This is a genomic window from Gammaproteobacteria bacterium (assembly GCA_029880545.1).
Taxonomy (GTDB): Bacteria; Pseudomonadota; Gammaproteobacteria; order Acidiferrobacterales; family SZUA-150; genus JAOUOD01.
This window is the reverse complement of record JAOUOD010000011.1, coordinates 1-107,498: the sequence shown is the minus strand read 5'-3', so window position 1 is coordinate 107,498 and position 107,498 is coordinate 1. Positions and strand designations below refer to the sequence as shown.

Here is a 107,498-nt window from a genome sequence, read left to right as displayed (position 1 = left end):
ACATAATATACATTATGCGCAGTTGCACCTGGCCATGGAACGAACCGCAGGCGCTAGGATACCCGATAAATTGAATAATATCCGTAGCTTGCTGTAGGATGTTCATGTATTCAGCGTGCCCGTATGCTCGATAACCGCTTTTTTGGACAAGGACAGACAAAAAACGTCATTCATGCGCACAGACTCCCCGGAATATCTTTCGCCCAAACGCGGTACCCAGGTCAGTTTGTTCGGGCGCATCCTGCACCGAGTCAAGGATTGCCCGGGAAAGGAACACGAACAGGCCATACTGAGACTGGTTATTGGCTTGATAGTGTTTATCTACCTGGCCACGGCCTACCATTTTCTGGATACGGCGGCTTCTTTTTTCCATCGCCCGGCAGTTTTGCTGTCGCTGTCATTCCTTGTTTATGGATTTTTGCACCTTGGGGCGATTATCGCCATGCCAAGGGTATCTGTATTCCGGCGCCTTACGGGCATACTGGCCGACACCGGCGCCCTGACATATTGCATGTACCTGGCCCAGGACGTCGGCGCACCATTGTACCTGGTATACCTGTGGGTAATCTTTGGTAACGGTTTCCGGTTTGGCTTGCCATATATCGCTGTAGCTGCTGCCGTCAGTACAGTCGAATTCGGCATACTTATCAGTTATTCCGAATACTGGAGCAGCAATCAGTCCTTGTCCGTTGGTCTGTTGATCGCACTGATCGTATTACCAGCCTACGTTTCGACACTTATCAAGCGCCTCAACGAAGCAATTGTTCATGCTGAGGAAGCCAACCAGGCCAAGAGCCGGTTTCTTGCCAATATGAGCCACGAGTTGCGCACTCCACTGAATGGCATCATTGGCATGAGCGACCTGCTTCTCGATACAACCCTGACTCGCGAACAGAAGGAATTTGCTGAAACGATCAATTATTCGGTGCACACGCTGCTTTCTGTGATCGAACGAATTCTTGATATATCCAAGATTGAAGCCGGCAAACTTGTAATAGAATCCATCGATTTTGATCTGCACGCCCTGCTGAATGGCACCATGCGCATGTTGCAGCCGCAGGCGCGGGAAAAACACCTGTTACTGACGCTGGCAATTGACCCGGACATTCCCTACATGATCAAGGGTGATCCGCACCACTTCAGGCAGGTGTTGATCAACCTCATTGGTAACGCTATCAAATACACCGAAGCCGGGTATGTCCTGGTCCTGGTTTCACTTTTGTCCAGGCACCGGCATGACATGCGTCTGCGGTTTGAGGTTGTCGATACCGGCATCGGAATTTCAAGCGTTTCTCTCAATCATATCTTTGACAACTTTCGCCAGGCCGATGAAAGCACCACTCGCCGGTTCGGCGGTACCGGGCTCGGTACCGCTATATCGCGACAGCTGGTTGAATCCATGGGCGGCATCATTGGCGCGGACAGCACTCCAGGCAAAGGCAGCAACTTCTGGTTCGAGATGCCGTTCAAGATTGTTCAACAGGAGCATCGTAATTACAGGTTGCCGGATAGCCGTGTATTGCTGATACACGAGCGCAATTCAGATGCCAACGGTATCGTTGCCTTGATGAACAACTGGGGCATTGTGGTTGAAACTGCATTTAGTGCCAGCGAGGCATTTGGCAAGATCAAGGAAAGTGCGATAACGGAAAACCAGTTTCACACAGTCGTTATTAACAAGGCGCTGATGGATATTGACGTCGTTCAGTTCGCCAACATCCTCTACCAGAACTCCATGTTGTCGACCATCTCGCTGGTGCTGGTGACAGCGGAAACCCGGCAAGTTGATGCCAACCTGTTATACCAGATTGGCTATACAGCAGTAGTCCCCTGCCCCGTGCAAAAGGATGCCCTTTTCAACGCATTGCACGCCGCGCCCCAGCTGGAGCTTATGGTGAACAGCGATGCCTCTCTGAGGAATGCCGGGTTTGCTGGTTCAGAGTCCCGCAACACCGGCCTTCATGTCCTGGTAGTCGAAGACAACCAAACAAACCAGCTGGTTATCCAGAGAATCCTGGAGCGCGCGGGTTTTGTGGTGAACCTGGCAACCAATGGAGAAATCGGCCTGGACAGGCTTGAGGACAGCAATTTTGATGCAGTCATTGTCGATATGCATATGCCGGTTATGGGTGGCATAGAGATGATCAAGACATTTCGTTTTACCCATCCCGACCGGCAAAGCCCGCCGTTCATTGTACTCAGCGCCAATGCAACAACGGATGCAAAAATGGAATGCGAACAGGCCGAGGTCGACGCGTTTCTGACCAAGCCAGTAAGAACAGAACACTTGCTGTCAGTTATTGAAAGCCTTGTGAACCACAAGAATCCTGCGCTTGTAAAAAACAATGCTGCGCGCAGGAAAGGCAATGGCGCCCAGGAAGTGGATTCATCCGTTCTCGATGTATCAATTCTGCAGGAGCTCGGATCGCTGGAGAAAAATTCGGACTTTCTCAATCGCCTGATTGACGGATTTCGCGAAGACAGCAACAGGCTGCTGTCAGAAATCGATGAGGCACTGAAAAAATCGGACTATCGCCAGTTCCGTGAAGCAACTCATGCACTGAAAGGAAATGCGGGCAGTGTCGGCGCGATATCGCTCCAGGAGCATTGCCTGTCAGCCGAGCTACTGAACAGTTCGGACTATCTTCAGGAACCGGACCAGATAATGCGTAACCTTCATTCAGAGTATGGTCGTGCCGTTGATGCACTTGTCAGTTTTGCCCGGATCCGAGAGCAGCCTTGAATTCGCGCATGCGCCCGGTCATGTGGCACTGTCTACACAATCTGCTCATCTGGCCCGTCTTCATTCCTGACGTCCTGTTCCGGTTTTACCGTCACACTATGAAGATAAGGCTCCCTGATGCGGAAGAAGTTGCTAATGGACGGCACACTTTCTGACTCAGCCAATTCCGGTTCAGATTTACCGGCGCCATGAGTTCTGACAGTTTCGGCAAAGTTATGATACAGCCGCTCCTGTGACCTCACCAACCGGTCCATCATTCGAATATCCTTCTCGGTCAATGTCAGCGCTGTCTCCACCCAGATATCTGTTATCTCCTTGAGCTCGGTATAGCCGATGGGATAATACTTTTCGCGGGCACGCAAAATTCCTCGATATCCATTGCGGTACTTGTTGTGTCGACGCATGTATTCCTCTGCCACTTCCTCACCTTTTCCAGGCTCGGCAAGATGATCGACAAGCCCCATTTCATACAACTCTTCTGCATCGTATAGTTTTCCGCTGAGCATGAGCTTTTCCGCCCTGACCGGGTCGAGCCGTCGCGCCAACAGGCTGTAAGCACCCATGCCGGGGAACAGGTTGAACAGTATTTCCGGAAAGCCCAGCTTGACACCCTTTTCTGCAACGATGACATCGCAGGACAGCGCTGCCTCGAGACCGCCACCCAGTGCACTGCCCTTCACCATGGCTATCGTCGTGAGTGGTAAATCGAGATTGATGACGTTCTGGTAGAGCACGTTTATACACAGGTAGGCGTAGTGCACCAGGCCATCACGATCATTGTTGCGAATCAATTGCTTGAACAGTTCCAGGTCGCCGCCGAGGTTGAATATCCCCGGGATCGCTGAAGTCAGGACAAGAAAATCGACTTGCCTGCCATCTTCTGCTGCGCCATCCCGCTGCCTGACCTGCTGTTGAAACTGGGCGATCTCGCCAAGCAGTGTAATGGTAAAACAGGGTCTTGGTCTTGATTTCATGTAGTACCACAGCGATGCGGTACCGGGCTGATAACGAACTTGGAGTTGCTGAAACTGCTGCCGTGATTCCGACGTCGCCGCGTGAGCCATAAGTTGCTCGGTCATTATAATGGTGATGATTCTTATCCTATGCGGGGATCATTCCGGCAACAATACCGCTTGAACAGAATCATCAACCGTTTATCAGGCTGGAAACGGATAACTCGAAAACTGTTTATGACAGCTAATCCTGATCTTGCCCTTCCGCGGATACCTCATCAATCGCTGGCTTTTTCGGCTTGACCAGCCCGCCCTGCAATACCGATACCTCCAGTCCACGCTGACTCATCAGGAACCCGGCCACTGCACTCTGTACGCCAGAACGGCAGCAAACAATGTAATTCCTGGTTTTATCCAGTTTATCGATACCGTTGCGAATACTCTCCAGTGGGATATTAATGCTGCCTCGCAGACTGCCCCGGGCAAACTCTTCTTCGGTTCTCACGTCCAGAATGATGGCGCCGTTTTTGGCCAGCTGGCTCGCTTTTTCGCGGGTGACATGTTTCAGCAACGGTTTTTTGACCAGGTCATCAAAATCGTCGCGAGACAAACGCATCACGGTCGCATCTGTTATCGCTACTACGGATGCGCTCGCTCCCTGCCCTGACACCAGCGATTCTTCGCCAAACACGGCGCCAGGCCCAAGCTTTGCAACTATGTTCACCATGCCTTTGCTGTCTCGCCTGGCGACATTGAATTCGCCACGCTTGATTACGTAATAGAATCGCCCTTCTTCGTTTTGGGAAATAACGGCCGCACCCTTCTTGATGTGCACGCCTTCCATTTTCAGCAGTATTGGCCCGAGATTGGCTTCCGGAATGTTTGCGAATGCGTCCGTATTGAGCATTCGATCCATCCATTCATTATCGGATTCGGCTTTTTTCTCGCTTTTCTGCAACGTGTTCAGCGTTGTGGTCAGTTCGTCAAACAGGACAACACGATCCAGCTTGCTGTTATCAACGCGAATCAGCTTGATTGCCGTGGTTGCCGTAATGGTATCGGGTCGCGGTCTCGCCTTGGCAACGGCGAAACTGGCATCCGCTGTACCTGCCTGGACGACACGGCGCATGGTAGACCTGGTGCTGACCAGTTCCACGCCGCCTTCGATAAGGTAGATCGCCGTATCCTCGGTATCGCCCTCGTCACAAATCACGGTTCCCGCAGGATAGGGTTCCGGTACCAGCTGGTCCGCAACTTTCCGCAGCGTCTCTTCAGCCAGATCGTTCAACGGGATAAGATTTCGAAGCAACTCAACATCAACCATACTGCCACCCTGTGTTTTAAAAGCCTGTGTTACCTATCATAGACCAGTTCAGTGGATTCGCGACGCACCGCCGGAGAAAGACAATGTTCCCGACTTTCACTCAGTGCCACCAGGTGAACAATACTGGCTCCATTAGGAGAAAATAGTCGGATATCAGGCTTCGGTGGCATTGCTCGGGCTGCACCTCGGCACACAGAATGGCCGTCGGGAATTTCACCATCATATTCTTCAGCTGTATCGCCGCCCGGGCAAATTCCGGCGTAGCCATGTAATCGGCAAACCCCTGCATGTTGCCGGTTAAGGAGGCGTGTACCGAATGTGGTCCAGGCTGCCTAAGCCCACCAAGCTGTCGCCCGGCCCAGTGGTAGCTTATCCCGGCCGCGGCAAGCGCTGTTCGCAACCGGTCCTCACTGGCATCAGGATTATGACGGGAAGCCGGATGTGAGCGAACATCGACCAACACGGTGATTCCATGTGGCTGTAACAGCTCAATCAATTCCTGCACTGATCGGGAGCCATGGCCAACGGTGTAGAGAATCGGCTCGGCTGTCATTGTTCTGATTTGCGCGGGTACAACTTTGCCGGTTCATTTTGCTGGACCAGTATCCAGGGCGCTGCCACAACCGCCCATATGACAGGCTGATCTTCGGCCCAGCTGGCCGCCGTATCATCGTCCAGCACACCCACCTGGCCCGCGGTCATCAGCTTCTTGATGCGATCGGGTTTATTATTAACAAATTCACATGCAATATTGACCAGGTCCAATTGCGAGGCAACATGGATAACCACGCCGCGGGCAAAATGTATCTCGATTTCCTTCCACAGCACCATGGCCGTCTGGCTGTGCAGGCGTTCATCCAGCGGGCCTTCACCAGGCATAATATCGCCGGGCAAAACATCCGGCTTGGGGACTGAGTCACTCATGACAAGGCATTGTATCCAATTACAGTTCGATGTAATACGGTGGAATCACTTCTTCAGATCGATCAGTTTCAAATGTATTGGCCTGCTCGATTCGCGCACGCACGAGCGTCGCCCTGAGCCCGTCCACGTCTATTACGCGCGGATACATGGGTTGCAGTCGATTGACCTGTCCTGGCTGGAGCCATGCAGAACGCTCAAGCCTTGACCGGCAATGGTCTGACAGATGTGGCAGTTGCAGCAAGAAAGGTGACAGCCACGCGATATACTCGCTTGCCCTGTTTCTCAGCTGTGGCTCATTCCAGTCTGTTTTCAGTGTCAGCTCCGGGAAGGCCGAAGCCGGCAATTGACGTTCATACCAGCGCCGATCAAGTGCAACGCCATCAAGAGCGCATGCCCCGCTCTCGCTGCGCAGGAACCATTGCGCCCTGCCGGGGCTGCCGGCCTGCGCATTGATGCGTTGCTCCAGCCATTCTGCACAGGGAGTTCCATTTGCTGACTGGCTTCGAAACTGCTGTCGGCAACGCTGGCCAATCAGCCACCGGGGATTCTCAACGGTTGTGTTCTCGGCATAGACCGGGCAGCTGTCGATCAACACAACCGGCATGCCTTGATCATCAAGCAACCATAGCTCCAGGTCATCACCGGCAGGAAACGGTACACGGGACTCCAGTTTACGAACCATATCAAGCAGGGCTTCACCGGCCTGCTGAACCGCATCAAGATTTCTGGTCGGAATCAGTGGCGCGCGCAGCAGTCCATGCTCATGCGACCAGCTGCCAAACTTGATATCGGGAACCGAAACATCATCGTAGCCGCGTCGACAGGCGTCATGCAGTGTATCAAGGTCGTCAACGTACAAGTCCCAGTGCACACCGTCGATGGAGGCAGCGTCAGCACCATCGGTTTCGACGACCTGCATCACTCCCCGAAAGGGATTCAGCATTTTCTGGCTATAGTATGCAACAGTCATAACCGGCCCTGTTTGGTCGATATCGCCAGCATAGCCAATTCCATTTAAGACTTCAGGTGTTGAAAGAAAACGATTGTTTCAGCCTGCCGGCTGCCGGACATAAACCTGTGTCAGCCATATATAGGTGGTATCCTGGTATACCTTTTCAAAACCCCTGGCGGTTATCCAGGATTCTATTTGCTCGGGATCATGAACATACGGATGGAAGCATGACCGGATCATTCTCATGACAACAATACCAAGTTTCTCGCCTGCCCTTGTAACCCAGCGCTTGCGCGGATAAGTAACGGCATATACACGACCGGTCTTCTCCAGTGACTTGCTGATCAGCGCTTTCGCATCCGGGTAGCAACAAATAACCTTGTCGAGAATGGTGATATCGGCGACACCGGTATCCTGATCCAGTCCTTCAACAAAATCGCCCTGGATATATTGGGTGCGCTCGGCAAGACCACGCTCTTGCGCCCAGCGCCCGGCTTCTTCAATCATGCCCGACGCCAGGTCGACACCAACAGCAGATTGTGCACCGTTTTCGAGCAGGGTTTGATGGAAATGTCCAACACCACTACCCACCTCGAGTATGCTGCTGCCGGCATACCCGGCATTGACAATACCTTCCATAAGCTGCTTCTGCGATGGCTCAAAACCTTTTTTCTGAAATCGCTTGCGGTATCGTCTCGCAAAAAATGTAAACAGCTTTCCTGCTGAGCGACTGTGCGGGCAACAACAACTCATGGTCGAACCTCCTTGGTTCCAGGGCTATGGCTTTGCCAGTGGAATCTTTCGTAACGCTGAATAGAGCTCTCCCCGTTGCCATGCCCGGTACAGTCTTGGCAGTGATTCCAGGTACTCGGCTATTCGTTTCGGCATTGCCGGTTGGCGCATGAATACGCCAACGGCGTTCTCCTCGAGCATATTGGTAAACTGGTACGCGCATTCAAACTTTCGTGCAATCGATATACTGCTGGCACATGCCGACTGCCTGAGCTCTGCCGGCGAGATGAAATTGGCAACAAGCATGCCGTCAGGCCGAAGATGCTTCAGCAATGTTCTGGCCCACCTTGTCGTCATTTTTACTGCACGTACGGGCTCGCCTTCATGCTCACCAAACAGGTCATCAATAATCATATCAAACGGCGGGCCCTTGTATGTTTCAAGCCACTTCACTGCATCGGCATGCACCAGTTTCACGCCATGTTCCGGTACGCGAAAATACTTGCGGGCCACATAAAGATGAGGCTTGCTCAGCTCAATACCGACAATCTGGTCCGGCCAGACATAATGGCGTAACTGCTGAATAACCGAACCGCCACCGACACCCAGTACCAGTACGCGCCGAATACTGCCGGGCGGATAAAAAAATGCTGCACTCAACAACAGGTCCCAGACACCGCCGGTCAGCAACTGGTTGGGGTTGTACTGGCTGTGAAATACGCCGTTTGAATAGAGTCGCCGGGTACTGCCGGCGGCACGCACCTGGTAGTTGACACCATCAACACACTTCTCCCAGAGAATGGCCATCAATCTTCCGCCTTGCGCAGACGTTTCTCCAGGGTCTTGTTCAATGCACGCGAAGCGGCCAGCATGCCAAATACCGCGGTGACAAAGGACGCCGATCCATAACCAAATCGACAATCAATGGAAACGCCGTGTATGCCAGGTTTTTCACAAGTTACGGTACCATCCTCCCTGGGATATACCTGTTGCTGTCGGGAAAACACGCATTCAACACCAAAGCGACGCTTGGTATTACGGCTGAACCCGAATTCACTGCGCAACCGCGAACGCACCTTGGCCGCCAACGGATCGTTGAAGGTTTTGCTGAGATCGGTAATTTCGATCATGGCCGGATCAGTCAGGCCGCCGGCACCACCAGTAGTTATGATCGGAATCTTGTTGCGTTTGCAGTGGGCAATCATCATCGACTTGAACTTGATGCTGTCGATGGCATCAATGACATAATCAAACCCGCCATTGATATACTCTGGCAGAGTCTTGACGGTAATAAAGTCGACAATAGCCTGACACTGGCACGAAGGATTGATTGCCCGGATCCGCTCAGCCATGACTTCAACCTTCTTCTTGCCGATGGTTCCATTCAAGGCGTGAACCTGGCGATTGACATTGGTATCGCAGACTTCATCCATATCTATAAGGGTAATGCTGCCAACACCGGTGCGCGCCAGCACTTCCGCCGCCCAGGACCCGACGCCGCCGATTCCAACAATACAAATATGAATGTCCGGCAACAGCTCAAATGCCTGCCGGCCATAAAGACGGGAGATGCCTCCAAATCGCTGGTTGTATACCGGGTCATCAATCATGGATATTCAGCACCAGCCTGGCGTTGGCCGTGGTTTGATTCACCACGGTTTCAATATCGGTACGACGCAAGGCCGCCAGTGCCGTTGCGCACTCGGGCAGGTATTCCGGGCTGTTTCGTTCACCGCGATGCGATGCCACAGTCATATCCGGTGCATCAGTCTCCAGCACAATATCATTCAGTGACAGCGAGCGTGCCAGCGTATGTATCTTGCTCGAGTGTGGATAAGTCATGGTGCCACCGAATCCCAGTTTGAAACCCAGTTCCACGTAACGCCGCGCCTGCTGCAGGCTGCCATTAAAAGCATGGGCAAATCCACCGACAACGGGAATCTTTTCAAGTGTCGCCAATACCTGGTCGTGAGCCTTGCGTACGTGCAGGACCACGGGTAGTTGATGGACTTGTGCAAGTTTTAGCTGCGCTTCAAAAAAATGCTGCTGGCGTTCACGATCCAGCCCGGCAACATAATAATCCAGGCCGATTTCGCCGATGGCAGCAGGCTTTCCGTTCTCCAGAAACCCGGTCAGGTCTGCAAGGTCATCGTCAGTATGGGTATCAATATATACCGGGTGCAAACCAAGCGCCGGGTAAAGACCCCTGTCCGCACTACAAAGTGCCAGCAATCCATCCCAGTATCGGCGCGCCACTGCCGGCACCAGCATAGACCCCACGCCAAGATTCTTGCTGGACTGCAATACCTGGTCACGATCGGCGTCGAACTCCTCAACATCAATATGGCAATGGGTATCAAACATATGCATGACAAGATTGTATCGATAAACGCTTTTCAAGGTAAAACAAATCCATTGGCCTGCCATTCCCCGGCAAGGGCTTTATTGCTTCCCGAAGATCAGGCTATAGTGCTGTCATGATTTCAGTGGATGATACCTGGGCGTTATGGGCGCTGTTGCTGCTTGCAGCAGCTTGTGGCTTTTGGGCCGAACGAACCTGGCTGGGTGCGCGGTTTTCAGGCGCCATGGTGGCCCTGCTCGGCGGGTTTGCCCTGTCCAATGCTGGCATCATTCCAGCGGCGGCCCCCGTCTACGAAGTCATCTGGGCCTACCTGGTACCGCTGGCTATCCCGCTTCTGCTCATGCACGCCAATCTTTATCGTATCTTTCGGGAATCCGGTGCGCTACTGGCTGCCTTCATGCTGGGCGCACTTGGTACCGTACTGGGTACGTTGCTGGCCTATTACCTGGTGCCTCTTGGCGAACACGGCTGGCAACTGGCAGCCATGTTCAGCGCAACCTACATTGGTGGCTCAATGAATTTTATTGCGGTTGCGCGGGCTGTAGGACTAGATAGTGGCGACCTGTTTACCGCCAGCATCGCTGCCGACAGCCTGATGATGCTGATCTATTTTCTAATCCTGTTTGCTTTGCCGACATTTTACCGGTTTCGCAGGCTTTACCATGAACCGCTGCGCGAGGATCGATTCACCCAGACCACGGCCGAAGTATCCGGTGATGCACGCAAGGGCGCGCGCATCGGCCTGTCCTCGCTGACTGCAGCGCTGGCGCTGAGTGCCGGTATATGTGCTGTCAGTTTCTGGCTTGAGGCCCGCACCGGCTGGAAAGGCAGCGCCATCCTGATATTGACGGCCATAACGCTTGTCATCGCCGGCATATTCCACAAGCCGCTAGCCAGCCTGGAAGGTCCGCAGGAGCTGGGCATGTTGTTCATGCAGCTGTTTTTTGCCGCCATTGGTGCATCGGCTCACGTGGCCACTGTAATCAAGCTTGGCCCGATGTTGTTCCTGTTCGCCGCCATCATCCTGACCACACACCTGGTTTTCCTGCTACTGGTCGGCCGCTACGCCCGCCTCAGCCTGCCTGAACTGATACTCGGGTCCAATGCCAATATGGGCGGACCGACCACCGCCGCCGCCATGGCTATGGCCAAACGCTGGGATCATCTTGTTATCCCGGCTATCCTCGTAGGCACACTGGGCTACGCGACCGGAACCTTTATCGGCGTTCTCCTCGGACAATTCCTGAAATAGGTGTCGCCCCCGTCATCCAGTTCGCGACATAACTGACAATTTTGTGATAGTTTCAATGATCGTGTAATCGCTTCACTATCAAAGCAATATTGAACCGATTACAGCCATGGAACCCGGCCCAGCGTGGCCTGGCTGAATAGCATACAAACCAATCAGGATTAATTCCGGGGATGTCTTACCTGACGCTGTTATTGTTTATTCCGGCAGCCGGCTCGGTGCTGCTGATGCTCATCCCCCGTCAATTCCCTGTTCTCGTGCGCTTTAGCGCAATTTTCATTTCCGCCATGACCCTGGCGTACTCGTGGAGCCTGTTAAACCACTTTGATGCTTCGGCTGCGGGCATGCAGCTGGTTGAAAGCCATCCCTGGAGCCATCGGCTGGGCACGACTTTTCTTTTTGGTATTGATGGTTTTTCCTATCCGCTGGTACTTCTTGCCAGCCTGCTATGCCTGGTCGCACTGATGGCATCAGCCAATCTTGAAAAACAGACCAAGGGCTATTATTCGCTCATGTTGCTGCTTGAAGCGGCCATGCTGGGCGTGTTCACGGCGCAGGACTGGGCACTGTTTTATGTGTTCTGGGAGCTTACACTCATTCCCCTGTTCTTCCTGATTGATCGCTGGGGCGGAAAGCGACGTCACGGCGCGGCTTTGAATTTTGTGCTGTACACCATGGGTGGCTCGGTATTCATGCTGATCAGCCTGTTGGTCACATTTGACAATGTACCCGGCCATTCTTTTGCCATGGCTGCCATGGCTGACACTGCCAGGCACCTGCCGGTCGAAGCCCAGGTAATGATATTTCTGGGCCTGCTTGTCGGTTTTGGTGTCAAGATGCCGATCTTTCCGATCCATGGCTGGCTGCCGCTGGCGCATGTTGAGGCACCCAGCCCGGTCAGCATCCTGTTGTCTGGCATCCTGCTCAAAATGGGTTCCTATGGCCTGATTCGGGCAACCGCCATGTTGCCGGGTGCCGCAATCGCCCTGCAGTCCGTACTCGTGGCGCTGGCGCTGTTCAGCCTGCTCTACGGTGGCTTGCTGGCATGGCGGCAAACGGATCTGAAAGCCATGATTGCCTATTCATCGATCAGCCATATGGCAGTAGTGCTATTGGGAATTTCCACCCTAAATCATTCAGGCTTGACCGGTGCCGTCAGCCAGATGATTGCCCATGGGCTGGTTGCCGGTGCCCTGTTCCTGCTGATTGGCCAGCTTTACGAACGCACGCATACCCGTGATATCCGTGATTACAGTTCTCTGGTCAGGGTGACACCACGATTTGCCTTTTTCACCACGCTCACCCTGGTTGCCGCGATTGGCATGCCCGGTACGGCAGGATTCATCGCTGAACTTCATGCGCTGATTGGCGGTTATGAGCGATGGGGCTGGCTGGTTCTGTTGTTAAGCATAGGCATGCTGATCAGCGCTGCCTATGCCATACGCACTGCGGCACGCCTGTTTACCGGGCCAGTGCGTCCCGGCCTGGCCAATACACCGGATCTACAGCTTGGCGAGTCCGTTGCTGCAGGTGTACTGGCAACCGGAACGCTCGTGCTCGGCATCTTTCCCGTTCTCATGCTGGGCCTTGTGTCTGCATCAGTGCACAACCTGGTCAGGTCGTTTACCGGGTAGGCGTCATGACAGAAATCACTTCTCAACAAGGCAGGAGGACGACGCAGGAAATCGTTGATGCAGTTGTACAGCATCTTGAACACCTGCTTCCATCCCAGGCGCCTATCCGTGATTTTGTTCATCACAACACCTTGCACGGATTCCAGCACATGGCCTTTGATGACGCCATCGTTGCTGCAAGAGAAACATCCGGTGCACGCGGATATCTTGCCGAAGATGAATTCCGCAAGCTGTTTCACGAAGGTCGTATCACCACTGAAGACCTTGAATCGGTAATTGCCAGAAGTCCGTCACTCTCCGGGAATGAAGCAGTTGTTGAACTGGAAAACCGGACCGTCTCGCGGGGCGAACTGATCGTTACCGGTCTTGTACACCGGTTCGAATCCATCAGCCCGGGCGCACTGAACTGGCAACTTAATGAAAAGCATGCGCAGTCGCGCGTCCAGGAAGACGTCCCGGGTCATATCGGCGCAAAAATTACCGCCAATTATCCGTCCGAAGCGGAAGCTGTGTCATCGCTCTGGTCTGCTTGCATGTCCGCACTTGGCATAGACGTCGGCAATATACATCCTGAAGACCTGTTTGATCTTATCCCTGAGCAAGCTGAACGCATCCTGTCGACATTTTCGGCCGACCCGGAATCGGGAGACAACCAGCCCCTGGTTCATAAGCTCGTGCGCAAGGAGGCCGCCCATCTTGTCGACATCCTGTTTGGCAGGCTGGGTACAGATCTCAGCATGCGTGACCTGTTGTTGATTTTGACCGGTGAAGACCTTCTCGAACAGGCACGCCCCATGTTGATACGCCATCTTGGCTTATATCTTGACCTGGGTACCGCGTCCTGGCGCAGGGTTAACAACGGGTTTCTTGCCAGCTGGAAGACGCATGCCGCCAGTGATCTTGCCTGGCTACTGGATGGCCAGAATGACGCCGCCGACGAAATAGGCATCCTCGGTGATTCAGCTACGGATATCATTGAACTGGAACTGCAACGACTAGGCATCCCGAGAGCCAGATGGCAAGGCTACCTTGAGCGTGTCGCCTTGCAGCTACCGGGCTGGGCCGGGATGTTTTTATGGCGAAGCCATAACGCCCGCTACGACGGCACCGAGGAAGTGTTTGAGTTTCAGGAATACCTGGCTGTCGTCCTGGTACTGGAAAGGTTGCTCGCCCGCAACATCGCCCGGCGACACTGGATGCATGAAGCGCACGCCGACGTATTACGTGGCTACTTCAGCAATCACCGGGCTGAGTTCATAGTTCGTTACAACTATTATATGGGCAAAATGCCGGAATACCTCGCCTCATCGGCAAGGCAGTTGGTGGAATACGCTATCAACAACCGTGGTAACTACAGCCAATGGGTGCAACTGGCGGATCGCCTGTGGACCTGGCGTCACAGTAAAGCCGTAGACCACCCGTCAGCTCACACGATATTCGGTAACGGCTGGAAACTGTTCAGGTTGTGCCAGCATCTCGGGCTGAATGCGGCTGATGCAAACCAGCTTGACCGTCGCGCTGCCGAGTCACTGCTCGATGAAGTGTCAGCTCTGGATGAAAACCAGCGTGGTTTCATCTGGCTCCAGGCCTACGAAATTCATTATCGTGACCGTCTTTTCGCCGTGCTGACGGCCAATCATAACCGTGGGCGATGGAAAACCCGGGACAGCCGCCCGCAGGCACAGATCATTTTCTGTATGGATGATCGCGAGGAAAGTATTCGCAGACATCTTGAAGAACATAACCCGCAAATTGAAACACTGGGAGCGGCCGGATTCTTTGGCGTGGCAATCAACTGGCGCGGCCTTGATGACAATAAGGTGACGCCGCTGTGTCCGGTTGTCGTCAAACCCTCTCACCAGGTAGACGAATATACCAATGATACTGCTCGCCTGGCGCTGCATCGGCGACGCCGGAATTTTCGTTTACGCATCAGGAACGTGCTACATCAGGAGTTACGCCGCAACCTGTTCAGCTCAGTCATCATTATGACTGTGACCGCGCCGTTGACGCTGTTTGCCTTGCTTGCCAAGAGTATTGCACCAGGACTTGTGCTTCGTTTCAGCGAACGCTTGCGTGATCAATTCGATTTACCGATTACAACCGACATAAGGATCACTGCCAATAATATCCAGCCATCGAATACCAAGGCGTCACCGGAGAATCCGCGCCACGGGTTTACCGACGAGGAACAAGCCGATCGCGTCGAAGGCTTTCTTCGTACCATTGGGCTGGCGCAGGGTTTTGCGCAACTGGTGGTGATGATGGGTCACGGTTCCGGCAGCCAGAACAACCCGCATCTGGCCGCCTACGATTGCGGTGCCTGTAGCGGCCGACATGGCGGACCCAATGCGCGCGCGTTTGCAGCCATGGCTAACCGGGCTGAAGTACGGCAGCTGTTGCAGCAGCGAAATATTGTGATACCGGACGACACCTGGTTTCTTGGCGCGGAACACAACACTTGTGATGACTCCATTACCTGGTATGACATCGATGACCTGCCAGGCTTCCTGGGTAACGCCTTTGACAGCCTTGACAATGAATGCGCCAGTGGCTGCCAGGCTTCCGCACACGAACGTTGTCGACGCCTGGCTTCAGCGCCAAAAAATCCCGATCCGCAAACAGCATTGAAGCACGTCATCGGTCGATACGGTGACATCAGCCAGGCTCGTCCGGAACTGGGGCATGCTACAAACGCCTGCGCCTTTATTGGTCGTCGCTCGTTAAGCCAAGGGGCTTTTTTCGACAGGCGTGCATTCCTTATATCCTATGACTCGACTACAGACCCGACCGGTGAAGTGCTGGAACGCATACTGCTGGCAGCTGCGCCGGTTGGTGCCGGCATCAATCTTGAATACTATTTTTCAACCGTTAACAACGATGAATATGGTTGCGGTTCCAAGATCACGCATAACGTAACCGGCATGTTTGCCGTTATGGATGGTGCCAGTTCGGATTTGCGCACGGGTCTGCCCAAACAGATGATCGAGATTCACGAAGCCATGCGCTTGCAGGTCATTGTCGAGGCCCGTACAGATGTGCTGGCTGCCATCTACGGTCGTCAACCCGAACTGCAGGAACTTGTTGGTAATGGCTGGCTGCTGCTCAGCGCCATTGATCCCGACACCGGCGCGATAACCGTGTTTTCACCGGCGACCGGATTTGTTCCATGGAAAGGCGGGCAAGACATTGATATCGCGACCACTGCCAGCTCAACAGGCTGGTATGCCGGACACAGCGGGCCATTGCCGTTTGCACTTATCGATCAGGTGGCGACCAAATGATCCAGTCCCTGCTTGTTATTACCATCGCCCTGCCATTAATGGCGAGCTTGCTTACAGCGGCAAGCTGGCTGTTTTTCAATAATCGCGGTGAACAAGGCGAGAACTTGACTGCGCTGACACTGATTGCTGCCTGCTTCGTCAGCATGGCCGGAATAACCGCGCTGTCGATAATCTACCTTGCACAACCTGTTATACAGCCCATTGTGGTTGATCTTGATGACTGGTTCACCAGCGGAAAACTGAAAATTCACCTGCGCTTTGTTGTCGACTATGTCAGCCTCGGATTCGCCGGCGTCATCTCCATGGTCGCCTTTGTGACCGTCCTGTTTTCACGAAACTATCTTCATCGAGAAGCAGGGTTTCAACGCTACTTTGCTGTAATGGGCATGTTCATCAGCGCAATGCTGGCAATCACCTTTTCCGGTAACGCCGTCGCCGCATTTCTTGGATGGGAGCTGGTTGGCGCAAGCTCCTACCTGCTGATCGCCTTCAACTACCACCGGGTTGTTGCCGCAGACAATGCCAATCGCGCCTTTATTACCAACCGCGTTGGCGATGCCGGCTTCCTGCTTGCCATTTACCTCGGTTTTCACTGGCTAGGTAATACAAACTGGCTTGTCATCGGACCGACATCGACAGCTGTTCCTCAATGGGAAACAGGCCTGATTGCAACGGGTATTGTTATCGCCGCCATGGCCAAATCAGCTGCCGTACCGTTCAGCTCATGGATCAGTCGCGCGCTGGAAGGTCCGACACCATCAAGTGCAATATTTTATGGTTCTGTCATGGTTCATGCCGGTGTATTTCTCCTGATCCGGATTGCGCCGCTGACTGAACAGGTTCCGGCCCTGCAGGTTCTGCTGGTGATCACCGGTTTGGCTACCGCGATTTACGGGTATCTTTGTGCGCTTGTCCAGACCGACGTGAAATCCGCGCTGATGTTCTCCACCACGGCACAGGTCGGGTTGATGTTTGTTGAATGCGGGCTGGGATATCACGATCTGGCGCTGGCCCATCTCCTGGTCAACGCCGTATGGCGCGCCTACCAGTTTCTGCATGCCCCGGCACAAATGCATTTTTCGGTATACCGTGCACGGCAAGTGCCAGACTGGTTGCAGAAACGTCAATTTTTATACACTGCCGCGATCCAGCGCTTCTGGCTAGACGATTTTGCTGATGCCATGGTTGTGCGTCCTTCCGGCTCACTTGCCTCGGAAGTAAAAATGTTTGACCGTGAGGTAATCGGGCACCTGGCCGGTTTTCCTACGCAGGCCGGAACCGTATCCTCCATTGGCGACTGGGAACATAAAAAGATGTCGGGAGTCATGACAGCGTCGGCCAACAGCAGCGAACTTGGTCTGCTCGGCCGGATAATGGACCGCACTTCCAGGATGTTTCATTGGTTTGAGGAACAACTTGTGCTCAAGGGAAGCGGTGAAGGCCTGACCGCAGTTATAGGAAAACTGGGGGCCAAGGTTCAGCACGTTGAAGCGCTCTTTTGCCAGCCGCGTTACCTGTGGCTGATGATCCTGGCAACAGCTATCGTGGTGCTCTAGTCATGCAGGAAATCGCCTGGTCGCAAAGTATCAAATTTCCGGTTCTGACTGTATTGCAGTTGCTGCCTGTGCTTGGCCTGGTGCTGCTTTCTTTCATTCGAACACGCAGGCTCGCCATGCCTGTAGCCATATTATTTGCCGTCGCCGAACTGGTAGTCGCCGTTTATGCCTACCACTATTTTGATGCTGGCAGCGCTGCATTCCAGTTCGCCGAAACAACCCGGCTGCTTGGAGTGGTTTCCTACCATGCGGCCATCGATGGTATTGGCATGCTATTCATACTGCTGACTGGCGCACTGTCATTACTGGTAATCATTTATGGTCCGGTCCGTGGCCTGCAACCGGCAGGATCGCTGGCAATGATAACCTTTGCCATTGAATCTTCCTTAATGAGCATGTTTTCGAGCTTGAACCTGCTGTGGTTTGCCTGTGTATCGATGGTAAATATGGTTCTTGTCGGTCACATGATCTGGCGCTGGAGCACCTCTCCTGAAAAGGAGTCAACGCTTTGGCGTTATTACCAGTTCACCGGATCAGGGCTTGTCTTGTTGTTTGCCGGGACACTGCTGCTTGGCCACCAGCAACATGGTGCGACCGCTGCTGATACCTATGACCTGTTTCGACTGGTGGCCAACCCGCTGACCGGGGATACCGGTACATGGGTATTTTTCCTGCTGTTCTATGGCCTGGCAATACGGATACCACTGTTTCCGTTTCATGGCTGGCTGCCACTGGCAGCGGAACACGGTAGCGTTGCGGTTGCCCCGGTCTTCCTGGTCGGCATCAAGGTCGGCATTTATGGCTTGCTCCGCTTCGTTTTCCCGGTAGTACCGGAAGCGATAACCTACTGGCAAAAATATATCGTGGCATTTGCATTTGTCGGGATTTTCTATGCCGCGTTACTCGCCATGCTGCAGATCAATATTCGTCGCCTGCTTGCCTATGCTGTTGTCAGTCATACCAGCATACTGGTGATCGGCATGTTCAGCCTTAGCGCTCTTTCATTCCAGGGCAGTATACTGCTATCAGCAAACTTCGGCCTGGCCATATCGGCACTGTTTCTCATGACAGGCCTGGTATACAGGCGAACCCGTACTGCGCTGATGTCACAAATGGGGTCGCTGTTTGATCGTATTCCTCTCATCGGCGTTACCTTCTTCATTGCCGGACTGGCCATCATTGGCATGCCCGGAACCCCCGGCTTTGATTCTGTCCACCTCGTGCTCGAAGCCTCGATAAGACAGTTTGGCGCCCTGGTTACCATTGCCGCCGCCGCGGGCAACGTGCTGGCAGCCGGCTTCCTGTTACGGGCATTCCAGAAGGCGTTCCTGTCACCGGCTTCAGGCAAGATTATCAACACTGTCGAAGCTGAACACACTACTCCCGTTGAAGCATTGATTGCCGGTATTCTCATCATCATTATTGTGGCAACAGGATTTATCGATGAACCCTGGTTCGAGCTGCTGGATTCACCTGCAAAGGCACTAGGTTCGCTGTATAAGCATGCTGCCGTACTCCAGGAGATGCCATGATGGCCGGCTATCTCGGTATTTTTGGTGACTGGCCGCTACTGAGCCTTCTGATTATCAGTTTGCCGGTTGGCGCGCTGCTGATCTGGATCGCCCCTGGCGACCACCACGCCCGTTATATTGCTCTTGCCACTGCCATGCTGGATCTCTTGCTGTCACTGACAGTTGCTGCATCATTTGATACCGGTACTGCTGTCATGCAACTTACGGAATCCATTGCCTGGATCCCGACGCTGAATGTTCATTACAGTCTTGGAGTCGACGGACTGTCTGTATTGTTCCTGCCTCTTACCATTATCCTGTTTATCGGTGTAATTCTTGTCGGCTGGAACAGTATACATGCCATGCCGAGACTCTATTACACGCTGATGCTGGTTCTTGAAAGCACGACCATCGGCGTATTCTGCGCAACGGACACAATCCTGTTCTTCCTGTTCTGGGAACTGACGCTTGTTCCGCTGTATTTTCTTGTCAGCCTGTGGGGCATTGGCCCCAATCGTCGTTTCGCTGCCGGAAAATATTTCATGTATATGCTGGCTGGCGGTATACCCATGCTGTTTGCATTCATCATGCTCGCCTTCAATCACGCCGACGTCACCGGGTCAGGCCTGGGTTTTGACTACGTTACCCTGCTTGGCACCAAAATGCCGGAACATATGCAGATCATGGTGTTTGTCCTGTTGTTGCTCGGCTTCGGAGTCAAGACACCGATCTTTCCACTGCATAGCTGGTTGCCGATTGTTACCATGGAAGGACCAGTGTCGGTTGCTGCACTGGTAACCGGGTTGAAGCTGGGAGCTTTCGGCCTGATGAAGTTCGCCATTCCGCTGGCACCGGATGCGGCAAGGTCCCTGCACTGGCTACTGGCGGGTGTCGGAACTATTGCGTTGCTTTACGGCGCACTGGCTGCGTTGCGCCAGTCCAACATACGTCAAATGCTGGCCTACGCCAGCTTCAGTCATGTTGGCCTTGTAGTGCTCGGCCTGAGTTCATTGAACCAGCAAGGCCTGCAAGGGGCGATCTTTCAGTTGCTGAATTTCACTCTCATCGGTGGTGGGCTGTTTTTGCTGACGGGTATGCTGCACCAGCGCCTGGGATCAACCGAAATCATTCATCTTGGCGGACTGGCGAAACGTCTGCCGGTACTGGCGACATTCTTTTTTATACTTACCCTGGCAGCATTGGGCATTCCCGGAACATCCGGATTTCCGGCGGAACTGCTGCTGGTTCTGGGTGTATTGCAAGTGCATACAGGTGCAGGACTCGCGGTCCTGGTGACAGCAGTGCTGGCAGCCGCCTATGCCTTGGGGCAATACCGCCAGGTATTTTTCGGCCCGCTAACCAACACATCGATGAACGATGTCGAAGACCTGGTGCCGCGCGAAAAACTGGTCATACTTGTCTTTATCATTATTGTAATTTTCGGCGGCATTATGCCAACAACCGTACTCCAGTTTACAGAAACAGCAAGTACCGCCTGGATGACACATCTGCAACAGGCAATGCAATAGCCTTGTTATTTATTGATTATCCTGTCCAGTAAACGGTTGGCATGCGCGCGCACGTACTCGACCAGGTCGCTTCTGCCGGATAACCCGGCAGAATTGTTTGTGTAGTCAATATCTTTTCGCTGCAGACATACGCTCACCAGCGTATGCCAGCTCAGATCGCCCGGGCATTGCAATTCCCCGTTGCGACAGGCATTGAGCACCAGTCTGAAAAGCGCGGCTTCAACCGATTCCATATTCCTGCCACCTGCCGCAAACCGGAGCAAGTCTTCCCGGTCCCCTTCCGTCAGAAACAGGCCTGCCTCATTACCGCGCTCGGAAATGCGGAGGATTTCAGCAATAGTGGCTGGATCAAGGTGCCTGTAGTTACCTGCCAGCTCCAACGGAAGATTTCGACTGAAGCGCTGCCACGCCATCCTTGACAGGACAATACCTTGTTCACTGATACCAAGTAACATGGTTAACGATTGTGAACCAGCACTGGCACTGGCAACCAGACCAAGATGCACCGGGAGAAACCCGGCGCGCTGCCAGAACCCGGCCAGTTCGGCAACAACACCAAAGCTGGCGCCAACGTAATCACATTGTCTGTCAGCGAGGTGCGTCATCATGTTTTCAAGCAGTTCGCTACCCAGGCCACGACCCTGAAGCCCGGGGTGCACCGCGATACGGATAACGCGTGCACCAACAAGATGTGCCGCATCTTTCAGCCCGCAATGGCCGGCGATTATTCCAGGCAGCATATGACCGCGCGGACGCCGGGTTCCCTCGTACAAATCCCGGGCAAGGTTGGCCGGCAAACCACCTTCATAAACCACAAGCATGGCGCCGATAACCCGGCCACCGTCCAGACGCATAATCATGACCTCAATACCCGGGCAATCCATGAGATACCGAAGATCCTGTGGTCGCGTACGATAATGAGCGCCCATCAGCAAGCCAAACACCTGTTCGAGCAATGTACTGTCGGATGCAAGCTGTTGTTGCGTCACCATCGTGCACGATGTATCGGAAACAGCAACGTTGCCCGCAACCGTCACATCATCTGCACGCGCATCAAGCAGCAGTATCCTGAACAACAGTGACTCAACCGGATCATTCACGGCCCAGCGAATCGGCTGATGCATCTCCAGTTGTCGCCACTTTGGTGCAACCCGGTTCAGCACTTGATGAAAGCGTATGGCGAAACTGCGCCCGGTGCCTTCGTATCCATGCACGGTAGTAGCAAAGACAACCCGGGAGTACCTCGTCAATAACTGCTCCAGTACAACCAGCGGTATCCCGGCCGCCTCATCAACCAGCAACAACCGTGATGTGGTTGTATTGCGCAACAGGAAGTCCGGCTCATGGTAAACAAGCCTGCCCTTGCCCGATTCCAGAACGCGGTCGTGCATGCTGCTGCCGGGCAATCCGGCTTGTGCATGCCGGAACAACGTCTGTACCGATTCAAACAAAGGTGCTGCCACATCGATATCGCCGAAACCCCTGTCGATCAACCGGGCTGCGGCCATGCCCAGGGCAGCAGACTTCCCCCGGCCTCGATCTGACGTAATCACAAGTGGTCGCCGACGATGTCCGACCGCCACTCGCTCAATGGCCTGGATGACCTCGAACTGGTCTGATGTTGTAATGGCATGAAATAATTTTCGCTGGCTGGATACCAGGGAGTTCAACGCCTGCAGTGCATCCTTGTGAGTGGCACTGTCCTGATCGATAACCCAGACATTGGCGTCTGACTGAACAATGGCAGCCATGCGCATAAGAAAATAACCGCCGATCTCGGAGATATCGTGAGGCATGGCCAGCATGCGCTGATACTCCGGATCGTCAAATCGATGCCAGTCTTGCAACGATGGCATTAACAAGACCAGTATACCGCCGCCAACAACTGAACCGGATACCGCGCCCAACGCGTCAACATTGAGACCGGAATAGCCATTAAACACCAGCAGGCCAAGCTCACGACCCAGGAACCTGTGTGCCTGCGCAAAAGACATGCCGACATCACTCTCCGGGGGCGCATCACCAATCCAGGCTTTGTGATCAGTCGTGGAATCATATATCCGCAGCGCGGCATCCAGCGCCCAATATCGGTCCCCAGCCAACACAACAAGCTGACGATGATTGCGCGCCAATCTTTCAATGACGGCTTCTGGTTTCATGCTCATGGACGATTCAGCGTGATACGGAATTTTATTGTTATCTCATCCTAACACAGCCCGGGCGACAAACAGGATGCCAGGTGCCGGCCAACAAAAAAGGCGCCATCGCATACACCATGGCGCCTTTCCGATGTGCACGCTGTTGCGCGCAAATTCGCGGTCGATGTTACTTTTTCAGGCCTGCCTTGACGGCATTGACCACGTCATCAGATGATGTCGCGGTAACAGTCAGCAGCATGCCTTCTTTATCGTAGAAACCAACCAGCGGCGCAGTCTTTTCATTATAGGTATCAAGACGCTTGCTGATGGCTTCTTCGGTTTCGTCATCACGCTGAATAACCGGGCTGCCACACTTGTCGCACTTGCCTTCTTCCTTCGGCGGGTTGCTCTTGACGTTGTAGATCGCCTGGCAAGCGGTGTTGGAGCAGGTGCGACGGGTGGTCAGACGATCCAGGATGACATCGCGGGGAACATCGATATTGACCACGAGATCCAGGTTCGCACCGATCCTGGACAGCAGGCCCTTCAGTGCTTCAGCCTGCGGGATGGTGCGCGGGAAACCGTCGAGCAGAAAACCGTTCTTGCAGTCGTCTTCCTGCAGGCGCTCTTCCATGATGCCCATAATCAGATCATCGGGTACCAGGTCGCCGGCTTTCATGAAGCCATCAGCTTTTTTGCCCAGCTCGGTGCCGGCCTGAACCGCACCACGCAGGATGTCACCCGTTGAAATTTGAACAGAACCGTCCAGCGCTGTCAGCAGCTTGGCGACTGTTCCCTTGCCTGCGCCCGGGGCGCCAAGGAGAATCAGCTTCATTACATATCCTCTATTAATCAGTTTTGAAATCGAAGGAGCCGTGATTCATCGAGCACGGCCAACTTGGGCGCGGATTGTGCGGTGAACAGGCGCGAAAATCAACAAAACCGGGGTGTCTTCGGTCAATTTTCAGATAATTCAACCGGAATCAGTCATCGACCTCGGTAGCCGGACCACCTGCAAATTGCACAGCCCCCAGTTCCCGCAATAGAGCCGTTGCGTAGGCACCGGCAGGCAGGCCAAATTCCAGTCTCAGGGAGCCATCATCCAGCCACTCTCCGTGCAAATCTTCAGGTATCACCCGTAGCGCACGCCGATCATGATCAACACGTGCTGCCGCCAAGCCAGCCATCAGATCAACATCCAGCCTCGCGATGGCGCTCTCCAACCCCAGCGCCTCGCCCTTGCTGGACGGATCACCATCACCCCACAATGGTCCGGTTGGATGAATGTCGCCTTCTTTAACCCGTCGAGGAATATCAGCATCGCCTGCCTCGGCGACAAACCAGGCCCGAGAACCATGCAGTTGGCAAACATCGCCATCAATAACGCGGTCCCAATCCCCTCGACGAACCCGTTCGGCCAGCAGGTTATTAAATATCCAGGATCGGGCTGCCGACAGAAACATTCCGCGCCTGAACCGGTCACGCACGGTCATGCTGCGGTTAAACATGGCCTTGGCCTTGGACACATTGGCGCCATCTCGACCAAAACGCTGCTCTGCGAAATAATTTGGAAATCCCGCTCGACGGATATGCGCAATCCTCTCCAGCACGGCATCTGGATCAACGCAGGCGATATGTCTGATCACCAACTGGAATCGATTGCCCCGTAGCGCACCCTTGCGCAACTTTCTGCTGTGACGAATATGGGCCAGCAGTTCAATTTCCGCCGGCAACTGCGCCAGCCAGTCCGGTTCCTGCTTGATTGGCCAGATCAGGCTGATCCATTGCTCGGTTACAGCATGCTTGTCCTTGAGCCCGGCATAGCTGATGTCCCGGTCGCGCACGCCGGAAAGTCGACTCAGGAGCTTGCACATTTCAGGCGTCGAAAGACCGGTTTTTCTAAGGCGTAGCCACAAATGCTCTCCCTGGCCCTCCGGTTCAATACCGGTGTTTTCGGTGACCACAAAATCATCCATGGAGCAGCGAATATCGCCTCGAAGGATGACGGGTGCCTGTGCAGATGGCCATGCTGGCAACAAATGAGGTCGTTCTGGAGATATTGTCATTAGAGGCAAATCACCACGAATCAAGCCTGTTGAGCAACAAAGTCGCAATCTGAACCAGACAATTGCCGGCAGACTTGTTCTATGCGTTGCTGTCGAGCCAATTCCCCATAGGGTAAACGCGTACCTTTGCCCCATACCGGCCCTGGCCAGGCTTGGTCACCGGAGTACCGAACAACGTGGTGAATGTGGAGCTGCGGTACCATGTTTCCAAGTGCTGCAATATTCAATTTCTCCCCCTGGAACAAGGCCATTATGCCCTCTCCCACCTGCGCCGATTCGCGAGCCAGCTGCACCTGATCGTCTGAGCTGAGCTGATAAATCTCGCGGACATCACGGCGATCGGGAACCAGGATTAGCCAGGGATAGCGGGCATCATCCATCAGCAGGACATAAGACAAGGGCAGGTGGCCCAGAACAAAGCAATCCGCCTGAAGCGTTGGATGAATCACCGGGCCTCTCCTGCCACAAAGTTGGCGAATTTTGACCTCAGCTGACCCAAAAACCAAGCGTCAAATCACCAGGCAAGCGTTTTGTGCTGGCGCACTACAAGTATTGTCAACGCCGACCTCTTGTCATTGCTTTCTCGTACTCAGTGGTGGCATATGCTATAAGTGTTGTCAATTTACTGAATAAAATCGTACTGCCAATTTATGTTTAAGTCATTGTTTCTTTTAATATAATAGATTTTTTCTAGATTTTTAAGGGTTCTGTTTTGATTTTTTTCTGTAAAACCGTGAGCCATATGGTATTTTCAATTTTATGAAATTAATGTGTTGTTTTGTGAACCGCATCACAGCAAAAACAATTAAAATCGGCTTTAATGTGTTCACTCCTCCAGGAGTTGTTTAGATTTTCGTCGCGTCTATTGTGCCCTGCATACCCCTGTAGGGCTTTTTTTTGCCTGCGCGGTCATAAAAAATAACCGGCATGCATAGCCCGATCCAAGCCATTTCTAAGCTAATTTTTGCCTGAATTCAGCCGTAATTCGCAATTTCCCCCATCACAAGAATCGCCGGGTCGGCATAAGAGCCACGAGCAGCCCGGATTCAATACTTCCAATTGTCGTTTGAGCCCGTCTTCGGCAATTACCGACGGGTCGAATTTGACTTCCAGGCCGTGGCAATACCGGTTCATCGCCCGATAGCAGGTTTGATAAATCCCCGGCAAATGCTTGAAAAACGCTTCAATTCGTCGGCTGACCAAAATGTCCACACCGCCCCGCGTTCCTATAAAAATACTGTCAACCTGCATAACGACCCCGTCACTGGTTAAAAACATGCATAAACCCTTAGGTAAATTAAAGGCATTCAGATGCTAGATGCAAGCACAGGCTAAAAAATTTCATCAAACGATAAAATTTCATCAGCGCCCGGACTTTTTCCCTGATGGCGGGTAAGCTCAACCTTTGAATTACGGTTTACGATCATGCAGAATCAATTTCCGGTCAACAATACACTCATTTACCTGAACCACGCGGCGGTTGCCCCGCTCCCCGCTATATCGGGTCAGGCAATACAAGGTTTCGTTCAGGAATACGTCAGCCGGGGGGCTAGCCGTTACCCTTCATGGCTGGAAACCGAACACAGCCTGAGATCCCGACTCGCCAGCTTGATCCGCTGTCGCGACAATGATATTGCCCTGCTAAAAAATACGTCGGAGGCACTGTCCGTAGTCGCGCACGGATTCCCGTGGCAACCGGGAGATGTAGTCGTCATCAGCGATGAGGAATTCCCATCCAATCGCATCGCCTGGGAGTCCCTGAAAGACCGTGGCGTCACGGTTCGGGAGGTTTCCCTTGGTTCAGCCGAATCAGCCGAGCAGGCTTTGCTATCAGCGCTGGATAGCAGCGTCCGCATGCTCGCCATTAGCAGTGTCGAATACGCCTCCGGTATTCGCCTTGACCTGGCTCGTCTCGGCCAGGCTTGCCGTGATCAAGGTATCGCATTTTGCGTCGATGCCATACAGGGCCTTGGCGTCTTTGATCACGATGTTGACGCCATGCACATTGATTTTCTCATGGCTGATGGCCACAAATGGCTGCTGGGACCAGAAGGACTGGCAGTGTTTTACTGCAAGCCCGAATGGCGAGACCGGCTGACGCTGCACCAGTTTGGCTGGCACATGATTGAGCATCACGGCGACTACAATCGCAAGGACTGGCAGCCGGCCAGGTCAGCACGACGATTTGAATGCGGCAGTCCGAATATGCTGGGAATTTACGGACTCAATGCCAGCCTGGCATTGATCCTGGAGACCGGCATCAAAACAATAGAACAGGAAGTCACCCGGCGCAGCCGCCACATCATGCACCGGCTCAATAACTCCGGATTGGTTGAGTTGAACACACCAACAAAGGAAGGTGAGTATGCCGGTATCGTGAATTTTCGACACCGAGGAGTCACCAACGATGTCCTGTTTCGGCATCTTGGCAATAACAAGGTGGTTTGCGCCCAGAGAGGCAAGGGTATCCGGTTTTCACCGCATTTTCATACGCCGATGGAAAGAGTCGACCAGGCGATCGACCTGGTGATCAATTGCAAAATTACCTAGCGCTGCGCGCTGTTGAACAATGTGAAGAAGTTGTTCGTGGTGTTGTCTGCAACCTGTTCAAGGCTTTCATTGCGCAAATCAGCGATACACTCGGCCACATATCGCACATAAGACGGTTCATTGGTCTTGCCACGGTAAGGAACCGGTGCGAGATACGGGCAATCGGTTTCCACCAACATGCGATCTGAAGGCACTTTTCTCGCGACATCCTTGAGAACATCAGCGCTCTTGAATGTAACAATGCCGGAAAATGAAATATAAAAACCCATGTCCATGGCGCGTCGTGCAATATCCCAGTCTTCGGCGAAACAATGCATGACTCCACCGATATCACCGGCACTTTCCTGCTCCATGATGGACAGCGTATCTTCCGCAGCTTCCCGAGTGTGAATAATCAACGGTTTGCCACTTTGCTTGGCCGCAGCAATATGTCGACGAAAGCGATCCCGCTGCCAATCAAGATCACCCTCAGAACGGAAATAATCCAGCCCGGTTTCACCAATAGCGACTACCTCAGCAGCAGAGGCTTGTTCAACCAGTTCTTCGACAGATGGTTCATGGCCGTCTCGATGGTTCGGGTGAACACCGACTGAAGCAAACACGTTGGGATACTGCTGCGCCAAGGCCAGCACCTGCGGATAGTCTTCCATATCCACTGAAACGCACAGCATGTGGCCAACACCGGCTTCCGCAGCACGCGCAATCACCTGGTCTACTTCGTCGCCAAGCGGATCAAAATTAATGTGACAATGAGAGTCAACCAGCCGGGTCATAATGGCAGCAGCCGGGATCTAAAGGGTATGTGTCGGCTTGTCGGATTTGAGAGCACCGCCAAGAATGGTCTCAATCTTGTTACGTGCAGCACCGGAATCCTTTTCGCTGAACTGGATACCAACCCCGGCAGTACGGCCACCTTGGGCGCCTGGAGGCGTCACCCAGACCACGTTTCCGGCGACAGGTATTTTCTCCTTGCTGTCCATAAGTGTCAGCAGCATGAACACTTCATCGCCGAGCTTGTAGGGTTTATTGCTGGGTACAAAGATGCCACCGCCATTTATGAATGGCATATACGCGGCATACAGGGCGTTCTTGTCCTTGATGGTCAGGGACAGTACTCCGGGTCGTGCTCCGCCAGGTTTTTTCAGTGGTGGTTGTGACATCTAGTTCAGCCGGCGACCGGGTCGCAGTTGATCATACCAATACATCAAAGATCTTTTTTGTTGTCTGGCAATAACCTTTGTGTTGTTTCACTGCAATCCACATTGCGGGCCATGGCCATAATTATTGAATATCCCTGTCATGTCCGAAATTGGGCGCTCAGTGACGTCCTGTTGCCAGATCTTTCCATTGAGTCAGTACTCCCTCAATGAGCAATTGCTCATCCAGAACACTGTCCGTCAACCTGCCGGCCTCAGAAACAGAATCAAGAAACCTGAACAACTCGTTCAAGTTTAACCGCTTTGCCATATCTTGCAACCATTGTTCAGCCTTGCCGTCTGTAGGCCGAATATCCGGTTCGACCCCGCTTTGCCGCCTGATCATGTCCTGCGCGAACCCCTGCAACCACTGCAAAGACTGGCTGGAGCCGGCTTTTTTCCATTTTGCCGCTACCGCAGTAATGTCCAGTCGATGTCCTGCAGCCAGGATAGCAATGTCGCGCAATAATTCCACGGGCTGATCCAGAAATTTCCCGGCAACGAGCTGTTTCGCTGTCAACGGTGCGCCATGAGCGTAGGACAGGGCCTGTTCTGCTGTCGCTACATCCAGGCCCTCATGATGCAACCAGGTCAGGGCTTCATTGGCCGGCGGAATGGAGAAATTGATCGCCAGGCATCGACTACGAATGGTTACAGGCAGGCTCTCGGGCCGACTGCTCACCAGCAACAATAGATTCCCCAACGGAGGCTCTTCCAGCATTTTCAGCAGGCTGTTGGCCGCATGAGTATTCATGGCATCGGCGGGGTCTATTACGATGACCTTCATTTTGGCGAGGTGAGGCTTCTTGTACAGAAAATCCGCCAACTCACGCACCTGGTCAACAACTATAGCCTTGCCGGGTTCGCTGGGTCGCAGGTAGTTCAGGTCCGGATGAGTTCCCGCTGCCAACAGCAGGCAATTCTTGCAGGTGCCGCAGGCTTCAGTCTGGTTGATGGCGCCACAAAGCAGGCTGTGCGCCAGACGTACGGCAAACCCCTGCTTGCCAAGACCGGCCTGTCCCTGCAGCAACAAGGCATGAGGCAGTCGTGAAATATCACTGTGCAGGCGCTCCCATTGGCCCTTGTGCCAGGCAAGGCGCAGTGGTTCCGGTAACGGATACACGTCTTCTGTCTGTCTTTTTCGCTTACTGGCCACGATTCATTCCTGCAATGCGATGAATTACCGGATCCAGTTGCTTTTGCACCCCGGCAAGGTCCCGGGATGCATCAATCACCTCGAAGCGCCCCGGTTCAGCTGCCGCCCGGCGTCGATATGCAGCCCGCACCTTGTCGAAGAAATCAGTGTGTTCGCTCTCGAAACGATCCGGCTCACTGCGCGCACCCGCCCTTGCCAGACCCTGCTCCACCGGGATATCGAAAAGAATGGTGATATCCGGCCTGAGATTATCCTGTACCCATTGTTCGAGAATGCCAATTCGCTCATCGCTAATACCTCTGCCGCCACCCTGGTATGCGTATGAGGCATCTGTGAATCGATCACACAATATGACTTTTCCTTGTGCGAGCGAAGGCAGGATTACTGTCTGTATATGCTGATTCCTGGCAGCAAACATCAACAGCAGCTCGGTTCCAGCGTCAATATGCAAATCCTTGCCATGCAGCAGGATATCGCGAACCCGCTCACCGACTTCGGTGCCACCCGGTTCACGACTGACGATATAGTCGCAGCCGGCGCGCTCAAGTCCATCCTGCAGGTAAGCAAGGCTGGTGCTTTTACCTGCGCCCTCTCCGCCTTCGATGGTAACAAAAACTCCAGATGACATTTCGGCTTCCACCATGATTAATTCTTGTCAGTGTGCCCCGGCTCGCCAGGTGCCGAACGGTAATTCCTGGTGCGGCTTCGTATCTGGAAGTGCAACACCGCGTCATTATGCTGTTTCAGTGTATCAGAAAACACATGACTGCCGTCTCCGCGGGCAACAAAATACAGAGCCTTTGTCTCGGCGGGGTTCACCGCGGCTGTCAGCGCGCCCGCACCCGGCATCGCAATCGGTGTCGGCGGCAAACCGCTCCGGGTATAGGTGTTGTACGGAGTATCCCGTAACAAATCCTTTTTGCGAATATTGCCTATATAGCTGTCGCCCATCCCGTAAATCACCGTTGGATCGGTTTGCAAGCGCATTTTCTTTCTTAACCGATTTGTAAACACGCCTGATATCATTGGTCTTTCTTGCGGCTGACCGGTTTCCTTTTCAACAATGGACGCCAATATCAGGACCTCATAGGCATTGGTCAGCGGAATATTCGCGGCACGGGTCGCCCATGCCCTGTCCAGCTCTGTTTTCATTCTGTCATGAGCCCGGGCAAGAATATCCAGGTCACTGACACCCAGTGAGTACTGGTAGGTATCAGGAAAGAACCAGCCCTCGGGGTGGGAATCCGGCAGACCCAGCTTCGCCATGATTTCCTTGTCAGTCAAACTGGTTGTCAAGTGCTCCAGCCTGTCAGCCTGATCCAGTGCAGCACGAAACTGCCTGAAACTCCAGCCCTCAATCAGTCCCAGCCTGCGCTGGACAACTTTGCCCTCAACAATACGGTCAAGCAATTGCCATGCACTCAATCCCGGCTCAACCCTGTATTCTCCCGGCTTGATATTCCTTGCATCGCCGCGCAGTCTCGCCAGCAATACGAACGCGGAGCGATGGTGCAGAATTTCCTGTTTCTGAAGTTGCACGGCGAGGCCGTGCAAGGAACTGCCACGCTGCACTTCAATGGTTTGTGGCTCGGATACCAGCACATGGTTCCATGCCCAGGCAAGGTACAGCAACCCGGCTGTGGCAATAATGACAATTGGCAAAATGGGCTTTCTATACATGGAGGCTGGCAAAACTCATTTCCTTGACATGTTGTTGCAGCATACGCGCTATCTCACCCGTCTTGTACAGCCGGTTTTCCAGTTGTTTTACGCGCCATAGCCCGATAAGACTGTTGCTCAGAAATACTTCGTCAGCATCTGAAACCTGCCCGGTTGAAACATGATCAATGCTCACGCTAATACCAACTGATCGGGCATGATCAATAATTTCATCACGCATAACACCGGCAACACCGGATGATTCAAGCACCGGGGTGTGGATTGTGTCTTGCCTTACGAGGAACACGTTGCTTGTAATACCTTCGATGACCATTCCCTGTTGATCCAGCATCAGGCCTTCGACAAAGTCATCGATCGCCACAGCCGGCGGCCATTCATTGCGCGCCATCACTTGCTCCAGTCGATTCAAGTGCTTGATGCCCGCCAACGACACATTGCCTCCCAGTCTCGTATGACAATACCGTGCCCGCACACCTTGAGTAAACCAGTCAGAATGATAATCCGGTACGGCACTGCGCATGACAATACGAACTGGCTCCACCTTTTCCGGGACAACATAGCCACGCCCCCCGGGGCCACGCGTCAAGACTAGCTTTATGACTGCATCCTGATTCGGGGCGAGGATACTGTTGATATCATCCAGCCAGGCGTTCTCGTCACCGATTTCAATACCCAGTCGTTGCGCGCCACTGGCCATGCGTTTCCAATGCCGGCGCCAAAGACATAGCTTGCCATTGCGAACCGCCACGGTTTCAAACAGGCCGTCACCGTAATGCAGGCCGCGATCGCTGACTGCCAGCTGTCCGGTTGCGACACCATTGATCAGGACAGCCGCGATCATCACTCCTCCTCGCGCAAGGAACGCATCATGCCGCGGGCCTTGTGCCGGGTTTCTTCCAGCTCGCGAACCGGGTCAGAATCAGCAACAATACCGCTACCGGCCCGAAAATGTATCTCGTCGTCCTGTTTCACCATGGTTCGGATGAGTATGTTCAGATCCATATCACCATTATGATTGATATAACCCATGGAACCGGTATAGGCGCCACGCGGTCCGTCTTCCAGCTCGGCAATAATTTCCATGCATCGCACTTTCGGGCAACCGGTAATGGTGCCGCCGGGGAAAGTGGCGGCAATGACTTCTCCGGGCATGATATCTGGCCGCAACTGTCCGCGCACTTCCGACACAATATGATGAACGTGCCGGTAGCTCTCAACGGTCATGAGTTCGCTGACTTCCACTGTTCCGGGTTTGCATATACGACCCAGGTCATTGCGCTCCAGGTCGATCAGCATCACGTGTTCAGCACGCTCCTTGGGATGCGAAACCAGTTCATTCATCAGCAGCTTGTCCTGCTTCTCATCAATCCCGCGCGGATAGGTCCCGGCTATAGGGCGTGTATACGCCATGCCCCGGGATGTCTTGATCAGTCGTTCCGGCGATGAACTGACAATCTCATAGTGATAGTCAATGCGTGCCAGGCCGGCAAAAGGCGCGGGATTGGTTCGGCGCAAGGCCGCATATAGATCGGCCGCATTGCAGGACCGGGTCAGCATTGCCCGCCACAAACGGGACAAATTTACCTGGAATACGTCACCTTCGCGGATGTAGCGTTTTATTCTGTCCACCTGGGCGCCGTGCAGGACAGGATCATCTTCGTGTATCGCAGCACACTCCGGTACTTCAAAACCGGCACAGGTGGATGCCGACATGGCTTTTGCATCGCTCCACACCGTGTTCAGCAACGCTTCTGTTTCAGCAACAATCGAATATTGCCTGGCGTCATGGTCATAAATGATTGCCGCCGGAACACGCACGGCCATGGCTTGTGGCCAGGCCGGCGAAGTTTTCAGGTTCCGCAGGCTCGGTTCGATCTCGCGCACCAGCTCGTAGGCAAGGAATACGAACCAGCCACCGGTAAATGGCAATTCGGCGTGCTCACAACCTGCACCCTCTGCCGCTTCGTGCCAACAATGATTCAGCGCATCAAGAAAAGACTGGCCGGTAACGGGGCTGCCCCTCCAGTAAAGACAATCGTCGCCATCCAGTTGCAATCGATCACCGGGAAAGGCAAACAGGATGTCGTAACGCGCCTGGTCCGGACCATGGGCGACACTTTCGAGCAGGAACGGATAATTATCAGGATAGCGACGATGCAACGCCAACAGGTCAGGCGTCTGACCTGTTGGCGTCCTTGGTATTGGCTTAACCAGACAGGGCTGCCTGATCACCCGGGAAACAACCTAGCTGTAACGCTTAAAAACAAGCGTACCGTTGGTACCACCGAACCCGAATGAATTGGAGATAGCGGCATCAATCTTCATTTCACGGGCGGCACCTGGAATATAATCGAGATCGCAACCTTCATCCGGGTTATCCAGGTTAATGGTGGGCGGCGCAATCTGCTTGTGTACAGCCATAGCCGTATACACCGCTTCCACGCCGCCGGCAGCACCAAGCAGGTGACCGGTCATGGATTTGGTCGAACTGACAGCAAGTTTGCGGGCGTGGTCGCCAAAAGCCCGCTTGACCGCGGTGGTTTCCGCCTTGTCGCCCAACGGCGTTGATGTGCCGTGGGCATTGATATAGTCAATATCTTCCGGATTCAGCCCGGCGAATTTCAATGCGTTCAACATGCATCGGCGGGCACCATCGCCATCTTCAGGCGGACTGGTCATGTGATGCGCGTCACCACTGAGGCCCATGCTGGCCAGTTCGCAATAAATATGCGCTCCACGCGCCCTGGCGTGCTCCAGCTCTTCCAGCACCAGTACGCCGGCGCCTTCGCTGAGCACAAAACCGTCACGATCACGGTCCCAGGGGCGACTGGCGGCTTCAGGGCTGTCGTTACGGCCTGTCAACGCCTTGGCGTTGCCAAAACCGGCCATACTCGTCGGCGTTACCGCAGCTTCAGCGCCGCCGGCAATCATAACATCGGCGTCACCGTATTCGATGAGACGTGCCGCAGCACCAATACTGTGCGTTGCGGTAGAGCAAGCGGTAACAATGGCGAGGTTCGGGCCCTTGAGTCCGTACATCACCGACAGGTCACCTGAAATCATGTTGATAATGCTCATGGGGATATAAAATGGTGATATCCGACGCGGGCCTTTTTCGTTGATGGTCAATGACGCGCCTTCAATCGTGGCCAAGCCGCCAATACCGGCGCCAATATAGACACCGATATGCTCGGCATTGGCATCCGTAACCTCAAGACCGGAATTCTGAATAGCCTCCACCCCGGCAGCGATGCCCAGCTGGATAAACCGGTCCATTTTGCGCGCTTCTTTCTTGTCCATGTAGTTGCCGGGATCGAATCCCCTGACTTCACCGGCGATGGTTGAAGGGTAACCCGTGGCATCAAAATGCGTGATCTGGCCAATCCCGCTCTTGCCGGCCAGAATATTATCCCAGTTTTCGCGCAAGCCGAGACCGACCGGCGACAGGATTCCTAATCCAGTAACTACTACACGACGTTTGGACAAGTGAAACTCCTTGCTAGACTTCAAGACCGAAACCTTTTTGGCGTTTTTGACGCCAATGGCTTCCAGGGCAACTACGGACTGGTATCAATTTACCACCAATGATTCACCGGTGATTTGACCCCAAACAATCAAAGGCCGCCTCCACTTGCGCGGGGCGGCCCTGAATAAATCGTACTAACTGCCGAATCCGTCTGGCTGTTATTAGCCGATGTTGGCGTTGACGTAGTCAATTGCCTGCTGAACAGTTGTGATCTTCTCGGCTTCTTCATCCGGGATTTCACAGTCGAATTCTTCTTCCAGGGCCATTACCAACTCAACGGTATCCAGAGAGTCCGCACCAAGATCATCAACGAAAGAAGCTTCGTTCTTTACGTCGGCTTCGCTGGCGCCCAGCTGCTCAATTACGATTTTCTTGACGCGTTCTTCAACACTACTCATGTTTCTTGTTCCTCCTCATGCCAAATGCGGCGTTTTGCGAGGCCGCATTGTATTCGTATTTGTACGGTGACGTCCACCGTTTCGATTATTTTCAAAATTACCTTTTAATTCATGTACATACCGCCATTCACGTGAATGGTGGTACCGGTTATATAGCCGCCACGGTCACTCGCCAGGAACAAAACCGCCTCGGCAATATCTTCGGGTGTGCCCAGCCTGCCGAGCGGAACCTGGGCAATTACAGCCGATTTTTGCTCATCAGACAGAGACCGGGTCATATCAGTATCAATGAATCCGGGTGCGACAGCATTGACAGTAATGTTGCGCCCGGCCACTTCCCGCGCCAACGATTTGGTAAACCCTACGACACCGGCCTTGGCAGCCCCGTAGTTAGTCTGACCCGCGTTTCCCATGGCGCCAACCACTGAACTGATGCTGATAATACGACCTTTTCTGGCCTTGGTCATGGGGCGCAGCACCGCCTTGCTCAGACGATAAATGGGCTTCAGGTTGGTTTCCATGATCGCGTCCCACTCGTCCTCTTTCATGCGCATGAGCAGGTTATCGCGGGTGATGCCGGCGTTATTGACCAGGATCCCCGGCGAACCGCCAAGCGATTCGGTCATGGTTTTAAGTACTGCATCGATGGCGTCGCCATCAGTAACATCCAGTACTGTGCCATAACCTTTAATTCCGTTATCTTTCAAATAGTTGGTGATGTTTTCTGAACCACTTTCTGAAGTAGCAGTACCTACCACGGTTGCGCCTTCCCGGCCCAAAACCAGCGCCACCGCCTTGCCGATTCCCCGGGTTGCGCCGGTCACCAGTGCAATTTCGTTGTCCAGTATGCCCATATCAGGCTCCTCCTCTAGGTAATTCTTTTATTATTCAGCCAAGGCTTTTTCCAGGCTACCTGTATCATACACCGGCAACGTCTGGGCATCCTTGGTGATTCGCTTGTTCAGGCCCATCAGTACGCGACCGGGTCCACACTCGATAATTTTGCTGACACCATCAGCGGCCATTTTCTGCACCGTTTCCACCCAGCGTACCGGCGACTCGATCTGGCTTACCAGCGCTTGCCGAATCAGTGCCGGGTCCGTGTGCGCCATTACGCTGGTGTTGTGCAATACGGAAATACGCGGGGCAGTAATGTTGATTTGCTCAAGGCGTGCTGCCATTTTTTCAGCAGCCGGATGCATTAATGCACAATGAGATGGCACACTGACCGGCAGTACAACGGCCTTTTTGGCGCCCGCATCCGCGGCCCGATCTACCGCACGCTGTACTGCGGCTGCGGTACCGGCTACCACCACCTGCCCGGGCGAATTGAAATTAACCGGTGACAGGACGTCGCCTTCAGCAGCCAAATCACACAACGCGCGAACACCGTCATCATCCAGGCCAATAATTGCAGCCATGCCGCCTTGTCCGGCGGGAACGGCCTGTTGCATGTAGTCGCCACGATCGGATACCAACATGACAGCATCGGTGAAAGCAATTGCGCCCGCACAAACCAGTGCCGTGTATTCCCCAAGACTGTGGCCAGCCATAATGACCGGAACAGCGCCGCCCTTTTCCTGCCAGACTCGCCAGGTGGCTACGCCCGCGGTCAGCATCGCCGGTTGGGTGTTCTGTGTCTGGTTCAACTGCTCTTCGGGCCCATCCGTTACCATGGCCCAGAGGTCCCGACCCAAGGCATCGGAGGCTTCCTGGAATGTCAGTTTAACAACCGCAAAATCTTCAGCCAGCCCGTTCATCATGCCAACTGATTGTGATCCCTGACCGGGAAATACCATAGCCAACGCCATATCAAATATCCTACGTCTTGTTGCTGTTTGGTTTTTTTGTCTTGCCAAAAGCAGGCTGTCGAAAAATCGGCTGCCTAGTATTTCATCAACACGGAGCCCCAGGTGAACCCACCACCAAAAGCTTCCATCATGACTGTTTCGCCTCGTTGAATGCGCCCTTCCCTGACTGCCTCGTTGAACGCCAGCGGCACCGACGCGGCAGACGTATTACCGTGGCGATCAACCGTCATCACAACATGATCGCTGGGCATACCCAGTTTCTTGGCAGTCGCGTTGATAATCCGGATATTCGCCTGGTGCGGTACCAGCCAGTTGATATCCGATTTTTTCATGTTATTGGCTTCAAGGGTTTCATCAACGATACGCCCAAGCGTGTTCACGGCCATCTTGAACACTTCGTTACCCTTCATGGTGATGTGGGCTTCGCCGGATTTCAGCGCGTCAATACCGGACGATACACCGACAGGTACCGTGAGCAATTCCTTGTAGGCGCCATCGGCGTGGAGATGGGATGAAATGATACCTGGCTCATCGCTGGCCTCAATCACTACTGCACCGGCACCATCACCAAACAATACGCAGGTGGTTCGGTCGGTCCAGTCAAGAATGCGTGACAGTGTTTCTGCGCCGACTACCAGAGCTTTTTTGGCACTGCCAGTACGAATAAACTTGTCGGCAATGCCCAATGCATAGACAAAGCCCGTGCAAACCGCCTGCACATCAAATGCGGCGCAGCCGGATATTCCCAGGCGCTCCTGCAGCAGGCACGCGGTAGACGGAAAAATGCGATCCGGTGTAGTTGTGGCAACAATGATCAGGTCAATTTCACCGGCACTGACACCTGCGGCATCCATCGCATCACGCGCAGCGTGTTCGGCAAGATCACAGGTGGTCTGGCCATCAGCAGCTATACGACGCTCCTTTATGCCGGTACGGGCGACAATCCACTCGTCGGAAGTATCAACAATCTTTTCCAGGTCATGATTGGTCATGATCCTGTCAGGCAAATAACCACCGGTTCCAACAACACGCGAATACATCAAGCAGCGGACTCCTCTCCCAACATGGAAGGCAACTGCTCGGCAATGCGCTCCGGGATTTTTGTTTTAGCTTCAGCTATTGCAGCACGAATGGCATGAGCAAACGCTACCGCATCGGCACCGCCATGACTTTTGATCACAATTCCGTTCAAGCCGATAAAACTTGCTCCGTTGTACCGGCGATGATCCATACGGTTCTTGAACGCCTTGATTACCGGCATCGCCATAACTGCGGCCAAACGGGTCAGCAGGCTTCGATTGAACTCGGTTTTGAGGAAATGGCTGATCATTTGCGCCAGTCCCTCGCTGGTCTTGAGTGCAACATTTCCGACAAAGCCGTCACAGACAATGATGTCAGCATCACCCATGAAAATTTCGTCACCCTCGGCATATCCGACGTAATTGAGCTTGCTGTTTCGAAACAGCTCGTTGGCTTTTTTCACGACTACATTGCCCTTGATCTCTTCCTCACCGTTATTGAGCAGCGCGACCCTGGGTGCTGCAATGTGTTCGGTTTCGGAAACCAGGATGGATGCCATGATGCCGAACTGCAGCAGTTGCTCCGGTGTTGAATCAACATTTGCACCAAGATCCAGCATGTGTACGTGACCACGATTGGCAGGCAAGGTTGTGCAGATGGCCACGCGCTCGATCCCGGGCAGGGTTCGCAGCACGATATGCGCAGTCGCCATCAATGCGCCGGTATTGCCGGCACTGACGCAGGCATCGGCCTCGCCTTCCTTTACCATATTTATGGCAACGCGCATGGATGAATCCTTTTTGCTGCGCAGAATCTTGCGCGGATCATCATCCATTTCGACAACCTGGGAAGCATGCCGGATGCGCAAACGGTCATCCTCGCTGGCACCGGCCTTTGCCAACGCAGCACGAATCACGTCTTCGTTTCCGACGAGAGTCAGCGCAACATCGCGCACGTCACGATACACCGCCAGGGCGGCGGGCACGGTGACACTTACGCCATGGTCACCTCCCATGGCATCGAGTGCGATGGTGGCAATCACGCCCGGACCTTTCTCGATACTCGGAATGCTGGCCTAAAAAGACTCAGGCTTTGTCATTCTTGGTTTGAACAACCTTTTCACCACGGTAGAAACCATTTGGTGTTACGTGGTGACGAAGGTGCATTTCGCCACTGGTGCTGTCAGTAGAGAGATGCGCCGCGGTCAGCGCATCGTGGGAACGACGCATGCCGCGCTTTGATGGTGTCTTGCGACTCTTTTGTACCGCCATGACTGTAATCCTCTTGTCTAGACTTTAAATTCACTCGACGCGTAATCTATCAAGATACCTTTAATACATTACTTGTCATTCTGTTTGCCGTCATCAAGCTTGAGCTTGGCCAACACGGCAAACGGGTTTTCTCGACTCTTTTCAGTTGTCCGGGCCTGAACCTGCGGTTCTGGCAGAGCCTGGCCAAGAAACTGGCTGGCCGAACACTCCGGTTCGTGCATGGGTACCATCGGCATGGCCAGCAAAAGTTCATCTTCAATCAACCCCTGCAATTGCACGGGCTTTTCCACGACGATGATATCCTGAATTTCTTCTTCATCCAGCGCCACATCGCCCGCGGCAAATTCTAGCTCAAATTCTGACCAAATTGAGCAAAACATCGGCTCCAGGCAACGTTGACACACGGTTGGCACGCTTTCGGCCCAAATTTCGCCTCGCATCACCACTCGACCCCTGGCTTCTTTCTCAAAAACCACGTCGAAACCGGCAATTCCTTCGGTCTTTTGATGCCCGGTCAACCGATGCATGCGCTCAAGGGGGATCTCCCCATTTAGCCGCGCCTGGATATCTGCCAGGCGAAGCGGATCAATCTGAGCGGGCAGGCCGGTACTCATAGGGCGCGGACTATATATTCGGACGTAAGTTGTGTCAAAAAAAGCGTTTTTTGGGACCGGGTCCAGCTCTGGCGTATTGACAGTTAGCGACCCTTTCCGTAAAAAGCAATGCCGGTTTTATCGGCGCGCTAACACGAAAAACCGGCGCTGATGAGCCTTTTTGGGTTACTCTAAACCGAAACAGCTAGCTGGAGCTATCCAAACCGTGATCAAGAAGATTCTGGTGGCCAACCGCGGCGAGATCGCGGTGCGAATCGTACGCGCCTGCGCCGAAATGGGTATCAAATCGGTCGCCATCTATTCAGATGCCGATCGGCATGCATTGCATGTCAAAAAAGCCGACGAAGCCTACAACCTCGGTCCTGACCCTATTGGCGGCTACCTGAACGCACACCGCATCGTAAATATCGCCGTTGCCGCCGGCTGTGATGCATTGCATCCCGGGTACGGCTTCTTGTCAGAAAACCCGATTCTCGCGGAAACCTGCGCCAAGCGCGGCATCATCTTTATCGGCCCGGACGCCGATGTTATCCACAAGATGGGTGACAAGACCGAGGCCCGCCAGGCCATGATTGCTGCCGGCGTTCCGGTCACACCGGGAACCCAAGACAACCTGAAAAACCTGGATGAAGCACTGGAAATCGCCATACAGGTCGGATACCCGGTGATGCTCAAGGCCACTTCCGGGGGCGGTGGTCGCGGCATTCGTCGCTGCGAAGATGAAAACGAGCTAAAAAAGAATTTTGAGCGCGTCGTATCGGAAGCCACTAAGGCATTTGGGCGCGCGGACGTATTCCTGGAAAAATGCATCGACAATCCGCGTCATATTGAGGTCCAGATTCTCGGTGATGGCCAGGGTAATGCGATACACCTGTTTGAGCGTGACTGCTCGATCCAGAGGCGCCATCAAAAGCTGGTGGAAATTGCCCCATCGCCACAGCTGACACAGGAGCAACGTCAATATGTATGCAGCCTCGCGGTCAAGGCCGCCGAAGCGGTCAATTACAAGAACGCCGGCACAGTCGAGTTCCTGCTGGACAAGGACGACAATTTTTATTTCATGGAAATGAACACCCGGCTGCAGGTCGAGCACACGATTTCCGAGCAAATTACCGGCGTTGATATCGTCCAGGAACAGGTTCGTATTGCCGAGGGTAAGCCGCTGTCTTTTCGCCAGGAAGACATCACTATGCGCGGCTATGCGCTGCAGTTCCGCATCAACGCCGAAGACCCGAAAAATGACTTTCTGCCCAGCTTTGGCAAGATTACCCGGTATTACGCAGCCGGTGGTCCGGGAGTACGCACCGATGCCGCCATTTATACCGGCTACGAGTTTCCACCGTATTATGACTCCATGTGCGCCAAGCTGATTGTCTGGGCGTTGACATGGGACCAGGTCATTGACCGATCGATTCGTGCACTCAAGGATGTGGGTCTGCACGGTGTCAAAACAACCAAGCAGTTCCACCTGGAAATCCTGAAGAATCCTGATTTTCGGGCAGCAACGTTCAACACAAGTTTCGTCGAACGGCACCCGGAACTGGTAAACTATTCCATTCGCCGTCCGCCAGCCGAACTGGCCGCGGCTATTGCCGCCGCCATCACCGCGCATCACGGGCTTTGATAACACGGCGATTCGACAACCCTAGCGACTGATTGCACATTCAAGATACGACTATGGCCAAAGCAAACAAAAAAGCAACTTCGACAACAGCTGCCGACAAGGTAATGGTTACCGATGTGATCCTGCGAGATGCCCATCAGTCCTTATTGGCAACCCGCATGCGTACAGAAGACATGCTGCCTATTTGCGACCGGCTCGACAAGGTGGGCTTCTGGTCCCTGGAGGCCTGGGGTGGCGCCACGTTCGACAGCTGCGCCCGCTTTCTGAAAGAAGACCCGTGGGAACGTTTGCGCAAGCTCAGGGAAGCGCTTCCCAATACGCCGATCCAGATGCTTTTGCGTGGCCAAAACCTGCTTGGCTATCGCCATTATTCAGATGACCTGGTCGAAGCATTCATCAAGAAGTCTGCCGAAAATGGCGTTGAAGTATTCCGCATCTTCGATGCCATGAATGACCTGCGCAACATGAAATTGTCCATTGCTGCCGTACTCAATGCTGGCAAACATGCCCAGGGCGCGATTTGTTATACCGTGAGCCCGGTTCATACCGTGGAGCACTTTGTTGAACAGGCCAAGGAACTGGAAGCCATGGGTTGCCAGACCATCTGTATCAAGGACATGGCTGGCCTGCTGACGCCAACTGGTGCCGGCGAATTGTTCGCCGCGCTATCGGGTGAGCTGAGCGTTCCGCTGCATTTTCATTCACACACCACGGCAGGTGTTGCCAACATCGCAATGTTCAAGGCTGTAGAAAACGGCTGTCGTCATGTGGATACCGCGATCAGCTCCATGTCATGGGGAACAAGTCACTCGCCAACGGAAAGTATGGTGCTGGCCTTCCAGGATACGCCGTACGATACCGGTCTCGACCTGCAACTGCTGCAGGAAATCGGCATGTACTTTCATGAAGTGCGCAAGAAGTACCATCAATACGAAAGCGAATTCACCGGCGTTGATACGCGAGTTCACAACAACCAGATTCCTGGTGGCATGATTTCCAACCTGTCCAATCAGCTCAAGGAACAAGGCGCGCTGGACAAAATGAACGAAGTGCTTGCCGAAATACCCCGTGTTCGTGAAGACCTGGGCTACCCACCACTGGTTACTCCGACATCACAGATTGTTGGTACACAGGCAGTGTTTAATGTCATTACCGGCAAGCGCTACAAGAACATCACCAACGAGGTCAAACTTTACCTCAAGGGTCGCTATGGTATGGCACCGGGTACGATTAACGAGTCTGTGCGCAGTATGGCTATTGGCAATGAAGAAGTAATTGAATGCCGCCCTGCCGACCTGCTCGAGCCGGAAATGGATAATCTGCGTCGCGAAATTGGTGGGCTGGCGAAGACCGAAGAAGACGTATTAACTTACGCCATGTTCCCGGATGTCGGTCGCCACTTCCTCGAAGAACGCGAAGCCGGTACGTTGAAGCCGGAAGCACTCATTCCCGCTGGCGAAAATGCCAATGGCAGTGGCGATCGTCGCGCACCAACAGAGTTCAATGTCACACTGCACGGCGAAACCTATTACATCAAGGTGACTGGTACCGGTAACCAGCACGATGATCAGCGCCCCTTCTATATCTCTGTCGACGGTGTACCTGAAGAGATCCTGGTTGAAACACTGTCCGAGATTGAGCCGGGCAAAGCTGGTGGCGCATCACCGGCCAAAACCAGTGGTTCCGGTCGTCCACGCGCGACCAAAGAAGGCCATGTCACCAGCTCCATGCCGGGAACAATAGTCGATGTCCTGGTCAAGGAAGGTGATACCGTGAATGCCGGCGACTCAGTGCTGGTCGTGGAAGCCATGAAAATGGAAAACGAAGTGCCGGCACCCGTCAGCGGCAAGGTCAAGGCGGTCCATGTCGCCAAGGGTGACAGTGTTACACCCGACGAAGCCTTGATTGAAATCGAATAATCATCACGGGTAACTACTGACCAGCGGGCATCACGATGATGCCCGTTTTACATTCCGACCGGGCCACATCACGACCATGAACCTGATACTTGCCTCATCATCACCCTATCGCAAGGAACTGCTGGAACGTCTCGGCATTCCGTTCAAGTGCATCAGTCCGGACATTGATGAATCGGCAAAGCCCGGCGAAACCCCGCAACAACTGGTACAGCGCCTGTCCATTGAAAAAGCACAGGCCATTGCCAAGGGCCAAGGAAATGCCCTGGTCATTGGTTCAGATCAGGTCGCAGTGCATGGCAATGACATAGTCGGCAAACCAAGAGACCATGCGCATGCTGTAGAACAACTGCGGCAGGCGTCTGGCGAGACCATCACCCTGTATACCGGGCTGGCGCTAATTAATAGCAAAACCGGGCACATTCAAAGCGAAGTCGTTCCATACAGCGTTGTTTTTCGTGAATTATCTGATACAACAATTGAAAACTACCTGCACAAGGAACAACCCTATAACTGCGCAGGCAGCCTGAAGTCTGAAGGCCTGGGCATTGCCCTGCTTGAACGGTTTATTGGTGATGATCCCAGCACCCTCATCGGCCTGCCATTGATCCGGCTGGTGAAGATGCTGGAAAATGAGTCCCATTCTGTAATTGACTAACGCAAATTACCCTGCCCAAACAGCCAGGCCTTGAGTGTGTTCATCATGGCGCTGCCAAGACCGCCGGCAAACTTGTCCAGCCAGTTTTCCCGGTAGCTGAAATCAACAATCTTGTCGGCGCCGATGACTTCACGGGCAACATGACTGGCGCTGGCAATCTCATCAACAAGACCGAGCTTTACAGCAGTTTCACCGGTCCAGAACAGACCGGAGAAAATATCCTTGCGGTTTGCCAGTTTCTTGCCGCGACCTTCCTTGACCACATCTATAAATTGCTGGTGGATCTCATCAAGCATATTCTTGACGTGAAGCATATGCCCCGGATTGCGCGGCGAAAACGGATCCAGCATGGCCTTGTTTTCTCCTGCCGTCATCAGTCGGCGCTCCACGCCCAGCTTTTTCATTGAGTCAACAAAACCAAAGCCATCCATGAGCACACCGATCGATCCAACAATGCTGCCACGACTGGCGTAGATACGATCAGCACCGGCAACAGCGTAATAACAACCTGATGCGCAGATATCAGTTACGACTGCATACACCGGCTTGTCGGGGAATTTCTTGCGCAAGCGCTTGATCTCATCATATATATATTGCGATTGCACCGGGCTGCCGCCAGGACTGTTGCTGCGAATGATTACGCCTTTTGCCTTGCTTTCAAACGCGTCCCTGAGTCCGGATACAACAAAATCCGCGCTGGCCGCTGTATCAGGAGCAATGATGCCTGATAGCTCCACTAGCGCAGTGAACTCGCCCGTCGGTTTGACTTCGTGCGGGTCGGAAGTGGCCATCAATAGAATCGCAACAAGATAGATGGCAAAAAATATCTTGAAGCCTATTCCCCAGCGACGGGCACGACGCTGTTCATTCAAGGCAGCAAATGCCAGCCGTTCGAGCAGGCTGCGCTCCCAGCCTTCGGGTTTCTCCTGGCTGGAAGCTTCCTGTTTTTGCTGCACCGGATTCTCGTTTTCCATAATCTGTTCCCGAATTCGTTCCTGGTTCACATTGTCCAATTTGTATAGTGGGTTATCATTCCGTACTCACGGCATTTAGTCAAAACATAGCTGATCAGTGCCGACAATAAAGACACCGTCTTCCCGCTCGTCGACCTCCAGTGCCACCAAGCCCTTTTTCCGGCACGGGCCATCAACACAGGCCCCGGTTGCTGGCTCATACAAGGCGCCGTGCGTGGCACAAATCAGGTAACGTTTATTCTTGTCGAAGAATTGGCCATGCTCCCAGTCAAGCTCGACCGGCGTATGGGCGCACTGGTTCAGGTAGGCATAAGCCACATCCTCGTGGCGAATCACAAAAGCGGGCAGCTTTTGCCGGCCTCGCAGGACATAGAACCGCACGCCATCGCCGCCATTACGGATTGCTTCGCGGTCACAGATGCGCCGCGTTTCTACATCAGCCACGCACGCACCTCTTCGAATGAATCCAAGCAATCCACTGGATCGTGTTTCAACAGCGAATCACGGTCGTGCACACCGTAGCTGACAGCAAGACCGGCAACGCGCGCATTGTTGGCCATTTCCATGTCAAAGGTGGTATCGCCAATCATAATGGCGCGATTGGAGGCAACACCGGTCTGCCCCAGGATATCCTCCAGCATCTTGGGATGCGGCTTGGAGAATGCTTCGTCGGCACATCGTGTGGCGACAAACTGGTCATGCAATTGCCATTCATCCAGCAGTTTTTTCAGTCCCCGGCGGGCCTTGCCGGTTGCAACAGCAAGCATGTAGCCATGGCCCTCGAGCTGCTTCAAGCCATCGAGAACACCTGGGAAAAATTCCATTTCCGTTTTGTCATGAACCAGAAAATGATCCCGGTACGCCTCAGTTACCTGGTCGATAATTGCATCATCCTCGCCGGGCAACAGGCGATCAACCGCTTCACGTAATCCCAGCCCGATAATGGCCCGCACCGCCGCGTCACCCGGATAGACCACATTCACATCGCGGCAAGCCATCTCGAAACATCGAACAATTTTCCGCTCGGAGTCCATCAGGGTTCCATCCCAATCAAAAACAATCAGATCAAAACGGTCTTTCATGACATTGTATCCAGTACCTGTACCAAATCATCGGGCAGCGGCGCATCCAGCTCAAGCGGTTTGCCAGTGACCGGATGAGTCAAGTGCATGCGCGCCGCGTGCAGAAACAATCGCTTCAAGCCGGCTGCCGCCATCGACTTGTTGAATCCCCTGTCGCCATACTTATCGTCACCGGCAATGGGATGTCCCTCGTGGGCACAGTGCACCCGCACCTGGTGGGTTCGGCCTGTATAAATCCTTACCTCGACCAGGGTTGCGCCGCGAAACAACTGCTGCGGCACAATGCGGCTACGCGCGACCTTACCCTCCTCGGAAACCCGGACCATTCGCTCTCCCGAGCGCGTCTGGCTACGCAGTAGCGGCGCCTCCACCATCCTGGCCTTGCCTTGCCACGGATTCTTGACCAGCGCCAGGTAGCGCTTGTCGACACTGGTACCCCGCAACTGTTCGTGTAAGGCAAGCAGCGCGGACCGCTTCTTGGCCACCAGCAGCAGTCCCGACGTCTCACGATCCAGCCGATGCACCAGCTCCAGGAACCTGGCCTCCGGGCGCAATTGACGCAGGGCTTCGATCAATCCGAGACTGACGCCGCTGCCACCATGCACGGCGAGACCGGAAGGCTTGTTCATGGCAATCAGCACATCGTCTTCATAGATAATTGCTGCTTCCAGCCATTCCAGCTTGCCGCTGTGGGCCGGCCTGGGCGCGGCGTCCGCCACCCGTATTGGCGGAATCCGCAATTCATCATCCAGCTCCAGGCGGTAATCAGGCTTGCATCGGGCCTTATTCACACGCACCTCGCCCTTGCGCAACAGGCGATAGATGCGGCTCTTCGGAACACCTTTCAAGTGTGAAATCAGGAAGTTATCGAGCCGCTGGCCGGCATGAGCCTCGTCAATAGTGATGAAACTGACCTTGTTCACAAAATATCCTGCCTCCGATTTTGCCGCCGGAGCATATCAAGTTTGCTGATTTGATGCGCCACTGATATAGTCGGTCTGTGTGCTAAAAGCCAATGTAAACAAGGCATTGTAGCAACACATTAAAAAATGGTTTTACAAACGGTTTTAGGCACCGGGCAACACGTCCCGCTGCCGCGCGAAGCACCCGGGATGTCGGCCCAAAGGCCGGCCAAAAGGCTGCCCGCGATATGGGTTATGCGTCACTCGCCCAGGTACAGAGAGACGCAAAAATACGACGCTACTGGCGAAGGCCGGTGGAACACCTTGACCGCAACGTCATCGGCACTACGGTCGCTGACAAACACCAATTTTCTGGTGCGCGGCAAGGGTCTGCAGCAGCGGGCGAAATGCGGTGAAAACCCTGCACGCTGCGCGGTAAAAACTCGTGGTATGGCGGTATAGCTGAGCAGTGCGAAGCGTACCATTCGACCTGCACGAGTGATCAGCGCCGAATGGCCCAGCAAGCTGGCCGAAAGCGCCAAAGCGTCGGGGACGAATAAAACATGAAAAGAATGCTGTTCAACGCAACTCATGCAGAAGAGCTGCGTTTGGCTATTGTTGATGGCCAGAAACTCCTTGATCTCGATATTGAATCCACCGCTTACCAAAGCAAAAAAGGCAATATTTACAAAGGCCGCGTCACCCGCGTCGAGCCCAGTCTCGAAGCCGCGTTTGTTGACTACGGTGTCGAACGCCAAGGCTTCCTGCCGCTGAAGGAAATCTCCCGAATTCATTTTCAGGGTGATAACAAGACACCAATCTCTCAGGTCAAGATCCAGGACGTCATCAAGGAAGGCCAGGAATTCGTAGTCCAGGTAGACAAGGAAGAGCGCGGCACCAAGGGTGCGGCACTGACTACCTTCATCAGCCTGGCTGGACGATTCCTGGTGTTGATGCCCAATAATCCCAAGGGTGGCGGTATCTCCCGCCGCATCGAAGGCGAAGAACGCGCGGAACTGCGCGACGCCATGGCACAGCTGGAAGTACCGCGTGACTATGCCCTGATTGCCCGCACCGCCGGCATTGGCAAGAGCGTCGAAGAACTGCAGTGGGACCTGGATTACCTGGTGCACCTGTGGGACGCCATCAGTAAGGCTGCCGCCGATCGCCCTGCCCCGTTCCTGATCTACCAGGAGAGCAACCTGGTTGTCCGCGCCATTCGCGACTACCTGCGTACCGATATCGGCGAAATCCTGGTCGACAACGCCGAAATTCACGAGCGCATGAAAAAGTTCATCGAACAGGTGAGCCCGCACAATATTCAGAAGCTGAAGCTGTACCAGGAAGAGACGTCGATGTTCTCGCGCTACCAGATCGAGAGCCAGATTGATTCGGCATTCTCGCGCGAAGTGCGTCTCGACTCCGGTGGCTCAGTGGTGTTTGACTACACCGAAGCCCTGGTTTCTATCGATGTAAACTCGGCACGTGCAACAAAAGGTGCCGATATCGAAGAAACCGCGCTCAATACCAACCTTGAAGCGGCTGACGAAATCGCCCGGCAGTTACGTCTGCGTGATCTCGGCGGCCTGGTGGTAATTGATTTCATTGATATGTCACCGGCCCGCAACCAGCGCGCCGTGGAAAATCGTCTTGCCGAGGCATTGAAGTATGATCGTGCCCGTGTCCAGGTAGGTCGCATCTCCCGCTTTGGCCTGCTTGAAATGTCACGCCAACGCCTGCGCCCATCTCTCGGAGAAGCAAGCACGCGTATTTGCCCGCGCTGCTCCGGCACCGGTCATATTCGCAGCGTGCAGTCTTCCGCGCTTCACATTCTGCGTGAAATCCAGGAAGAAGCGATGAAGGAAAATTCGGCTGCTGTTCATGTGCATCTGCCCATTGAAACAGCCAGTTTCCTTTTGAACGAAAAACGTCGCGAGATCAGTGCGCTGGAATCACGCATTGGAACGCCGATTACGATTGTACCGATGTCAACCATGCAGACTCCACACTTCAAGATTCGTCGTTTGCGCTCTGAAGACCTGGAAGGCGAAGAAAATCTGCCAAGTTACAAGATTGTACCTACGGAAGAGGATGAAGAAATTTCCGAACCGAGCGCAGTCAAGGCCGAGAAACCTGAGAAAGCCGCGGTTGGCCAAATCACGCCGGTGACCCAGGCACCGCCACGACCGAAACAACCCTCCTCGTCCGGCCTGTTTGGCTGGCTGAAGAAACTGCTCGGTATTGGCGAAAAGTCGACAGCCCCAAAGAACAAGAAATCCGGCACCCAGCAACAACGCCGTGGTGGTCGTGGTGGCGGTCGTGGTGATCAGCAGCAGCGTCGTGGCGGTCGTGGTGATCAGCAGCAGCGTCGTGGCGGTCGTGGTGATCAGCAGCAGCGTCGTGGCGGCAAGCCACAAAAAGATGACCAGCAGCCAAAACAGGCTGAAGACAAGTCCGCACAAGAGCCGCGAGGCAAGGACAATCGCGACAACAGGCCTGCAAAAGATGCGTCCCCGGACAAAAAACCGGAATCCGGTCGTGGTCGCGGACGCCGTGGCGGACGCCGTGGCGGTCAAAGCCAGCAAAAAGGTGGCAATCAACAGGATCGCCCAAACCAGCCGCAACAGCCCGATCAAGCGACCGCAAACAGGGACAGCGGGGGCGACGATGCACCTGGTAAAAATGGCGGCCGAAAGCCAAGCGAAGGACAAAAACAGGATCGCGTTAATGCAGGCACGGCAAGTACGGTGGCGCCCGCACAGACCCAAAGCTCACCCGTAAATGCCGTGCTGCCTGACAACCGCAAACAGGATGGCGCGCGGAATAAGCCTGCTGATGAGCCATCACAGCCAGCGACGGAGGGCAACAGAAGCAAGTCAGCCGTGCCTCAGGGCGATACTGGCAAACCTGCTAGCCCGTCTGCGCCAGCAGCAAAACCTGAAAACAGTCCAGCACTGGTACAAATTGAAACAAAGGCAGCACCCGCGTCCCCGACGGCAGCACCTGCTGCAACAACGCCGGCACCTCAGCCGAAACCCGTGCCAGTCGCAACACCAGCGTCACCACCTGCGGAGCCCAAGCCTGCAGCCAATCTGACCCAGATTGAGACCAAGCCTACGTCTTCGGACAACTAAGTAGGGACATCAAATAAAAAAGCCGCGTTACGCGGCTTTTTTATTGCCCTGCTCACGCCCAACCCCGGTCACCTGCAGACCTGGGCCAGGTTTTTGATTTCACAATTCAAGCTTTCCGATTACTTGCTCGAAATGTTTTCAACCCATCAAATCACCCGGTTACCGAACAAGATTTAGAGAATTTTCGGGGCAACACAAATGACTGCGCCCATGAATGATAAAAGACTGTTAAAGCAGATAAATAAACTGAAGATCCGTCTGTCAGACTTCGTTTCCGACCTCAGGGGTTCAATCAATGGGCATTTGAACCTATAACCTGAAATATCGTGTCATGCCAACGAATCCCGGATGCCGGATCTCGGAAATGATCAGCGGCAGGAATAAATTCAGCAATCAGAAATAAAAAGTCACAAAAAAGACATATTTACGATCGTCAAGATGTTCAGCTCCAGTGCTGCCGTGCAAGTACAAGCCGTACTCGTCTCAACCATCGCAAATTTCATAAACAGACCTGGCATGAAGATCACGCTTTAAAGTATATCGCCCATATCCTGGCCAAACATGTCGATGCGCGCTCAAGCCTCTGGCCAACGATGGTGACGCCTTCCTGATTTTGCTTGGTATAACGGATTTGAACCATGCAAACCAGATTGCCAGAATACCATGTCGAGCAATGGAAGATTCGCTTCTACGCAGTGGCGTTACCAGTATCCCTGGCAACGATATCCTGCGGTACTGTGCGGTTCACAGCCACAGGGACAGCTATTCGAGCGTTATGGCTCGTGCTGAGCTCGCGGTAAAGATTACCAAGACAACTGGCAGAAATCGCTGGATATCGCAGGACAATCCTGTCAACTCCTGATATTCGTGCGGCCAGACCAGGTCAAATATCGTGACGACTACGAATATGTCTTAGCAACCCGATGGAGGCTTCCTCCACCATATCCAGCACATTGTCAAACCCGCCCGGACCACCAAAATATGGATCCGGGACTTCCTGCTCCGGACGATCCGGCGCAAAGTCCAGGAACAAGTGAATCTTGCTTTCCAGTCCGTCCGAGGAAATCGCCAGCAGGTTATGGTAGTTCTCGTTATCCATGGCCAGGATATAATCAAACTGCTCAATATCCAATTCGGTCGCCCTTCTGCCGCGCAACTGGCTCATATCAATTCCGCGCCGAGCGGCAGCAGCCTGGGCGCGATGATCCGGTGGCTCACCGACGTGATAAGCGTGAGTACCAGCCGAATCTATATTGATCGCATGCTCCAGCCCCTCCCGGACAACAAGCTGTCGAAATACGGCTTCTGCCGTTGGAGAGCGACAGATATTTCCCAGGCATACGAATAGCACACTGATTCTGGTCATAGGAATTTACTCAGGACATTAATACTCGAACGCGCTCAAGATCCTGCGGCGTATCCACTCCGGGACCAGGCAGTTCATTGGCCACACAGGTAATGATGCGCTCGCCATGCCACAACACTCTCAGTTGCTCCAGGCTTTCCAGGAGTTCCAGCGGGCAGGCAGGCCATGCCGCGTAACGACTGACAAACCCTGCACGATAGGCATAGATACCAATATGTCGATAACAGCCTTCTGTTGACTGGCCGGCATAGGCACGATTGTATGGAATCGGTGCCCGGCTGAAATACAACGCATAACCCTGCCTGTCCGTTACCACTTTCACTATATTGGGATCCAGCAATTCATTTACGGAATCGATGCCGTGACATGCCGTGGCCATGGGCGCTACCGTACTTTGCTCCAGCAGCGTGCCTACCTGGTTCACAAGCGTCGCCGGCATCATTGGCTCGTCCCCCTGCACATTCACCACTACTTCATCATCAGGCAATTGCAATTGCTGTATGACTTCCGCGATCCGGTCAGTACCGGAAGCATGGTCGGCACGTGTCATCAGCACTTCTGCATCGAAGGATTTGCCCGCTTCAAAAACTCTGGCATCGTCGGTTGCTATGACGACTCTCGAGGCACTGGATTTCCGGGCGCACTCATAAACATGTTGCACCAGCGGCTTGCCGTGAATATCTGCCAGCGGCTTGCCTGGCAAACGGGTTGATGCATATCTGGCAGGAATGACAACTATCATGAGAATTCAGGCGTGCCGTATGTCGCATCAAGAATCAGAATCGGCCAGTACGCGCGCCTCTTCTTCCAGCATTACCGGGATGTCATTTTTGATTGGATAAGCAAGCTTGTCCGCCTTGCATACCAGTTCGCTGTCGTCTTTGCGATATTCCAGCGGACCCTTGCACAGCGGGCAAACCAGGATTTCGAGCAGTTTCTTGTCCACGTTCTACTTCTCCTCAAGAAATGACATCAGTTCTTTCAAAAACGCAGATTCGTCATCCACGACAACGTCTGCTTTCAGATACCAGTACCGACTATATTCCTCCGCCGGCATCTGGCCAATATATTGCTCAAATTTTATCGCGTCCTTTTCCGTCATAATAACCGGCCTGTCATCACCGAATTGCATATCTGTAAGCATATACGGGTGATGATCCGGAAAAACGTGTTGCTCGGTTTCACACCCCAGGTCTGACAGGTTCAGGAAAAACCGTCCGGGATTACCGATGCCTGCAACAGCATGTACTCGTTGTCGCCTGAACGCGTCCAACGGCTGCCGACGGCCTGCATCGAATACATTAACAAAACACCTCGGTTCCAGGTGCATGCGCCAACCGGCTGATGCATGCGCCCTGCGGTTCTTTCCTGATGTATCGCTGATGACGGTCATATCCACATCTGCCAGCCGCGTCACCGGTTCGCGTAACGGTCCTGCCGGCAGACACATCCTGTTACCCAGTCCACGCGCACCATCGATCACGGCAATCTCCATGTCCCGGCCCAGGGCATAATGCTGCAGGCCGTCATCCGATATCACGATATCGCATTGAGACTTGAGCAATCGCCCAACACCGCGCGGCCGATCCGGGTCAATGACCACCCGGCATCCCGTGTGTCGAAAAATCATCAGCGGCTCATCGCCGACGGATGCGGCAGTGTGCCCTTCACGTAACACCATCGGATAGGATTCCGCCTGGACACCGTAACCGCGCGAAATTACGCCGGGCGTGTAGCCTGCCTTGCGACACAGCTCCACGAGCTTTATCACCAGCGGGGTCTTGCCGGTTCCGCCAACGGTGATATTGCCAACTACGATAACCGGTACCGGGAACCAGTGCGTTCGTAACAATGTCAACCTGTACAGCTGCTTTCTGAGTATTGTCAATGCGCAGAAAACAACTGATACCGGCCACAACAGAAAACGCAGTATTGATGGCCTGTACCAGCTGGCTGTTAACCAGTCCAATTGCATACTCGTCAGGTCCTGAACTGATTTTGATACAGTCGCGCATATACTCCGCTATGCACCAGCAGTTCCTTGTGTGTCCCGCTCTCGACAATGCGGCCCTTGTCCAGCACCAGGATCCTGTTTGCATGCTCGATTGTCGACAAGCGGTGAGCAATAACAAGCGTCGTCCGATCGCGCATCAGCACTTTCAGCGCATCCTGAATCAACCGTTCTGATTCGGTATCCAGCGCCGATGTGGCTTCGTCGAGTATCAGGATAGGCGACGCCTTGTATATGGCTCGGGCAATGGCAATACGTTGGCGCTGCCCCCCGGAAAGCCGGGTACCCTTTTCGCCAACCTCGGTATCAAATCCGTTTTCATAGTCATCAACAAATTCAAGCACGTGGGCGGCGGCGGCGGCTTTCCTGATGCGATCATCGTCAATCTGGTCCGCGCTGCCATAGGCAATATTGTTTTTGATGCTGTCATTGAACAGCACGGTATCCTGGCTGACAAAGGAAATATGCGAGCGCAGGTTATTCAGATCAAAATCAGTAATGTCAACACCATCAACCGATATCGAGCCCTTGCTGGGCAAGTAAAACCGTGCCAACAGGTTGGCCAGCGTGCTCTTGCCGCTGCCGGATGCACCAACAAGCGCTACCACTTCACCCGGGTTTATGGTGAAGCTGATATCCGATACAACCTCGCCATCATCACTATAGGCAACGCTGACATTGTTGTACTCAACGCGACCATCGACCTGTTGCATTTTTATCGTGCCGGCATTCTTTTCAGTTTCCTCGTCAATCAGCTCGAAAACGCTGTGTGCCGCAGCCAGTCCAAGTTGAATTACTTCATTCACCTTGGTCAGCCGCTTGACAGGGCCAAGCATCAGCATCATCGCGCCAAAATAGGAAATGGCCTCACCTATGGTAAGGGTCCCTGATGCCGCCTGGTTTAACGCGTAATGCACAACAACGGCCATGCCGATTGCTGCCAGGAACTCCATCATTGGCACGCTGAGCGCAACCAGCGATGCACGACGGACCATTTGTCGTCGGTACTTGTCGTTGACAGAGCCGAACTGTTTTGACTCCTGTTCCTCTGCACCATAGGCTTTGACCGTCAGGTGACCTTCTGTCAGTTCCTGAACAACCCCGGAAATACCGCCCATGGATTTCTGAAGACCCAGGCCAGTCTTGAAAAAACGCTTGCTGACAAATCGGACAAAACCGCCTACCAGCGGCGCAATAATCAGGAACAACAAGGTGAGCTTCCAGTTCATATAGACCATGTAGCCCAGTAACCAGATCACCGACAATCCATCCTTGATAACAACAAACAATGCCTTGGTCGTAGCATTGGAAATCTGCTGGACGTCGTAGATCACCTTGGACATCAGCCTGCCTGAAACATTCTGATCGTAGTACGCAGCGGGCAGGCGGCACAGGTGGGTGAACATCTCGTTGCGAATATCGAACATGATCCTGGCACCGATCCAGGCCATGCTGAACTGGGCAACAAACCGGGCCAGCCCTCCTACAAGGAAAATCCCGATAATAGCGTAAGGCAGCCAGGCGATAATTTCCGGATCCTTCTCGATAAATCCGCCATCCATCAGCGGCTTGAGAATGTAGGCTTTAACGGGATCCAGGGCAGCAACCGCTGACATGGCCAGCACGGAGAATGCAAATATCTTCCTGTACGGCAATGCATAGGTTATTAACCGGCGATACAAGAGCGCCGCATTTTTTGGTAACTCGGTTTTGGCCATGGACTAATTCTTTTGCCCAGGTTGTTGCTGGGTAGCAAAGGTAAGGTTGGTGAAACCGAGACGACGTGCCGCATCCATGGCGTGAATAACTGCCTGGTGCGGCGTTTTGCCATCGGCATAAATCACTACGCCGGGTTTCTTGTTTTTTCCAGCTGCCTGCAACATTGCATTTCGCAGGGCATCAGCAGTCGGTTTCAACAACTGCTTGTCATTGATGTAGAACTGCCCATGCGCATCAATGGTCACGCGCAACAAGGCTTGCTCTGAGCTGGCTTCCGCCGTTGCTTCTGGCAACTTGATTCGAAGTTGCGATTCCTTGGAAAAGCTTGTCGTAACCACCAGGAAAATAAGTGTCATCAACAGCACGTCAATCAACGGGACCAGGTTGAGTTCCGGTTCCATCCCCTGCCTGGCGCGAGAAAAATTCATTGCTCTGAATACTCCGCCCTAGTCGCTCTCACGGTCGCCGTGAAGAATTTCGATCAACTTGATTGACTCCTGTTCCATATCGACAACCAGCGCATCCACCTTGCCCCGGAAATAGCGATAAAACATGACGCTGGGAATGGCGACACCGAGACCGGCTGCCGTGGTGATCAATGCCTGGGCGATACCCCCTGCCACCACCGCTGGATCACCAACTCCATGACTGCTGATGCCGGCAAACATCTCGATCATACCCAGCACTGTACCGAGAAGTCCGAGGAACGGGGTTATGGCCGCAATGGTTCCGAGGGTATTGAGGTAGCGCTCCAGTTCCGGCACCGCGTGACGTCCAGCATCTTCAACAGCCTCTTTAACGATATCGCGATCATGCTCACGATTAAGCAGTCCGGCTGCAAGAATCCGCCCCAGTGGCGAGGTCTCAGCCAGCAACTTGATACGGGCATTGTCCAGCTCCTTGCGGTCCAGCCATTGCTTGATCTGGATAACCAATGTTTCCGGGGAAACGTATTTCTTCTGGAGCGACCAGAATCTCTCGCCGATAATTGCCAAAGCCGCTACTGAACAAAGCAGTATGGGCCACATCAACCAACCACCGGTCTTCACCAGTTCAAACATCGATAAGCACCTGAATTGTAGTAAAAAACTGTTTTTTGTTTATGTAAAGTGCGGCTAATGTATCAGACGCGGCAACACAGGCAAAGGGATCAGGCAATCATATCGGGCGATGGTGCCAGTAACGCTGATAGTCGTTGCGAAATCGACGGGTTGGTGCAAGGCGGCTGCCGAACAAACGGCTGATCGCACCGGAATCAGCTGTACTCACAACCGGCATGGCCATATCCCGGTAACGCCGCAGAATATCAGGATGGGGGTGGTGATATCGATTCCGGTATCCTGCCGGGATCCACACCTCGTCAGCCGACACCGCCGACAAAAACACCGGTGTCGACGATGTTCGGCTGCCATGGTGCGGCGCCACTAGCACGGTGCTCTGCAATTTGGATCCAAACACCCCGGCCAGCCTGGTTTCTGCGAGTTGTTCAATATCGGCACTGATCAGAACCGATCCCCAGCGACTGCTGACACGCAATACGCAGGCGCCATTATTCGCTTTTTTGTAGCTGGCACCATCCGGATGTAAAAACGAGAACTCTACCCCGTCCCAGCGCCACGCCATTCCGGTTCGACATGGAATGGCATCCGAACGTGGCTGCCCGACCAGGCTGCTGAATACCCGGGCCACGGGCAGCGATTCGAGCACGGCAGAGGCCCCGCCGATATGGTCATTATCCCCATGACTGATAACCAGGGCGTCGAGATGGTCAATCCCCTTGCTCCTCAGGAACGGCACTACTACCGCGGAACCGGCATCAAAATCCGGGCTGAACCAGGCACCGGTATCAAACACCATAATATGTTTTTCCGTCTGGACCACGGCAGCCAAGCCCTGGCCGACGTCCAACAGACTGAATTCAAACTCCCCGGCAGCCGGCCGTGGCGGAACGAAAAACAGCAACGGAAGGCACCACAACACCCCCAGCGGGCGCCCTGGCAATGACTTGGGTGCCAACAGCATCATCAAGCCCATGGCCGCAAGCAAAACTGTCCAGCCTGCGGGTGGTGATACAGAAGTAGCGGCACCAGGCCATCCGGCCACAGCACCGAGCCCGATCCATGTCCACGACAACAATGTCGTGGCTGACGACAACAATGCACCGGAAATAGCTGACATGCCCGGTATAAAAAGCAGCATCGTCGTCAGCAGCAACAGCGGGATTATGGCCAGGCTAAAAACCGGAATTGCCACCAGATTTGCCAGAGGCGATACCCAGGGAGCAAGTTGAAATCGAGCGATAACAATGGGCAACAAGCCCAATGACACGGCAGCCTGAATTCGAAGAAACCCGCCCGTTTTCCGCAAGAGCCCGTCAACAACGGTTCGGAACGGGTCATGCACTTGATGCCGGCTTGTCATCGCCCAGGCGATTATCGCTACCGCGAGGAAAGACAACCAGAACCCGGTGTCGAGAACGGCGAACGGATCTAGAAACAAAACCAGGGTCATTGCCGCAAAAAACAGATCTGCAAAACGAACAGTCCGATTGGTCAGGATTGCCGCTATTGCCACAACCAGCATGATCAGCGCTCGCTGGGTCGGAATGCTGAAGCCCGCCAGGCCGGCATAACCAAAAGCCGCCACGGAGGAGCCCAGCGCCGCCGCCTTTTGTGCCGGCAACCACAGCGTCAGCCGATAACTCAATGGCCAAAGCCAGCGAATCATAAAAAACATCATGCCTGCCACCATGCCGATATGCAGTCCGGAAATAGCCATTAAGTGCGCTGTCCCGGTTTTTTGCAGTTGCCTCCATTCAGCCCTTCCGAGCCCGCTGCGATCGCCGATGACGAGGCCCAGTACCAGTGATCTCTCTGTGGACCGGGGCAACACCTCGATAATTCGTGATTTTATACGGGCACGCAGTTTCAGCCAGGAATAGCCATCGGACATGCCCATACGTTCCGGGACATGCTGTCGCAGAACATATCCGCGGGCACCAATCCCCTGTCGAAACAGGTAGGCCTCATAATCAAAACCACCCGGATTCTGAAAACCGTGCGGTGGTTTCAGCCTGACAACAAAACGCCAGCGCTCAGCGGCCTGCACCTTTATACCTTGCTGGTAGACACTTAATACCACTCGACGGGGCAACCGAATCGACTGACCATCCTGCATGGCAGTCTTGATATCAAAATGGAATTGCTGACCTTTGCTTGACGTTTCGGGGAGACTGGAGACAACACCGGTAACTGCCAGGTTTACACTGGCCAGCGATTCAGGCAAGCGATCTTCAAGGTAATAGTCGGCAAGAAAAAAGCTCCACGTCGCCGCGACGAGACCAATGGCAACGGGCTGCATCAATGTCATCCACCGGGCACTGGCGACAGCCAGGCCGGTAACCAGACAAAAGCCGGACAAATCCGGCAGCGATGGCAAAAGTTGCGCGATCAACACGCCTGCCAAGACCGCGCAACCATACACCCACGGCGCAAATACCTGCATCGGGAACAAACCTCCATGTCGATTCCGCAATCAATTATGACCGTTTCAGCACAAATTGAAACCGTAGCCGGTTATTAAAATTTTACTGGTCTGGGAATCAAATACCGCTAAAATGCATCTTATCTATATGAATGCCGAATCGCGGGCCTGCAACTTTTTTACCCGTTACGGCATCATCAGTATCACTCCGGATTTTTTTGGGAAATCGTGGCGAAAAAACTGATCAAGCGATTCATGCCAGATGCGCGCGTCATACGCGAGCACAAGTCACTGCGCATGTTCGGCAGCGCCCTGCACAGCCCGAACCTCTGGCACCTGAACAGGCACTCCACTTCTGCCGCATTTGCCATAGGCTTGTTTATGGCATTTGTGCCCATGCCGTTCCAGATGATTCCTGCGGCAGCACTGGCCATTGTATTCCGGGCAAACATTATCGTCTCGGTAGCACTGGTCTGGATCAGCAATCCGATTACCATGCCGCCACTGTTTTACTTTTGCTATTTGCTTGGTGCCCGCATTCTCGGGCAACAACCTGGCCGCATGGAGTTTGAAATATCCTTTGACTGGCTTGCCAGCGAACTGATGCTCATCTGGCAACCATTCCTGCTTGGCTGCTTTATTGTCGGCAGCATTATGGCGTTGATTGGCTATTTCGGCATGCACGGAGTCTGGCGACTTTACGTGGTGCGGGAATGGGCGGCCCGCAAGGATATTCGTCGTGCGCGCCGAAAAGCTGCGAGACTGGCCGAACAAGCAAATACCGAGGAACATGGGGGTCAGCAACAATAGGTACTGTTACCCCCCTGGCGGCAATCAGTCCTGATCGACACCCTTCAGCATACCATCCACCATCTCAATGGTTCGATCCATGCGTGAAGCCAGGTCATGATCATGAGTTACCACCACAAAGCTGGTATTCAGCTCTCTATTCAGCTCTAGCATCAGCTCGTACACGCCCTGGGCGGTTTTTCGATCCAGGTTTCCTGTCGGTTCATCAGCAAGAATGCACAATGGTCTTGTTACCAGCGCACGGGCAACCGCCACGCGCTGACGCTCACCGCCGGATAATTCTGAGGGTTTGTGTTGCAACCTGTCTTCCAACCCGACACGTCCAAGCATCTCGCGCGCTTCGGCCAACGCCTTGTCACTGTCCATGCGCCGGATAAGCAGTGGCATGGCAACATTTTCCAACGCGGTGAATTCCGGCAACAGGTGATGGAACTGGTAGACAAACCCGAGTTTCTCGTTACGCACCCTGCCACGCTCAGCCTCGCTCATCTCGGAGAAGCGCTGACCGTCAAGCTCAATAAGGCCATCACTTGGCGTATCCAGGCCACCCAGAATATGCAGCAAGGTACTCTTGCCGGCTCCTGATGCACCAACAATGGCAACACGTTCACCGGCAGCAATACGCAGGTGCACGCCCTTCAGAACATTGACACTGAAACTGGTTTCATCAAAAACCTTGGTCAGACCGGTACAGCGCAGGATAACCTTGTCATTATTCATGGCTGCGCTTTCCTATTCATACCGCAATGCCTGCGCTGGCTGAACACGTGATGCACGCCAGGCAGGATAAATTGTCGCCATGATACTCATGACAAACGATGACACGGCGATCACAATAACGTCACTGCTGTGAATATCTGATGGCAGATCGGTAATGTAATACACGTCTGCCGCAAGAATCTTGAACTTGAACAAGCCTTCAATAAACTGGACAACTTCCTGGACATTGGCTGCAAGGGCAACGCCACCGAGCACTCCCAGCGCGGTGCCAACTACACCAATAATGGTCCCCTGTACCATGAAAACAGCCATGACACTGGAAGGCTTCAATCCGAGGGTTCGAAGAATGGCAATATCTGATTGCTTGTCCGTTACCACCATGACCAGAGTTGAAACAATATTAAATGCGGCAACAGCAACAATCAGCAACAGGATCACCAGCATGACCCGCTTTTCGATTTTCAGTGCACGGAAAAAGTTTGCGTGCTCGCGCGTCCAGTCGCGGGTAATAAAGGCATAGCCCAGCTTGTCCTGGAGTTCCAGCGCCACTTCCGGCGCCTGGTAGAGATCTTCTATCTTCAGGCGCAAGCCGCTGGCGCCCTCGGGGATACGATAAAGCGCAGCCGCGTCATCCATGTGAATCAGCGTCAGGCCACTGTCATATTCATACATGCCAACATCAAATACGCCAACCACCTTGAACCGGCGAAACCTGGGCATGATGCCGGCCGGGGTGGCCAGTGCCTGCGGAACAATCAGCGATACATAGGAACCAACATCGATATCGAGTTTCCAGGTAAGCGCGCTGCCGATAATCATGCCGTATTCACCCGGTTTCAGGTCGGCCAACGCTCCTGACTTCATGGCGTTTCCCAGGCGCGAAACACCGGCCTCCTGGTCAGGCAATATGCCGCGCACCATGACGCCCTTGACAGAGCCCTTGCTGTTCAACATGCCCTGGCCAAGAACATAGGGCGCCATCGCTGTTACCTGTTCATGCTCTTTGGCAATGCGGGCAACAGATTTCCAGTCTTTCAGCTTTGCGCCGGTTTGCGAAATAGTGACATGGGAGACAACACCCAGAATACGGTCACGCAACTCCTTGCCAAAACCATTCATAACCGATAACACGGTAATAAGCGCGGCAACACCAAGAAATATGCCGAGCATGGAGCTTAGAGAAATAAAGGATATGAAATGATTGCGACGCTTGGCGCGCGTATAACGCAATCCGATAAAGAGTTCGAGTGGCTGAATCATGACGGCGAATTAAATCACATCACCGCGCCAGGAGCGACACATCGCTGTCGTCAGTACCCGTCAAACCAACAAGTCCCACATTATTGACGTTTTTTACAGCAACACCCATTGGTCGCGACAAGCCGTCCAGCTCCGACAACACTGATGCCGCCTGTTTTCCGGTAAGAATTTTCGGCTGAAACACCACTTCCGGATTGAACACGTTTATCGGAACCATCTCTACCGAGCTGACAACGTTCCCGTCGAAGCTCAACTGCGCAATTACCGAGGTCCTGGCCTTGCGACTGTAGGAGCCAAAAACAAAATTACCGAGGCTGTACAGGATGACCCCGTGTTTGTAACGCTCCACGCCCTGGAGAATATGGGGATGATGGCCGAGCACGGCGGCCGCACCGGCATCAATGGCCGCCCTGCCCAGTGCAGTTTGATACGGACGCAATTCTGTCGTGCCTTCGCGACCCCAGTGAAACGAAACGATTACGATATCGGCCTCGGCTTTTGCCTTGGCGACATCCTTGCGCACATGACTCTCGTGACCGAACGCCGTGCCCGGCCGGTTGGCAGCAGCCCAGAACTCTTCCGGAAAAGTCAGCGAATACCCGAGAAACGCTATACGCCGGTTCTTTCGCTCAAGAATAACCGCCTTGCGTGCCGCCTTGCTGTCCAGCCCGGCACCAGAATATGCCAGCCCGTGACGATCCAGGGCCGCCATGGTATCCACCAGGCCCTGAACGCCGTAATCCAGCGTATGGTTATTTGCCAACGTAAACACATCAAACCCGGCGTTTACCAGTGACGTGGCCACCTTGTCCGGCGGAGATCGAAATACATATTTCTTCTCCACGTCATTGTTGCCCCCGGTTGTCAGCGGACCTTCCAGATTGCCTATAGCGATATCGGCCTTGCGCAAGATGTCGCCAACATATTCAAAAGCGTAATCGTAACCAAGCTTGCTGAATTCCGGTCGGGCGCTGCCATCCATCATGATATCCCCGGTTGCAGCCAGGGTGAGCGGTGTCTCGGCCGGCACAGCCCGGTTTTCATCAACCGGGATCGGGTCAATCCTGTCCGGTACCGCCGCACAGGCACTCAACAGGCTCACAATAACCGTCAAGCCCAGGGTCTTTTTGCCAATCTTTCTAATCATTGTTTGATGATTCCGATACATTGCCCAGATCAAGAAGCGCCCGCTTCACTTCCGGGTCATCAATCATTTCCGCTGTCGCTTTAATTGCCTCAATAGCCCCGGCTGACAATCGCTCGCGCTTTCGTTGGCGCTGTTTGTGATAACGTATTTCATCTTCACGAATCTCGTCCGGCATGGCCTGCTGTGGCCGAACCTTGACGACAATTTCCCGGAGTCCGGAAAAGCTTTCATGTTTTCGCAAGCGGGAGACCAGGTTGCCGGTTTCATGACGCAAACGATTACCCCAGACCGGCGCGGCAACACGCAGCACCAGCCTGCCATCAGCATAGTCGATGGCGTCTGCCCGGCCAGCCCACTCACCGGCCAGTTCATGCCACAGGCTCTGAAGCGAATCGGTATCACACTGGTGATCGCGCATGCGGCGCAGTAATTCTGCCGGAAGAAGCTGACCAACACGCCTGGGCTCGTCTGCCGACATTACTCGTCCGTCCTGTTAGCCAAATAAAAAGTTTCGCGTTTCACCATAAAGCCGACTATATAATGAATATGAACATTATTCTGCTCCCTGAAGGCCTGCAGCGCGGGCACAAAATCAGCATTAGCCATCGCCAGGCGATCGCCCTGTTTTTTGTTGGCATTATCTACTTGCCACTGTTTTTCGGTCTTATTGGCACCAAAATCCATGCCTTGTACCAGGCCAAGTCTGCAACTGACAGCGAAGTTCTGCAGACACACCACGACGAAGTCGCCCGGCTGCGGGCAGAATTGAGATCAACCCGGGTTCACGCCGAGTCACACCTGAATGCCCTGGCACAGCGCATGGGTACCATGCAGGCACGCTTGCTCAGGCTCGACGCACTGGGTTCACGTCTTACCGAGATGGCCAAAATTGACAGCAAGGAATTTGATTTTTCTGGCACTCCGGCCATCGGCGGCCCGGCCAACCCTGAATCATCGGCTGCACGAATCGACATCATTCGATCCCTGGACCAGCTTAAAGCGGCGCTCGACGACAAATCAGAATACCTGGCCGCACTGGAATCCGTACTTTCTGATCAAAACCTGAGCGCGGCAGTTACTCCGGCCGGTTGGCCTACCCAGGGCGGCTGGATCAGTTCACATTTCGGTCTACGCGCCGATCCGTTTACAGGCAAGCGCAGTTTTCACGAAGGCATCGACATCGCCGCACGCATGGATTCCCCCATCCTCGCCCTGGCCGATGGCGTTGTTACCTGGTCAGGTGAGCGCAGCGGCTACGGGGTCATGGTTGAGATTACACACGGCCAGGGTTACACAACGCGCTATGCCCATGCCGGATCCACCCTGGTCAGTCTTGGCGATCGCATTGCGCGTGGACAGCCTGTCGCCAAAGTCGGTACGTCTGGCCGCTCCACCGGACCACATTTGCATATCGAGATTCGGCGCCTTGGCAAAGTTGTCGATCCCGTCGCCTACCTGACCAGTCGACGCTAAAGATCAGGACAATTTTCAGTTGATCACTTAAACTCCTGAACACGAGGCTTCGGGAGATAGCAAATGCATGCCCCAGGATTTGTTGGTTTTTCTGTCCTGCTTTTAATGATCTCGTGGTTTCCCACCACTAATGCCGGCAGCGACAACGCCCCGGAATTCAATCTGCCCGGCGTGGAAAATACCATCAGCCTGAACCAATATCGCGGCAAGGTCGTTTACCTCGACTTCTGGGCGTCCTGGTGTGTGCCTTGTCGTGAATCATTCCCATGGATGAATGCCATGCAAAACAAGTATCACGACAAAGGCCTTGCCGTGGTTACGGTCAACCTGGACAAGGAGCGCGCACTGGCGGACAAGTTCCTGAAAGAGGTTCCGGCTGCTTTCGTTATCGGATTTGATCCTGAAGGCAGCACCGCCGAAAGCTATGGACTAATGGGCATGCCCAGCAGTTTTATTATAAATCGTTCAGGGCAAATCGTTTACCGACATGTCGGCTTCCGCAAGGAAAACGCCGACAAGCTGGAACAGGAGCTGGTCAAACAACTTTCTTCAAAGTAGGCAAAAATGGAATTGGCGATGCGCACACTGATTGCAGCAGTACTTGTTATGGTGACCGCCTCGGGCTGCTCTTCCCCTGGAGTCAAGCCCTGGGAACGCGATCTTCTGGCACAAAAGAAAATGCAGCTGGATCCTTACCCGCTGGATACTTTTGTTGATGAGCATATCTACTTCTCCCGTGAAAATTCCAGCGGTGGCCAGGGTGTTGGCGGTGGAGGTTGTGGATGCAACTAAAAAAACAGGTGTCCCTGCGCCAGGCTTTGGCCATGGCGACCACAACATTGCTGGGAAATGTTGCCAACGCCGCGAGCGCTGATAATGGCTGGGATGTCGACTCCTCCATTTTGTATTACTCTGAAGTCGACCGGATCACCGTAATCAAACCGGTTATTGAAGCCAAAAAAAATCTCGGTGATGATGAAATCATTACCGTGCGCGGCGTAATCGACAGTCTCAGTGGCGCATCGCCCAATGGCGCCATTCCCCAGACTACGGCGCAAACATTTACCTCGGCTTCCGGCCGTGACAGTTACACGGTCAATGCCAACGAAACACCGATGGAGCCAAGCTTTGAAGATCGTCGCTATGCGCTGAATGCAAGTTGGGACAAGCCGCTGACGCGCCTTACAAAAACCGTGCTGGGCGTCAATGGCTCAACGGAAACCGACTACGTCTCCCTTGGATTGATCGCTACCCTGAGCAGCGACTTCAATCAACGCAATACCACCGTGACAGCAGCGCTGGCGGTAAACAAGGACACCATTGAACCGTTCAATGGTGTACCAATCCCGTTCTCGCCAATGATTGTCGGTATTGACATGCAGAGCTCGGGCACCACCGAAAACAAGTCTGTGATTGATACTTTGTTTGGCGTAACACAGGTTATCAATCGCACGACGATCGCCCAGCTGAACCTCAACATCGGCAATGATGCCGGCTACCTGACCGATCCCTACAAGATCATAAGTGTCACGAACCCCGGCACGCCGACATTACGTGGCGTCAATCCCTACCTGTATGAACACCGGCCCGATAGCCGCCGGCGCCAGGCACTGTACGGCAAGCTCATCAAGAACCTTGGCGGTGATGTACTACGCACAAGTTACCGCTATTACCAGGATAGCTGGGGTATCAAGTCTCACACCGTGGATGCGCAATACCAGTGGCAACTGGCCGAACTGCAGTACCTGCAGCCACACTTTCGTTTTTACAAACAATCGAAAGCGGACTTCTATTACTACAACCTTGAAGACGGCACCTTGCCGGAGTTTGCCAGCGCCGATTACCGGCTCGGTGATCTTGAGACCTCGACTGCCGGTTTCAAGTACGGCTACAGCCTCGGCAAAGACAGCGAATTGTCAGTCCGCCTGGAGCACATGAAACAGGCTGCCGCCGGCGATGACCCGTTTCCCGATGTTGAAGCAAACTTTATCCAGCTGGGATTCATTACCCGTTTTAACGGGTTCTGGTAACCCGTGTGCACGCACGGTCCGTGGCTGAACTCGCAAAGCATCATGACATCTTTATTGGCCGGTTTTCGGCCATGGCCAGTCCTTGCGAACTGTTGATTGAAACAGTCGACGAGGACCTGGCCAGGCGTTGCCTCGCCATTGCCGAATCTGAAGCCCGGCGCATCGAACACAAGTTCAGTCGCTACCTCGACAACAATATTGTCTGCCAGATCAACAATGCCGGTGCATCCGTCATTACGGTGGATGATGAAACAGCGGCATTGCTCGATTACGCCGATCAGTGTTTTCAGTTAAGCGATGGACTGTTTGATATTACTTCGGGCGTGCTGCGACGCGCCTGGCGTTTCGGCGGTACCGGCACGATCCCGACGCAGTCGCAGCTTGATGAACTGCTGCCACAGGTTGGCTGGAACCGTGTCAACTGGAATGCCCCGGAGATTCAAGTCCCTGAAGGCATGGAACTGGATCTTGGCGGTATTGGCAAAGAGTACGCCGTCGACCGGGTCACTGCATTGCTGCGCCAGCATGCTGTTGGCACCAGCATCGTCGTCAACTTTGGCGGTGATCTTGCCATTACCAGCAAGCCTTTGAACCGGCCGGGCTGGCGCATCGGCATTGCCGACCCCTGCCCCGATCATTCCGAACCGGCTCAATCGGCCACGGAGCCTGCAACTACGGAGATTATCGAACTGGCGAATGGTGCCATGACAACAAGCGGCGACGCCCACCGGTATATCATGCATAAGAGTGTTCGCTATGGCCATATTCTTGACCCACGTACCGGCTGGCCCGCAGCCAATGCCCCGACATCCGTCACCGTACTCGCAGACACCTGTCTTGAAGCCGGCATACTGTCAACACTGGCGATACTGAAAGGTGGGGGCGCTGAAAACTTTCTTGCCGAAAACAATGCGCGCTACTGGGTTATGCGCAACAACTGACAAAACCTGCTTAAAGTGAACTCGTCTCTTCGCGTATCATGTTGATAAATGATTCTGCCACCGGGTAATCCGGCGCTGCGCGATTGCGCACAATCCACAGGCCACCTTGCTGAAATGCAGCAATAACGTAACGTGGTCTGCCCGGCTTTGATCCTGAAGTTCCGATGTGATTACATTCGGCACATGAACAACATCGCCCAAAACCTGTCGCGAATCAGAACCGAGCTTGCCGAAGCCGCACTGGCATCGGGACGGGACCCGGATACTGTTCAGCTGCTGGCCGTATCCAAGACCAAGCCGGCAAGCCTGGTTGCCGAAGCCATGGATGCCGGCCAGGTTCATTTTGGTGAAAACACCATTCAGGATGCGCAGACCAAGATCCCGGTCCTGGCTGAACGTCACCCGACCTGGCATTTTATCGGCCACCTGCAGACCAACAAGGCCAAGTACATTCCCGGCCAGTTTCAATGGCTACACACATTGGACAGTCTTGAATTGGCCAACAAGCTTTCCTCGCGACTGGTGAATACAGGCGCGCAGCTCAACGCTCTCATCCAGGTAAACGTCACCGAAGACGACGCCAAGCATGGCGTGCTGCCGCAACACATTGATCAGTTTATGGATGCACTGTTGGCCACCGCGTTGCCAGGAATCCGGCTGCGCGGCCTTATGACTATCGGTAAAGCGACATCGGATCGCGCCCAAATTCGGAAAAATTTTGCCAGCCTGAGAGCGTTGCGCGACCAGCTTGCCCATAAATATCAACTGAGCCAGTTTGACCAACTGTCCATGGGCATGAGCGATGATTTTGCCGAAGCCATTGCCGAGGGCGCGACCTGGGTGCGTATTGGTAGCGCGATTTTTGGCAGCAGAATCTGAGATTAGTATAAGTATTTACATTAAATATTATCTATAACTTACTGTATTACCAATGTTATTATTTACGAGATATCTTCCAGTTGACTCTATAGTTTACTTCAGGGTTTATGATTCTTGCGCCAATGAATTCGGGAGAGGAAATCATGTCAGCCTTGTCTATCGGCCAACTGGCCAAACGCGCCGGGTTAACCGTCGAAACCATTCGATTTTACGAAAAAATCGGCCTGCTCAATAAGCCGACCCGGACGCCTTCGGGCTATCGCCAGTTCTCCAGTGAGGCCGAGCGACAGCTGAACTTTATTCAGCAAGCAAAAAATGTCGGGTTTACCCTGAGCGAGATCACCGAGCTTCTGAATCTCCGGACTGATCCGGACGGCTGCTGCGGTGACATCAAGATCCGCGCCAAGATAAAACTGGATGACGTTAACCGGAAGATCACCGAGTTGCGCCAGATTCGCGACGCCCTGCAATCCATGATTGATGGCTGTATTGACGAGACCGACGACATTTCGGGTTGTGCAGTCGTCCATACGCTAGAACAGCCTGATGTCAATTAACCCTCCCCTGATCGAGCTCGTCTACGAAACCAGTTGCCCGAACATTGACATGGCCCGGGAACGAATCCGGCTGGCGCTTGAAGCCTGTGGCCTGGCTCCAGACTGGCGAGAGCATGATGTGAATGATCAGGCTGCACCGGCTTATGTTCATGGATACGGGTCACCCACCATCCTGGTCAATGGCGAAGACGTGTCCGCAACCCCCATACCCGGCCACGATCTCTGTTGTCGACTCTATGATGACAATGGCAAAACCAGCGGCGCTCCCACTGTCGCCACAATCATACATGCGCTTGAACAGCCACGCGGGAAGCATGTGACTCCCAGGTTTCTGAAATTCAACTCGGGTCTCGTACCGGTAATCGGCACCGCTCTCATGCCCAAGTTGTTTTGTCCGGCATGTTGGCCCGCCTATGCCGGCGTGCTCGGCAGTTTCGGCATCGGGTTTGTAAACTATACGCCGTGGTTAATGCCATTGACGCTGTTTTTTTCCGTTGCTGTTCTTGTATCGTTACTCTGGAAAGCGGATCAACGACGCGGATACAACCCGTTCGTGGCGGGCCTGGTCTCCGTTGTGTTGATAATGGTTGGTAAATTTGTCAGCGAAAGCGACCTGTCAATGTACGCCGGTCTCGCAGGATTGATCGCCGCGTCGCTATGGAACAGTTGGCCGCGCACGCCCGAACCTGCTGCCGGCCAGTGCCCCGCGTGCCAGGCGCAACCGGTCGCAGCTGCAGATTCTTGACCGCTCCTGCTGATCCGGGGTTTGCCAGCCGCTCCCGGTCAGCGCATGCACCACTTGTGCCGCATGCGCTGGCGTAACATCCGGTTATCTACACTCAACGGCGCGCAACCGTTGCCGCGTTGGGAGGCCAGGCGATAACCCTGGTTAATTCGCCAGTCCTTGTCGTAATTGATCGCAATTGATCATAACTGGCCGTTGTGCCGGCAATTCACGACGCGAACCTGGAAATTGGCACAACAATCCTGAACTAACTTAATACATATGTATCATTCAGCCGATCAAAGTAACGAGCCCGGTAGTAGTGGCGCTTGTTTAATTCATCATCTTCGAACGCTGCCCGATCATGCAGAACATTGTTACTGACAAGCCCCATGCCCGGCTCAAGCCGACCGCGAAATATATAGGGTGTATCGCTAATGAGTATGGCATCCAGGGCCGCGAGCGCCTCGGTTGCCAGCGGATCGCTGGTCCAAAAGACATTGCGTTCTCGCGCAGTGTAACGCATGTGCAGGTCACCGCTACCGGCGACACTGAATACCGGACCCGGCTCCTCCTGGCGCGCCACCTTGCCATTTTCAATACGCGCCGGGATCGTCATCACGTCCGGCTGCATCAACGCCTTGATATAATCAGGATTCTGTTCACGCAACATGATGTAGACAATTTCGTGATCCAGCAGCGCGTTCTCGCCGCCACGCGCAGCCGATTGCACGCAGTGCAACAGTAGTGACTGAATCTGCTTGCCGGCAACGTTGTAATAACCATCGGTGTGCCATTTTATTGCCCGGTTGGTATAGGGAATATAATTACGCCTAACCCCGGTATTGACAACAGTCAATGACGTCAACCCGTTATCATTGGCAAGCCAGTTATGATTGAGCCCCTGAACACCGAATCGACGACCCATGGCCAGCGGAATTTCCGGATCAGGATCATTGCCGGTCTTGCTGACGTATAACACCATGTTTGTCTTTCGACAGCGGCGATGCAATGCATCGTATTCCGCATCAGTCAAAGAACGCGGATCATTGATCTCGACAACCAGGTCGTCAACGCGGGTCGGGTAGTCCTTCAGTTTGAAATCGCGCCACCAATGATAGAGCTCGTCATTATCGGGCAGGAATGGACTGAATTCGGTACTGTTCTCGACGGGAAAGACTTTCATTGAATCGCTTCCATGGTTGTTGGCGTGCATGGCTTTCTACCACACGCTCCGGATCTGTTATTGACCTGCATCAATGAACAATCTGCCGGTTTCGTTCGAACCGGTGATGAAAAGAGTCAAACCGGCATTTTCAATGGCTCGTCGATTCGGGCCGGACCGGGCTCGCCAACAAGCCGCAACATTCATCCCCGTTTTCCACGCGAGAATACAATCCGGTCAACCGTATCGACCAGAGACCCATGCCGCGACCATGATAGCCGCCCCGCCCAGCCACTCCCTCAAAGTCATAATTTCATCGGTAAGCAATTGTTGGGAAATGGCGCCGGCCACCAGTTCAAATAAAAGAATTACCGCCGATCGATGCACCGGCATATGGGTGACTCCGTATTGAACCAGTGTGGTCATGACCGCCATGCCAAACGCCCCCAGTAACAACGCTGAGCCAATTTGACCGCCCTTTCCGACAGGGACAGGCACCTGTTGCACAAGAATCAACAGTACCGATATCGCAATGACTCCAACCCAGGTCATGGCGACCTTGGCTGACAGTTCGATGGCCTGGGTTTTTCGAATAATGACATTGGACGCAGCAAACGCCATGCCGGAGCTGAGCGCCAGCCAGTCGGATGCATCGGTGGGCCATGGAATCCCGGTATCCGGATGCCATAACATCAGCACCGCACCGGCCAATGCAACAACAAGGGTGATAATGGAGATGCGGGACAAGCGCTCACCAAGAAACAGGTAGCCAAACATCACGGCCCACAGCGGTGTCAGGTAGAACAACAACAGAACCCGCAAAACATTGCCATCAAGAACAGCGAGAATGAATGCGACATTGGTCCATCCGGCGTACGCCGCCAGCTGGACCATCAGCAGCGGCTCTTGCCACAGGTACTTGAGCTGCGGCACGGTTTTCAACGAGGTAATGGCCAGTGCCCCGAGGTACAAAAACAGGCTCAACCACAGACCCGACAGCCCGGCGATTTCCAGCAGGCGCATCGGATACCAGACCACGCCCCACATGGTTGAACCGAGCAGCAATGCCCCGATCGCCCAGGACTGAGATGTTTTGTTGCCTTTCATTCCTTGCCGTATAATCCGCGCCTTGTTCACAGGGGCTGTATTAGATAATGAATTCTCGACTGGCGCATCTCCAGCCGTATCCTTTTCAGAGACTGGCTCAACTATTTGAGGGTACCACTCCGCCGGCAGACAAGTCCCCGATCCGGTTATCCATTGGCGAACCCAAGCACGCGGCCCCACAAATGGTCATCGACAGCCTGAAAGGCAGCCTGGAAAACATTTCGCATTACCCGCTGACCAGGGGACAGGACGACTTGCGTGAAGCCATGGCCGCTTGGGCCAATCGACGATTCCAGCTGGATAATCAGCCCGTGGACCCGAACCGCCACATTCTGCCCGTCGCCGGCACGCGCGAGGCGCTATTTTCCATCGCCCAGGCGATTATTGATACTGATAACCAGGGTTCGAACGGCAAGCCCGTTATTATTTGCCCCAACCCTTTCTACCAGATCTACGAAGGCGCAGCGATCCTGGCCGGTGCCGAGCCCTGGTTTATCAATACGACGGCGGAAACCGGTTACAAAATGGATTTCAGCCAGGTACCGGGATCCATTTGGGCGCGGACACAAATGGTCTACGTGTGCTCACCCGGCAATCCCACCGGCGCCGTGATGAACCGGGGCGAGTTTAGTGCCCTGATCGACCTGGCCGAGCAACATGACTTTATTATTGTTTCCGATGAATGTTATTCGGAAATCTATTTTGATGAAGCCACCCCCCCGGTTGGACTGTTGCAGGTAGCAGCAGAGCGCAACATCAAGGACTTTCGTCGCTGCCTGGCGTTTCACAGCCTGTCCAAGCGATCGAACCTGCCCGGTCTGCGCTCCGGCTTTGTTGCCGGTGACGGCGAACTGTTGAAGGCCTACCTGCAGTACCGCACCTATCACGGCTCGACGCTGTCGCCACCGGTGCAAACCGCCAGCTGTCTTGCCTGGAACGATGAACAACATGTACGCGATAATCGCCAGGCGTACCGCGCCAAGTTCGACGCGGTGCTCGAGATCCTGGAACCGGTGCTGGACGTATCACGCCCGGACGCGGGCTTCTACCTGTGGCCGCGGACACCCGTGAGCGACACCGAATTTGCCCGGGGACTGTGGAACAGCGAACATGTTATGGTGCTACCAGGGCAGTTCCTGTCGCGCGACACCGGTACCGGCAACCCCGGCGCAAATCACGTGCGACTGGCACTGGTTGCCACCCTGGAAGAATGTATTGAGGCGGCGAAACGTATTCGCCGATTCACGGAATCATTGATTTAATCTACGAGCAACGACCGGAAACCTGAACAGGACGGAAACATGAGCAATATCCAAAGCATTATTGAAGATGCGTTTGAAAAACGCGCCGATATCACCCCGCGCAGCGTCGACACCCACGTCAAGGACGCGGTCCTGGAGGCCATTGACCTGCTGGACAGCGGCAAGGCTCGTGTCGCCGAGAAAAAAGATGGCGACTGGGCGGTCAACCAATGGCTGAAAAAGGCGGTGCTCCTGTATTTCCGAATTGAAGACAACACCTTTATAAAGGGCGGCTACACCAACTACTGGGACAAGGTACCCAGCAAGTTTGCCGACTATAACTCCCGCGACTTCCGCGAAGGCGGATTCCGGGTGGTACCGCCCGCCTCTGTCCGCAAAGGCTCTTACATCGCACCCAGCGCGGTGCTGATGCCCAGCTACGTCAACATTGGTGGCTACGTGGATGAAGGCACCATGGTCGACACCTGGGCCACGGTGGGCTCCTGTGCCCAGATTGGCAAAAACGTTCATCTCTCCGGCGGCGTTGGCATTGGTGGCGTACTGGAGCCGCTGCAGGCCTCGCCCACCATTATCGAAGACAATTGCTTCATTGGCGCGCGCTCTGAAGTGGTCGAAGGCGTCATTGTTGAAGAAGGCTCGGTCATTTCCATGGGCGTATACATCGGTCAGTCCACCAAGATTTACGACCGCGAAACCGGGGAAATCAGCTACGGCCGCATTCCCGCTGGCTCGGTGGTGGTCTCGGGTAACCTGCCTTCCAAGGATGGCAAGTACAGCCTCTACTGCGCCGTGATCGTCAAGAAAGTGGACGAAAAAACCCGCTCCAAGGTCGGTATCAACGAGCTGCTGCGCGATATTTGATGTCCGACCCGACACTGGATCTTGCCATTGACCTGATCAGCCGGAACTCGGTTACGCCCGAGGACGCCGGCTGCCAGGACCTCATGATTACCCGCCTCGAAACCCTGGGCTTTGAAATTCATCGCCTGCGCTTTGACGATGTGGACAACTTCTGGGCGCAACGCGGGACTGCCAGGCCCTTGATCGCCTTTGCCGGGCATACAGACGTGGTGCCTTCAGGCCCCCTGGAAAACTGGGAACACGATCCGTTCAAGGCCGAAATCATCGGCGACATGCTCTGTGGCCGCGGCGCCGCCGACATGAAAACCTCGCTGGCGGCATTTATTACCAGCATAGAAGCCTTCCTTGCCGATCACCCGAATCACCCGGGCAGTATCGGCGTGCTGATTACATCAGACGAAGAAGGGCCATCCATAAATGGCACGGTCAAGGTCGTGGAATGGCTCGAGCAACGCGGCACCAAAATCGACTATTGCGTCGTCGGAGAACCATCATCCAACGAGTCCCTTGGCGATGTCATCAAGAACGGGCGCCGCGGCTCTATTAACGGATTCCTGACGGTGCGCGGTAAGCAGGGTCACGTGGCCTACCCGCACCTGGCTAAAAACCCGGTGCACCTGGCACTGGCGGCTCTGGACGAACTGGCCCAAACCGAATGGGACCAGGGTTCTGAATATTTTCCGCCGACAACCTTCCAGATCGCCAATATCAAGGCCGGCACGGGTGCTGAAAATGTCATTCCCGGCACCCTGGACGCGCAATTCAACTTCCGTTTTTCGACGGCGCTGACGGATAGCGTGATTCGGGAACGCGTGGAAACGGTACTGGCCGCCCACGGGCTTGATTTTGAGCTGCGTTGGCGTCTCTCAGGCCAGCCATTTTTGACCCCGGAAGGCGTGCTCGTCGATGCGGCACGCAAGGCAATCCGGGACGTAACCGGGACCGAGACCGCATTATCAACATCAGGCGGCACTTCCGATGGTCGTTTTATTGCCCCTACAGGCGCCGAAGTGGTAGAACTGGGCCCTCTCAATGCCACCATTCACCAGGTCAATGAACGAATCAAGGCAAAAGATGCAGCGGATTTATCACGAATTTACCAGAAAATACTGGAGTTCGTTTTGGATTAAATTATATATAATACAATAGTTTATAATACGCTCTTAAAGTTAATTATTGCATTTTGGAATCGACGAGGCCCGGCTACCGGGTAACGTGTGATGCAATAGCCTGCTTACTGGACTATATAAACATCAAATACAACAACAAGACGGTTAATTCATTGAGGAATCTGCATGGCTAACGGGGGTAGTGGCACCCGAAATTGGACAATCGCACTGGTTGTTGCCGTTGTTTTCGGTGCCGCTCATCTTGGCAACCTGGGCATTCTTGAGCAATTTGAAACCATTGCATACGACAACGGAGTCAGGCTTACCTTCAGAACTCCCGGCGCCACAAACAAGATCGCGATTGTTGCCATTGATGACGCGAGCATTGAGCGTATTGGACGCTGGCCATGGCCTCGAAAAGAATTGGCCGACATGATTGATCGCCTGGCCAAGGCCGGCTCCAAGGTTATTGGCCTGCAGCTATCTCTCACTGAACCTCAAACTGATCCAGGACTGAAGCATATTCGCAAAATTCGCGAATACGTTGACAGCGAGCTCAAGGGCGCCCCCAGGGGCGCACTGCGGAGCATGCTGATTCGGGCGGAAAGCGATCTCGATTCCGATAACAGATTAGCCAGAAGCATTCCAACGGCAAACAATGTTTTTCTGCCCATGTTTTTCACTCTCGGCGAACCCTTGGGCAACCCTGACAAGACGCTGCCCGAATTTGTGACCGGTAATCGTCTGTCCCGGGTCAAGACTCCTGAAATCAGCAACGGCATCGCCTACCCGACCGTTAAGGCCACGTACCCGATGGAGATGTTCGGCAAGAGTGCAAAAGGTATAGGCCATATCAACTACTGGCATGACGCGGACGGGGGTGTTCGTAGCGAGCCACTGATCCTGGAACACTACGGCGAATACTACCCCTCGCTGGCTTTGCTGATGGCGGCGCGAAGCCTGAATCTCGGCTCCTCGAGCATAAATGCCACGCTCGGCGAAAGCATTGGTGTTGGCAAGCTCAGAATTCTTACTGATTCTGACATGATTATGCACACAGGCTTTTACCGGGAAGATAACGGCAAGCCTGCCTTTGCCAGTTACTCGTTTGCAGATGTACGCAACGGTTCAATTCCCGGCTCCGTTTTTCGTGACAAGATCATTATTATCGGCTCCACTGCGACAGGTGTGGGCAGTACCTACATTACCCCGGTATCCGGTGCCATGAGCGAGCCCGAGCTGACCGCCAATACTATCGGCAGCATCCTCAACCAGGATTTCTATACCCGCCCGGAATGGGCACCGCTTACCGAGCTCGGCATGTTTGTCGTGGTATTGCTTTATCTTATGTTGTTGTTGCCGCGATTCGGCACCGGCTGGGGTGCATTTTTCTCGTTTATTATATTTATTGGCGTCCTGCTGGCAGGCCAGTATTTCATGATCTGGGAAAAAGTCTGGCTCAAGACAGTATTTGTAGCCCTGTTCCTGGTTACGGGCCATATTGCCATGACCACGCGCCGCTTCTTTGATACCGAGCGCATCAAGCAGGCCGTTGAATCGGACTCAGCACAATCCAACCGCATGCTGGGTTTGTCTTACCAGTCCCAGGGCCAGCTGGATATGGCTTTTGACAAGTTCAGGAAGCTGCCGGTTGACGACTCAGTACTGGACCTGATTTACAGCCTGGCACTGGACTATGAGCGCAAGCGCCAGTTCGCCAAGGCGGTATCAGCGTATGACCACATCCTCAGACACAACAAGAAATTCAAGGACGCCAAGGAGCGGCGTCAACGGGCACAACATGTGGATGGCACCATCATCATCGGCGGCGCTGGCGGTAATGCCGGCACCATGATACTCAACGGGCTCGATCAGAAACCTACCCTGGGTCGTTACGAAGTCGAGGAAGAGCTTGGTAAAGGCGCCATGGGAACGGTCTACCTGGGACGGGACCCCAAGATCAATCGCGTGGTTGCCATCAAAACCATGGCACTGTCACAGGAATTCGATGAAAGCGACCTGGCAAACGTCAAGGAGCGATTCTTCCGCGAGGCGGAAACGGCTGGCCGGCTGAACCACCCCAATATTGTTACCATTTTTGATGCTGGCGAAGAGCATGACCTGGCCTATATCGCCATGGAATTCCTCAAGGGCAAGGACTTGAGTAACTACATCAGCCCGATGGACCTGCTCCCGGTCGACTGGTCGCTGGATATCGTCGGACATGTTGCTGATGCACTGGATTACGCCCACAGGCAGGATGTCGTACATCGTGATATAAAGCCGGCAAATATCATGTATGATGAAGAATCCGACGTGGTCAAGGTCACGGACTTCGGCATTGCCAGGATCACCGCTTCCAGCAAAACCAAGACCGGCGTGGTACTGGGCACACCCTCCTACATGTCTCCCGAACAACTTGCCGGAAAACATGTTGACGGACGCTCTGACCTGTTTTCACTAGGTGTCATGCTGTACGAGCTGTTGACCGCGGAACAGCCATTTAACGGTGACTCCATGGCGGCACTTATGTACCAGATTACTAACAAGAAGCATAAGGATATCATCAGGGTCAGGGAGGATTTGCCCCCCTGCGTAAGAACCATCACCGACAAGGCCCTGCAAAAGGATCCGGACAAGCGATACCAGACCGGCACCGAAATGCGTGAAGCCATTGAAAAGTGCCGGGCTAAACTGTAACAATAGATGGAATGAATATGGGCAAACTGGATATCGCTGCGGCCACTGACCCGGGTCAGGTACGTACCAATAATGAAGACTGCATCGCTACCAATGGCGATCTGGGTCTGGTTGTGCTCGCCGATGGCATGGGCGGCCACCAGGCCGGTGAAGTTGCCAGCGGCCTTGCTGTAGACCTGATCATGCGCCACATGAACTATGTCTTTGAGAACCCGGGGAAAGTCAAACTGGAAAACGGCCTGTCACTGGAATCCCAGTCCATTGGCGACGCCATACGCCTGGCCAACTCCGCGGTACATGAAACATCCCAGGAGCGACCGGAATGTGCCGGCATGGGATCAACAGTCGTTGCTGCCGCATTTCATGGCAACAAGATCAGCATTGGCCACGTTGGCGACTCCCGTCTTTACCGTCTCAGAAAGAATACGCTGCAACAGCTGACTGTCGATCACTCGGTTGTCCAGGAACTGCTCAGCCGGGGACTTATTTCCGCTGAAGAAGCCAGAACCGCGTATAACAAAAACCTGGTTACCCGCGCTCTCGGCGTCGATGCAAAGGTCGAGCCGGAGATCAGAGAGTTTATTACAGAGAGTGATGATATCTACCTGCTTTGTTCAGACGGACTGAATGATGTTCTGGACGACAACCAGATTCGAGACCTAATGAAATCCGATAACAGCAATCTTGAACCGATTGTGCATCAGATGATCGAGGTAACAAACAGCAAGGGCGGTCCGGACAACATATCAATAATACTGATCCGCACCGACGGAAACTTTACACGCAACCAGACGAACTAGACGCGTCGAGCACCACACCATACGGAAGCAAAGTTATGGCAAAACTGATCCTGAAATTCAACAATGAAGTCATTGATCATATTGAATTGACACAAGGCGACATGAAAATCGGTCGCAAACCAACCAATGACATCTTCGTCGACAACCTGTCTGTTAGCGGTGAGCACGCGAACATCTTCACAATCGGTGAAGATTCATTCGTCCAGGATCTCAACAGCACCAACGGAACATTTGTCAACAACAAGCGTATTACCAAGCACCATCTAAAGAATGGTGATGTCATCACTGTCGGCAAGCACACAATGGTGTATTTCACGGAAGGCGACACCGAAAACGAGGAAAGAACCGAAGATTTTGCGCGAACTGTTATTATCAACCCGGGATCGATATCGGACTCCGGCGCAAACGCGCCCGCGCCCGGAAAGAATTTCGCCCGCGAGACCATGTCCATGCAGCCTTCTGACGCGCACAAATCAGAACGCCAGGGCGCCATATTCGTGCTCAGCGGCAATAACAGCGGCAAGCGTATTGAGTTAACCAAGAGTGTCACCAACCTTGGCAAGACCGGTCGCATTTCCGGCGCTATTCAGAAAACCGACGATGGCTACAAACTGGTATCGGCGGATGGCACCGAAGAAGCACCACGACTCAATGGCCGGGCTGTTGATGCCGCAGGTGCGCCACTGAAGAACGGGGATATTATTGAAGTTGCCGGAACCCGGTTACAGTTTTACCTGAAGTAAGCTGATAATCGTCCGGACAAGCCCGGCACCAAATGCCGACCCCTTACCGGGTCGGCATTCTCTTGTCCCGGAAAAGATGCTGTGTGCCTCTAGTCAAACAATTCCAGTGCTTCGGACAACCTTCTGACAGCAACAACCTCTATGCCATCAATGGTTTTCCTTGGTTTGTTCGAATGCGGAACCACGGCACGCTGAAATCCCAGCTTTGCCGCCTCCCGAATACGCTCCTCGCCTCGCTGAACCGGCCTGATCTCGCCACCCAGCCCGATTTCACCAAACAAGATGGTGTTCCGGTCCAGGGGGCGATTTCTCAGGCTCGACACCACGGCCATCACGGCGGCCAGATCAGATGCTGTTTCGGTGATACGCATGCCACCGGCAACATTGACAAAAACATCCTGCCCCGAAGTTGAAATACCGCCATGTCGATGCAATACCGCCAGCAACATGGCCAGCCTGTTACCGTCAATACCTACACAAACACGTCGCGGGTTGGCCAGCTGCGTATCATCAACCAGGGCCTGCACTTCCACCAGCAAGGGTCGGGTTCCCTCCTGGGTGGCAAGAACCACACTGCCGGGTACCGGTACATCCTGCCGGTTTACCAGCATAGCGGACGGATTGCTTACCTCCTTGAGCCCGGCTTCATCCATGACGAACACGCCCAGTTCATTCACCGCTCCAAAACGGTTCTTGATGGCACGAACAATCCGAAAGCGACTGGAGTTGTCACCCTCAAAATACAACACGGCATCAACCATATGCTCCAGCACTCTTGGACCGGCCAGTGCACCTTCCTTGGTAACATGACCCACCAGCAACAAGGCAATGCCGGTATGCTTGGCCATATTGACCAGTTGTGCCGCGGTTTCCCTGACCTGGGAAACGCTGCCCGGTGCCGATTGCAAGGCATCGGAAAACATGGTTTGTATGGAATCGATTACGACAACCTGCGGCTGGGTCTTGCTTATGCTTTCCAGTACCGTATCAACGCGGGTTTCCGCCAGCAGCTTGACTCGACCACTGACAACACCCAATCGATGGGCGCGCAACGCCACCTGTTGGGCTGATTCTTCGCCGGATACATACAGAACATTGGCGTTGTCGCCAATGGAAGCCAGCGCCTGCAACAATAAAGTAGACTTGCCAATTCCCGGATCACCACCAATGAGCACTACGGAGCCAATCACCAACCCGCCACCCAGCACACGATCCAGCTCCTTCATACCGGCACTGAGCCTGATCATGTTTTCCGGTTTGATAGCATCCAGTGATTGCACTTCGGATTTCGGTGCCAGGCTCAGGCGAGGATTGGCGCGTGGTGTACTTGCCGCCTGGCGCACCTCAATCATGGTGTTCCATTGCCTGCAACCCGGACACTGTCCCGCCCATTGGCCGGTTTCAGTGCCACACTCGTTACAACTGAACAGGGTTCTGGGTTTGGCCATAACTTCAGACTGCAATCGGCAGGCGCGGTACTCGCGAGGTAACGTGGCACATCAACTCGTAGGCAATGGTATTGGAAAGCAGTGCAATTTCGTCGACATGGACTGTTCCACCCCACAGCTCGACAGGATCACCGACAGTTGCATCAGCAACGGATGAGAGGTCAACCGTAATCAGGTCCATGGACACACGGCCTATCAGCGGTACCCGGACACCCTTTACCGCAACCGGTGTACCCGGTGGCGCATGCCTGGGATAGCCATCACCATAACCTGCAGCTACTACGCCTACGGTCATGTCCTCAGCGCACAACCAATCGCCACCGTAACCAATTCGATCCCCGGCTTTTCTCTGACTGACCGAGATCAGCCTGCTTTCAAAATACATTACCGGCTCAAGTCCGAGCTCATCAGCGCTCTTGCCCAGTACCGGGCTGCTGCCGTAAAGCATAATACCTGGTCTCACCCAATCCTGGTGACATTGCGGCCAGCCAACAATACCGGCGGAGTTGCCAAGACTGGCTTGACCATTACCGAGCCTGTCGCGTAACCGTGCAAAGCTGTCAATTTGCTCTTTAGTGGTGGCATCACGAGGATTATCAGCGTTGGCAAAATGTGTCATCAAGCCGGCAATGCGTACATGATCGAGTTGTTGCAAACGTTGATAGGCAGAGGCGCATTGCGTTTCATCAAAGCCCAGCCGGTGCATGCCGCTGTCAAACTTTAACCAGACATCAATTGGTCGTTTGTCAACCCGGGCTTCAAGAACGTCAACCTGCCAGGGACTATGGACAACCGGCGTCAGTTGGTACCCGGTCAACAACAACAATTCATCAGCGGAAAAGAACCCGGAAAGCATAATGACTGGCTCACCAATTCCCGCTTCGCGAAGTCGAATTCCTTCTTCAATACTGGCCACGGCAAAGCCGTCTGCCTGCAATAACTGCGATGCCACCCACTCGAGGCCATGGCCATAAGCATCTGCCTTGACCACGGCCAGTATTTTTGATTCGGGTGCAAGTTTTCTGACCAGCTGAAAATTGTGACGCAATGCGCTGCCATCCAGGCGTGCGCAAACGGGACGACTCATCCATAAACCTCGTCGAAATTACCGGTAACAAAATTTTCAAACCGGGTGTACTCACCAAGGAATGTCAATCGCACTGTTCCAGTCGGACCATTTCGTTGCTTGCCGATGATGATTTCCGCGGTACCCTTGTCAGGGCTGTCCGGGTTGTAAACTTCGTCACGATAAATGAACACGATCACGTCAGCATCCTGCTCGATCGCGCCGGATTCACGAAGGTCTGACATAACCGGGCGCTTGTTAGGCCGTTGTTCCAGGCTGCGATTCAGCTGTGAAAGTGCAATAACAGGAACATTCAGCTCCTTGGCCAACCCTTTAAGACTCCGCGTAATCAACGAAACTTCGGTCGCGCGGTTTTCCGCCGACTGGCCGGTCTGCATCAGCTGAAGATAATCGATCACAATCAAGCCAAGCCCCTTGCCGGTTTTCTGGCGATGTTCGCGATCAAGACGACGCGAACGCGCGCGCACTTCCATGGGCGTTAATCCCGGCGTGTCATCAATATATATTGGCGCCTCAACCAGCATACCCATGGCTGACGTCAGCCTGGGCCAGTCATCATCTTCCAGTTTGCCGGTACGAACACGATGGGCATTGATTCGTCCCAGGGATGACATCATGCGCATAGCAAGCTGCTCACCGGGCATTTCCATACTGAATATTGCCACGCCCACCTTGTCACCCACTGCCGCATTTTCGGCCATGTTCATGGCCAGCGAAGTTTTGCCCATTGACGGCCGACCCGCCAGGATTACCAGGTCCGATGCCTGCAAACCGGACGTCTTGTCATCAAAATCGACAAAACCGGTGCCAACACCGGTGATAGGATTGTCGGACTTGTAAAGCTCCTCAATTCGATTAATGGAGCCGGTGAGATATTTTTTCAGCTCCTGAAAGCCGCCCCGACGGGAGCCGGCGTCGCTGACTTCGAGAATGGTCTTTTCTGCGCGGTCGATAATCTCAACAGCGGATTGACCTTCCGGCCGGTAAGCCAGTGCGGCGATGTCGTGACTGACAGCAATCAGCCTGCGCAACAACGCGCGCTCATGCACGATGTCCGCATAGGCAGCGATATTGGCAGCTGATGGCGTATTGTTTGCCAGAGAAACCAGGTATTCCGGCCCACCAGCGGCCGACAGGTCGCCCAGCGTTTCAAGCTCCTGACTCACGGTCAACACGTCTGCCGGTCGATTTTCTTCGAGGAGGCGCGTCAGCGCGTTAAAAATAAGCCGGTGCTCCTTGCGGTAGAAGTCCTGTGCGGTAATGCGGTCGCCGACCTGCTCCCAGCTGTAATTATTGAGCATGAGACCACCCAGGACGGATTGCTCAGCTTCAATGGCCTGTGGCGGCACCGTGGCCTCGGTCAACGCGCGAACCTTGCCGACACCTGCAGATACAGCTTGTTCGTCCAAGCTCTTCAACCTCTCGTTATTTTTTCTGGAAAGTCGGATTTGGCGCTTTGATTGCGTTCCGGAATGCTTGCGTGCTTCCGAAATTCGCTGATTCGTATAATTTGCGCCGGGAAACCAATCTGTCGGCCATTATATGCAGTGGCCCTGCTTGAGCCTAGTACTTTTGTTTTTGCGCCAAAAATGAAAAAACCCGCCGGAATACCGGCGGGTTTTGCGGCGATCTTGCATGATCAGCTAAGCTGATCATGCGCTGCTACCGATCTCAGGCTTCTGCTGATACGGCAACCACAATAGTGGCGACCACTTCGGCATGCAGGGCAATCTCGACTTCTGTCTCGGAAATTTCCTTGATCGGGCCCTCAGGCATCAGCACTTCGGAACGCGATACTTTATTGCCACTGGCGCTCAAGACATCGGCGATTTCACGCGTACCAATAGAACCAAACAGCTTGCCTTCGTCGCTGGCGCGCGCGCTGATTTCAATACGCTGTCCATTAATGGCGCTGGCGCGGGCCTGGGCGGCCGCCAGGGTATCAGCCTGGGATTTTTCAAGCTCAGCACGGCGAGTATCGAATTCCGCCTTGTTTGCCTCGGTAGCCACTACCGCCCTGCCCTTTGGCAACAGGAAGTTGCGTGCATAACCAGCCTTGACATTAACCTTGTCACCCAGGTTGCCGAGATTACGAATCTTTTCAAGCAAAATAATTTCCATCACCCGACTCCCTTAGTGGCTGTCACTGAACGGCAGCAGCGCCAGGTAACGCGCATGCTTGACGGCGGTGGCCAGCTGGCGCTGGTACTTGGCCTTGGTGCCGGTATTGCGGCTCGGAATGATCTTGCCGGTCTCAGTAATGTACTGTTTCAGCAGACCAATGTCCTTGTAATCGATTTCTTTAATACCTTCCGCCGTAAAGCGGCAGTATTTCTTGCGTCGGAAAAAACGTGCCATAACTAGTGTCCTCTCGAATCTGTTCGCTAACGCCCTTAGGCTTCTTCGGTGTCGACTTCGGCGTCACCGGCTTCATCATCAACTACGTCCGAATCATCGGCGTCATCATCTGAGTCACCGGAATCATCCGAGTCATCAGATCCGCGTGACTGACGTTCAGCTGCTTCGCGCTCACGCTCCTTCTCGCGTTCTTTTTCCTTCATCATCGGAGAAGGTTCGGTCACGGCTTCGTCGCGATTCAAGACAAGGTTGCGCAGCACCGCGTCGTTGAAACGGAAAGCGGATTCCAGTTCGCGCAGGGTGTCGAGATCACATTCGATATTCATCAGAATGTAATGGGCCTTGTGGACCTTGTTGATAGGATAGGCCAGTTGGCGGCGACCCCAGTCTTCTTCGCGATGGACTTGGCCGTTGCCTTCCCGAATCATGCTGCGGTAACGCTCCAGCATGGCAGGAACCTGTTCACTCTGGTCCGGGTGAACCAGTACTACGATTTCATAATGACGCATTACAAAAACCCCTTATGGATCAAAGCCTTCCGTCATCCAGATCAGACCGGTGCGGTAAGGCAAGGAGAACGGGCAACCAGGTTTTCCTGGTCAGCCCAGTGAGCGGCGGATTCTAAACCAGTGCAGGCCGAATTCCAAGCCCCGCCGACCGGAAAAAGGCCGGTTTTTCAGGGGCTTGGCGACGCAATATTTTCCTTCCTTTCGGGCCTCGCAGTGCCGGCCAGCGGGTATCAACGAAGCCTGATTTTCGGCGGCGTCGGGAACTGCTTGAGATGCTCCCGGTGCAGCTTGTAAGGATCGGCAACATCCAGGTCCATTGAAACACCGGAGCCAAGGTTTACCTTTAATTCACGAGGCAGTCTCGGGGCGGATATCCATGCACCACCCTTCTGGTAAAAATACACGCTCCTGGCAGGATCAAAATAGACCCGCGCATCAGGGTAATACTGGTAGCGATGAGCTCGTTTCGGGCGATGCTCCCGCTTCTCCTGTTTATGCGCCTTTTTCTTGTTTCGCACGCCGTGTGCCGGCGCATGATCAGGCGGGCCCTTGGCCAGCATTATTGGTGCTACATCAGGGGTTGCACCGCTCACAGCGGCCGAAACCGGTGGCATCGCACACGCCAGTGCAACTGCATAAAGATAAATTTTCATACAATTCAGATTCCGTTTCAAAGCCGTATTGGCTGGTGCCAGTATAGTCCAGGAACGATTATCAATCGTCTACCGTTCGTATGACTTCGCGCGCCCGTTCAGCCTTCTCGATACAGGATTCATACTCCCCGGCTTCAAACCGGACACGAGCCTGGGCCAGGATGCCTGCTGCCTTGGTCAGGCGCAGGCCGCCAATAACGTTATCTGCCTTGGCCGAATTTAGTTCTTCCCATGCGATATCAATGGTTTCCTTGCAGCCACCCTTGCCACTTTTGGGTAACAGGCCCATGCCGGTCAACATGGGAATCGATGCGATAATCGCAATTGATATTAATTTCTTCATGTCCATCTAAAATCTCGTTGCAACCTTGATTGAATAGTTTTTCACCGAATCATCATTATCGACCCGGTTGTATTGCATGGTAACGGATAGAGAAGGAAAGATGAAATAGGTTCCATTCAGCGACAGCACGTTGAACTCGTCTACATCGCCGTCCAAATCGCTCTCCACTACCACATATCCTGCACCCAGGCTCAGATCCCGGGTAAAATAATAATCCCCCAATACTCCAAGCGCCTTGGTACTGTGCTTGATGGTTGAGAATTCATGTTTGCTCGCCTCATAGAATGCTTCGAGATTCACATATTGAGAACCTGGTCGACCAACATATTTCAGTGACAGGCTATTCCCTTCGGTGCTTGAATCCCAGGAATACCCCTCTATCAACGGAATTTCAGTTATGCCCTCGGACTTATAATGACCAGCCTTAACCAGCAATGACTTTGCCGGGAATATGCCCAGTTCAACCTGGTATTCCTCTGTAGCAGTGGTCCAATCTATTGGACCAAAGACATATACATCCCGGCGCTCATCTTCTGATGACCTGCCTGCAGCATGCAGCATGCAGCATGACCGGAAAACCGGGCTTCATGGCAACAACAGAAAGAAACTGTCCCTGACCCTCCCCCTCGGAATCTCCATACCCAATTCCTGTTAGCCCATACCGGTTCTCGTAACCGCTTACAGTAACACTGCCTATGTGATTGAGAAACGCTGCCTCCTTACGGGGGAACTCGCCTGTATCTACAGCAGAAAAATGGATCTGTGCGTCAACTCGATAAGTATCAGACTCATAGTCGCCATCGTCATATCGATCCCAGGCGACCGACATTTCTCCCATGTAATTGTCATCGGCCTGGACTACGGGAATCAACGAGAAAAGCAGAAAAACAAGGGCCAGAAAGACCGGGGAAAGAAAGACAACATGATGTAATCTGGTTATGTTCATGCAGCTGTCTGCATTGGCAAATCAACCGGACAAACGACAGAATTGTATATCCGGGTTAGCTTACCGCAATCAGGATTACCGCACTCGCCTTTGCCTGACCGCCTCGAACAGAAAAATTCCTGTCGCCACCGAAACGTTTAGACTCTCCATGATGCCGGGCATGGGGATAGCGGCAAGATAGTCGCAATGCTCACGCGTCAGTCGGCGCAGCCCGGCACCCTCTGCACCCATTACAATCACTACCGGCCCGGCAAGATCAATGTCATACAGTGATTGCGCTTCTTCTCCGGCGGCCCCGACAACCCACAGGTTATGTTCTTGTAATTGTTTCAGCACGCGAGCCAGGTTCTTGACCCGGAATATGGGTACGGTTTCCGCAGCGCCGGCCGCGGCCCGTCGCGCAACAGCCGTAAGCGGCGCACTCTTGTCTTCCGGCACTATCACCGCCTGGACACCGGCCGCGGCAGCACTGCGAATGCAGGCGCCGAGATTGTGTGGATCCTGGATACCGTCCAGCACCAGCAGCAGCGGTGTTGTTTCAGCCCGGTCAATCAGTTCAAACAGCTCGCTCTCACGACGCAGGCGAACCGGTAACATACGGGCGGCAACGCCCTGGTGGCGACCGCCATTGCAAATCCTGTCCAGCTTCGCACGCGGCACCGCCTGGACATGCAGGCGCGTGTTCCGGGCGGCGGAAAAAATGGCATCCAGCCGCTTGTCCTTGCGCTGCTCATCCACCCAGAGGCTGTCTACGGTATCGGGATTGGTTTCCAGGGCTGCCTGTACGGCGTGCAGGCCATAAATAATATCGTCGTCAGAACTGCTCATTACCGGCTGCCTTTACTCCGCCCCTTGCTTTTTGATTTGCCGCGAGATGTTTTCTTTTTGGCCGGCTTGCTGTCTGTGCGCTTGCCAGGCCCTTTCTTGCTGCTCTTGTTACCCCTGTTCTTGCTGCTGCCGGCTTTTTCTCCCTTGCCACGCTTGCCATAACCGTCAGCACCGCCCTTCTTCTGGCGCCTGACCTGCTCATGACCAACCAGTTCAAAATCAATGCGGGCCTCGTCAAGATCCACACGAACAACCTTGACGTGAACCGGGTCACCAAGCCGCAATACTTCATTGGTTCGTTCGCCGGTAAGCCTGTGCTTGACCGGGTCATACTGGTAATAATCGTTGCCCAGCGAGGTAATATGAACCAGTCCCTCTACATAAATTTCAGTTAGCTCAACAAATATGCCAAAGTTGGCAACGCCATTGATAACACCGGCGTATTCCTCGCCAACCTTGTCCTGCATGTACTCGGTCTTCAGCCACTTGACCACTTCCCAGCCGGCCTCATCGGCACGTCGACTGGTCATGGAACAATGCTCGGCCTGGCCGGCCAGTTGCTCTCGATGTTCCAGGGCATAACGCTTGGCGGTTTTCCGGCCCGCCAGCACTGCCTTGATGGCGCGATGTACCATCAAGTCAGGATAACGGCGGATCGGTGAAGTAAAATGCGTATACCGGTCATAGGCCAGGGCGAAATGCCCTACCTGGTCCGGGCTGTACACCGCCTGGCTCATGCTGCGCAACATAACCGTATGAATAAGACGCGTATCGGGACGACCTTCAGCATCTTTTATCACCGCGGCAAAATCTTTCGGTTTCGGGTTATCGCGACCACGCAGTGACAGCCCTAACTCAAACAGGAACTCGCGCAGGTTGGCAAGCTTCTCTTCCTGCGGCGGCTCGTGAATTCGATAGGGCACCGGCATCTTGTTTTTTGCCAGGTATTCGGCAGCACAAATATTGGCCGCCAGCATGCACTCCTCGATAATCCGGTGCGCATCATTTCGCTGACGCGGCACAATACGATCAATACGGCCGTTGTCATCGTAGATGATGTAGGTTTCCGGTATTTCCAGTTCAATAGAACCGCGCTTCGCCCTGACCTTGTGCAGCGCCCTGAACAGGTCGTAAAGATTTTCCAGTTGCGGCAGCAGTGCCTCGCGTTTCTTGCGTAACTGCGGATCACCATCGACCAGTATTGCCGCCACTTCGTTGTAGGTCAGGCGCGCATGAGATCGCATCACTGCTTCAAGAAAATCAAAACTCTTGATCTTGCCGGCCGAGGTAATACGCATATCACAGACCATGCACAAACGATCGACGTCCGGATTCAGTGAACACAGTCCGTTGGACAGCACTTCCGGCAACATCGGGATAACACGATTCGGGAAATACACCGAGGTACCGCGTTTGTAGGCCTCGGTATCAAGCGCACTTTCCGGCTTGACGTATGCCGATACATCGGCAATGGCCACCAGCAGTCGCCAACCCTTGCCATCCGGCTCGCAGTACACGGCATCATCGAAATCCCGCGCATCCTCACCGTCGATAGTGACCAGGGGTATCTTGCGCAAATCAACGCGACCCTGCTTGGCCTGCTCGGGAACAGTTTCGGTAAATCGACTGGCTTCTGCCTCGACGGCATCAGGCCAGACGTGGGGCAACTCGAACTGGCGCAGCGCCACTTCGATTTCCATGCCTGGTGCCATGTGGTCGCCAAGGATTTCCGTTACCCGGCCAAGCGCTTGTGCCCGGGCCGTGGGTTGGCGCGTGATTTCAGCCACCACCATTTGCCCGCTTTTCGCCTGGCCTTCATCCCCTTCGGGGATGAACAGGTCCTGGTTCATGCGCTTGTCTTCAGGTACCACAAAACCCATACGATCTTCGAAAAAGTAACGGCCGACTATGGTGCTGTGGCGTCGCTCCAGTACATCGACAATAACGCCGACCTGGCGGCCACGGTGATCAATCTCCAGCAACCGGCCCATGACCCGGTCACCGTGAAATACCTTGCGCATTTCCCGGGCACCGATAAACAGGTCCTGGCCACCGGCATCGGGAATCAGGAATCCGAATCCGTCCTGGTGGGCGGTAATGGTGCCGGCGATCAGTTCCATTTTCTGGGCCAGGCCATAGCGACCGCGTCGGTTCTTGAGTAGCTGGCCATCGCGTTCCATGGCCCTCAGGCGGCGACTGAACGCGGTTTCATCGCGCTCCCCGTCCACATCCAGGCCAGCAGCCAGTCGACGGTAGGACAGGGGCTCTTCGGCCGCTTCCAGGAACGCCATAATCGCCTCCCGGCTCGGAACCGGGTGCTCGTATTTGCGGGCTTCACGATCCGCCATGGGGTCGGTGTGGCCGGAATTGCTTTTCTTCGTTGACATCAATTTACTCTATATGTACAGTGCGCGGCCTGTCGAGCTGTTGCCCGACAGCATTGCCGAGGTGGCGGAATTGGTAGACGCGCTAGCTTCAGGTGCTAGTGGCCTTACGGTCGTGGAGGTTCAAGTCCTCTCCTCGGTACCATATACGGAATGGTACCACTCTTGGCAGGGTGCCATACCAGAAAAAACCGGATGCAAACATCCGGTTTTTTTATGCCTGTTGAATCCATACGTTTTTGTTTCCCTGAAATGACCAAGGCGCCCGATTGGACGCCTTGCTGTATCGTGCCTAACCGTTAAACGGGTGGCGTCTTATAATGGTCTCAACCCGATCCGGTCCCGTGGAAATAATATCCACCGGCACGCCGGTCACTTCCTCGATACGTTTCAGGTAAGCAATGGCGTTGGCCGGCAGGTCTGCTTCACTCTTTGCACCAAAAGTGGATTCTGACCAGCCCGGCATTTCCTCGTAAATTGGCTCTACCTGCTCAATAGCGTCCGCGCCGGGCGGAGGTGTCAGGCGCTCCTCGCCTTTGTACTTGTAGGCGACGCAGATTTTGACGGTTTCAAGACCGTCCAGCACATCCAGCTTGGTAATACACAAGCCGGAAGCACTGTTAATCTGGCAGGAACGACGCAGGGCAACGGCATCAAACCAGCCGCAGCGACGCTTGCGCCCGGTGGTTGCGCCAAACTCGTGGCCTTTTTCACCGAGATAGTTGCCGACATCATCGAACAGTTCAGTCGGGAATGGGCCGCCGCCTACGCGGGTGGTATACGCCTTGGTAATACCCAGGATATAGGTCAACTCACGTGGGCCAACACCGGTTCCGGTGGCAGCAGCGCCAGCGCTGCAGTTGGATGAGGTCACATAGGGATAAGTGCCGTGATCAATATCCAGCAAGGTTCCTTGTGCACCTTCAAACAATACCGATTTGCCCTCAGAAGCATAGTCAGCCAGCAGACCGGTGACGTCGGTGACCAGCGGGTGCATACGTTCTGCCAGCGCCAGGTTGGTATCCAGCACCATCTGGAAATCCACTTCATCACACTGAAAATAGTTTTTCAGCATGTAGTTATGATAATCCATGACACCACGCAGCTTGTCTGCAAACGATTCGGTGTTCATCAGGTCGCCTACGCGCAGTCCGCGACGGGAAACCTTGTCTTCATAACACGGGCCAATGCCGCGACCCGTGGTACCGATAGCTTTGTTGCCACGCGCCTTTTCCCGAGCCATATCCAGAGCCACGTGATACTCGAGCAATAACGGGCTGGCTTCACTGATGCGCAGACGTTCGTTTACCGGGATGCCGGCTTCCAGCAATCCATCCACTTCCTTGAACAAAGCGGCCGGCGACAACACCACGCCATTGCCGATCAGGCACATGACATTTTCGCGCAGTATGCCTGACGGGATCAGGTGCAATACGGTTTTCTGGCCATCGATAACCAGTGTATGTCCGGCATTGTGGCCGCCCTGGAAGCGGGCAACGGCATGGGCCTTGTCCGTGAGCAGATCAACAATCTTGCCCTTGCCTTCATCCCCCCACTGGGTGCCAATCACTACAACGTTTTTACTCATCAGTAATACTCGATTAAATGTTGCTTACTTTCCACGCCTTGCCCTGTTTGCCCAGCAGGCGGTCACAGGCAAAATCCGCAGCCTCTCCTTCACCATCGGAAAACTGTACCACCACGCGCTCACCCTGTGCACGCAGATCATGAATCATCTTTTGCTGTTCCCCGTCACTTTCATCCAGCACGGTGAAAATACCCCCAGCCTCAGTCGTGACGGTCGGTGCCAGGCGAATCAGTTCACGCAGGTCGGCACCGAAACCCGTTGCCGGGCGTGCCCGACCAAATGCAGCACCGATGCCATCATAGCGACCGCCCTTGGCGATGGCGCGACCATGGCCCGGTACAAAGGCGGAATACACCACGCCGGTGTAGTAGCTGTATCCGCTCAACTCGGCCAAATCAATATAGATAGGCATGTCGGCATAGCTGCGGCGCACGCCTTCTGCTACCGCTGCCACCTGCTCCAGCGCCGCCGACACCTCCTTTGGCGCATCAGCAAGCAGTGCACGAGCTTCCTCCAGCACTGACAAGTCACCGTTCAGGTCCGCCAGCGCGGCCAGGCATGCCTTGATCGGTTCGGCAACAGCCCACTGATCCAGCATGGCAGTAATTTCCGGCTTGGCCTTGCGTTGCAAAGCTTCGAACAATGCCTTTTCACGTTCAGTATTCAGTCCCGCCCGGGCAACCAGCCCACGGAAGATACCGACATGCCCAAGATCGATGTGAATATTCTCCACGCCCGCAGTGTTCAGGGTGGTCAGCATCAGGCACAGGGATTCTGCATCGCTGGCTGAGCCGGCGTAGCCATACAGCTCGGCGCCCAACTGCAAGGGCTCCCGTGATCCGCCAAACCCGTCCGGGCGGGCGCGCAATACCGGCGCGATATAACACAGGCGCGAGGGTCGATCGTACTTGAGATAGTGCGCATCAATACGCGCAGCCTGGGGCGTAATATCGGGACGAATACCCATCATGCGACCGGACAATTGATCGGTCACCTTGATGGTCTGCAAATCAAGCTCACTGCCCACCCCGGTCTGCAATGCCTCGACATATTCCAGCATCGGCGGCATAACCTGGTCATAACCCCAGGATGTGAACAGGTCGAGCATCGTGCGACGCATGGACTCAAGGCGCTTGACCTCGTCAGGCAACAGTTCCTCGATGCCTTCAGGCAACAACCAACGGTTTTGCGAGGCAATCACTGGCTTGGCGGACATAACAACTCTTTCCCCGGAAATTCAGTACAAAGCGGGTTCTTTCAAATGACGGGTTGGCATATTGTATACGAATCCATCTCACTTGATGACATACAACAGCAGCAGCCCGACCAGCATACTGCTGAGCCCGGCAAACCGCAGTTGTTGATCGGTCAATTGTGCCAGCATCAACATCATGCGGCGCCAGCCATCAGGATTGATGAAGGGATACATCCCCTCCAACACCAGCACCAGTGCGAGTGCCGTCAGCAGATCCTGCCAGGCCATCGGCTAGATCGCCCGGGCTATCGACCGCCGGATTTCTTCAGGTATTTGAAGAAGTCGGCACTCGGATCAACAATCATGATGTCGCCTTTGTCCTGGAAGCTGGCCTTGTAGGCAGTCAGGCTGCGATACAGGGAGTAGAACTCCGGACTGGTGTTGTAGGCCTTGGCATAAATCGCTGCCGCCTTGCCATCGCCTTCACCTCGAACCTGCTGCGCCTTTCGGTAGGCTTCGGCCACCAGGATGTCACGTTTTCGTTCGGCTTCAGCACGCAGTTTTTCCGCTACTTCCGCACCCTGCGCACGCAGCTCCTTGGCAATTCGGGCACGTTCCGCTTCCATACGATCATAGACTGACTGGCTTACTTCCTGCGGCAGGTCAACACGTTGCAGGCGCACATCAACCACCTGCATGCCCAGCTCCGCAGCAGACTTGTCAACACTGGAAGTCACCTGTTGCATGATTTCACGGCGCTCACCGGCCACCACATCGTGCAGCGTACGTTTACCGAACTGGTCACGCAGGCCACCGTTGATCCATTGCTGCAGCAGGATTTTGGCACGAGTTTCGCTGCCGCCGGTTTTAACGTAATAAGTCAGCGGATTGACGATTCGCCATTTGACGAATGAGTCCACAACAACCGATTTCTTTTCCTGGGTCAGGTAACGCTCGGGCTCGGCATCCAGCGTAAGAACGCGCGAGTCAAAGAAGACCACGTCCTGCACCAATGGCAGCTTGAAGTGAATTCCAGCCTGGTCGTCAAAACGTATTACCTGGCCAAGCTGGACAACTATGGCCTTTTCACGTTCATCAACGGTATAGAATACGGAGTTAGCCAGAAGTATCAGTCCGAAAACTGCCAGCATACCGATGGTCATTTTGTTCTGGTTCATTATTGTCTCCTCCTTGACCGCAGGTCAGGACGATCCTCGCGCAGGCGACGCGCCGTCTCCTCGCCTTGCTGGATCAGGTCACCGGCAGACTCCGCCGCCCCGGTTTCACTCTTCCTGGGCTCATGCTGACCGATCAGCTTGTCCAACGGCAGGTACAACAGGTTGTTGCCGCCCTTCTGGTCAACAAAGATCTTGGTGGTGTTGCTCATCACTTCTTCCATGGTCTCAAGGTACAGACGCTCGCGCGTAACACGGGGCGCCTTGGCATACTCACGCGCCACCAGGACAAAACGCTGGGCATCACCTTCGGCGCGGGCAATTACGGATGCCTTGTAACCTTCAGCTTCCTGGATCATGCGACCGGCCTTGCCTCGTGCCCGCGGAATGATGTCATTAGCATAGGCTTCGGCCTCGTTCTTGAAGCGCTGCTCGTCTTCGCGCGCTTTCACCGCGTCATCAAAGGCCGACTTCACTTCTTCAGGCGGATCTGCGCGCTGCATTTCCACCTTGGTGATATAGATACCGGACTGGTACAGGTCGAGAATCTCCTGCAACAGCTTCTGCGTTTCCTGGCCAACCTCGTCACGGCCTTCGGTCAATACGAAGTCCATGGTGCGCTTGCCGGCAATTTCACGTACGGCTGATTCTGTCGCCTGGCTGATAGTCTCTTCGACTTCACGCACATTAAAAAGAAACGCTTCAGGATCCTTTACCCGGTACTGCACGGCAAACTGGATATCAATGATATTTTCATCCTGGGTAATCATCAGCGCTTCGCTCAACACCTTGGTCGAACCACCGGTACGCTCGTTGCTGCGATAACCGATTTCAATACGCTCGATAGCCTGCACATTTACACGCTCGACGGTTTCGAACGGCCATGGCACATGCCAGCGCAAGCCGGCCTCGGTAACCTCAGACTTGGCACCGAAACGCAATACCACGCCACGCTCACCTTGCTGAACAATGTAAAGGCCGCTGAGCAGCCAGAGCACGGCAACAGCAGCCAGGATCAAGCCTATGCCGATATTGCCGGCATTGGCTCCACCCCCAGCCGGGGCACTGCCGTTTCCACCACTGCGGCCAGAGCCGCCGCCAAACAGCTTGTTGAGTTTCTTCTGGATATTCCGCACCACTTCGTCGAGGTCGGGCGGTCCTTGCTGGTTATTGTTCTGACCCCAAGGATCCTTGTTGCCCCCTGAACCGGGTTCATTCCAAGCCACTTTGTGCTCCTTATGTTGTCGCCATGCTTGCTGCGTTAGTTTCTATCCCAGAGCCGGGATTCTAGGGACATGAACCGGTGGGGGCAAGGATTGGCTCCTGCGCCACCTCCAGTTGCTGCTCTTGAAAATCTGCCTGCTTGCGTAAGGTATTCACACCTCGCTCATCAGCATTGAATTCAATCAGCCAATGCCCATCAGCGGTCGTGTCCTCACTGACCACGTCGAGCGTCTGGTACACGAATGCCCTTAATCTCCCGGCCGACGGCGGTAAATGCAGGCAATAACGCCTGCGATCACCACGAAAATACTCGCCGAGCGCACCTATCAGCAATTCCAGGCCTTCGCCTGTGTGTGCCGACATCCACACTCGGAAGATCCGGCCAGCCTCATCGCGTTCCACGCGAGCCGGCTGCCCGGTTAAATCAATCTTGTTATACACACGGATTTCCGGCACATCCTCGGCCTCGATCTCCGTTAATACTTCGTGCACGCGGTGCTCGTGATCCTGGTAGTCCGGGTTGGCAGCATCTACCACGTGCAATAACAAGTTGGCTTCCTGCACTTCTTCAAGCGTCGATTTAAATGCTTCCACCAGGTCGTGTGGCAAATGCCTGATAAACCCGACGGTATCCGCCAGGATAATCTCCGAGTTGCCTGGCAAATCGACTCGACGCATGGTCGGGTCGAGCGTGGCAAACAACTGGTCAGCCGCATAAATCCCGGCGCCGGTAATACAGTTGAACAACGACGATTTGCCAGCGTTGGTATACCCCACCAGTGACACCGTCGGAATCGGAATCTTGTTACGCGAGCGACGGCGAATTTGTCGTTGATTGGTGACACGCTGCAGTCGCTTGTTCAGATACTTGATACGTTCACGCAGCAATCGACGGTCGGTTTCCAGCTGGGTTTCACCTGGACCACGCAGACCGATACCGCCTTTTTGCCGCTCCAGGTGAGTCCAGCCACGCACCAGCCGCGTAGACAAGTGCTCCAGCTGGGCCAGTTCCACCTGCAGCTTGCCTTCATGACTGCGGGCGCGCTGGGCGAAAATATCGAGAATCAGCCCGGTTCGATCCAATACACGACAACCGGCAATTTTTTCCAGGTTGCGCTCCTGTGCCGGCGACAGGTCATGATTGACCAATACCAGCTCAATATCTTCTGCCTTGACCCGCTCGGCCAATTCTTCAGCCTTGCCCTTACCTATATATGTTGCCGGGTCCGGTCGCTGACGACTGCTCAATACAGTGCCTTGAACATCGGCTCCGGCTGAAACAGCCAGCAGCTCGAGCTCATTCAGATCTTCCAAATCATCAAGCCGGGTACTTCGCTGGTGAACCAGCAAGGTGCGTTCGGAACGCTTGCCTTCTGGCCCGGCCTGAACCGGGCCTGGAGACGTTGATATCATAAAATCAGGTGTGTCAGGCGTTTCCCTTGTCAGGGTCGTCCTCAAAGTTGAATTTCACTGCGCGACTCGGCACCACCGTCGAGATCGCATGCTTGTAAATCATCTGGCTGACAGAATTCTTCAGCAATACGACAAACTGATCAAAAGATTCAATTTGTCCCTGAAGCTTGATGCCGTTCACCAGAAAAATTGAAACGGGAACATGTTCCTTCCGAAGGGTATTCAGGAAAGGGTCTTGTAGCGCTTGCCCTTTTTGACTCATGGTGTTCTCCTGTTATTTGCTTTGATAATTGTAGTTTGTCTTTCAGCTTGTAAATTAAGCTCGCTTCAGCAGACATACACCTCATACCTGCCTGGTCAGGCTAATCAGTCGTCCCAAGGTAAAGCAACGGAACTCCCTTCTCTCTACGCCTCAATTACACAATCTACCCTAAAAATGTGCGGCAAAACATCAGCCTAGGGGCAAATCATACCTAATTTGTCGGCAAAATGCTCACCAACTGATTGCTCAAACCCCGGTTTTTGCGGGTCAAACCGGACCACATCCGGGTAACTGCGCAGCCACGTAAACTGTCGCTTGGCCAGCCGCCTGGTTGCGGTAACTGCTTGATCAATCATGGTATTTTTGTCCACTTTCCCATGCAAATAGTCGACAACCTGCCGGTAACCGACCATTCGCATACTGGCTAAACTGGGGTTGATATCCCCTCTTTTCAATAGCACATCAACCTCCTCCACCAGGCCCTGCTCCAGCATCATTACAAACCGGCGGGCTATATCCTGCCGTAATCGCTCCCGATTACCGGGCATCAGTGCCGCCTTGATAAAACGATACGGCGGCGGTGCCTGTCGAGTTTGTGCCTGGGCCTCGCTGGGTGCCATGCCGGTCAGCCGGTATATCTCCAGGGCACGCTGGATGCGCTGGGCGTCATGGCGGTCGATTCGCTGGGCGATTGCAGGGTCAATAGTTGCCAACCGTTCATGCATGGCCGGCCATCCCAATGACCGCGCCTCGGTTTCCAGCTCTGCCCGAATATTCGCATCCGCCTCCGGCAGCTCGGACAAGCCAAATTCCAGTGCCCGAAAATAAAACATGGTGCCGCCCACCAGCAGCGGGATACGCCCTGCAGCCGTAATTTGCCGCATTTCCTCCAAGGCATCCCGGCAAAATTCCGCTGCCGAATAGGTTTCAGCCGGCTCCCGGATATCGATGAGACGATGCGGCGCCAGCTTTTGTTCCTCAAGGGATGGCTTGGCTGTGCCGATATTCAATTCACGATAGACCTGAGAAGCATCAACACTGATGAGCTCGACAGGCAATTGCTGACGCAGCTTGATGGCCAGGCCGGTTTTTCCCGATGCCGTCGGTCCCATCAGGCACAGTGCCAGCGGCAATGGCACAGCGGAAGTAGAGTCAATCATGTTGTTTGCAGGAATATCTCAGTGGAGGCCGGTAAATGCCACCGGCTCAACGAATTTCCAACACTATAACGAGTACCGGAACGTGGAACAAACAGCGCAAAACCAGACAATTGATACTTTCATAGCGGAAATCATCCAACTCGCCCGCTCCAATAACCTGAAACTGCCCACGTTGCCGGAAGTGGCAACCAAGGTGCGAAAGGCCATTGACAGCGAAGATGTGGGCGCCGACCAGATTGCCAAAATTATCAGCACCGATGCGGCCCTGAGTGCCCGCTTGCTGCAAGTGGCTAATAGCCCGGTATATCGCGGCAGCACGCAGATCGATAGCGTGAAAATCGCCGTGGCTCGCCTGGGCAACAAGGTGGTGCGTACCATGGCTATCAGCCTGGTCATGCAGCAGCTGTTCCAGACCAAGTACCCGCAGCTGAAAAAGCGTATGGAGCAACTGTGGGACCATGGAACGCGCGTTGCCGCCATCAGCTCGGTGCTGGCAAAAAAGTTCACCAAACTGCCGCCTGACGAAGCCTTGCTTGCCGGCCTCATCCATGATGTCGGCGCGCTGCCCATTATCAACCAGGCAGAAAGTTACCCTGTAGTCGCCAACAGCGATCACCTGCTGGACGACGCCATCACCCGGTTACACTGCCCGATCGGTCGACTGGTACTGGAAGCCTGGAAGCTGCCACCGGAACTGGTTGCCGTGGCCTCCGAGCACGAGAAACTGGATCGCCAGATTGAAAAACCTGACCTGGTAGACGTGGTCACGGTCGCCAATTTGCACTCCTATATCGGTATAGATTCCGAACGACTGGCCAATATCAATTTCACCGAATTACCGGCCATGCAACGCCTGGGCATGGATGCTGATGCCGCCATCGCCATGATGGAAGAAGCCAAGACGGAAATTGCCGAAATGCAGGGTGTATTGAAGTAATCTCTTGCCAATCGAGATGCATCGACGCCGGCCATATGCCGGCGTTGTTATGTGTCCTTGCTGATCAATTGCTTTTATCATCCTTGCGCGACGCAATGCATTGCGGGCTTTCGTGACGCCCATTGTCGACCCAGGCACAGCATTCATAGATATGCGACGACGCATCACAGGGTTTCGTCAACGGTTAAAATGAATCCGCACCCGTCGCGTCAAGCCATTCCCTGGCTTGATTAATCAGCAACATCACCGGCATGCAATGATGAGACTGATCTATCTCGTGGGTTGCCGAGATGATCAGAATATTGAATTGCTGCACACCGTCATTACCAATCCGCGACAACGCGCCGAGAAACATCAGGCGTTCCGATGTATGGATACAATACCGGGTTCTGGAATTAAAGTTTAGGACAGGTATTGTACAAAAGTCGCCTGCTTCAGCTGGCCGACAATTTCAACATTCAAACAAATATACAACATGCGGCCAGATATGAGGCGGCTAACAAGCCTGCTAATCCGGTTCCCCGGGCAACACCTCCCAATCCTCAATGCCTCCCGTTACTCTCCGGAACATGGGATGCAACTTGATTGTTCGGGTGGTTTTAAGGCGGTCATACAAGTCTGGCGCCCTGGTTTTCAGTTTCGCCAGCAAGTGACGGAATTCATAGTCAACCTGGCCACTGCTGACCGGCATCCTGGCACTGGTACGCCTGTTGACAATCTTGCTCCTGTTGAATGCATAACCTCTTCTGTTAGCCTCTTTCTCCACGAACCGCAAATAGGTTGATATTGCACCCACGGGATTGTCCATTTGTTTGAACCGTTCCAGCTGCGAATGATTTTTGTAACCCCGGGTTTCACCAAGCAACACTTTTTGCGCCAACAGTCCCTCGCGCCACAAGGCGACCAGGCCTTTGGCATCCAGGTATTCCGGGTGTATTGACCATAATCTCACGATAGCACCCTTACTCTACCCGGAATGCTCCGAGGTAACCGGCTGACTCTGAAAATCCGGCGAACACGGCGCTCGTCTCAATGTTGCTTCAGCCACTCGAGAACAGCTTCCGCATTCCGGTCCGGCGGAAAAACCGGGTAGAAAACCTTTTTGATCACACCATCGGCAACAACAAGTGTCAGACGCTTGATCAGCCGATTGCCTTCGTATTGAAAAGTCGGCAGGCGCAATGCTTCTGTCAGGACAAATTCACTGTCGTTGAGCAAGTCGAACGGCAACTCGAGGCGACTCCTGGCTTCTGCCTGGTCTGCCAGCGGTTGTGCGCTGACGCCATAGACGCGGGCGCCGGTATATGCCAGTTCCGCGTAATGATCACGAAACGCACAACTCTGCGGTGTGCACCCTCTCGCACCCGGTATGTCATTCCAGCCAACTAGTGGCGGACTATCTGGTCTACCAATCATCGGGTAGCAATAGATGACAACGACGCCGTCACAAGCACTGATATCCACGGTAGTACCGGAGGCGGAACCCAGGCTTGCTGAAGGTACGCGCATGCCTTTCAGGTGGTCGCATGCACCATCGTCTTCAGGAACCGGCAGATTACCGGGCAGTATGGACAGGTCTTTCATGATAATCAGAACGAAGCGCTTTGCGATTCGCAGTGTGCCTAAACGCCGACATCAGACCAGGCAGCAAACTCGTTACCGCTTGGATCCGTGAAATGAAATCGACGGCCGCCGGGGAATGAAAAAATGTTCTTGATAATGCCGCCTCCTGCCGCTTCGATTTTTTCCTGGGTGTACTCAAGCTGGTTCGAATAAAAAACAACCAGGGCGCTGCCGTTTTTTGTTGTCGCTACGTTGTCAGATTTATAGAAACCACCATCGATTCCCTGGTTGTCAAACGCCGTATAGTCCGGTCCGTAATCAACAAATGACCAGCCAAACACGGTTGCAAAGAAAGCTTTGGTGGCCGCCATGTCCCGGGCCGGCAGCTCGATGTAATTGATCTTTTCGTGCTCAGCCATATTCAATTCCCTCCACTGGCATCCAAATAAACTGCGCGATGTGATGCTGAATTTGCCGCACTCGGCCAGTTTATCGGCTGTCATCCCCCTTTTCATACGGCAGCTTGTTGTGGCCATACCGGTGCACCAGCACCGCAAGCGATATCAGTAATATTGCCGCAGCAATGGCGATAATGCGCCAGTTGTCCAGGCCTTTCATATCCAGAATCATATACCGGGCCAGCGCGACGATGGCTATATACAACGGCATCCGCACCGGCAGTTTGCCCGATTCCAGGTATATCGCCACCATCGCCAGCACTTCGAGATAAATGAACAGCAGCAACAGATCAGACAGCGTAACGGTTCTGGCCTTCACCATGACTTCAATTTCAATGCCTACTGCGATCACGGTGGCCACGGCGATAATGATCAGGCCTATGTCTTCTATTATAGTGATGGCCTTGTGGCCCAGCTTGCTGACTTTTTTCATAATGATCTTCTCTGTCACTGTTCAATAATTACGATTGCCTGCGGTACGAATGGCTCTTCCGGCTGCGGACCCGGAACGCGGCCAGCATCAGACCGCATTCTCCTCTGAAATTCTTTTCTGCAGTTGCAAAGGCACGGTTTCTCTTCTCTTCCTGGCTTTGATATTCAGCATTTCAACCGCAACCGAGAATGCCATGGCGAAATATATGTAGCCTTTTGGTATGTGGACATCAAAACCTTCGGCAATCAACGTAAAGCCGATTAATATCAAAAACGACAAGGCAAGCATCTTTATCGTTGGATTCTTGTCAACAAATTCCCCAATCGGCTTTGCCGAAAAAAGCATGACAACGACCGCAACAATAATGGCGATTACCATAATCGACAAATGTTCCACCAGCCCCACTGCCGTGATAACGGAATCCAGTGAAAATACGATATCGAGTACGGCTATTTGCACAAGGACCGAATAGAACCCGGCTGTGCCTGGTGCGGTTTCTTCAGACTGAACTACTTCCAGACTGTTGTGTATTTCGTGCGTTGACTTGGCCAGCAGGAACAGGCCGCCCACGATCAATATAAAATCTCTACCGGAAATTTCGATGCCAAAGACAGAGAACCAGGGCGCGACCAGCCCCATGACCCAGACAAGACTGAAAAGCAGCGCCAACCGTGTCAGCATTGCCAGGCCCAGGCCCAGTTGTCGCGCCACGTTTCGCTGGTGCTCGGGCAGCCTGCCCACCAGGATCGAAATAAAAATAATGTTGTCTATGCCCAGAACGATTTCGAGCGCTATAAGCGTTCCCAGGGCAACCCATGCTTCCGGACTAATCAGCCATTCAAACATGACCATCCCTCACTTGATAATTGCTGGCAAAGGTCTTCCGGATTTTGCGATCTGCAGTCTCGCAACAATGAAGACAGGCCGGATTCTGAGCTGACTCGTAATGCGGATTCATTCCGTAAAACCCTTGTCCCGACAGCCGATTGATCTTCCCGCAGGGTTCACGGTTACGTCAAGCGGAAACAACCGCTTCTGAATACCGGTCGGGTTCTATCATTCGCTCCGGCTAAACATGACTTTCAGGAAATCCCGTTTGGTGCAAATCCTGTTACAACCGGGCAAAACGCACACAGCGGTACCTGCAAACACAACAACTCTCCGGCCGGCAATCGAAACAATGTAGCCCGGTGATTTGCAACACTGTGACTGGAACTCATCTTTATCTCAGTAAGCGGTTTGCAACCGCACCGTGCCGGCGAACAGTCCGAACCGCAGGCTTATGTACTCCGGGGTCAATAGCAATTAATTCTGAACAGGCGCGGTTCATTAGGGGTCGACATGATTCGCCTTCGCCCCGTTTCAGGCTGTTCTGGCTTCAGGCGAGTACTCCACGCTTCGACATCGCTCGAGCGTAAAACCATAACCACGACTCCCCGGCACCTCACTCACGTGCACGCGATTTGTGTTGACTGGAAAGACCCGTTAAAACAATCTATTCAATACTTTTAGTCGTATTTTCTTTTCAATCTCTATTACACAAAACATAATGACACCGACGGCAATAATCAATACACCATCAGCTACGTTTATTGCCTGGGTTTCAAATATCGCCTGCAGCCATGGCACGTAGGTCACTGCAAACTGCCCCAGGGTAACGGCAATTACCGCCGCCCAAACGACACGGGTACCAAGAACAGTCTTCCGGCTTAACGATGTCCCGTGCATATTCCGGATAAAGAAGAGATGAAATATTTCCAGTACGACCAGCGTATTCATCGCTATGGTTCTCGCCAACGCCTCGGAGTAGCCCTTCGTAATGGCGTACTCGTACATACTGAATACCCCGGCCAGAAAAAGACTTGCGACAAGCACGATATGCCACAAGAGTCCGCCACTGAGCAGGGATTCCTTGCGCGATCTCGGTGGTCTTAACATGGTATTTTCTTCTGCCGGCTCAAAAGCCAGCGCAATACCGAGCGTGACGGCGGTAATCATGTTGATCCATAGAATCTGTACAGGCGTGACCGGCAGGCTCAATCCCAGCAGCAAGGCGAGGATTATGGTCAACGCCTCGCCGGCATTGGTCGGTAATGTCCAGCTGATTACTTTCTTGATGTTGTCATAGACGGTGCGGCCTTCTTTTATCGCTGTGACAATTGTAGAAAAATTGTCATCGGCCAACACGATCTCGGCTGCTTCTTTCGCGGCTTCGCTTCCGGCTTTACCCATTGCAACCCCGACACCTGCACGCTTGAGTGCAGGCGCGTCATTCACGCCATCGCCGGTCATGGCTACCGTCATATCATTCGCCTGCAGCGCCATCACCAGGCGCAATTTATGCTCCGGGCTGGTGCGCGCAAAAATACCAATGTCACAGACTACAGATCGCAGCTGTTGATCATCGAGTTTATCCAGCTCCTGGCCTGTCACTACCCGGTCACTGTTTCGCAATCCCAGTTGTTTACCGATTGCGGATGCAGTAGCGGCATGATCACCCGTGATCATCTTCACATCGATCCCTGCACGATAACAGCTGGCTATTGATTCAATCGCTTCCTGGCGTGGCGGGTCAATCAGTCCGGCCAGGCCCACGAATACAAGCCCATCCTGCAGATCGACAATCTCAAGCACGGTATGTTCGGGCTTCACGACTTTTGTTGCGAAGGCAAGGACACGTCGGCCACGAGAGGCAATAGCATTGGCTTGCTGCTCCCAGTATTGAACATTCAGCGGTTCGGCATTCCCTTCACCGTCGCGCTGCTCACGGCACATGGATACTATTTGCTCGGGTGCACCCTTGATAAATATGAACGCTTGTTTTTCGTGGTTATGATTTAACGTGGCCATATACCTGTGTTTGCTGTCAAAAGGCACCACATCCGTTCGTGTCCACTGTTTTCTTGCTTCGACAGTACCGGCCCCGGTCTTTGCTGCAAGGGCCAGCAGCGCGACTTCCATCGGGTCGCCCTGCCCGGTCCAGGTATCATTGTTTCGAACCAGTTCCGCATCATTGCAAAGCGCAGCCGCCCTGCCCAGTTCCTGCAATGACACAGAGTCCTGTACCGTCATGCCATGGTTGTCCGGTTCTATGTCACCACCCGGATCGTAACCGGAGCCTTTTACACTAAAGCTCCCGTTGCTCGTGACAATAGTATCGACCATCATTTCATTGCGTGTCAGCGTACCTGTTTTGTCAGAACAGATAACCGAGACCGAACCAAGCGTTTCGATCGCGGGCAGCCGTCGAACAATGGCATTTTGACGCGCCATTCCCTTAACGCCCACGGCTAGCGTAATGGTCAAAACCGCCGGCAACCCTTCGGGAATGGCGGAAACGGCAATGCCAACCACCGCCATAAACAAACTGGCAAAATCATAGTGCAGCATGGTGTAGCCGAAGATCAGCATAAGTGCGGAAACGGCGAGAATAAACAAGGTCAGCCAGCGCGCGAAAACTGCCATTTGTGTTACCAGCGGCGTTTCCAGCGTTTGCACCCTGGCGAGCAAGCCGCCAATTCGCCCGATTTCAGTGTTTGCACCGGTGGCAATAACCACTGCTGTACCTTGTCCGCTGCTGACGGAAGTGCCGCTAAATCCCAGACAAAAACGATCACCCAATGGCGCGTCCGGCGCAACCGCCTTGGTGTGTTTTTCAACAGCGACAGATTCACCGGTCAGGATGGCCTCCTGGACCTGCAAACCATGCGCCCGGATCAGACGAAGGTCTGCCGGTAACTTGTCGCCGGCTTCCAGGAAAACAATGTCCCCGGGTACAAGCTCCTCACCGGGTATAACCTGGCGGTGGCCGTCCCGCATAACCGACGCATGCAGGGCCAGCATGTGCCGAATTGCCTCCATTGCTTTTTCGGCCTTGCCTTCCTGGTAAAAACCGATAATGGCATTGATAATGACAACCGCAACAATGACGGATGTATCGACTATATGACCGAGTAGCGCCGTAATGACAGCTGCTCCGATAAGGACATATATAAGGATGTTGTGAAAATGTGACAGGAAACGCATCAACAAATTACGTTGGGCGGGTTCCGGGAGCCGGTTTGCGCCGAACGCTCCTAACCGCCTCTTCGCTTCATCTTCACTTAAACCTTCAAGTGTCGATTCGAGACGGGCCAGGACTTCATCGGTTGTCTGAGTATGCCAGTCCATAGGGTTCGGTGAACCAGTTGATTAGATTCTGACGTTTGTTTCGCTAATACGACGCTAAATAATACCCGTTCATATTCTTAATCACCATACCAGAGTTTTGCGAAAACAATCGTTGAGATGATATATAGCATGACAAAGCCAATGAAATAGTACATGGTCTTTAGGGGATCCTCGTCCGCCAAATCAAGCCAGATGTCCGCGACGGCAACCATGCCTGTAAGCAGGATTGATACCAGCCCACACACCTCTCGCCCAAACCACCGGCCATACCATCGCCTGTTGTATAGGAGTTTTGAGGCATAGTAGAGCATGCCAAATCCAATGAAATAATAATAGAACTTACGCGGATCTTGATCGCCAAGATTGAACCAAAAGTCCACGATGGCCACCATACCGATGACGAGCGTTGACACGAGTGCGGCATCTACTTGTGCATGATCCATTTTCATATTGTGTTACCCACATCTACTCCGACTATTTCCTGCCATTGATGGACTCCCTTCATGAGTAGTTCAGGATATTTGACCGGTTTATCGACTGGTCGTCTTGGCCTGGTAACGAGTTCACCGCCACAATTTGGGCATTTCCCATCAACAACCGTTTCCGCGCAAGTAACACAAAATGTGCACTCAAAGGAACAGATTCTTGCATCAGTCGATTCCGGGATAAGGTCCTTGTTGCAGCATTCACAGTTTGGTTTTAACAGAAGCAGCCTTTTCTCCTTTGTGTGAGGATTAACGCTATGGGTAAGCCGCGCCGCTTTTGGCGCAAACTTGACCCAGTTACTAGCAGCCATGCAATTGCCTCTAAACTTCGGATATTGCCATCTGTAAGAATATGCTACTAACACACTCGAACGGTCATCGCCACACTAGATTGTATTACAACTAATTCTCTTCATTCCGGGTCAGTTTTTGATACATACCAAGACCGACCACTACCAAAACGGCTGCGATTAATAGGAATGTTGGGTATATTAAATTGCTAATATCTTTTTTCCCGGCATCAAAAATAAATACCAGCGCCTCCAGACTTACGGCAATAGAAATAATGGCAAGAAACTTCAATAGTGTCTCTCTCTGTTTAGTGGGTGTCTTTGTGCCACCGCTTTGGATAACTTCTTCCTCTATCAAAAACTTTGATACATCAAAGACTGCCATTCCTATAACAATTAGCCCGATTGCATCAAGAAGCGCTTTCACAAGAAGAGTCTTTTCATGCACTGAGACCCAAATTCCCCATAACGCAACCACCATTACCGAAAGGCTGATTAAAGCCAGGCTTATACCGATTAGGCCATAAATGAATCGCCCTATCCTGTCAGAGTATTTCTTTAACTCGGTCACATTATCTCCAATGTATATGCTATCTATTAAACACTGCTAACGTCCCGCATCACGGGTGACGGCGCGTTAGCGGCGCCGCCCCGTGGAAGCGATGGTTAGCTGTAGTAATTAAACCCAAACGCATACGTTTCGGCATCGCGCCACACATCCACCTCGAACGTCGCCTCATCCTCGTAGTTGAGATAGCCACACCATATGAAATATAAACTGTGCCTTTATCTCATATATTAAGCTTTTGCACTAAAGCCAAAGGCCTTGTCGTGAACATAAACCAATTTACACTCTTCGATATATTTTGCATCGTGAATTCGATTAGCCTCGATATACCCCACATCACCCTTGTTTAAATAAATTATTGGACCATCCGGCTTAAGGCCATCGGCGTATTCAGTATAAAACTGAATTGACATCTTACCTTCAACGACAACCGTCATATCATCGCCCGGGTGCGAATGCGGAGGTTCTTCGGAGCCGGCTTCCCACCTTTCCAACATTACTTCCACACCATCCGGATTGTTCGGATAGGTGGTCCTTACAGTAAAACCCTTTGGGGTATCTGGAACTGATACATGATTCCGCCAAACCGCGGAAGTATCTCCCGTCGTTTCCTTATCTGCACTGTTCATATCTATCCTCTTTCGATAAACAATTAGTGGGTGGCTCAGAGCCCAATTTCTCTTTT

106 protein-coding genes and 1 tRNA gene are annotated in these 107,498 nt (G+C 53.7%); 29 read left to right on the top strand and 78 right to left on the bottom strand.

All coding sequences use genetic code 11. The annotated features are described in order from the left end of the window. Nucleotides 1-172: 172 nt before the first annotated feature. Nucleotides 173-2,743 carry a response regulator gene (locus OEZ10_12560; protein MDH5633812.1) on the top strand — a complete coding sequence of 857 codons (2,571 nt, stop codon included), beginning with the start codon at nt 173-175 and terminating at the stop codon, nt 2,741-2,743. A 32-nt stretch (nt 2,744-2,775) separates the two neighbouring features. On the opposite strand, the gene OEZ10_12555 is transcribed toward OEZ10_12560, so the two are convergent. The 9 genes from OEZ10_12555 to OEZ10_12515 form a co-directional block, all read right to left on the bottom strand. Then, nucleotides 2,776-3,822, bottom strand: a complete 1,047-nt coding sequence (locus OEZ10_12555) for a crotonase/enoyl-CoA hydratase family protein (GenBank protein ID MDH5633811.1) — start codon at nt 3,820-3,822, stop codon at nt 2,776-2,778. Nucleotides 3,823-3,940: 118 nt separating this feature from the next. Next, nucleotides 3,941-5,020: a cyclic nucleotide-binding domain-containing protein gene (locus tag OEZ10_12550; protein MDH5633810.1), complete on the bottom strand. Its 1,080-nt coding sequence runs from the start codon at nt 5,018-5,020 to the stop codon at nt 3,941-3,943. Between the two features lie 100 nt (nt 5,021-5,120). Further along, nucleotides 5,121-5,573 (bottom strand): DUF488 domain-containing protein, encoded by a 453-nt coding sequence (locus OEZ10_12545; GenBank protein MDH5633809.1) that lies wholly within the window; start codon nt 5,571-5,573, stop codon nt 5,121-5,123. Further along, the gene (locus OEZ10_12540) at nt 5,570-5,944 is read right to left on the bottom strand and encodes a DUF2288 domain-containing protein (protein MDH5633808.1); all 375 of its coding nucleotides are present in this window, start codon (nt 5,942-5,944) and stop codon (nt 5,570-5,572) included. Before OEZ10_12540 ends, OEZ10_12545 begins: the two co-directional genes overlap by 4 nt. 19 nt (nt 5,945-5,963) lie before the next feature. Further along, on the bottom strand, nt 5,964-6,914 hold the full coding sequence (locus OEZ10_12535) for a hypothetical protein (GenBank protein MDH5633807.1): 951 nt from the start codon (nt 6,912-6,914) through the stop codon (nt 5,964-5,966). A 78-nt stretch (nt 6,915-6,992) separates the two neighbouring features. After that, nucleotides 6,993-7,649: a class I SAM-dependent methyltransferase gene (locus OEZ10_12530; protein ID MDH5633806.1), complete on the bottom strand. Its 657-nt coding sequence runs from the start codon at nt 7,647-7,649 to the stop codon at nt 6,993-6,995. A gap of 24 nt (nt 7,650-7,673) precedes the next feature. Next, nucleotides 7,674-8,435: a methyltransferase domain-containing protein gene (locus OEZ10_12525; GenBank protein ID MDH5633805.1), complete on the bottom strand. Its 762-nt coding sequence runs from the start codon at nt 8,433-8,435 to the stop codon at nt 7,674-7,676. Continuing rightward, the gene (gene tcdA / locus OEZ10_12520; protein MDH5633804.1) at nt 8,435-9,238 is read right to left on the bottom strand and encodes a tRNA cyclic N6-threonylcarbamoyladenosine(37) synthase TcdA; all 804 of its coding nucleotides are present in this window, start codon (nt 9,236-9,238) and stop codon (nt 8,435-8,437) included. The genes OEZ10_12525 and tcdA overlap by 1 nt, the downstream gene beginning before the upstream one ends. After that, nucleotides 9,231-9,998, bottom strand: coding sequence for a TatD family hydrolase (locus OEZ10_12515; GenBank protein MDH5633803.1), 768 nt, complete (start codon nt 9,996-9,998; stop codon nt 9,231-9,233). Before OEZ10_12515 ends, tcdA begins: the two co-directional genes overlap by 8 nt. 107 nt (nt 9,999-10,105) lie before the next feature. Between OEZ10_12515 and OEZ10_12510 the strand changes: the two genes are divergently transcribed. From OEZ10_12510 to OEZ10_12485, 6 genes are all read left to right on the top strand, one after another. Next, nucleotides 10,106-11,242, top strand: coding sequence for a DUF819 family protein (locus OEZ10_12510; protein MDH5633802.1), 1,137 nt, complete (start codon nt 10,106-10,108; stop codon nt 11,240-11,242). A gap of 170 nt (nt 11,243-11,412) precedes the next feature. After that, a complete protein-coding gene (locus OEZ10_12505; protein ID MDH5633801.1) occupies nt 11,413-12,873 on the top strand; it encodes an NADH-quinone oxidoreductase subunit M in 1,461 nt (486 codons plus the stop codon). Between the two features lie 5 nt (nt 12,874-12,878). Beyond that, entirely contained in the window at nt 12,879-16,157 is a 3,279-nt protein-coding gene (locus tag OEZ10_12500) for a DUF2309 domain-containing protein (GenBank protein MDH5633800.1), read from the top strand. After that, a complete protein-coding gene (locus OEZ10_12495) occupies nt 16,154-17,713 on the top strand; it encodes a proton-conducting transporter membrane subunit (GenBank protein MDH5633799.1) in 1,560 nt (519 codons plus the stop codon). The genes OEZ10_12500 and OEZ10_12495 overlap by 4 nt, the downstream gene beginning before the upstream one ends. Then, nucleotides 17,674-19,245 (top strand): NADH-quinone oxidoreductase subunit M, encoded by a 1,572-nt coding sequence (locus tag OEZ10_12490; protein ID MDH5633798.1) that lies wholly within the window; start codon nt 17,674-17,676, stop codon nt 19,243-19,245. The genes OEZ10_12495 and OEZ10_12490 overlap by 40 nt, the downstream gene beginning before the upstream one ends. Further along, on the top strand, nt 19,242-20,753 hold the full coding sequence (locus OEZ10_12485; protein ID MDH5633797.1) for an NADH-quinone oxidoreductase subunit M: 1,512 nt from the start codon (nt 19,242-19,244) through the stop codon (nt 20,751-20,753). The genes OEZ10_12490 and OEZ10_12485 overlap by 4 nt, the downstream gene beginning before the upstream one ends. Nucleotides 20,754-20,758: 5 nt before the next feature. On the opposite strand, the gene OEZ10_12480 is transcribed toward OEZ10_12485, so the two are convergent. The 5 genes from OEZ10_12480 to OEZ10_12460 form a co-directional block, all read right to left on the bottom strand. Further along, nucleotides 20,759-22,918, bottom strand: a complete 2,160-nt coding sequence (locus tag OEZ10_12480) for a GNAT family N-acetyltransferase (protein ID MDH5633796.1) — start codon at nt 22,916-22,918, stop codon at nt 20,759-20,761. Between the two features lie 160 nt (nt 22,919-23,078). Further along, complete coding sequence (locus OEZ10_12475; GenBank protein MDH5633795.1) at nt 23,079-23,726, bottom strand: adenylate kinase; 648 nt, start codon at nt 23,724-23,726, stop codon at nt 23,079-23,081. A gap of 148 nt (nt 23,727-23,874) precedes the next feature. After that, nucleotides 23,875-24,957, bottom strand: coding sequence for a tRNA pseudouridine(13) synthase TruD (locus OEZ10_12470; protein ID MDH5633794.1), 1,083 nt, complete (start codon nt 24,955-24,957; stop codon nt 23,875-23,877). 20 nt (nt 24,958-24,977) lie between these two features. Further along, a complete protein-coding gene (locus OEZ10_12465; GenBank protein MDH5633793.1) occupies nt 24,978-25,406 on the bottom strand; it encodes an HIT domain-containing protein in 429 nt (142 codons plus the stop codon). Nucleotides 25,407-25,914: 508 nt separating this feature from the next. Next, complete coding sequence (locus OEZ10_12460; GenBank protein MDH5633792.1) at nt 25,915-26,235, bottom strand: hypothetical protein; 321 nt, start codon at nt 26,233-26,235, stop codon at nt 25,915-25,917. 147 nt (nt 26,236-26,382) lie between these two features. Here OEZ10_12460 and OEZ10_12455 point away from each other — a divergent pair, with 147 nt between their 5' ends. Then, nucleotides 26,383-27,507 carry an aminotransferase class V-fold PLP-dependent enzyme gene (locus OEZ10_12455; GenBank protein ID MDH5633791.1) on the top strand — a complete coding sequence of 375 codons (1,125 nt, stop codon included), beginning with the start codon at nt 26,383-26,385 and terminating at the stop codon, nt 27,505-27,507. On the opposite strand, the gene OEZ10_12450 is transcribed toward OEZ10_12455, so the two are convergent. The 15 genes from OEZ10_12450 to OEZ10_12380 all read right to left on the bottom strand — a co-directional run bounded on the left by OEZ10_12450 (nt 27,504) and on the right by OEZ10_12380 (nt 40,179). Continuing rightward, on the bottom strand, nt 27,504-28,280 hold the full coding sequence (locus tag OEZ10_12450; GenBank protein ID MDH5633790.1) for a TatD family hydrolase: 777 nt from the start codon (nt 28,278-28,280) through the stop codon (nt 27,504-27,506). The two genes, OEZ10_12455 and OEZ10_12450, sit on opposite strands and share 4 nt — an antisense overlap. An 18-nt stretch (nt 28,281-28,298) precedes the next feature. Further along, complete coding sequence (locus OEZ10_12445; GenBank protein MDH5633789.1) at nt 28,299-28,667, bottom strand: PilZ domain-containing protein; 369 nt, start codon at nt 28,665-28,667, stop codon at nt 28,299-28,301. A gap of 157 nt (nt 28,668-28,824) precedes the next feature. Then, complete coding sequence (gene holB / locus OEZ10_12440; protein MDH5633788.1) at nt 28,825-29,859, bottom strand: DNA polymerase III subunit delta'; 1,035 nt, start codon at nt 29,857-29,859, stop codon at nt 28,825-28,827. Beyond that, nucleotides 29,849-30,487 (bottom strand): dTMP kinase, encoded by a 639-nt coding sequence (gene tmk, locus OEZ10_12435; GenBank protein ID MDH5633787.1) that lies wholly within the window; start codon nt 30,485-30,487, stop codon nt 29,849-29,851. The genes holB and tmk overlap by 11 nt, the downstream gene beginning before the upstream one ends. Before the next feature lie 17 nt (nt 30,488-30,504). After that, nucleotides 30,505-31,539, bottom strand: a complete 1,035-nt coding sequence (gene mltG, locus OEZ10_12430) for an endolytic transglycosylase MltG (protein MDH5633786.1) — start codon at nt 31,537-31,539, stop codon at nt 30,505-30,507. Next, nucleotides 31,532-32,380, bottom strand: coding sequence for an aminodeoxychorismate lyase (pabC, locus tag OEZ10_12425; protein MDH5633785.1), 849 nt, complete (start codon nt 32,378-32,380; stop codon nt 31,532-31,534). The genes mltG and pabC overlap by 8 nt, the downstream gene beginning before the upstream one ends. Continuing rightward, on the bottom strand, nt 32,380-33,768 hold the full coding sequence (locus tag OEZ10_12420) for an aminodeoxychorismate synthase component I (GenBank protein ID MDH5633784.1): 1,389 nt from the start codon (nt 33,766-33,768) through the stop codon (nt 32,380-32,382). The genes pabC and OEZ10_12420 overlap by 1 nt, the downstream gene beginning before the upstream one ends. A gap of 15 nt (nt 33,769-33,783) precedes the next feature. Continuing rightward, nucleotides 33,784-35,025: a beta-ketoacyl-ACP synthase II gene (fabF, locus tag OEZ10_12415; protein MDH5633783.1), complete on the bottom strand. Its 1,242-nt coding sequence runs from the start codon at nt 35,023-35,025 to the stop codon at nt 33,784-33,786. A gap of 201 nt (nt 35,026-35,226) precedes the next feature. Further along, entirely contained in the window at nt 35,227-35,463 is a 237-nt protein-coding gene (gene acpP, locus OEZ10_12410; protein ID MDH5633782.1) for an acyl carrier protein, read from the bottom strand. Nucleotides 35,464-35,567: 104 nt separating this feature from the next. Next, a complete protein-coding gene (gene fabG, locus OEZ10_12405) occupies nt 35,568-36,317 on the bottom strand; it encodes a 3-oxoacyl-ACP reductase FabG (protein ID MDH5633781.1) in 750 nt (249 codons plus the stop codon). Nucleotides 36,318-36,347: 30 nt separating this feature from the next. Then, nucleotides 36,348-37,274: an ACP S-malonyltransferase gene (gene fabD, locus OEZ10_12400; GenBank protein MDH5633780.1), complete on the bottom strand. Its 927-nt coding sequence runs from the start codon at nt 37,272-37,274 to the stop codon at nt 36,348-36,350. Between the two features lie 74 nt (nt 37,275-37,348). Then, nucleotides 37,349-38,317: a ketoacyl-ACP synthase III gene (locus OEZ10_12395; GenBank protein MDH5633779.1), complete on the bottom strand. Its 969-nt coding sequence runs from the start codon at nt 38,315-38,317 to the stop codon at nt 37,349-37,351. Next, the gene (gene plsX / locus OEZ10_12390; GenBank protein ID MDH5633778.1) at nt 38,314-39,336 is read right to left on the bottom strand and encodes a phosphate acyltransferase PlsX; all 1,023 of its coding nucleotides are present in this window, start codon (nt 39,334-39,336) and stop codon (nt 38,314-38,316) included. The genes OEZ10_12395 and plsX overlap by 4 nt, the downstream gene beginning before the upstream one ends. 43 nt (nt 39,337-39,379) lie before the next feature. Then, a complete protein-coding gene (gene rpmF, locus OEZ10_12385; protein ID MDH5633777.1) occupies nt 39,380-39,565 on the bottom strand; it encodes a 50S ribosomal protein L32 in 186 nt (61 codons plus the stop codon). 68 nt (nt 39,566-39,633) lie between these two features. Beyond that, a complete protein-coding gene (locus tag OEZ10_12380) occupies nt 39,634-40,179 on the bottom strand; it encodes a YceD family protein (protein MDH5633776.1) in 546 nt (181 codons plus the stop codon). A gap of 205 nt (nt 40,180-40,384) precedes the next feature. Between OEZ10_12380 and OEZ10_12375 the strand changes: the two genes are divergently transcribed. The 3 genes from OEZ10_12375 (at nt 40,385) to OEZ10_12365 (ending at nt 44,377) form a co-directional block, all read left to right on the top strand. After that, nucleotides 40,385-41,803: an acetyl-CoA carboxylase biotin carboxylase subunit gene (locus OEZ10_12375; GenBank protein ID MDH5633775.1), complete on the top strand. Its 1,419-nt coding sequence runs from the start codon at nt 40,385-40,387 to the stop codon at nt 41,801-41,803. Nucleotides 41,804-41,856: 53 nt separating this feature from the next. After that, nucleotides 41,857-43,722, top strand: coding sequence for a sodium-extruding oxaloacetate decarboxylase subunit alpha (oadA, locus tag OEZ10_12370; GenBank protein MDH5633774.1), 1,866 nt, complete (start codon nt 41,857-41,859; stop codon nt 43,720-43,722). Between the two features lie 76 nt (nt 43,723-43,798). Further along, a complete protein-coding gene (locus OEZ10_12365; GenBank protein MDH5633773.1) occupies nt 43,799-44,377 on the top strand; it encodes a Maf family nucleotide pyrophosphatase in 579 nt (192 codons plus the stop codon). Here OEZ10_12365 and OEZ10_12360 read toward each other — a convergent pair. From OEZ10_12360 to rluC, 4 genes are all read right to left on the bottom strand, one after another. Then, nucleotides 44,374-45,351, bottom strand: a complete 978-nt coding sequence (locus OEZ10_12360; protein ID MDH5633772.1) for a S49 family peptidase — start codon at nt 45,349-45,351, stop codon at nt 44,374-44,376. The genes OEZ10_12365 and OEZ10_12360 overlap by 4 nt on opposite strands. Nucleotides 45,352-45,426: 75 nt before the next feature. Continuing rightward, nucleotides 45,427-45,795, bottom strand: coding sequence for a Rieske 2Fe-2S domain-containing protein (locus OEZ10_12355; protein MDH5633771.1), 369 nt, complete (start codon nt 45,793-45,795; stop codon nt 45,427-45,429). Next, on the bottom strand, nt 45,783-46,433 hold the full coding sequence (locus OEZ10_12350) for an HAD-IIIA family hydrolase (GenBank protein ID MDH5633770.1): 651 nt from the start codon (nt 46,431-46,433) through the stop codon (nt 45,783-45,785). The genes OEZ10_12355 and OEZ10_12350 overlap by 13 nt, the downstream gene beginning before the upstream one ends. Next, nucleotides 46,430-47,356, bottom strand: a complete 927-nt coding sequence (rluC, locus tag OEZ10_12345; GenBank protein ID MDH5633769.1) for a 23S rRNA pseudouridine(955/2504/2580) synthase RluC — start codon at nt 47,354-47,356, stop codon at nt 46,430-46,432. Before rluC ends, OEZ10_12350 begins: the two co-directional genes overlap by 4 nt. Nucleotides 47,357-47,898: 542 nt before the next feature. Here rluC and OEZ10_12340 point away from each other — a divergent pair. Beyond that, nucleotides 47,899-50,469 (top strand): Rne/Rng family ribonuclease, encoded by a 2,571-nt coding sequence (locus OEZ10_12340; protein ID MDH5633768.1) that lies wholly within the window; start codon nt 47,899-47,901, stop codon nt 50,467-50,469. 883 nt (nt 50,470-51,352) lie between these two features. On the opposite strand, the gene OEZ10_12335 is transcribed toward OEZ10_12340, so the two are convergent. From OEZ10_12335 to OEZ10_12300, 8 genes are all read right to left on the bottom strand, one after another. Beyond that, complete coding sequence (locus tag OEZ10_12335) at nt 51,353-51,835, bottom strand: low molecular weight phosphotyrosine protein phosphatase (GenBank protein ID MDH5633767.1); 483 nt, start codon at nt 51,833-51,835, stop codon at nt 51,353-51,355. 10 nt (nt 51,836-51,845) lie between these two features. Then, entirely contained in the window at nt 51,846-52,583 is a 738-nt protein-coding gene (gene kdsB, locus OEZ10_12330) for a 3-deoxy-manno-octulosonate cytidylyltransferase (protein MDH5633766.1), read from the bottom strand. A 21-nt stretch (nt 52,584-52,604) separates the two neighbouring features. Then, nucleotides 52,605-52,781 (bottom strand): Trm112 family protein, encoded by a 177-nt coding sequence (locus tag OEZ10_12325; protein ID MDH5633765.1) that lies wholly within the window; start codon nt 52,779-52,781, stop codon nt 52,605-52,607. Between the two features lie 3 nt (nt 52,782-52,784). Further along, entirely contained in the window at nt 52,785-53,804 is a 1,020-nt protein-coding gene (gene lpxK / locus OEZ10_12320; GenBank protein MDH5633764.1) for a tetraacyldisaccharide 4'-kinase, read from the bottom strand. An 11-nt stretch (nt 53,805-53,815) separates the two neighbouring features. Further along, a complete protein-coding gene (gene msbA, locus OEZ10_12315; protein ID MDH5633763.1) occupies nt 53,816-55,564 on the bottom strand; it encodes a lipid A export permease/ATP-binding protein MsbA in 1,749 nt (582 codons plus the stop codon). A 3-nt stretch (nt 55,565-55,567) separates the two neighbouring features. Next, a complete protein-coding gene (locus OEZ10_12310; protein ID MDH5633762.1) occupies nt 55,568-55,993 on the bottom strand; it encodes a biopolymer transporter ExbD in 426 nt (141 codons plus the stop codon). Between the two features lie 18 nt (nt 55,994-56,011). Continuing rightward, nucleotides 56,012-56,626 (bottom strand): MotA/TolQ/ExbB proton channel family protein, encoded by a 615-nt coding sequence (locus tag OEZ10_12305; protein MDH5633761.1) that lies wholly within the window; start codon nt 56,624-56,626, stop codon nt 56,012-56,014. 97 nt (nt 56,627-56,723) lie between these two features. Continuing rightward, nucleotides 56,724-59,069, bottom strand: coding sequence for a DNA internalization-related competence protein ComEC/Rec2 (locus tag OEZ10_12300; protein MDH5633760.1), 2,346 nt, complete (start codon nt 59,067-59,069; stop codon nt 56,724-56,726). Nucleotides 59,070-59,276: 207 nt separating this feature from the next. Between OEZ10_12300 and OEZ10_12295 the strand changes: the two genes are divergently transcribed. Then, the gene (locus OEZ10_12295; protein MDH5633759.1) at nt 59,277-59,858 is read left to right on the top strand and encodes a DUF2062 domain-containing protein; all 582 of its coding nucleotides are present in this window, start codon (nt 59,277-59,279) and stop codon (nt 59,856-59,858) included. A 24-nt stretch (nt 59,859-59,882) separates the two neighbouring features. Here OEZ10_12295 and lolD read toward each other — a convergent pair whose 3' ends face one another. From lolD to OEZ10_12275, 4 genes are read right to left on the bottom strand one after another with little or no spacing between them, the layout of a single operon-like run. Beyond that, the gene (gene lolD, locus OEZ10_12290; protein MDH5633758.1) at nt 59,883-60,578 is read right to left on the bottom strand and encodes a lipoprotein-releasing ABC transporter ATP-binding protein LolD; all 696 of its coding nucleotides are present in this window, start codon (nt 60,576-60,578) and stop codon (nt 59,883-59,885) included. Nucleotides 60,579-60,590: 12 nt separating this feature from the next. Continuing rightward, entirely contained in the window at nt 60,591-61,838 is a 1,248-nt protein-coding gene (locus tag OEZ10_12285; protein ID MDH5633757.1) for a lipoprotein-releasing ABC transporter permease subunit, read from the bottom strand. A 19-nt stretch (nt 61,839-61,857) separates the two neighbouring features. Further along, nucleotides 61,858-62,985 (bottom strand): CapA family protein, encoded by a 1,128-nt coding sequence (locus OEZ10_12280; GenBank protein MDH5633756.1) that lies wholly within the window; start codon nt 62,983-62,985, stop codon nt 61,858-61,860. Further along, the gene (locus OEZ10_12275; GenBank protein ID MDH5633755.1) at nt 62,978-63,463 is read right to left on the bottom strand and encodes a DUF721 domain-containing protein; all 486 of its coding nucleotides are present in this window, start codon (nt 63,461-63,463) and stop codon (nt 62,978-62,980) included. The genes OEZ10_12280 and OEZ10_12275 overlap by 8 nt, the downstream gene beginning before the upstream one ends. Before the next feature lie 62 nt (nt 63,464-63,525). Between OEZ10_12275 and OEZ10_12270 the strand changes: the two genes are divergently transcribed. The 8 genes from OEZ10_12270 to OEZ10_12235 all read left to right on the top strand — a co-directional run bounded on the left by OEZ10_12270 (nt 63,526) and on the right by OEZ10_12235 (nt 69,610). Beyond that, nucleotides 63,526-64,458 (top strand): M23 family metallopeptidase, encoded by a 933-nt coding sequence (locus tag OEZ10_12270; GenBank protein MDH5633754.1) that lies wholly within the window; start codon nt 63,526-63,528, stop codon nt 64,456-64,458. A gap of 63 nt (nt 64,459-64,521) precedes the next feature. Continuing rightward, complete coding sequence (locus OEZ10_12265; GenBank protein ID MDH5633753.1) at nt 64,522-65,016, top strand: TlpA family protein disulfide reductase; 495 nt, start codon at nt 64,522-64,524, stop codon at nt 65,014-65,016. 18 nt (nt 65,017-65,034) lie between these two features. After that, nucleotides 65,035-65,250 (top strand): DUF4266 domain-containing protein, encoded by a 216-nt coding sequence (locus tag OEZ10_12260; GenBank protein ID MDH5633752.1) that lies wholly within the window; start codon nt 65,035-65,037, stop codon nt 65,248-65,250. Then, nucleotides 65,241-66,488, top strand: coding sequence for a DUF3570 domain-containing protein (locus OEZ10_12255; GenBank protein MDH5633751.1), 1,248 nt, complete (start codon nt 65,241-65,243; stop codon nt 66,486-66,488). The genes OEZ10_12260 and OEZ10_12255 overlap by 10 nt, the downstream gene beginning before the upstream one ends. Nucleotides 66,489-66,508: 20 nt before the next feature. Beyond that, nucleotides 66,509-67,429 (top strand): FAD:protein FMN transferase, encoded by a 921-nt coding sequence (locus tag OEZ10_12250; protein ID MDH5633750.1) that lies wholly within the window; start codon nt 66,509-66,511, stop codon nt 67,427-67,429. Nucleotides 67,430-67,612: 183 nt separating this feature from the next. Continuing rightward, entirely contained in the window at nt 67,613-68,308 is a 696-nt protein-coding gene (locus OEZ10_12245) for a YggS family pyridoxal phosphate-dependent enzyme (GenBank protein MDH5633749.1), read from the top strand. 143 nt (nt 68,309-68,451) lie between these two features. Continuing rightward, nucleotides 68,452-68,865 carry a heavy metal-responsive transcriptional regulator gene (locus OEZ10_12240; GenBank protein MDH5633748.1) on the top strand — a complete coding sequence of 138 codons (414 nt, stop codon included), beginning with the start codon at nt 68,452-68,454 and terminating at the stop codon, nt 68,863-68,865. Further along, on the top strand, nt 68,855-69,610 hold the full coding sequence (locus OEZ10_12235; protein ID MDH5633747.1) for a hypothetical protein: 756 nt from the start codon (nt 68,855-68,857) through the stop codon (nt 69,608-69,610). The genes OEZ10_12240 and OEZ10_12235 overlap by 11 nt, the downstream gene beginning before the upstream one ends. Before the next feature lie 247 nt (nt 69,611-69,857). Here the strand turns inward: OEZ10_12235 and OEZ10_12230 are convergent, their stop codons facing one another. After that, the gene (locus OEZ10_12230; protein ID MDH5633746.1) at nt 69,858-70,775 is read right to left on the bottom strand and encodes a TauD/TfdA family dioxygenase; all 918 of its coding nucleotides are present in this window, start codon (nt 70,773-70,775) and stop codon (nt 69,858-69,860) included. 216 nt (nt 70,776-70,991) lie between these two features. Beyond that, a complete protein-coding gene (locus tag OEZ10_12225; GenBank protein ID MDH5633745.1) occupies nt 70,992-71,861 on the bottom strand; it encodes a DMT family transporter in 870 nt (289 codons plus the stop codon). Nucleotides 71,862-71,908: 47 nt separating this feature from the next. Here OEZ10_12225 and dapC point away from each other — a divergent pair, with 47 nt between their 5' ends. The 6 genes from dapC (at nt 71,909) to OEZ10_12195 (ending at nt 79,336) form a co-directional block, all read left to right on the top strand. Continuing rightward, nucleotides 71,909-73,123 (top strand): succinyldiaminopimelate transaminase, encoded by a 1,215-nt coding sequence (gene dapC, locus OEZ10_12220; protein MDH5633744.1) that lies wholly within the window; start codon nt 71,909-71,911, stop codon nt 73,121-73,123. Between the two features lie 39 nt (nt 73,124-73,162). Then, a complete protein-coding gene (gene dapD, locus OEZ10_12215; GenBank protein MDH5633743.1) occupies nt 73,163-73,984 on the top strand; it encodes a 2,3,4,5-tetrahydropyridine-2,6-dicarboxylate N-succinyltransferase in 822 nt (273 codons plus the stop codon). Then, nucleotides 73,984-75,114, top strand: a complete 1,131-nt coding sequence (gene dapE, locus OEZ10_12210) for a succinyl-diaminopimelate desuccinylase (protein ID MDH5633742.1) — start codon at nt 73,984-73,986, stop codon at nt 75,112-75,114. Before dapD ends, dapE begins: the two co-directional genes overlap by 1 nt. A gap of 165 nt (nt 75,115-75,279) precedes the next feature. Further along, nucleotides 75,280-77,793 carry a serine/threonine-protein kinase gene (locus tag OEZ10_12205; protein ID MDH5633741.1) on the top strand — a complete coding sequence of 838 codons (2,514 nt, stop codon included), beginning with the start codon at nt 75,280-75,282 and terminating at the stop codon, nt 77,791-77,793. Between the two features lie 17 nt (nt 77,794-77,810). Continuing rightward, nucleotides 77,811-78,593 (top strand): Stp1/IreP family PP2C-type Ser/Thr phosphatase, encoded by a 783-nt coding sequence (locus OEZ10_12200; protein MDH5633740.1) that lies wholly within the window; start codon nt 77,811-77,813, stop codon nt 78,591-78,593. 35 nt (nt 78,594-78,628) lie between these two features. After that, the gene (locus OEZ10_12195; GenBank protein MDH5633739.1) at nt 78,629-79,336 is read left to right on the top strand and encodes an FHA domain-containing protein; all 708 of its coding nucleotides are present in this window, start codon (nt 78,629-78,631) and stop codon (nt 79,334-79,336) included. An 89-nt stretch (nt 79,337-79,425) separates the two neighbouring features. Here the strand turns inward: OEZ10_12195 and radA are convergent, their stop codons facing one another. From radA to rnr, 12 genes are all read right to left on the bottom strand, one after another. After that, entirely contained in the window at nt 79,426-80,784 is a 1,359-nt protein-coding gene (gene radA, locus OEZ10_12190; protein ID MDH5633738.1) for a DNA repair protein RadA, read from the bottom strand. 4 nt (nt 80,785-80,788) lie between these two features. Continuing rightward, complete coding sequence (gene alr / locus OEZ10_12185; protein ID MDH5633737.1) at nt 80,789-81,871, bottom strand: alanine racemase; 1,083 nt, start codon at nt 81,869-81,871, stop codon at nt 80,789-80,791. After that, nucleotides 81,868-83,280 carry a replicative DNA helicase gene (gene dnaB, locus OEZ10_12180; protein MDH5633736.1) on the bottom strand — a complete coding sequence of 471 codons (1,413 nt, stop codon included), beginning with the start codon at nt 83,278-83,280 and terminating at the stop codon, nt 81,868-81,870. Before dnaB ends, alr begins: the two co-directional genes overlap by 4 nt. 262 nt (nt 83,281-83,542) lie before the next feature. Beyond that, nucleotides 83,543-83,992: a 50S ribosomal protein L9 gene (gene rplI, locus OEZ10_12175; GenBank protein ID MDH5633735.1), complete on the bottom strand. Its 450-nt coding sequence runs from the start codon at nt 83,990-83,992 to the stop codon at nt 83,543-83,545. Nucleotides 83,993-84,004: 12 nt separating this feature from the next. Next, complete coding sequence (rpsR, locus tag OEZ10_12170) at nt 84,005-84,229, bottom strand: 30S ribosomal protein S18 (protein ID MDH5633734.1); 225 nt, start codon at nt 84,227-84,229, stop codon at nt 84,005-84,007. Nucleotides 84,230-84,264: 35 nt separating this feature from the next. Next, complete coding sequence (rpsF, locus tag OEZ10_12165; protein MDH5633733.1) at nt 84,265-84,738, bottom strand: 30S ribosomal protein S6; 474 nt, start codon at nt 84,736-84,738, stop codon at nt 84,265-84,267. Between the two features lie 230 nt (nt 84,739-84,968). Next, nucleotides 84,969-85,391, bottom strand: a complete 423-nt coding sequence (locus tag OEZ10_12160) for a hypothetical protein (GenBank protein ID MDH5633732.1) — start codon at nt 85,389-85,391, stop codon at nt 84,969-84,971. 61 nt (nt 85,392-85,452) lie between these two features. Continuing rightward, the gene (locus OEZ10_12155) at nt 85,453-85,740 is read right to left on the bottom strand and encodes a hypothetical protein (GenBank protein ID MDH5633731.1); all 288 of its coding nucleotides are present in this window, start codon (nt 85,738-85,740) and stop codon (nt 85,453-85,455) included. Then, nucleotides 85,741-86,295, bottom strand: coding sequence for a hypothetical protein (locus OEZ10_12150; protein ID MDH5633730.1), 555 nt, complete (start codon nt 86,293-86,295; stop codon nt 85,741-85,743). It abuts the gene before it with no gap. Continuing rightward, nucleotides 86,261-86,680 (bottom strand): hypothetical protein, encoded by a 420-nt coding sequence (locus OEZ10_12145; GenBank protein ID MDH5633729.1) that lies wholly within the window; start codon nt 86,678-86,680, stop codon nt 86,261-86,263. Before OEZ10_12145 ends, OEZ10_12150 begins: the two co-directional genes overlap by 35 nt. 75 nt (nt 86,681-86,755) lie before the next feature. After that, nucleotides 86,756-87,508, bottom strand: a complete 753-nt coding sequence (rlmB, locus tag OEZ10_12140; GenBank protein ID MDH5633728.1) for a 23S rRNA (guanosine(2251)-2'-O)-methyltransferase RlmB — start codon at nt 87,506-87,508, stop codon at nt 86,756-86,758. Then, a complete protein-coding gene (gene rnr / locus OEZ10_12135) occupies nt 87,508-89,895 on the bottom strand; it encodes a ribonuclease R (protein MDH5633727.1) in 2,388 nt (795 codons plus the stop codon). The genes rlmB and rnr overlap by 1 nt, the downstream gene beginning before the upstream one ends. A gap of 55 nt (nt 89,896-89,950) precedes the next feature. Here rnr and OEZ10_12130 point away from each other — a divergent pair. Then, nucleotides 89,951-90,037: transfer RNA gene (locus OEZ10_12130), tRNA-Leu, on the top strand. 147 nt (nt 90,038-90,184) lie between these two features. Here the strand turns inward: OEZ10_12130 and OEZ10_12125 are convergent. From OEZ10_12125 to miaA, 8 genes are all read right to left on the bottom strand, one after another. Further along, nucleotides 90,185-91,480 (bottom strand): adenylosuccinate synthase, encoded by a 1,296-nt coding sequence (locus OEZ10_12125; protein ID MDH5633726.1) that lies wholly within the window; start codon nt 91,478-91,480, stop codon nt 90,185-90,187. 13 nt (nt 91,481-91,493) lie between these two features. Beyond that, nucleotides 91,494-92,696, bottom strand: coding sequence for an ATP phosphoribosyltransferase regulatory subunit (locus tag OEZ10_12120; GenBank protein MDH5633725.1), 1,203 nt, complete (start codon nt 92,694-92,696; stop codon nt 91,494-91,496). Between the two features lie 78 nt (nt 92,697-92,774). Then, the gene (locus OEZ10_12115; protein ID MDH5633724.1) at nt 92,775-92,963 is read right to left on the bottom strand and encodes a DUF2065 domain-containing protein; all 189 of its coding nucleotides are present in this window, start codon (nt 92,961-92,963) and stop codon (nt 92,775-92,777) included. Nucleotides 92,964-92,980: 17 nt separating this feature from the next. After that, nucleotides 92,981-93,853 (bottom strand): protease modulator HflC, encoded by an 873-nt coding sequence (gene hflC, locus OEZ10_12110; GenBank protein ID MDH5633723.1) that lies wholly within the window; start codon nt 93,851-93,853, stop codon nt 92,981-92,983. After that, nucleotides 93,853-95,076: an FtsH protease activity modulator HflK gene (gene hflK, locus OEZ10_12105; protein ID MDH5633722.1), complete on the bottom strand. Its 1,224-nt coding sequence runs from the start codon at nt 95,074-95,076 to the stop codon at nt 93,853-93,855. Before hflK ends, hflC begins: the two co-directional genes overlap by 1 nt. Nucleotides 95,077-95,137: 61 nt before the next feature. Continuing rightward, a complete protein-coding gene (gene hflX / locus OEZ10_12100) occupies nt 95,138-96,487 on the bottom strand; it encodes a GTPase HflX (GenBank protein MDH5633721.1) in 1,350 nt (449 codons plus the stop codon). Between the two features lie 13 nt (nt 96,488-96,500). Next, nucleotides 96,501-96,749, bottom strand: coding sequence for an RNA chaperone Hfq (gene hfq, locus OEZ10_12095; GenBank protein ID MDH5633720.1), 249 nt, complete (start codon nt 96,747-96,749; stop codon nt 96,501-96,503). 194 nt (nt 96,750-96,943) lie between these two features. Further along, nucleotides 96,944-97,909, bottom strand: coding sequence for a tRNA (adenosine(37)-N6)-dimethylallyltransferase MiaA (miaA, locus tag OEZ10_12090; protein ID MDH5633719.1), 966 nt, complete (start codon nt 97,907-97,909; stop codon nt 96,944-96,946). A gap of 82 nt (nt 97,910-97,991) precedes the next feature. Here miaA and OEZ10_12085 point away from each other — a divergent pair, with 82 nt between their 5' ends. After that, nucleotides 97,992-98,846: an HDOD domain-containing protein gene (locus tag OEZ10_12085; protein ID MDH5633718.1), complete on the top strand. Its 855-nt coding sequence runs from the start codon at nt 97,992-97,994 to the stop codon at nt 98,844-98,846. Between the two features lie 184 nt (nt 98,847-99,030). Here OEZ10_12085 and OEZ10_12080 read toward each other — a convergent pair whose 3' ends face one another. From OEZ10_12080 to OEZ10_12030, 11 genes are all read right to left on the bottom strand, one after another. Further along, nucleotides 99,031-99,201 carry a hypothetical protein gene (locus OEZ10_12080; protein ID MDH5633717.1) on the bottom strand — a complete coding sequence of 57 codons (171 nt, stop codon included), beginning with the start codon at nt 99,199-99,201 and terminating at the stop codon, nt 99,031-99,033. Between the two features lie 153 nt (nt 99,202-99,354). After that, nucleotides 99,355-99,798: a pyrimidine dimer DNA glycosylase/endonuclease V gene (locus OEZ10_12075; protein ID MDH5633716.1), complete on the bottom strand. Its 444-nt coding sequence runs from the start codon at nt 99,796-99,798 to the stop codon at nt 99,355-99,357. Between the two features lie 77 nt (nt 99,799-99,875). Then, nucleotides 99,876-100,430 carry a peroxiredoxin gene (locus tag OEZ10_12070; GenBank protein MDH5633715.1) on the bottom strand — a complete coding sequence of 185 codons (555 nt, stop codon included), beginning with the start codon at nt 100,428-100,430 and terminating at the stop codon, nt 99,876-99,878. Between the two features lie 38 nt (nt 100,431-100,468). Then, the gene (locus OEZ10_12065) at nt 100,469-100,828 is read right to left on the bottom strand and encodes a VOC family protein (GenBank protein MDH5633714.1); all 360 of its coding nucleotides are present in this window, start codon (nt 100,826-100,828) and stop codon (nt 100,469-100,471) included. A gap of 70 nt (nt 100,829-100,898) precedes the next feature. Continuing rightward, entirely contained in the window at nt 100,899-101,300 is a 402-nt protein-coding gene (locus tag OEZ10_12060; protein MDH5633713.1) for a phosphate-starvation-inducible PsiE family protein, read from the bottom strand. 87 nt (nt 101,301-101,387) lie between these two features. Continuing rightward, nucleotides 101,388-102,146 carry a TerC family protein gene (locus OEZ10_12055; GenBank protein ID MDH5633712.1) on the bottom strand — a complete coding sequence of 253 codons (759 nt, stop codon included), beginning with the start codon at nt 102,144-102,146 and terminating at the stop codon, nt 101,388-101,390. A gap of 639 nt (nt 102,147-102,785) precedes the next feature. Continuing rightward, nucleotides 102,786-105,470, bottom strand: coding sequence for a cation-transporting P-type ATPase (locus OEZ10_12050; GenBank protein MDH5633711.1), 2,685 nt, complete (start codon nt 105,468-105,470; stop codon nt 102,786-102,788). 77 nt (nt 105,471-105,547) lie between these two features. After that, nucleotides 105,548-105,919: a hypothetical protein gene (locus OEZ10_12045; protein ID MDH5633710.1), complete on the bottom strand. Its 372-nt coding sequence runs from the start codon at nt 105,917-105,919 to the stop codon at nt 105,548-105,550. Next, a complete protein-coding gene (locus tag OEZ10_12040; GenBank protein ID MDH5633709.1) occupies nt 105,916-106,182 on the bottom strand; it encodes a DUF1272 domain-containing protein in 267 nt (88 codons plus the stop codon). Before OEZ10_12040 ends, OEZ10_12045 begins: the two co-directional genes overlap by 4 nt. A gap of 175 nt (nt 106,183-106,357) precedes the next feature. Then, a complete protein-coding gene (locus OEZ10_12035; GenBank protein ID MDH5633708.1) occupies nt 106,358-106,816 on the bottom strand; it encodes a general glycosylation pathway protein in 459 nt (152 codons plus the stop codon). Between the two features lie 227 nt (nt 106,817-107,043). Continuing rightward, on the bottom strand, nt 107,044-107,498 hold a 455-nt coding region (locus OEZ10_12030), incomplete at its 5' end, for a hypothetical protein (protein MDH5633707.1).

Coding starts and splice junctions, on each gene's coding strand:
- OEZ10_12560 (MDH5633812.1), top strand. CDS start 173: ATGCGCACAGACTCCCCGGAATATCTTTCGCCCAAACGCGGTACCCAG.
- OEZ10_12555 (MDH5633811.1), bottom strand. CDS start 3,822: ATGACCGAGCAACTTATGGCTCACGCGGCGACGTCGGAATCACGGCAG.
- OEZ10_12550 (MDH5633810.1), bottom strand. CDS start 5,020: ATGGTTGATGTTGAGTTGCTTCGAAATCTTATCCCGTTGAACGATCTG.
- OEZ10_12545 (MDH5633809.1), bottom strand. CDS start 5,573: ATGACAGCCGAGCCGATTCTCTACACCGTTGGCCATGGCTCCCGATCA.
- OEZ10_12540 (MDH5633808.1), bottom strand. CDS start 5,944: ATGAGTGACTCAGTCCCCAAGCCGGATGTTTTGCCCGGCGATATTATG.
- OEZ10_12535 (MDH5633807.1), bottom strand. CDS start 6,914: ATGACTGTTGCATACTATAGCCAGAAAATGCTGAATCCCTTTCGGGGA.
- OEZ10_12530 (MDH5633806.1), bottom strand. CDS start 7,649: ATGAGTTGTTGTTGCCCGCACAGTCGCTCAGCAGGAAAGCTGTTTACA.
- OEZ10_12525 (MDH5633805.1), bottom strand. CDS start 8,435: ATGGCCATTCTCTGGGAGAAGTGTGTTGATGGTGTCAACTACCAGGTG.
- tcdA (MDH5633804.1), bottom strand. CDS start 9,238: ATGATTGATGACCCGGTATACAACCAGCGATTTGGAGGCATCTCCCGT.
- OEZ10_12515 (MDH5633803.1), bottom strand. CDS start 9,998: ATGCATATGTTTGATACCCATTGCCATATTGATGTTGAGGAGTTCGAC.
- OEZ10_12510 (MDH5633802.1), top strand. CDS start 10,106: ATGATTTCAGTGGATGATACCTGGGCGTTATGGGCGCTGTTGCTGCTT.
- OEZ10_12505 (MDH5633801.1), top strand. CDS start 11,413: ATGTCTTACCTGACGCTGTTATTGTTTATTCCGGCAGCCGGCTCGGTG.
- OEZ10_12500 (MDH5633800.1), top strand. CDS start 12,879: ATGACAGAAATCACTTCTCAACAAGGCAGGAGGACGACGCAGGAAATC.
- OEZ10_12495 (MDH5633799.1), top strand. CDS start 16,154: ATGATCCAGTCCCTGCTTGTTATTACCATCGCCCTGCCATTAATGGCG.
- OEZ10_12485 (MDH5633797.1), top strand. CDS start 19,242: ATGATGGCCGGCTATCTCGGTATTTTTGGTGACTGGCCGCTACTGAGC.
- OEZ10_12480 (MDH5633796.1), bottom strand. CDS start 22,918: ATGAGCATGAAACCAGAAGCCGTCATTGAAAGATTGGCGCGCAATCAT.
- OEZ10_12475 (MDH5633795.1), bottom strand. CDS start 23,726: ATGAAGCTGATTCTCCTTGGCGCCCCGGGCGCAGGCAAGGGAACAGTC.
- OEZ10_12470 (MDH5633794.1), bottom strand. CDS start 24,957: ATGACAATATCTCCAGAACGACCTCATTTGTTGCCAGCATGGCCATCT.
- OEZ10_12460 (MDH5633792.1), bottom strand. CDS start 26,235: ATGTTTTTAACCAGTGACGGGGTCGTTATGCAGGTTGACAGTATTTTT.
- OEZ10_12455 (MDH5633791.1), top strand. CDS start 26,383: ATGCAGAATCAATTTCCGGTCAACAATACACTCATTTACCTGAACCAC.
- OEZ10_12450 (MDH5633790.1), bottom strand. CDS start 28,280: ATGACCCGGCTGGTTGACTCTCATTGTCACATTAATTTTGATCCGCTT.
- OEZ10_12445 (MDH5633789.1), bottom strand. CDS start 28,667: ATGTCACAACCACCACTGAAAAAACCTGGCGGAGCACGACCCGGAGTA.
- tmk (MDH5633787.1), bottom strand. CDS start 30,487: ATGTCATCTGGAGTTTTTGTTACCATCGAAGGCGGAGAGGGCGCAGGT.
- mltG (MDH5633786.1), bottom strand. CDS start 31,539: ATGTATAGAAAGCCCATTTTGCCAATTGTCATTATTGCCACAGCCGGG.
- pabC (MDH5633785.1), bottom strand. CDS start 32,380: ATGATCGCGGCTGTCCTGATCAATGGTGTCGCAACCGGACAGCTGGCA.
- acpP (MDH5633782.1), bottom strand. CDS start 35,463: ATGAGTAGTGTTGAAGAACGCGTCAAGAAAATCGTAATTGAGCAGCTG.
- fabG (MDH5633781.1), bottom strand. CDS start 36,317: ATGGGCATACTGGACAACGAAATTGCACTGGTGACCGGCGCAACCCGG.
- fabD (MDH5633780.1), bottom strand. CDS start 37,274: ATGGCGTTGGCTATGGTATTTCCCGGTCAGGGATCACAATCAGTTGGC.
- rpmF (MDH5633777.1), bottom strand. CDS start 39,565: ATGGCGGTACAAAAGAGTCGCAAGACACCATCAAAGCGCGGCATGCGT.
- OEZ10_12380 (MDH5633776.1), bottom strand. CDS start 40,179: ATGAGTACCGGCCTGCCCGCTCAGATTGATCCGCTTCGCCTGGCAGAT.
- oadA (MDH5633774.1), top strand. CDS start 41,857: ATGGCCAAAGCAAACAAAAAAGCAACTTCGACAACAGCTGCCGACAAG.
- OEZ10_12365 (MDH5633773.1), top strand. CDS start 43,799: ATGAACCTGATACTTGCCTCATCATCACCCTATCGCAAGGAACTGCTG.
- OEZ10_12360 (MDH5633772.1), bottom strand. CDS start 45,351: ATGGAAAACGAGAATCCGGTGCAGCAAAAACAGGAAGCTTCCAGCCAG.
- OEZ10_12350 (MDH5633770.1), bottom strand. CDS start 46,433: ATGAAAGACCGTTTTGATCTGATTGTTTTTGATTGGGATGGAACCCTG.
- OEZ10_12340 (MDH5633768.1), top strand. CDS start 47,899: ATGAAAAGAATGCTGTTCAACGCAACTCATGCAGAAGAGCTGCGTTTG.
- OEZ10_12335 (MDH5633767.1), bottom strand. CDS start 51,835: ATGACCAGAATCAGTGTGCTATTCGTATGCCTGGGAAATATCTGTCGC.
- msbA (MDH5633763.1), bottom strand. CDS start 55,564: ATGGCCAAAACCGAGTTACCAAAAAATGCGGCGCTCTTGTATCGCCGG.
- OEZ10_12310 (MDH5633762.1), bottom strand. CDS start 55,993: ATGAATTTTTCTCGCGCCAGGCAGGGGATGGAACCGGAACTCAACCTG.
- OEZ10_12305 (MDH5633761.1), bottom strand. CDS start 56,626: ATGTTTGAACTGGTGAAGACCGGTGGTTGGTTGATGTGGCCCATACTG.
- OEZ10_12300 (MDH5633760.1), bottom strand. CDS start 59,069: ATGCAGGTATTTGCGCCGTGGGTGTATGGTTGCGCGGTCTTGGCAGGC.
- lolD (MDH5633758.1), bottom strand. CDS start 60,578: ATGAATAATGACAAGGTTATCCTGCGCTGTACCGGTCTGACCAAGGTT.
- OEZ10_12285 (MDH5633757.1), bottom strand. CDS start 61,838: ATGATTCAGCCACTCGAACTCTTTATCGGATTGCGTTATACGCGCGCC.
- OEZ10_12280 (MDH5633756.1), bottom strand. CDS start 62,985: ATGATTAGAAAGATTGGCAAAAAGACCCTGGGCTTGACGGTTATTGTG.
- OEZ10_12275 (MDH5633755.1), bottom strand. CDS start 63,463: ATGTCGGCAGACGAGCCCAGGCGTGTTGGTCAGCTTCTTCCGGCAGAA.
- OEZ10_12270 (MDH5633754.1), top strand. CDS start 63,526: ATGAATATGAACATTATTCTGCTCCCTGAAGGCCTGCAGCGCGGGCAC.
- OEZ10_12265 (MDH5633753.1), top strand. CDS start 64,522: ATGCATGCCCCAGGATTTGTTGGTTTTTCTGTCCTGCTTTTAATGATC.
- OEZ10_12260 (MDH5633752.1), top strand. CDS start 65,035: ATGCGCACACTGATTGCAGCAGTACTTGTTATGGTGACCGCCTCGGGC.
- OEZ10_12255 (MDH5633751.1), top strand. CDS start 65,241: ATGCAACTAAAAAAACAGGTGTCCCTGCGCCAGGCTTTGGCCATGGCG.
- OEZ10_12245 (MDH5633749.1), top strand. CDS start 67,613: ATGAACAACATCGCCCAAAACCTGTCGCGAATCAGAACCGAGCTTGCC.
- OEZ10_12240 (MDH5633748.1), top strand. CDS start 68,452: ATGTCAGCCTTGTCTATCGGCCAACTGGCCAAACGCGCCGGGTTAACC.
- OEZ10_12235 (MDH5633747.1), top strand. CDS start 68,855: ATGTCAATTAACCCTCCCCTGATCGAGCTCGTCTACGAAACCAGTTGC.
- OEZ10_12230 (MDH5633746.1), bottom strand. CDS start 70,775: ATGAAAGTCTTTCCCGTCGAGAACAGTACCGAATTCAGTCCATTCCTG.
- OEZ10_12225 (MDH5633745.1), bottom strand. CDS start 71,861: ATGAAAGGCAACAAAACATCTCAGTCCTGGGCGATCGGGGCATTGCTG.
- dapC (MDH5633744.1), top strand. CDS start 71,909: ATGAATTCTCGACTGGCGCATCTCCAGCCGTATCCTTTTCAGAGACTG.
- dapD (MDH5633743.1), top strand. CDS start 73,163: ATGAGCAATATCCAAAGCATTATTGAAGATGCGTTTGAAAAACGCGCC.
- dapE (MDH5633742.1), top strand. CDS start 73,984: ATGTCCGACCCGACACTGGATCTTGCCATTGACCTGATCAGCCGGAAC.
- OEZ10_12205 (MDH5633741.1), top strand. CDS start 75,280: ATGGCTAACGGGGGTAGTGGCACCCGAAATTGGACAATCGCACTGGTT.
- OEZ10_12200 (MDH5633740.1), top strand. CDS start 77,811: ATGGGCAAACTGGATATCGCTGCGGCCACTGACCCGGGTCAGGTACGT.
- OEZ10_12195 (MDH5633739.1), top strand. CDS start 78,629: ATGGCAAAACTGATCCTGAAATTCAACAATGAAGTCATTGATCATATT.
- radA (MDH5633738.1), bottom strand. CDS start 80,784: ATGGCCAAACCCAGAACCCTGTTCAGTTGTAACGAGTGTGGCACTGAA.
- alr (MDH5633737.1), bottom strand. CDS start 81,871: ATGAGTCGTCCCGTTTGCGCACGCCTGGATGGCAGCGCATTGCGTCAC.
- rplI (MDH5633735.1), bottom strand. CDS start 83,992: ATGGAAATTATTTTGCTTGAAAAGATTCGTAATCTCGGCAACCTGGGT.
- rpsR (MDH5633734.1), bottom strand. CDS start 84,229: ATGGCACGTTTTTTCCGACGCAAGAAATACTGCCGCTTTACGGCGGAA.
- rpsF (MDH5633733.1), bottom strand. CDS start 84,738: ATGCGTCATTATGAAATCGTAGTACTGGTTCACCCGGACCAGAGTGAA.
- OEZ10_12160 (MDH5633732.1), bottom strand. CDS start 85,391: ATGAAAATTTATCTTTATGCAGTTGCACTGGCGTGTGCGATGCCACCG.
- OEZ10_12155 (MDH5633731.1), bottom strand. CDS start 85,740: ATGGACATGAAGAAATTAATATCAATTGCGATTATCGCATCGATTCCC.
- OEZ10_12150 (MDH5633730.1), bottom strand. CDS start 86,295: ATGCTGCATGCTGCAGGCAGGTCATCAGAAGATGAGCGCCGGGATGTA.
- OEZ10_12145 (MDH5633729.1), bottom strand. CDS start 86,680: ATGAACATAACCAGATTACATCATGTTGTCTTTCTTTCCCCGGTCTTT.
- rlmB (MDH5633728.1), bottom strand. CDS start 87,508: ATGAGCAGTTCTGACGACGATATTATTTATGGCCTGCACGCCGTACAG.
- rnr (MDH5633727.1), bottom strand. CDS start 89,895: ATGTCAACGAAGAAAAGCAATTCCGGCCACACCGACCCCATGGCGGAT.
- OEZ10_12125 (MDH5633726.1), bottom strand. CDS start 91,480: ATGAGTAAAAACGTTGTAGTGATTGGCACCCAGTGGGGGGATGAAGGC.
- OEZ10_12120 (MDH5633725.1), bottom strand. CDS start 92,696: ATGTCCGCCAAGCCAGTGATTGCCTCGCAAAACCGTTGGTTGTTGCCT.
- OEZ10_12115 (MDH5633724.1), bottom strand. CDS start 92,963: ATGGCCTGGCAGGATCTGCTGACGGCACTCGCACTGGTGCTGGTGTTG.
- hflC (MDH5633723.1), bottom strand. CDS start 93,853: ATGAACCAGAACAAAATGACCATCGGTATGCTGGCAGTTTTCGGACTG.
- hflX (MDH5633721.1), bottom strand. CDS start 96,487: ATGATATCAACGTCTCCAGGCCCGGTTCAGGCCGGGCCAGAAGGCAAG.
- hfq (MDH5633720.1), bottom strand. CDS start 96,749: ATGAGTCAAAAAGGGCAAGCGCTACAAGACCCTTTCCTGAATACCCTT.
- miaA (MDH5633719.1), bottom strand. CDS start 97,909: ATGATTGACTCTACTTCCGCTGTGCCATTGCCGCTGGCACTGTGCCTG.
- OEZ10_12080 (MDH5633717.1), bottom strand. CDS start 99,201: ATGTTTCTCGGCGCGTTGTCGCGGATTGGTAATGACGGTGTGCAGCAA.
- OEZ10_12070 (MDH5633715.1), bottom strand. CDS start 100,430: ATGAAAGACCTGTCCATACTGCCCGGTAATCTGCCGGTTCCTGAAGAC.
- OEZ10_12065 (MDH5633714.1), bottom strand. CDS start 100,828: ATGGCTGAGCACGAAAAGATCAATTACATCGAGCTGCCGGCCCGGGAC.
- OEZ10_12060 (MDH5633713.1), bottom strand. CDS start 101,300: ATGAAAAAAGTCAGCAAGCTGGGCCACAAGGCCATCACTATAATAGAA.
- OEZ10_12055 (MDH5633712.1), bottom strand. CDS start 102,146: ATGTTTGAATGGCTGATTAGTCCGGAAGCATGGGTTGCCCTGGGAACG.
- OEZ10_12050 (MDH5633711.1), bottom strand. CDS start 105,470: ATGGACTGGCATACTCAGACAACCGATGAAGTCCTGGCCCGTCTCGAA.
- OEZ10_12045 (MDH5633710.1), bottom strand. CDS start 105,919: ATGAAAATGGATCATGCACAAGTAGATGCCGCACTCGTGTCAACGCTC.